The 113,007-nt window shown below is 37.4% G+C and carries 97 protein-coding genes, 4 tRNA genes, 2 pseudogenes and 1 riboswitch (1 of these 104 cut by a window edge); of the genes and pseudogenes, 48 read left to right on the top strand and 55 right to left on the bottom strand.

Annotated elements, in window-relative coordinates; genetic code table 11:
* The 4 genes in view from RDV78_04455 to RDV78_04470 are tightly spaced (at most 34 nt apart) and all read right to left on the bottom strand, a layout consistent with a single transcriptional unit that may run on beyond the window.
* Positions 1–746, bottom strand: partial view of a stage 0 sporulation family protein gene (locus tag RDV78_04455; GenBank protein ID MDS1029759.1) — the 5' portion only. 130 nt of this gene lie to the left of the window's left edge; the window shows 746 of its 876 coding nt (coding positions 1–746); its start codon is at positions 744–746; the stop codon falls past the left edge of the window.
* 22 nt (positions 747–768) lie between these two features.
* On the bottom strand, positions 769–1,770 hold the full coding sequence (holB, locus tag RDV78_04460; protein MDS1029760.1) for a DNA polymerase III subunit delta': 1,002 nt from the start codon (positions 1,768–1,770) through the stop codon (positions 769–771).
* A complete protein-coding gene (tmk, locus tag RDV78_04465) occupies positions 1,767–2,411 on the bottom strand; it encodes a dTMP kinase (protein MDS1029761.1) in 645 nt (214 codons plus the stop codon). The genes holB and tmk overlap by 4 nt, the downstream gene beginning before the upstream one ends.
* A 34-nt stretch (positions 2,412–2,445) precedes the next feature.
* Positions 2,446–3,888: an aminotransferase class I/II-fold pyridoxal phosphate-dependent enzyme gene (locus RDV78_04470; GenBank protein ID MDS1029762.1), complete on the bottom strand. Its 1,443-nt coding sequence runs from the start codon at positions 3,886–3,888 to the stop codon at positions 2,446–2,448.
* A 160-nt stretch (positions 3,889–4,048) separates the two neighbouring features.
* On the opposite strand from RDV78_04470, the gene RDV78_04475 reads away from it, so the two are divergent.
* Complete coding sequence (locus tag RDV78_04475) at positions 4,049–4,555, top strand: flavin reductase family protein (GenBank protein MDS1029763.1); 507 nt, start codon at positions 4,049–4,051, stop codon at positions 4,553–4,555.
* Between the two features lie 51 nt (positions 4,556–4,606).
* On the opposite strand, the gene RDV78_04480 is transcribed toward RDV78_04475, so the two are convergent.
* The 6 genes from RDV78_04480 to cphA all read right to left on the bottom strand — a co-directional run bounded on the left by RDV78_04480 (position 4,607) and on the right by cphA (position 12,518).
* Positions 4,607–4,798, bottom strand: coding sequence for a sigma factor G inhibitor Gin (locus tag RDV78_04480; protein MDS1029764.1), 192 nt, complete (start codon positions 4,796–4,798; stop codon positions 4,607–4,609).
* Positions 4,799–4,996: 198 nt separating this feature from the next.
* Positions 4,997–5,791, bottom strand: coding sequence for a polysaccharide deacetylase family protein (locus RDV78_04485; GenBank protein MDS1029765.1), 795 nt, complete (start codon positions 5,789–5,791; stop codon positions 4,997–4,999).
* A gap of 346 nt (positions 5,792–6,137) precedes the next feature.
* Positions 6,138–7,502, bottom strand: a complete 1,365-nt coding sequence (locus tag RDV78_04490; GenBank protein ID MDS1029766.1) for an amino acid permease — start codon at positions 7,500–7,502, stop codon at positions 6,138–6,140.
* A 144-nt stretch (positions 7,503–7,646) separates the two neighbouring features.
* The gene (locus RDV78_04495) at positions 7,647–9,023 is read right to left on the bottom strand and encodes an MATE family efflux transporter (protein MDS1029767.1); all 1,377 of its coding nucleotides are present in this window, start codon (positions 9,021–9,023) and stop codon (positions 7,647–7,649) included.
* A gap of 14 nt (positions 9,024–9,037) precedes the next feature.
* Positions 9,038–9,484, bottom strand: a complete 447-nt coding sequence (locus RDV78_04500) for a MarR family transcriptional regulator (GenBank protein ID MDS1029768.1) — start codon at positions 9,482–9,484, stop codon at positions 9,038–9,040.
* Between the two features lie 433 nt (positions 9,485–9,917).
* Positions 9,918–12,518, bottom strand: a complete 2,601-nt coding sequence (cphA, locus tag RDV78_04505) for a cyanophycin synthetase (GenBank protein MDS1029769.1) — start codon at positions 12,516–12,518, stop codon at positions 9,918–9,920.
* A 285-nt stretch (positions 12,519–12,803) separates the two neighbouring features.
* Here cphA and RDV78_04510 point away from each other — a divergent pair, with 285 nt between their 5' ends.
* The 5 genes from RDV78_04510 to phoU all read left to right on the top strand — a co-directional run bounded on the left by RDV78_04510 (position 12,804) and on the right by phoU (position 17,021).
* On the top strand, positions 12,804–13,661 hold the full coding sequence (locus RDV78_04510; GenBank protein MDS1029770.1) for a phosphate ABC transporter substrate-binding protein: 858 nt from the start codon (positions 12,804–12,806) through the stop codon (positions 13,659–13,661).
* A gap of 132 nt (positions 13,662–13,793) precedes the next feature.
* Complete coding sequence (gene pstC, locus RDV78_04515; protein ID MDS1029771.1) at positions 13,794–14,657, top strand: phosphate ABC transporter permease subunit PstC; 864 nt, start codon at positions 13,794–13,796, stop codon at positions 14,655–14,657.
* Complete coding sequence (gene pstA, locus RDV78_04520; protein MDS1029772.1) at positions 14,654–15,574, top strand: phosphate ABC transporter permease PstA; 921 nt, start codon at positions 14,654–14,656, stop codon at positions 15,572–15,574. The genes pstC and pstA overlap by 4 nt, the downstream gene beginning before the upstream one ends.
* Positions 15,575–15,584: 10 nt before the next feature.
* Entirely contained in the window at positions 15,585–16,340 is a 756-nt protein-coding gene (pstB, locus tag RDV78_04525; protein MDS1029773.1) for a phosphate ABC transporter ATP-binding protein PstB, read from the top strand.
* Between the two features lie 33 nt (positions 16,341–16,373).
* Complete coding sequence (gene phoU, locus RDV78_04530; GenBank protein MDS1029774.1) at positions 16,374–17,021, top strand: phosphate signaling complex protein PhoU; 648 nt, start codon at positions 16,374–16,376, stop codon at positions 17,019–17,021.
* Between the two features lie 1,173 nt (positions 17,022–18,194).
* On the opposite strand, the gene RDV78_04535 is transcribed toward phoU, so the two are convergent.
* The 5 genes from RDV78_04535 to RDV78_04555 form a co-directional block, all read right to left on the bottom strand.
* A complete protein-coding gene (locus RDV78_04535) occupies positions 18,195–18,437 on the bottom strand; it encodes a hypothetical protein (GenBank protein ID MDS1029775.1) in 243 nt (80 codons plus the stop codon).
* A 97-nt stretch (positions 18,438–18,534) separates the two neighbouring features.
* Positions 18,535–19,344, bottom strand: a complete 810-nt coding sequence (larE, locus tag RDV78_04540) for an ATP-dependent sacrificial sulfur transferase LarE (GenBank protein MDS1029776.1) — start codon at positions 19,342–19,344, stop codon at positions 18,535–18,537.
* A 290-nt stretch (positions 19,345–19,634) separates the two neighbouring features.
* Positions 19,635–21,440: a GGDEF domain-containing protein gene (locus RDV78_04545; protein MDS1029777.1), complete on the bottom strand. Its 1,806-nt coding sequence runs from the start codon at positions 21,438–21,440 to the stop codon at positions 19,635–19,637.
* Positions 21,441–21,518: 78 nt separating this feature from the next.
* Entirely contained in the window at positions 21,519–23,072 is a 1,554-nt protein-coding gene (locus RDV78_04550; protein ID MDS1029778.1) for a methyl-accepting chemotaxis protein, read from the bottom strand.
* A gap of 353 nt (positions 23,073–23,425) precedes the next feature.
* A complete protein-coding gene (locus RDV78_04555) occupies positions 23,426–23,620 on the bottom strand; it encodes a hypothetical protein (protein ID MDS1029779.1) in 195 nt (64 codons plus the stop codon).
* Between the two features lie 192 nt (positions 23,621–23,812).
* On the opposite strand from RDV78_04555, the gene RDV78_04560 reads away from it, so the two are divergent.
* From RDV78_04560 to RDV78_04600, 9 genes are all read left to right on the top strand, one after another.
* The gene (locus RDV78_04560; GenBank protein ID MDS1029780.1) at positions 23,813–25,843 is read left to right on the top strand and encodes a thioredoxin domain-containing protein; all 2,031 of its coding nucleotides are present in this window, start codon (positions 23,813–23,815) and stop codon (positions 25,841–25,843) included.
* Between the two features lie 86 nt (positions 25,844–25,929).
* Entirely contained in the window at positions 25,930–26,208 is a 279-nt protein-coding gene (locus RDV78_04565) for an ACT domain-containing protein (protein MDS1029781.1), read from the top strand.
* 17 nt (positions 26,209–26,225) lie between these two features.
* Entirely contained in the window at positions 26,226–27,593 is a 1,368-nt protein-coding gene (locus RDV78_04570; GenBank protein MDS1029782.1) for a PFL family protein, read from the top strand.
* Between the two features lie 185 nt (positions 27,594–27,778).
* On the top strand, positions 27,779–30,514 hold the full coding sequence (locus RDV78_04575) for a UPF0182 family protein (protein ID MDS1029783.1): 2,736 nt from the start codon (positions 27,779–27,781) through the stop codon (positions 30,512–30,514).
* A gap of 104 nt (positions 30,515–30,618) precedes the next feature.
* On the top strand, positions 30,619–31,782 hold the full coding sequence (locus RDV78_04580; GenBank protein MDS1029784.1) for an ABC transporter substrate-binding protein: 1,164 nt from the start codon (positions 30,619–30,621) through the stop codon (positions 31,780–31,782).
* Positions 31,783–31,911: 129 nt separating this feature from the next.
* Positions 31,912–32,805 carry a branched-chain amino acid ABC transporter permease gene (locus RDV78_04585; GenBank protein ID MDS1029785.1) on the top strand — a complete coding sequence of 298 codons (894 nt, stop codon included), beginning with the start codon at positions 31,912–31,914 and terminating at the stop codon, positions 32,803–32,805.
* Positions 32,806–32,808: 3 nt separating this feature from the next.
* Positions 32,809–33,867: a branched-chain amino acid ABC transporter permease gene (locus tag RDV78_04590; GenBank protein MDS1029786.1), complete on the top strand. Its 1,059-nt coding sequence runs from the start codon at positions 32,809–32,811 to the stop codon at positions 33,865–33,867.
* A gap of 3 nt (positions 33,868–33,870) precedes the next feature.
* A complete protein-coding gene (locus tag RDV78_04595) occupies positions 33,871–34,650 on the top strand; it encodes an ABC transporter ATP-binding protein (GenBank protein MDS1029787.1) in 780 nt (259 codons plus the stop codon).
* Positions 34,643–35,350: an ABC transporter ATP-binding protein gene (locus RDV78_04600; protein MDS1029788.1), complete on the top strand. Its 708-nt coding sequence runs from the start codon at positions 34,643–34,645 to the stop codon at positions 35,348–35,350. The genes RDV78_04595 and RDV78_04600 overlap by 8 nt, the downstream gene beginning before the upstream one ends.
* A gap of 57 nt (positions 35,351–35,407) precedes the next feature.
* Here RDV78_04600 and RDV78_04605 read toward each other — a convergent pair whose 3' ends face one another.
* Positions 35,408–36,325, bottom strand: coding sequence for a patatin-like phospholipase family protein (locus tag RDV78_04605; protein MDS1029789.1), 918 nt, complete (start codon positions 36,323–36,325; stop codon positions 35,408–35,410).
* A gap of 215 nt (positions 36,326–36,540) precedes the next feature.
* On the opposite strand from RDV78_04605, the gene RDV78_04610 reads away from it, so the two are divergent.
* Positions 36,541–37,245: a heparan-alpha-glucosaminide N-acetyltransferase gene (locus tag RDV78_04610; protein MDS1029790.1), complete on the top strand. Its 705-nt coding sequence runs from the start codon at positions 36,541–36,543 to the stop codon at positions 37,243–37,245.
* A gap of 70 nt (positions 37,246–37,315) precedes the next feature.
* Here the strand turns inward: RDV78_04610 and RDV78_04615 are convergent, their stop codons facing one another.
* Positions 37,316–38,479, bottom strand: a complete 1,164-nt coding sequence (locus RDV78_04615; GenBank protein ID MDS1029791.1) for an iron-containing alcohol dehydrogenase — start codon at positions 38,477–38,479, stop codon at positions 37,316–37,318.
* 157 nt (positions 38,480–38,636) lie between these two features.
* Here RDV78_04615 and RDV78_04620 point away from each other — a divergent pair, with 157 nt between their 5' ends.
* Positions 38,637–39,026, top strand: coding sequence for a YaaR family protein (locus RDV78_04620; GenBank protein MDS1029792.1), 390 nt, complete (start codon positions 38,637–38,639; stop codon positions 39,024–39,026).
* Between the two features lie 33 nt (positions 39,027–39,059).
* Here RDV78_04620 and RDV78_04625 read toward each other — a convergent pair whose 3' ends face one another.
* The 10 genes from RDV78_04625 to RDV78_04670 form a co-directional block, all read right to left on the bottom strand.
* Positions 39,060–39,677 carry a ribonuclease H family protein gene (locus RDV78_04625; GenBank protein MDS1029793.1) on the bottom strand — a complete coding sequence of 206 codons (618 nt, stop codon included), beginning with the start codon at positions 39,675–39,677 and terminating at the stop codon, positions 39,060–39,062.
* A 28-nt stretch (positions 39,678–39,705) separates the two neighbouring features.
* Positions 39,706–42,111 carry an ATP-binding protein gene (locus RDV78_04630; GenBank protein ID MDS1029794.1) on the bottom strand — a complete coding sequence of 802 codons (2,406 nt, stop codon included), beginning with the start codon at positions 42,109–42,111 and terminating at the stop codon, positions 39,706–39,708.
* Between the two features lie 472 nt (positions 42,112–42,583).
* Positions 42,584–43,114, bottom strand: coding sequence for an energy-coupled thiamine transporter ThiT (gene thiT, locus RDV78_04635; GenBank protein MDS1029795.1), 531 nt, complete (start codon positions 43,112–43,114; stop codon positions 42,584–42,586).
* A gap of 41 nt (positions 43,115–43,155) precedes the next feature.
* Positions 43,156–43,266: riboswitch (TPP riboswitch) on the bottom strand.
* Positions 43,267–43,322: 56 nt separating this feature from the next.
* Positions 43,323–44,096: a hypothetical protein gene (locus RDV78_04640; GenBank protein ID MDS1029796.1), complete on the bottom strand. Its 774-nt coding sequence runs from the start codon at positions 44,094–44,096 to the stop codon at positions 43,323–43,325.
* Complete coding sequence (locus tag RDV78_04645; protein MDS1029797.1) at positions 44,083–44,781, bottom strand: ABC transporter ATP-binding protein; 699 nt, start codon at positions 44,779–44,781, stop codon at positions 44,083–44,085. The genes RDV78_04640 and RDV78_04645 overlap by 14 nt, the downstream gene beginning before the upstream one ends.
* A complete protein-coding gene (locus tag RDV78_04650) occupies positions 44,759–45,154 on the bottom strand; it encodes a GntR family transcriptional regulator (protein ID MDS1029798.1) in 396 nt (131 codons plus the stop codon). The genes RDV78_04645 and RDV78_04650 overlap by 23 nt, the downstream gene beginning before the upstream one ends.
* 153 nt (positions 45,155–45,307) lie before the next feature.
* Positions 45,308–46,498, bottom strand: coding sequence for a methyl-accepting chemotaxis protein (locus RDV78_04655; protein MDS1029799.1), 1,191 nt, complete (start codon positions 46,496–46,498; stop codon positions 45,308–45,310).
* Positions 46,499–46,792: 294 nt separating this feature from the next.
* The gene (locus tag RDV78_04660) at positions 46,793–49,942 is read right to left on the bottom strand and encodes an efflux RND transporter permease subunit (GenBank protein MDS1029800.1); all 3,150 of its coding nucleotides are present in this window, start codon (positions 49,940–49,942) and stop codon (positions 46,793–46,795) included.
* Positions 49,943–51,070: an efflux RND transporter periplasmic adaptor subunit gene (locus tag RDV78_04665; protein MDS1029801.1), complete on the bottom strand. Its 1,128-nt coding sequence runs from the start codon at positions 51,068–51,070 to the stop codon at positions 49,943–49,945.
* Between the two features lie 20 nt (positions 51,071–51,090).
* Positions 51,091–51,672 (bottom strand): TetR/AcrR family transcriptional regulator, encoded by a 582-nt coding sequence (locus RDV78_04670; protein MDS1029802.1) that lies wholly within the window; start codon positions 51,670–51,672, stop codon positions 51,091–51,093.
* Between the two features lie 214 nt (positions 51,673–51,886).
* Here RDV78_04670 and RDV78_04675 point away from each other — a divergent pair, with 214 nt between their 5' ends.
* Together RDV78_04675 and RDV78_04680 are read left to right on the top strand one after the other, a co-directional pair.
* On the top strand, positions 51,887–53,269 hold the full coding sequence (locus RDV78_04675; GenBank protein MDS1029803.1) for an RsmB/NOP family class I SAM-dependent RNA methyltransferase: 1,383 nt from the start codon (positions 51,887–51,889) through the stop codon (positions 53,267–53,269).
* Between the two features lie 12 nt (positions 53,270–53,281).
* Positions 53,282–54,010, top strand: a complete 729-nt coding sequence (locus RDV78_04680; protein ID MDS1029804.1) for a pseudouridine synthase — start codon at positions 53,282–53,284, stop codon at positions 54,008–54,010.
* A gap of 115 nt (positions 54,011–54,125) precedes the next feature.
* Here the strand turns inward: RDV78_04680 and RDV78_04685 are convergent.
* Positions 54,126–54,236, bottom strand: a pseudogene (locus RDV78_04685) (carbonic anhydrase).
* The gene (ybaK, locus tag RDV78_04690) at positions 54,233–54,712 is read right to left on the bottom strand and encodes a Cys-tRNA(Pro) deacylase (protein ID MDS1029805.1); all 480 of its coding nucleotides are present in this window, start codon (positions 54,710–54,712) and stop codon (positions 54,233–54,235) included. The pseudogene RDV78_04685 and the gene ybaK overlap by 4 nt, the downstream one beginning before the upstream one ends.
* Before the next feature lie 378 nt (positions 54,713–55,090).
* On the opposite strand from ybaK, the gene RDV78_04695 reads away from it, so the two are divergent.
* On the top strand, positions 55,091–56,827 hold the full coding sequence (locus tag RDV78_04695) for a PAS domain S-box protein (GenBank protein ID MDS1029806.1): 1,737 nt from the start codon (positions 55,091–55,093) through the stop codon (positions 56,825–56,827).
* Positions 56,828–56,842: 15 nt separating this feature from the next.
* Here the strand turns inward: RDV78_04695 and RDV78_04700 are convergent, their stop codons facing one another.
* Positions 56,843–57,448, bottom strand: a complete 606-nt coding sequence (locus tag RDV78_04700) for a DedA family protein (GenBank protein ID MDS1029807.1) — start codon at positions 57,446–57,448, stop codon at positions 56,843–56,845.
* A 423-nt stretch (positions 57,449–57,871) separates the two neighbouring features.
* Here RDV78_04700 and cooS point away from each other — a divergent pair, with 423 nt between their 5' ends.
* On the top strand, positions 57,872–59,785 hold the full coding sequence (cooS, locus tag RDV78_04705) for an anaerobic carbon-monoxide dehydrogenase catalytic subunit (GenBank protein MDS1029808.1): 1,914 nt from the start codon (positions 57,872–57,874) through the stop codon (positions 59,783–59,785).
* 197 nt (positions 59,786–59,982) lie between these two features.
* On the opposite strand, the gene RDV78_04710 is transcribed toward cooS, so the two are convergent.
* Positions 59,983–60,567 (bottom strand): rubrerythrin family protein, encoded by a 585-nt coding sequence (locus tag RDV78_04710; GenBank protein ID MDS1029809.1) that lies wholly within the window; start codon positions 60,565–60,567, stop codon positions 59,983–59,985.
* Positions 60,568–60,908: 341 nt separating this feature from the next.
* Positions 60,909–61,640, bottom strand: a complete 732-nt coding sequence (locus RDV78_04715) for a glutamine amidotransferase (GenBank protein MDS1029810.1) — start codon at positions 61,638–61,640, stop codon at positions 60,909–60,911.
* 259 nt (positions 61,641–61,899) lie between these two features.
* Between RDV78_04715 and RDV78_04720 the strand changes: the two genes are divergently transcribed.
* Genes RDV78_04720 through RDV78_04730 form a run of 3 tightly spaced genes read left to right on the top strand, consistent with a single transcriptional unit; the run spans position 61,900 to position 65,859 of the window.
* Positions 61,900–63,501 carry a spore germination protein gene (locus tag RDV78_04720; protein MDS1029811.1) on the top strand — a complete coding sequence of 534 codons (1,602 nt, stop codon included), beginning with the start codon at positions 61,900–61,902 and terminating at the stop codon, positions 63,499–63,501.
* A gap of 43 nt (positions 63,502–63,544) precedes the next feature.
* The gene (locus RDV78_04725; GenBank protein ID MDS1029812.1) at positions 63,545–64,726 is read left to right on the top strand and encodes a Ger(x)C family spore germination protein; all 1,182 of its coding nucleotides are present in this window, start codon (positions 63,545–63,547) and stop codon (positions 64,724–64,726) included.
* Positions 64,727–64,743: 17 nt separating this feature from the next.
* The gene (locus RDV78_04730; GenBank protein ID MDS1029813.1) at positions 64,744–65,859 is read left to right on the top strand and encodes an endospore germination permease; all 1,116 of its coding nucleotides are present in this window, start codon (positions 64,744–64,746) and stop codon (positions 65,857–65,859) included.
* Positions 65,860–66,005: 146 nt separating this feature from the next.
* Here RDV78_04730 and RDV78_04735 read toward each other — a convergent pair whose 3' ends face one another.
* The 4 genes from RDV78_04735 to RDV78_04750 form a co-directional block, all read right to left on the bottom strand.
* Positions 66,006–67,112, bottom strand: a complete 1,107-nt coding sequence (locus RDV78_04735; protein MDS1029814.1) for a DUF362 domain-containing protein — start codon at positions 67,110–67,112, stop codon at positions 66,006–66,008.
* Positions 67,113–67,390: 278 nt separating this feature from the next.
* On the bottom strand, positions 67,391–68,395 hold the full coding sequence (locus tag RDV78_04740) for a methyl-accepting chemotaxis protein (protein ID MDS1029815.1): 1,005 nt from the start codon (positions 68,393–68,395) through the stop codon (positions 67,391–67,393).
* A 311-nt stretch (positions 68,396–68,706) separates the two neighbouring features.
* Positions 68,707–69,006 carry a hypothetical protein gene (locus RDV78_04745; GenBank protein ID MDS1029816.1) on the bottom strand — a complete coding sequence of 100 codons (300 nt, stop codon included), beginning with the start codon at positions 69,004–69,006 and terminating at the stop codon, positions 68,707–68,709.
* A 60-nt stretch (positions 69,007–69,066) separates the two neighbouring features.
* On the bottom strand, positions 69,067–69,288 hold the full coding sequence (locus tag RDV78_04750; GenBank protein ID MDS1029817.1) for a hypothetical protein: 222 nt from the start codon (positions 69,286–69,288) through the stop codon (positions 69,067–69,069).
* Positions 69,289–69,614: 326 nt separating this feature from the next.
* On the opposite strand from RDV78_04750, the gene RDV78_04755 reads away from it, so the two are divergent.
* Positions 69,615–73,409: a multicopper oxidase domain-containing protein gene (locus RDV78_04755; protein ID MDS1029818.1), complete on the top strand. Its 3,795-nt coding sequence runs from the start codon at positions 69,615–69,617 to the stop codon at positions 73,407–73,409.
* Positions 73,410–73,577: 168 nt separating this feature from the next.
* On the opposite strand, the gene RDV78_04760 is transcribed toward RDV78_04755, so the two are convergent.
* Positions 73,578–74,105 (bottom strand): hypothetical protein, encoded by a 528-nt coding sequence (locus RDV78_04760; protein ID MDS1029819.1) that lies wholly within the window; start codon positions 74,103–74,105, stop codon positions 73,578–73,580.
* Between the two features lie 526 nt (positions 74,106–74,631).
* On the opposite strand from RDV78_04760, the gene RDV78_04765 reads away from it, so the two are divergent.
* Positions 74,632–75,438, top strand: coding sequence for an HD domain-containing phosphohydrolase (locus RDV78_04765; GenBank protein ID MDS1029820.1), 807 nt, complete (start codon positions 74,632–74,634; stop codon positions 75,436–75,438).
* A gap of 98 nt (positions 75,439–75,536) precedes the next feature.
* On the opposite strand, the gene RDV78_04770 is transcribed toward RDV78_04765, so the two are convergent.
* The 14 genes from RDV78_04770 to dnaA form a co-directional block, all read right to left on the bottom strand.
* A tRNA-Arg gene (locus RDV78_04770) sits at positions 75,537–75,613 on the bottom strand.
* Positions 75,614–75,675: 62 nt separating this feature from the next.
* A tRNA-Arg gene (locus RDV78_04775) sits at positions 75,676–75,752 on the bottom strand.
* Positions 75,753–75,765: 13 nt separating this feature from the next.
* A tRNA-Ser gene (locus tag RDV78_04780) sits at positions 75,766–75,860 on the bottom strand.
* 89 nt (positions 75,861–75,949) lie between these two features.
* Positions 75,950–76,040 (bottom strand) — tRNA-Ser (locus tag RDV78_04785).
* Between the two features lie 101 nt (positions 76,041–76,141).
* Complete coding sequence (serS, locus tag RDV78_04790; protein MDS1029821.1) at positions 76,142–77,416, bottom strand: serine--tRNA ligase; 1,275 nt, start codon at positions 77,414–77,416, stop codon at positions 76,142–76,144.
* A gap of 33 nt (positions 77,417–77,449) precedes the next feature.
* A complete protein-coding gene (gyrA, locus tag RDV78_04795; protein MDS1029822.1) occupies positions 77,450–79,903 on the bottom strand; it encodes a DNA gyrase subunit A in 2,454 nt (817 codons plus the stop codon).
* Between the two features lie 137 nt (positions 79,904–80,040).
* A complete protein-coding gene (locus tag RDV78_04800; protein ID MDS1029823.1) occupies positions 80,041–81,039 on the bottom strand; it encodes an AIR synthase family protein in 999 nt (332 codons plus the stop codon).
* A complete protein-coding gene (locus RDV78_04805; GenBank protein MDS1029824.1) occupies positions 81,026–81,556 on the bottom strand; it encodes an ECF transporter S component in 531 nt (176 codons plus the stop codon). The genes RDV78_04800 and RDV78_04805 overlap by 14 nt, the downstream gene beginning before the upstream one ends.
* Positions 81,557–81,697: 141 nt before the next feature.
* Complete coding sequence (locus RDV78_04810) at positions 81,698–82,504, bottom strand: divergent polysaccharide deacetylase family protein (protein ID MDS1029825.1); 807 nt, start codon at positions 82,502–82,504, stop codon at positions 81,698–81,700.
* Between the two features lie 413 nt (positions 82,505–82,917).
* Positions 82,918–84,831, bottom strand: coding sequence for a DNA topoisomerase (ATP-hydrolyzing) subunit B (gene gyrB, locus RDV78_04815; GenBank protein ID MDS1029826.1), 1,914 nt, complete (start codon positions 84,829–84,831; stop codon positions 82,918–82,920).
* Positions 84,832–84,892: 61 nt separating this feature from the next.
* Complete coding sequence (gene recF, locus RDV78_04820; protein ID MDS1029827.1) at positions 84,893–86,023, bottom strand: DNA replication/repair protein RecF; 1,131 nt, start codon at positions 86,021–86,023, stop codon at positions 84,893–84,895.
* 14 nt (positions 86,024–86,037) lie between these two features.
* Positions 86,038–86,262, bottom strand: coding sequence for an RNA-binding S4 domain-containing protein (locus RDV78_04825; protein MDS1029828.1), 225 nt, complete (start codon positions 86,260–86,262; stop codon positions 86,038–86,040).
* A gap of 84 nt (positions 86,263–86,346) precedes the next feature.
* Positions 86,347–87,474, bottom strand: a complete 1,128-nt coding sequence (dnaN, locus tag RDV78_04830; protein MDS1029829.1) for a DNA polymerase III subunit beta — start codon at positions 87,472–87,474, stop codon at positions 86,347–86,349.
* Positions 87,475–87,634: 160 nt separating this feature from the next.
* Complete coding sequence (gene dnaA / locus RDV78_04835; protein MDS1029830.1) at positions 87,635–88,993, bottom strand: chromosomal replication initiator protein DnaA; 1,359 nt, start codon at positions 88,991–88,993, stop codon at positions 87,635–87,637.
* A 511-nt stretch (positions 88,994–89,504) separates the two neighbouring features.
* On the opposite strand from dnaA, the gene rpmH reads away from it, so the two are divergent.
* The 14 genes and pseudogenes from rpmH to RDV78_04905 all read left to right on the top strand — a co-directional run bounded on the left by rpmH (position 89,505) and on the right by RDV78_04905 (position 100,261).
* The gene (gene rpmH / locus RDV78_04840) at positions 89,505–89,639 is read left to right on the top strand and encodes a 50S ribosomal protein L34 (protein MDS1029831.1); all 135 of its coding nucleotides are present in this window, start codon (positions 89,505–89,507) and stop codon (positions 89,637–89,639) included.
* A gap of 129 nt (positions 89,640–89,768) precedes the next feature.
* Positions 89,769–90,116, top strand: coding sequence for a ribonuclease P protein component (gene rnpA, locus RDV78_04845; GenBank protein ID MDS1029832.1), 348 nt, complete (start codon positions 89,769–89,771; stop codon positions 90,114–90,116).
* A gap of 25 nt (positions 90,117–90,141) precedes the next feature.
* On the top strand, positions 90,142–90,348 hold the full coding sequence (gene yidD / locus RDV78_04850; GenBank protein ID MDS1029833.1) for a membrane protein insertion efficiency factor YidD: 207 nt from the start codon (positions 90,142–90,144) through the stop codon (positions 90,346–90,348).
* Positions 90,349–90,426: 78 nt separating this feature from the next.
* Entirely contained in the window at positions 90,427–91,107 is a 681-nt protein-coding gene (locus RDV78_04855) for a YidC/Oxa1 family membrane protein insertase (protein ID MDS1029834.1), read from the top strand.
* Positions 91,104–91,745 carry an RNA-binding cell elongation regulator Jag/EloR gene (jag, locus tag RDV78_04860; protein MDS1029835.1) on the top strand — a complete coding sequence of 214 codons (642 nt, stop codon included), beginning with the start codon at positions 91,104–91,106 and terminating at the stop codon, positions 91,743–91,745. The genes RDV78_04855 and jag overlap by 4 nt, the downstream gene beginning before the upstream one ends.
* A gap of 103 nt (positions 91,746–91,848) precedes the next feature.
* A complete protein-coding gene (gene mnmE, locus RDV78_04865) occupies positions 91,849–93,219 on the top strand; it encodes a tRNA uridine-5-carboxymethylaminomethyl(34) synthesis GTPase MnmE (GenBank protein MDS1029836.1) in 1,371 nt (456 codons plus the stop codon).
* A 13-nt stretch (positions 93,220–93,232) separates the two neighbouring features.
* Positions 93,233–95,131, top strand: a complete 1,899-nt coding sequence (mnmG, locus tag RDV78_04870; protein ID MDS1029837.1) for a tRNA uridine-5-carboxymethylaminomethyl(34) synthesis enzyme MnmG — start codon at positions 93,233–93,235, stop codon at positions 95,129–95,131.
* On the top strand, positions 95,124–95,843 hold the full coding sequence (gene rsmG, locus RDV78_04875; protein MDS1029838.1) for a 16S rRNA (guanine(527)-N(7))-methyltransferase RsmG: 720 nt from the start codon (positions 95,124–95,126) through the stop codon (positions 95,841–95,843). The genes mnmG and rsmG overlap by 8 nt, the downstream gene beginning before the upstream one ends.
* A gap of 261 nt (positions 95,844–96,104) precedes the next feature.
* Positions 96,105–96,416, top strand: a pseudogene (locus RDV78_04880) (PadR family transcriptional regulator).
* Positions 96,417–96,843: 427 nt separating this feature from the next.
* Positions 96,844–97,605, top strand: a complete 762-nt coding sequence (locus RDV78_04885; GenBank protein MDS1029839.1) for an AAA family ATPase — start codon at positions 96,844–96,846, stop codon at positions 97,603–97,605.
* The gene (locus tag RDV78_04890) at positions 97,598–98,482 is read left to right on the top strand and encodes a ParB/RepB/Spo0J family partition protein (GenBank protein ID MDS1029840.1); all 885 of its coding nucleotides are present in this window, start codon (positions 97,598–97,600) and stop codon (positions 98,480–98,482) included. The genes RDV78_04885 and RDV78_04890 overlap by 8 nt, the downstream gene beginning before the upstream one ends.
* A 188-nt stretch (positions 98,483–98,670) precedes the next feature.
* Positions 98,671–98,880: a hypothetical protein gene (locus RDV78_04895; GenBank protein MDS1029841.1), complete on the top strand. Its 210-nt coding sequence runs from the start codon at positions 98,671–98,673 to the stop codon at positions 98,878–98,880.
* Positions 98,881–99,016: 136 nt separating this feature from the next.
* Entirely contained in the window at positions 99,017–99,697 is a 681-nt protein-coding gene (locus RDV78_04900; GenBank protein MDS1029842.1) for a DUF554 domain-containing protein, read from the top strand.
* Positions 99,698–99,745: 48 nt separating this feature from the next.
* A complete protein-coding gene (locus RDV78_04905; protein ID MDS1029843.1) occupies positions 99,746–100,261 on the top strand; it encodes a DUF4446 family protein in 516 nt (171 codons plus the stop codon).
* A gap of 19 nt (positions 100,262–100,280) precedes the next feature.
* Here RDV78_04905 and yyaC read toward each other — a convergent pair whose 3' ends face one another.
* Entirely contained in the window at positions 100,281–100,931 is a 651-nt protein-coding gene (gene yyaC, locus RDV78_04910) for a spore protease YyaC (GenBank protein ID MDS1029844.1), read from the bottom strand.
* A gap of 173 nt (positions 100,932–101,104) precedes the next feature.
* Here yyaC and RDV78_04915 point away from each other — a divergent pair, with 173 nt between their 5' ends.
* The 7 genes from RDV78_04915 (at position 101,105) to RDV78_04945 (ending at position 108,102) form a co-directional block, all read left to right on the top strand.
* The gene (locus tag RDV78_04915) at positions 101,105–102,148 is read left to right on the top strand and encodes a hypothetical protein (protein MDS1029845.1); all 1,044 of its coding nucleotides are present in this window, start codon (positions 101,105–101,107) and stop codon (positions 102,146–102,148) included.
* A gap of 207 nt (positions 102,149–102,355) precedes the next feature.
* The gene (locus tag RDV78_04920; protein ID MDS1029846.1) at positions 102,356–103,552 is read left to right on the top strand and encodes an ABC transporter substrate-binding protein; all 1,197 of its coding nucleotides are present in this window, start codon (positions 102,356–102,358) and stop codon (positions 103,550–103,552) included.
* A 565-nt stretch (positions 103,553–104,117) separates the two neighbouring features.
* Positions 104,118–105,002 (top strand): branched-chain amino acid ABC transporter permease, encoded by an 885-nt coding sequence (locus RDV78_04925; GenBank protein MDS1029847.1) that lies wholly within the window; start codon positions 104,118–104,120, stop codon positions 105,000–105,002.
* A gap of 9 nt (positions 105,003–105,011) precedes the next feature.
* Entirely contained in the window at positions 105,012–105,965 is a 954-nt protein-coding gene (locus RDV78_04930; protein MDS1029848.1) for a branched-chain amino acid ABC transporter permease, read from the top strand.
* Positions 105,952–106,719 (top strand): ABC transporter ATP-binding protein, encoded by a 768-nt coding sequence (locus RDV78_04935; protein MDS1029849.1) that lies wholly within the window; start codon positions 105,952–105,954, stop codon positions 106,717–106,719. Before RDV78_04930 ends, RDV78_04935 begins: the two co-directional genes overlap by 14 nt.
* On the top strand, positions 106,712–107,416 hold the full coding sequence (locus RDV78_04940) for an ABC transporter ATP-binding protein (protein MDS1029850.1): 705 nt from the start codon (positions 106,712–106,714) through the stop codon (positions 107,414–107,416). Before RDV78_04935 ends, RDV78_04940 begins: the two co-directional genes overlap by 8 nt.
* A 23-nt stretch (positions 107,417–107,439) precedes the next feature.
* Entirely contained in the window at positions 107,440–108,102 is a 663-nt protein-coding gene (locus tag RDV78_04945; GenBank protein MDS1029851.1) for a CBS and ACT domain-containing protein, read from the top strand.
* A gap of 55 nt (positions 108,103–108,157) precedes the next feature.
* Here the strand turns inward: RDV78_04945 and RDV78_04950 are convergent, their stop codons facing one another.
* From RDV78_04950 to iorA, 3 genes are read right to left on the bottom strand one after another with little or no spacing between them, the layout of a single operon-like run.
* On the bottom strand, positions 108,158–109,453 hold the full coding sequence (locus RDV78_04950; GenBank protein ID MDS1029852.1) for a phenylacetate--CoA ligase: 1,296 nt from the start codon (positions 109,451–109,453) through the stop codon (positions 108,158–108,160).
* Positions 109,453–110,052, bottom strand: coding sequence for an indolepyruvate oxidoreductase subunit beta (locus tag RDV78_04955; protein ID MDS1029853.1), 600 nt, complete (start codon positions 110,050–110,052; stop codon positions 109,453–109,455). Before RDV78_04955 ends, RDV78_04950 begins: the two co-directional genes overlap by 1 nt.
* Entirely contained in the window at positions 110,052–111,854 is a 1,803-nt protein-coding gene (gene iorA / locus RDV78_04960) for an indolepyruvate ferredoxin oxidoreductase subunit alpha (GenBank protein ID MDS1029854.1), read from the bottom strand. Before iorA ends, RDV78_04955 begins: the two co-directional genes overlap by 1 nt.
* 439 nt (positions 111,855–112,293) lie before the next feature.
* Between iorA and RDV78_04965 the strand changes: the two genes are divergently transcribed.
* Positions 112,294–112,872, top strand: coding sequence for a hypothetical protein (locus RDV78_04965; GenBank protein ID MDS1029855.1), 579 nt, complete (start codon positions 112,294–112,296; stop codon positions 112,870–112,872).
* Positions 112,873–113,007: the final 135 nt, after the last annotated feature.

Genomic DNA, 113,007 nt, shown 5'->3' on the forward strand with positions numbered 1-113,007 from the left:
ACCTTTTCTTTGAGCAAGTTAGCCTCTATGACTTTGCCGCTGCCAATTGGGGTAGCTACCATGGTCCCAATCTCAGGTACTCTTTCCCTAGCTTTTTCATAGCAGTCATTCTCATATTTTAAACAACACATTAATCGGCCGCAGATACCTGATATTTTCGTAGGGTTTAGGGATAAACTTTGTTCTTTAGCCATTCTTATGGAAACGGGTTCAAAGTCCCCTAAGAAGGCGGAGCAACATAAAACCCGGCCACAGCAGCCAAGTCCACCAAGCATTTTAGCTTCATCTCTTACTCCAATTTGCCGCAACTCAATCCTCGTTTTAAAAATAGCAGCTAAATCTTTTACTAACTCCCGAAAATCCACTCTACCTTCAGCTGTAAAATAAAAAATTATTTTACTTACATCAAAGGTATATTCTACATCGATTAGTTTCATGGGGAGATGATGTTCAGTTATTTTTTTAGCACAGATTTGAAACGCTTCTTTTTCCTTTGCTTGATTTATTTTGGCCTGTTCTTTATCTTCCTCTGTAGCTACCCGGACAACTTCTTTTAATGGAGTTACGATTTCGTCCCCGTCTACTAGCTTTGGGGCAACTACAACTTCACCAAATTCAATACCTCTAGCAGTTTCCACAACAACTTTGCTATTTAAAGTTATATCAAATTCTCCGGGGTTAAAATAATAGATTTTCCCAGCTTTTTTAAACCTCACTCCTACAACATTCACTTTATTATCTCCCATACATCCTGCCCCTTTGATCTGATCAATTTTTACTTATTGTACATAGTTTTAAAAATAAAACATCTAAAGTTAGTCTTGAATTAGCATTCTGCTTTAATCTTTTTAAAGCTTGAGCAACAAGCATTATTGCCTTTTGAGCTATTAAACTGCAGCTCTCTCTATCTTCATAATTGTGTTGTTCTTCTAATAATAATTGTTGATTCTGGACTAATTTCAATTCCTTTGTTTTAGCCCAAATGAGCAGATCTCGATACCAGTAAAGCAAAAAGCCTAAAAAAACTTGTAGTTCATCGCTTTTTCCTAGTTGGGCACTTAAGTTTAATAATTCCAAGTAATTTTCTTGTCGGATCAGTTCCAGTACTTTTTTTAGCAAATCCACTTGATCTCCTTCAGCATTTTGCTGCCGGATTTTTAAAGCTTGGCTAACGCTGCCTCCCGCCAGCTGGCTTAAAAAATAGACTTCTTTTTCAGGAACAGCAAACTCATCCCGCAAAATTTCCTGAATTACTCCAGAAGCTAATAAGTTAAAGCGGACAATTTGGCATCTGGAAATTATAGTTGTCAGCAAACCATAGGTGCTGTCTGCAGTTAAGATAAATATAGTTTGGCTTGGAGGTTCTTCTAATATTTTTAACAAACTGTTTGCTGCTTCTTCCGTCATTTTATGTGCATCATTTATAATTATAACCTTATATTTACTTTCTAGTTGCTTAAAAGCACTTAATGCTTTAATTTCCCTAATTTGGTCTATTTTAATCGATGTTCCTTGAGGTTCAGTGAAATACAAGTCAGGATGATTGCCATGTTCGTTTTTCAGGCAAGATAAACAATGTCCACAATGGGCAGCGTCATCTCCACGATCTAAGCAGTGTAAGGAAGCTGCGAAAGCATAAGCAGTTGTCTTTTTTCCTGTACCTTTGGGCCCTAAAAATAGATAAGCATGGCTAATATTAGTGCTTTTTAAAACTGCTTCCAATTGTTCTATGGCCTGCTGCTGACCCTTTATCTGCCTTAAGTTTTTCATACTTCCTCCAAATGCAGAAAATCTTGCACCAAACTTCTAACTAGCCGGTGAATTTCTTCGATGGTACCTTCAGCCCCAATAATTTTAATTCTTTTCGGTTCTTCTTCAGCTAAAGCTAAATACCCTGCCCGCAGGCGGCGGTGAAAATCTAAGGATTCTTGTTCCAGCCGGTCTAAACATTGCCGGCCCTTATATCTGCATTTTAAACGTTCTAATCCCTTTGCAGGGTCTAAATCTAATAAAATAGTTAGATCAGGCTGGAGCCCAAGGGCCGCATAACTGTTAATCTGTTGAATTTGCTTTTTGTTTAAGCCTCGGCCAACACCTTGATAAACAACGCTAGAGTCGCTAAAGCGGTCGGAAATTACTATTTTACCAGCTTCTAAAGCTGGATAAATTAATTCCCCTACATGTTGGGCACGGCTGGCTGCATATAATAAAACTTCTGTCAGTGGCTTCATTTTAATGTTCTCCGGGTCCAGGAGCAAATCCCTTATTTTTTCAGCTAGTGGCGTTCCGCCAGGCTCTCTAGTTAATACTACCTGAAAGCCTAAACTCTGAAAATATTTAGACAAAAGATTTGCTTGGGTTGATTTCCCAGCCCCATCGGGACCTTCAATTGTGATAAATTTCCCCTGCAAAATAAGTTCTCTCCTTTAGTAGGATAGCATAAAATTAGTTATCTATGATTCTAACAGTTTTCAGTTCCGGGTCGCTTAACCCTTGCCACTGTATTTTAAATGCTTTTAGTTTGGCAATTGCTTCCATTAAATTAGCATCAATTAGCTCTCCCGGGCAGATTAAAGGGATGCCGGGAGGGTAGGGAATAATTGTTTCCCCGCAGACTTGTCCCTGTGCCTGGAACCAAGGAACCTTCTTTGATGAGCTAAAAAAAGCCTCTCTAGGGGGCACTATCACCTTAGGCAAAGGATATCCTTCGGTTAAAGATAGATAATCCAAACCGCTAAGCCTACTATCATTTGTTCTGTATATTTGACTAATTTCCTTTAAAGCTGTAATTAATTGCCCAATTGACTGTTCCTGATCGTTAATGGTAACCATGGCAAGAACATAAAACTCCTTTGCCATTTCCAAATCTATTTGATACTTCAACCGTAAAATTTGTTCTAATTTGTAGCCGCTCATTTGGCGGCAGCCAATTACCAGCTTAGTGGGATCATAATTTAAACCTAATTGCTGTACTTCTGCTCCAAGGCACCAAAAACCTTTTAGTTTATTGATTTCATCCCTTGCATACTGAGCTAGTTCCACAGTTTTACCGTAATTAATGTTTCCGGCCTCTAGCCGGTGCCGACAAGCATCTAGTGAAGCTAATAATATATAGGACGGACTGGTACTTTGTACCAGACCTAATGCTTCCCTTATTTTAATTTTATCTTCAGCTTTACTAAGGTGCAGCATTGCTGTCTGAGTTAAAGAACCTAAAGTCTTATGAGTTCCATGGACTACAGCATCTGCCTTTAATTCTAGAGCAGATGGAGGAAAAGCAGTATGGAAATAAAAATGGGCTCCATGGGCCTCATCTACAATTAAACGCTGTTTACTCCGGCAGGCAATTTCCCTTATTTCTCCTAATTTGCCAGCTAAACCTAAGTAAGTTGGATTAGTTAGGCATAGTGCAGTAATATCCTTGTTCTCCCTTAGTGCGGAGATAATATCTTCTTCCCTAGGAGGTAAGAAAATTCCAGCTGCTGTTATTTTAGACTCCAGGTAAACAGGAACAGCGCCACTTAAAATCAGCCCATTTAAAACTGATTTGTGGGCTATTCGAGGTACTAGTACTTTGGACCTAGGCGGGCAAAAGGCCAGCATAGCTGCTTCAATGCCTGCAGTTGCTCCATTAACTAGAAAGAAGGTAGCTTCAGCCTTAAATAGTTGAGCAGCCAGTGTTTCTGCTTCTCCAATTACACCTTGAGGCTGATGTAAGTCATCTAATCCGGGTATTTCTGTTAAATCTGCCTGAAAAACTTTTGCACCCAGGAGCTGCTCCAGCCTTGAATTATTAAGAAAACCTTTATGTCCTGGCATATGGAACCTAACCCGGTCTTGTCCAAGATGCTCCATAATTTTTTCCACCAAAGGCATTTTTATTTCCATTCCTGAAACACCTCTTTAATTTAATAATTGTACCATATTGGTCAGGAACATGCCACGCTTTGCAAAAGTAACAAAATTTTTTGCAAAGTATGTGAAAAAGGAGGGATACTATATTCTTAGGAGAATAATTTTTATAAATTAGATGGAAAGGAGCTAAAAAATGATAACTGACTTAAAGTATAATGAACTTGCAGCGGAGCTGCTTGAACAGCTGCCTAAAGGAGCCTTTTTAACTGTAAAAAATCAGGATAAAACAAACACAATGATTATTGGCTGGGGTAATATCGGTTATATATGGAAAAAGCCCATTTTTACGGTTCTCGTTAGATATTCAAGATATACATATCCTTTGTTAGAAAAAGCCCAGGAATTTACTGTTAGTGTCCCTCTTAAAAAAGATCTAAAGAAAGCCATCGCCTTCTGTGGATCCAAATCAGGCAGGGATTTTGATAAATTTAAGGAATGCAATCTGACTCTAGAGCCGGGGAAGGTTCTGGAAACACCCATTATTGGAGAATGTGAATTGCATTATGAATGCAAGGTCATTTATCAGCAAGCTATGGAACCTGCTTTACTGGATAAGGATTGCAAAACCAGTATGTACCCTGAAGGAGACTATCACGTTATGTACTTTGGAGAGATAGTAGCCTGCTACAAAAAAGAATAGACTCATAAAAAACTCCTTGCCCTCAAGCAAGGAGTTTTTTATGGGCAAACTTTACTGCCATAATTTTTTTAGTTTGCCCATATACAAGGCATATTTATCATCAGTAGTTTCTAAATTTGTTAATTCCAAGGAGCATTGGTGGCAAATAAAAATTCCCTTTATTACCACACCGCCTATTATCCCATCGTTAGGAACTGAATCACAAATAATACAGCGCGGCAGCAAATTACTAGCTTCAGTCATTTTATTCACCTGCTTTTCTGACATTAATTGCTTAGATAGATAAAGCAGGTTCGCACAAAACCTGCTTTATCCAGTGTAGCCTGCTAGGAATCCTGTTAAAACTAGAGCTGCAACTAATGCAATAATTGAAGCAATTGTCGGGGAATAATTAATAACCCCCTGTTAATATATTGCCCTTTTTGAGAAGTGTTCATACTTCTAATTTTTTGGGGCTTGGCTGCTGTGTTGTATTCCATTTACATCTACATAATAATCGTTTTGATAAATTAATTCTGAAACAGGTACAATTTTAAAGCCTTTCTTTTGTAATTCTGCTATGATAGGGCCCAATGCTTCCGGAGTGTACTTACCGTCATTATGAAATAGTACAATACTTCCATTTTTCACTTTTTTTAGGACTCTATTTTGAATTTCATTAGCTGATAGGTTTTTCCAGTCCAGGGAATCAACATCCCATTGAATAACATGGTAGCCCAGACGTTGAGCAACAGTTATGACTGTGTTATTATAGCTGCCAAAGGGTGGCCGGAAAAGAATAGGTTTAAATTTAGTCAGTTTGTAAATCATTTCACTGTTCGCAGTTAATTCCTTTTCCATTTGCTGCTCTGACAGTTTCTTGAAATCAGGATGAGTGGTAGAATGTAACCCTATTTCATGTCCTCTCTTAACAATTTCCTGGGCTTTGTCTGGGTATTCTTTTAGCCAGATATTAACTAAAAAGAAAGTTGTTTTTACTTTATATTTGTCTAATATGTCCAATATTTTGGGAGTTCTTTCAGCTCCCCAGGATGCATCGAAGGAAATGGCAACTTTCGGCTCTTTCGTATCCACGCTATAGATAGGATGAAGTTTTTTTATTCCTGTTACAAAACCAGCTAAAGTTTCTGTAGACCCAGCAAAAGGACCGCCAGTCAAAAACCCGCCAAAAACAAGTAAACTAATGCCGATCACAAGAAGTCTCAAGGATTTGCGGCGTAATGCAAAAACTCTCATGCTTAATACCCCCTAGAAATTAAACCCTAGTGCATTCTATTGGATTTAACCTTTTGCTATGCCTGTTGGGAAATTTTACTCAGGTTTTGTCATTACAATTTTAACTATAAGCTAGAATATTCTAGTTTGTGGTTGTCGCGTCTGTGCTTGTCCTATCTGTGCCGCTATTTTCAGTTTGACTTGATGAATCATACAATATATATATATTATATCAAAAGTTCGTCCTAAAATATAATAGGAAAACATGCTTATTTAAATAGACAGATTAGTATTTATTTTTCTAATCGAACTTCCTCTGACGCTTCCTGAGCATTGGGAAAACCTTTGTCAGCAATGTCGCTAATGATCATGTCTTTACTTTAAGTCTTTTATGTAACTCCAGCCCAAAATAGATTAAAATTATAACTCCGATAATGCCTATTCCCCCAATGAGGCTGGGAACTTGTCCGGCATACAAGGGAGAAGTTGCTAAAACAGCGGCGATTAGAACAATAGCTAAAAATGTTCCATAAGGATATCCAGGTACTTTATATTTTAACTTTTCCGGGCATTCTCTAAGTACTTTTTGCCGGTAAAAATAATGAGTAACAGAAATAGTCAGCCAGTTAAACATGGCTAAAAAACCGCTGGCACCTAGTAAAATAATAAATGCTTGACGAGGCAATACATAGGATAAAACAGCAGTTAAAGATAAGACTAAGCTGCTCACTCCCACTGCATAGATAGGTACGCCCTGCTCATTAGTTTTCATAAATAAGGCAGGAGCCTGTTTTCCCTTCCCTAAAGAATACAACATCCGAGATGCGCTATACATTGAGGAATTTAAGCCCGATAGAGATGCCGAAAGTACAATAAAATTTAAAATCATTCCAGCGTAAGGTATTCCATAGCTTTGCAACACTGTGACAAAAGGGCTCTGGGCTGTGGAAATCTGTTGCCAAGGAACAAGGAGCATTAAGAATAATATGGCCAGTACATAAAGGGCAGTCACAGTGCCGGTTATAATATAGATAGCCGGAGGTAAATCTCTTTCCGGCCGATTAGTATCAGCCACAGCCAGCCCAATGATGCCTGTTCCGGTAAAAGAAAATAACACAATGAGCATGGCTGCAAATAAACCATTGAACCCATGAGGTAAAAAATCATTTAGGGAGGTAAAGCCGTGGCTGGAAACGTTTATTTCAAAAGGAAGCAGCCTCAATACGGCTAAAATACCAAAGAGTATAAAAAGCACTAAACTAATTACTTTCACAGAAGCAAGCCAAGTTTCAATTCTACTTAAGCCTCGCACATCGGTAAAATTAAAAATAGTCATGATCAAAGCAAAAATTAGACAAAAGATCCACAGGGGAACTGTCGGAAACCAAAAAGAAGTATAAATGGCTGCAGCAGTAACTTCGCTAGCCATACCTAAAAGACCGCTGCACCAAAACATCCAACCGTTGACAAAGCCTACGCCTGGGCCAAAGACTTCCGCAGCATGAACTCGAAAAGAACCTGGCGCTGGATTAACAATAGACATTTCGGCAATAAACATTACCTCCAGCAACATAATAAACCCTCCCAGCAAATAGGCCAAAAGGGCTCCTGGCCCTGCTAAAGAGATAACGGTACCGCTGGCTAGAAAAATGCCTGAACCAATAATATTTCCCAGGGCCATAACCACAAGATGCTTTAAGTCAAAACCTTGCAAAGACTGCTGCTTTTCCAAATATTTTTCACTCCTACAAATTTGCCTTTCACCATAAAAGTGTCCAATTACAGCTAGAAATATAATGTAAAAAAATAGCAACAATAGAGTCGCGGGAGCTGAGGGCCTGCAGAGAGCAGCACTGCAGATAGAGCAGTGCTAGAGCTACTCAGACAAAATAGGATCTGATTTCGGCGCTTGAACATCTTTTCCAAGTTTTTTTAGCTCAAAATAAACAAAGGATGCAGTTAGCATAACCGACAGTAAATCAGCAAGAGGTGCTGTCATCCAAACCCCCTCTGCACCCCAAAAACGAGGTAGAATAAGTAACAGGGGTATAAATAATAATAACTGCCTGGAGAGGCTTAAGATAGCAGATTGGACTGCTTTCCCAACTGCTTGGAAATAATGGGAGCCAATTATTTGAAAACCAACTACAGGAAAAAGTGCTAAATATACATGCATAGCGTGGATAGTCAGAGTTGTCAGTTCAGTATCCCCTTTACTAAAGAGGCCAACAATTTGGCTAGGCCAAATACTAATCATCAAATAACCGATTAAAGCTATACAGGTACCGGCTATAGCTGCTTTTTTAAAAGTTTCTTTAACCCTGTCAAACTGCTGTGCCCCATAATTATAACCAATAATAGGCTGTGCCCCTTGGCTTAATCCTAAAATGGGCATGAACAAGAGAGTGGAAATACTCAGCATAATTCCCACCGCCGAAAGGGCCAAATCACCACTATAAAACATTAATGTTTTATTTAAAATCAACTGCTGAATACTATTGGCAACCTGCATAGCGAAGGGCGCGAAACCAATGGTCATAATGCTTACTAAAACAGGTCCTTGCAGTTTTAAGTTTTTTAGCCTTATTTTCACCAAGCTTCTGCCGATAAAGAAATAACTTAAGACCCATGCTGCTGAAATAAACTGGGCAATTACAGTTGACAAGGCAGAACCTTTAATCCCCATTCCTAATTTAAAAATAAAAATATAATTGAGAATACCATTAATAACTGCTCCAATGATCTGGGTGCTCATAGCCATTTTAGGGTTACCTTCAGCCCGAATAAAATTATTCATGCCCATACTAATTGAGCCAAAAACAGAACCCAACATAATAATGTGTACAAAATCTTTGGCATAGGGAAAGACAGCCGGACTAGCCCCAAAAACACTTAAAATAGGTTCTGTAAACAGCAGAACAAAAACTGTCAGTATAGCCGGCAATAGAATTAACATGGCCATAGCATTACCTGCTACTTTTTCAGCTTCTTCCTTTTTTTGTTCCCCCAAACGAATGGAAATAAGGGCAGTGGCACCAATCCCAATTAAAACGGAAACTGCCATCAATATAATCATAATTGGGAAGGCAACTGTAGTAGCGGCAATAGCCATAGCTCCAACTCCACGTCCTACAAAAATTCTATCTACAATATTATATAGGGAATTAACTAACATCCCGATAATAGCAGGTAGTGAAAAACTAAACAACAAACTGCCTATCTTTTGGTCTTGCATTGCTTCTGAACGATCCATAGTAAAACCCCTTTTTATAGTTTTTGCAAAAAATTAACTACGCTTTTTAAATTAAGCATAAAGTCTTCTATTTCTTCCGGACTAACCCCGTGAAAAATATTCGAAAAGCCGCTGGTGAGCTCTTCAATAGCTTGGTCCATTTGCTCTCTTCCAGCCCTAGTTAGAAATAACAAGGTTTTTCTCCGATCATCAAAGTCTACCACACGTTTGACGAGACCCATTTCCTCCAACTGATCAATAATTGTAGTCAGCCCTCCCTTTTCTAGGTCCAGCATTTTACCTAATTCTGTAGCAGTTAAGCCATCATGCTGGTATAAAATGTGAATTGTTTTGCCATGATTTTTCTTTAGTTTAGGTTCAAATTGAAAATGTCGCCGAAAATGTGCAATAAATTTTTCATGAAAAATACCCATAAACTTAAACATAAGTGAATGCAATTCCTTAGCTTGTTCCAGTTCCATTACAGCACCTCTTAAGTAGTCATATTCCCAACGGTCATAATTATGACTGTTAGAATTATTACTATATTTTAGCTAAGAACTAGAGCACTGTCAATGTGGCTGTAGATAATAGTATAGACTCCTGCCCCGGCATTCAGCGATCGTAGGTATTTACTAGGCGCTGAAGCATCATATTTACTGCTTTTTGACTTTTAGGCAGCCAAAAACCAGCTGCCATTATTGGAAGCCGGGATTAATTATTCTCAGGATAAAGCTAATTAAATCTAAAAAAGGCAGCAATTAAGCCGCCTTTATTTCATTTCCATCCTTCCCAATCTGCTTTCTTATCAATATACAATTGGCCTGTAGTGTCCAGCTGAGCTACAAATACTCTTTCGGGGCTAGTAGAAGGCAATTTTTTAAAAGCAGGGATTTTATTTAAACACCTTCAATCTTAAACTTGCAAATTCTTTATTTTGCTATTAAGAATTTTAGCTAAGCTCTCAAATTCCTCAAAAAATACAGCTATAATATCTCCTTTTTGAGCATATTCCAGAGCTTTAATTAAAGCTATCTCTTCCTCTAAAATAATTTCTAAAAAGGGATTTTTTTGAGCTGCTGCTTCGTATAATAAATTAGCTACCTCTGTCCTTTTCCTTCCACGAAGATTTTTATCTTCTTTAATAATTAAATAGTCAAAAGATTCCCCGCACAGTTCACCTACTTGCCTAATATCCTCATCTCTGCGGTCACCAGGTACTCCAATTACTCCGATCATTCTATTTGGTTGAAGATTTTTGATTCCTTCAATAGTAAATTTATAACCATCAAAGTTATGTCCATAATCTAAAATTACTTTAAAATCTTTAATTTCATAGATATTAAATCTTCCAGGGTTTGTCCGCTCATCAGAGTAAAAACTCTGCATACTTGTCTCAATTTGTTCCAATGGCAGTCCAAAAGCTTTTAATGCTCCAATAGCTGCTAAGCTGTTATAAATGTTATGTTTTAAACTGCCGTTGAGAGTTGCTGGAATATGTTGTACTTTAATAATTTTCTGAGCAACATGCCCGTTGGAGTAATAGATGTACTCCCCACTTTGGTAGATAACTTCTCCTCCATTTTGGACATGTTGTAATAAATAAGGATTTTGAGGCCGGGTTGAGTATAAAATAATGTTGCTTTGGGCTTTTTCTTTCACCTTCATAACCCATTCATCATCCGCATTTAAGACACATGTCCCATTTTTATGCACTGCTTCAATCACTAAGGATTTAACATTTAACAAATCTTCCAAGGAGTTAATATTATCTATTCCTAAATGGTCATTAGTTAAATTTGTAAATACTGCAATATCCGCTTTTTCATAAGCTAAGCCATCCCTCAAAATTCCTCCGCGAGCAGTTTCCAAAACGGCTATATCCACCAGCCGATTATTTAAAACCTTCTTAGCACTTCTGGGTCCAGTAGTATCTCCGTATTCTAAACAATTATCATTAAAATATATACCGTGGGTTGTTGTCATCCCAACATTATATTTAGCCTTTTTTAAAACATGCCCGATCATTCTAGTAGTTGTAGTTTTGCCATTAGTTCCGGTAATGGTAATTAAGGGAATGGAAGCTGGCTTCCCTGGCGGATAAATCATGTCCAAAATAGGAGCAACAATATTTCTGCTTTTCCCTTTAAATGGTTTTAAATGCATTCTAATTCCAGGTGCGGCATTAACTTCAATAATTGCTCCCTGATTGGTTACTAAAGGAATTGCTAAATCGGGGCTAATAATATCTATTCCGGCAATATCCAATCCGATAGCCTTGGCCGCTCTTTCTGCCAGCTCTTTATTTTGGGGGTGAATTAAATCTGTACAATCAATAGCCATACCTCCTGTGCTCAAATTAGCATTAGCCCTTAAATAAACTAATTTGTTCTTGGCAGGAATTGAAGTAATAGTATACCCTTGCTTTGATATAAAATCTTTCAGCAAATCATCTACTTCTATTTTAGTAAGGGCTTTTTCGTGTCCGAAACCCCTTAGTTCATCTTGGTTTAATTGGTCAATTAGTTCTTTAATTGTGCTCTTTCCATCTCCCTTGATAAATGGTGGAACACGTAAAGCTGCTGCTTCTGCCTTCCCATTGATTACTAAAACACGATAATCCTTACCTTGGATTTGTTTTTCAATTATAATATCATCTACATCGTTGCTTAACATCAGCTTAAAAGCATTGCTGAGCTCAGCTGGGGAACTTAGATTTGTACATACGGAATGTCCTTGATGTCCGCTATTGGGCTTTAAAACTAGTGGATATCCATATTCTTGAGCAAAATTTAAAGCATCGTCGACTGTTGCACATCTGCAGCTTGGGGGAGTTGGAATAGAAACTTCATTTAAAAGATACTTAGTCAAAGTTTTATCACAAGCTATATCTACAGCCACGCTGCTAGTATTTTCATAGAGAGTGGCAGCTATAATTTTTTGATATTTGCCGTAGCCTAAACGCAAAATCCCACTATTATCTATATCAGAAACGGGAATTCCTCTTTTTCTAGCTTCTTCAGCAATTGCTCTGGTACTAAATCCCATTTCATAATTTAGGCATGTTGTCTTTAATCTGTTTAGTTCGTTTTCCCACTGAATTTCACAATCCATAATTAATTGATTAATTATATTAATGACTGTTTTGGCACATTCCTCCCCAACTTTTGGATGTTTACAGCCATAAATAATTTGATATACATCATCATTGAGCTGTCTTGTTCTGCCAAATTTACAATCATAACCCAGCAAATACTGCATTTCCAGACAAAGGTGTTCTGTAACATGGGCTAAGTAAGTTCCCTCTTGCAGCCGTCGAATAAATCCTCCCCGGCAGCCCAAGGAACATTTATGTTCCACAAGCCCGGGGAACATTTTAATAATCCTTTCGTTAAAATTCTTTAGTTCCTTAGTTGGTGTATCTACTAAATCTCCTAACTTAACAATCATTTGAACAGTTGGTTTATAGCTAAAAATATTGGGTCCGTCAAAAGATGTTAAATGTTGTATTTCCAAAGGAATTCACTCCTATTGTTTTCTGTAACTATTTTGCTAGAATTTCTAAAGAAATATTTTTGAAATTATAAGGAATGTACCCAACAATAGGAAGTGTAATTAATATCATGATAATGTTGAAAAATCCTAATTTAACAGCTGTTTTTGTAAGCGCCATCTACAGGCGCGTTTTTTATGCAACACAATCTTAACAATACTTCTTTATTTATTAACATGTCCTTAATATTCTCTTAACAGTAGGACTGCATAATTATACTCAAGAAAAATTTAAAGGGGTGTAATAATTTGTTAAAAAAAGCAAGTAAAATCATGACAGTAATGATGCTTCTAGGTATTCTAACAGCAGGTTTAGTTGGCTGCGGCGGCAGCAAAACTGAAGGCGGCGATAATGGAGCCTCTGAGGAAAAGACCACAATTACTGTAGCAGGTTCTACTTCAGTCCAACCTGTAGCACAGGAATTAGCAGATGCTTTTATGGAAACACATCAAAATATCACAATTAATGTTCAAGGCGGCGGTTCCGGCGTAGGTATTGAATCTGCTAGTAACGGTGCTGCTGACATTGGTACCTCTTCTCGAGAATTAAAACCCGAAGAAAAACCTTTAAAAGAATTTGCCATTGCTAAAGATGGTATTGCCATCGTTGTTAATCCGCAAAACAGTCTAACTGATATTAGCAAGGATCAATTACAAAAAATTTACGCTGGTGAAATTACTAATTGGAAAGATATTAACGGTAAAGATGCTCCCATCGCCGTTATCACCCGTGAAGAATCTTCAGGAACCAGAGGAGCTTTTCAGGAATTAGTAATGGGTAAAGATGCTCAGGGCAATGAAATTCCCATTGTCAACAGTGCTATTGTACAAAATGGCACAGGTGCAGTTAAACAAGGAGTTGCCACAAATGCAAATGCTATTGGCTTTATCTCCCTAGGTGCCATTGACGATACCGTAAAAGCCGTCTCCATTGATCAAGTAAAACCCTCTAAAGAAACAGTACTCGCTGGAACTTATAAGTTGCAAAGACCCTTCTTATTTTTAACAAAAGAGGAACCTACAGGTGCTGTGAAAGAATTTATTGATTTCGTCTTAAGCCCAGAGGGTCAAAATATCGTAGGCAAGGAATTCATTGCGGTAAAATAAAAAAGCTTAGACTATCTTGCTCTTCCTATAATAACTAACTACTTTATTCAAAACAATTAGCAACAAAAGCAATAGGTTCTTAACGAGCCTATTTGCTTTTGTATATTTAGCAGAACTCTAAAGAGGTGGAGAATTTTGCAAAAAAATTTTTCCGAAAAAATAATTGAAAAGGTTATTTTTACTAGTGCTCTAACTGCTATCCTGGCAGTATTCTTAATTATTCTTTTCGTATTCCAAAAAGGGTTGCCAGCAATACAAGAAGTTGGTTTAACAAATTTCTTACTAGGCAAAGATTGGCTTCCTTCATCCAATGTTTTTGGTATTTTCCCTATGATTATTGGTTCTATTTATGTGACATTAGGTGCACTTATTTTTAGTATTCCTTTGGCAGTACTCTGCGCTCTCTTTTTAGCTGAATTTGCACCTACTAAAATTGGTAGAATTGTACGCAGCGGCATAGAGTTACTGGCAGGAATTCCTTCAGTTGTTTACGGTTTTTTTGGCATGATTGTAATCGTGCCCCTAATTAGCCGTGTCTTTGGAGGTTTTGGCTATAGCTCTTTAGCCGGTTCGGTGATTCTAGCCATTATGATTTTACCGACAATTATTAGCGTTGCTGAAGATGCTATTAACGCTGTTCCTCCAGCATATAAGGAAGGATCTTTGGCTTTAGGGGCAACCCATTGGCAAACAATAACTAAAGTTATCCTTCCAGCTGCCAGCTCAGGTATTTTAGCCGGAGTAGTCTTAGGTATGGGGCGAGCTTTAGGGGAAACCATGGCAGTGATTATGGTTATCGGTAATGCTGCCAAACTACCCGGCTCATTTTTAGAGCCAGTTAGAACATTAACTGCCAACATCGCCATGGAAATGGCTTACTCATCAGGCCTCCATCGGGAAGCACTTTTCGCTACAGGTGTAGTGCTGCTCCTAATGGTTATGTCCCTGAACATTACACTTACCCTGATTATGAAAAGGAGGGTCCTGGCCAGATGAGTACTATGGACGCTAAAGAAATAAATTATCAATCTAACCTTACTGAGCCAAAAGGAGGATCAGTTGGGTTAAGCATTTCTCGCTTTGAGCTGCGTTACCTAACTGAGAAGTTAGCAAAATTCTTGGTTTGGTCTGCTGGTCTTGCCACGATAGGAATTCTTTTGATCATTATTGGCTATATCATTAAAAATGGCTTTCACGTTGTCAACTACCAGTTTCTTTTTGACAACCCCAAGAATATGGGACGCAGCGGAGGTATTTTCTCCACCATCGTCTCTACAGTTTATTTGACCGGATTTGCCATCTTAGTTGCGGCACCTGTAGGCATTGCCGCCAGTATCTATCTGACTGAATATGCTAAAGAAAACTTCTTCTTAAAAGTTATCCGCTTTGGCACAGAAACATTAGCTGGAGTCCCCTCCATCGTTTTTGGTTTGTTCGGTTTTGCTTTTTTTGTTGTTTACCTGGAACTTGGCTGGAGCTTGCTGTCCGGTGGATTAACCTTGGCTCTGATGATTTTGCCAATTATTATTCGGACTACGGAAGAGGCCATAAAAAACGTGCCTAATGCTTATCGGGAAGGAAGCTTGGCCTTAGGTGCTACGAAATGGCACACCATTAAAAATGTTGTACTGCCTGTGGCTCTACCGGCAATTATGACCGGGATTATTTTAGGTATCGGCCGGGCTATTGGGGAAACAGCAGCAGTTGTTTTAACTGCCGGCAGTTCCTTAGGTATTCCCAGCTCTTTGTTAGACCCAGGGCGCACTATGCCTGTCCATTTATATATTGTTTCCTATGAGGGTATTTCCATGGACAATGCTTACGGAACAGCATTTGTGCTAATTGTCGCTTTATTCTTAATGAATCTTTTAACTAATAAGCTTATTAAACGTTTTACCAACCCAGCAGCATAGGAGGATAAAAATGAACACTGCATTTGATATTCAAAACCTCAACTTGTACTATGGTTCGAAACAAGCCTTAAAAAATATTAATCTACCTCTCTTGCGCAACAAAGTTACTGCCCTCATTGGGCCTTCCGGCTGTGGGAAATCAACTTTTCTACGCACTTTAAATAGAATGAATGATTTAATTGTAAATACTAAAATCCAGGGCAAAGTCCTTTTTCATGGGGAGGATGTATACGATTCCAAGGTAAATGTAGTTGAACTGCGCAAACGGGTAGGCATGGTTTTTCAAAAGCCCAATCCTTTTCCTAAGTCTATTTACGATAATGTGGCCTATGGCCCTCGGGCCCACGGCTTAAAGAAGAAAAACTGTTTAGATGAAATCGTGGAAAAAAGTTTACAGGCAGCGGCTATTTGGGATGAAGTTAAAGACAGGTTACAGGATTCAGCTCATGCCCTATCTGGAGGGCAGCAGCAAAGGCTCTGCATAGCTCGGGTTTTAGCTGTGGAGCCAGAAGTGATTTTAATGGATGAACCCTGCTCTGCTCTTGACCCTATTTCTACTTTAAAAATAGAAGAACTGATTCAAGATTTAAAGGAGAATTACACCATTGTTATGGTTACTCATAATATGCAGCAGGCAGCACGGGTTTCGGACTACACCTCTTTCTTCTTGAACGGGGAAATGATTGAGTATGATGAAACTGAAAAGATTTTCACTACACCAAGGGACCAAAGAACTGAGGACTACATTACCGGCAGATTTGGTTGATACTTTGGGTTAAATTTTAGGAGGAGGATTAAATTGACTGTACGACATGTTTTCGAACATGACTTAGATGAGTTAGGTTTGTTAATTAGTAAAATTGGAGCAGCCGTTGAAAAAGCAGTAAGCCGATCTTTAGAGTCCTTAAATAACCTGGATGTAGAATTAGCGGAAAAAGTGCTCGTCGATGACGATATTGTAGATAATCTTGAACTGGAAATTGTAGAAAAGGGCATGCGCTTACTAGCCTTGCAGCAGCCAATTGCCAAGGATCTGCGAACAGTAAGCACTTGTTTAAAAATCGCCACTGATTTTGAAAGAATAGGGGACCATGCCGGGGATATTGCTAAAGTAACTAAACACATTACAGGCACACCTATCTTAAAAATGGAGGAAATAGATCTTATTGCTAACTCATCCCAAGTCATGCTTAGAATGAGCCTGGATGCCTACACTTATCAAGATGCTGAATTAGCAGAAAAAGTAATTGCCAAAGACGATGAAGTAGATGATTTATTTACCTTAATCCACCAAAAAACGTTGCAAGTAATGAAAAAAGAACCTGACATAATTGATTTTGCCGTTGGGCTCCTGTCTGTAGCAACTAATTTAGAAAGAATTGCCGACCATGCTACAAACATTGCCGAGGGTGTCATTTATTTAAAAACCGGGAAAAGGGTTCCCTAGCAGTCAAAAATCCTAAGCCGAAATAAAGGCTTAGGATTTTTAACTATGTAATAATAATACTATGCAAATAACACGGATATACTCAAAATGTTATTTAAAAATTAACTTTCCGCCGTGCAAGGAGTAACTAAATGGTATTGTACAAATGGAAACTACGCCGTTTGACTGATCGCAGTAATAACCATTTGCGTTGGGGCCATTTAAGTAATAAGTATTAATATTAGCTATTATATAATCAATAAACACGTATTTTTTATGATATCTGGTTTTACAAATAGAATAATTTTTAAAATACGTATTCATTTGCAGTAGCTTAAATAGCATTTAAATAAATTGCTAATCCTAATAATATAGGAAATGCAATTAATCCACCATCGTATTTTTTAAGTATGATTACCCTGATTTTTTATCACCCTTAGAAATAAAACAATATAATAATTCGAAGAATATAATGGCAAATATTATACAAACTGCTGTGTCACAATAAGTAAGATATTTGCTATATAAACTACCTTTTTCTCCAAAGAACCTAGAAAATGCTGCAAAAAATGTCTCAAGTGCTGATGTTAAATATATTATAATCAAACATTTTCTATCTGTATTACGACGTATAACAGCAGTATATATTAAAAACAAACTTAAACAGAAAATAATATATATTGGTGTTGGCCAATATCTAAAACCCATTTTGTCTAAAGTCAGCATAACTTCCCGTACTTTTTGTAGATTTAACATTAGAATGGCTTGATTTCGAACTTACTTTTGACATAGTGTTAATCCTCTCATAATTAAAAATTTTTATCTTTATCTTAAGTAAGTAAATAGAAATTGCTTACTTTTTTTACATTTTATCTAACAAATTAAATTAAGAACAGTAAAAAATGTCGAATATTGAATAATTATACATATTTTCACTGTGTTAGATTGAGCTTGTTTAAATATACTTAATAAAGCACCACCTACTAAAAGCTTCCATAAAAAATAATCTTAGGCTCAATTAACCAGGACCTAAAGTACGGGATGGAAAGAATTTGAAACATATTGAAATAAGCCAATCAGCATAAGTAAAACTGCCAGAATCAAAAGTGATCTGTATAAAAGTAAATTTTACAAAATAAAAAGACTTACCACGTAAGCCTCAAAAAAATGTTGTTGTTCTGTTTTTAAAATGCATTAACAGCCAGTATTTGTTCTAGATCCATTGGAATTTTTTAGTATTAATGTGGATGTATCAGCTTTTTTTATTTCATCATATGTTACCTTATAAACACTGGCAATTTGCACATTGCTATCCAGATGCCGCAAAAACGTATCCAATTTTGACTCTTCAACCTCAATCTTATGCAATTTATTTTCTTTGCCACCATGAATGTTGCTCTTTTTGTAATAGTATATTTTCACTCGACTAGTCATCATTTTCACCTCCCTTTTTTATAACGATAAAACATTTAAGTTAAAATTATACTTATATTACTGTTAAGATAGTGTGAATATTTAAAAACAAGCATTTTTATCATAACCCCCGGGTGAGTACTTCATTAAAACTGCCTACCCGATAGCCTTCTAAATCCATAGTTACATACTGGAAGCCTTGTTCTTTCAACTTAGCGGCAACTTGATCAAGAAGATCTTCATCAAACAATTTTTTTCTATCCTTTTTGGCTACTTCGATTCTGGCTAGATTTCGATGACATCTTATTCGAACTGCTCTAAAGCCTAGACTCATCATGAACTTTTCAGCCTGTTCAATCTTTATTAAATCATCTGCTTTTACTTCATCTCCATAGGGCAGCCTTGTTAAAAGGCAGGCATAAGGTGGTTTATCCCAGGTGCTTAATCCCAACTCTTTGGATAAACTTCTTATTTCTTCTTTCGTTAATTTACACTCAAAAAGAGGGTTTTTGATATTTAGCTCCTGCAATGCTTTTAACCCGGGCCGATAATCACCCAGATCATCAAAATTTGTCCCGTCAATAACGTAACTATAACCTTCATCCTGGGCTAACTCCTTAATCATTTGAAAAACTGCTTTTTTGCAAAGGTAGCATCTATTTTGAGGATTATACCTGATCTCAGCAATAATTGGCACTTCAATAATTGTATGAGCTACACCTATTTTTTGAGCAAAATCTTTGGCCTCAGCTACCTCCCATTGGGGAATATAGGGTGAAAGAATTGTTACTGCTTTAACCTTATCTCCTAGGGCTTCCTGAGCCGCTTTCAGTAAAAAGGTACTGTCTACTCCTCCGGAGAAAGCTATTACCACTTTTTTCATTCTTTTAAGATCTGCAATTAAGTTTGTATATTTATCTTTAATGGTCATAAATATCCTCTCTATTATTCACATGTTTTTTTCCAATAATGACATACTGTCTATTCTACTTTAAGTCTGACTAGTAAATGCATAATTGCTTGTTGCTAAAATTAAAGTTCCCAATAAAGATAGACAAGTAAAATTTAAAGATTTCTTTTTAATCATTAAATCAACTCCATTTATTTTTATGTAAATAGACGTAAATTTTATATTTTTGTTTCACTACTAACTGACCATTTTTAACCTTTGCAATACTTCCTAAATATATTTATTTAGTTAATAGTTAGAAATTTATTAGTTTAATAACAATAGCAGCTGCCTAGCCGAGCCTTGCATTCTTTTTTCAACCGACTTGCAGCTTCACCTATTTCAATTATGCTTTTAAAATTATTACCCTGATAATTTAAAACACCAATTGAAATAGTAGTTATGGGATACTTCTCTTCTTTTCCCTTTCTATTCTTGGCTAAAATATAGCCTCTCTTTTGATCTTCATCTTTATAATAATGTCTAACCTTTAGATCGAAAGAATCGATTATTGCTTGGCACAGTGTATTTATGGACACATTAAGCCCATAAATAATCGCAATAAAATCATCACCCCCGATGTGTCCTAAAAAAGACTGCTTAAAAGAAAACCTTTTCATGTTCTCTAAAATTGTCCTGGAAGTTAACTGAATTATTTTATCTCCATTTTCAAAGCCATAGACATCGTTATATGCCTTAAAATTATCTAAATCAAAATATAAGATATAACATTGGTCTTGTTGGTTTAAAACTTGTTCCAGTTCTTTTTCGATGCACAAATTACCGGGCAGTCCTGTTAAAGGGTTGGCATTGCGAGCAATATTTAATTCGATTTCAGTTATTTTTTCCAGCAAACGATTGATTGTAACTATACCCGCATAGTTATCATTTTTGGTCACAATTACGTAATCGTATAAATTATCTTCACGGCGTGTTAGGGCTAATCTGGATACAGAGTTAATTGAAGCATTGCAATCAACAATTAACGGGTGCCTGTCCATAACCAAGGAAACAGGACGTTTCATATAGATAGCTGCGCCATACTGGCTGGCAAACCGTTGATAAAATTTATTCCGCATAATCAAACCTACAGGTACTGCTCCATCTACAACAGTTATCCCTTGCAAGTTTGCATTGTTTTGAAAAACTTCATTGACCTTATAATTAGGCATACTTTCCGTAATACAAATGTCAAAACGCATTATTTCCCAAACCGGTATGTTCAAAGACGACATCATGGCGTGCTTGCCTTTAATAGCTTGTTGCCGACAAATTAAATTTTTCATATCAGCTGTGAGTTTAGCCGGCACTTGAGATGGTTTATGCAAGTAGAATCCTTGACCCAAAGTAATTCCAATATCCATTAATGTGTTTAATTCGTCAACGGTTTCAATGCCCTCGGCAATAAGTTTGATGGACGTATCCATAGAAAAATCGCTAATACATTTAAGCAGTGATTTGCGCAAAGGATCTTTATCGATATTGCGGACTAATTCCAGATCAATTTTAATAAAATGGGGATGAGTTTCGGCAATCATACGTAAATTAGAATAGCCGGACCCCATATCATCAATAGCAATTTTATAGCCCTGTCTGGCATAATTGTCTAAAGTGTTTGTAAAAGTAACAAAATCTTCCACAATTGTTTTTTCTGTAATCTCAAAAATTAATTGACTGGGTTTAAGGTTATTTATTTCCAGCATTTCTTTCGTAAAACCACTTTTGAAGCGGGGATCTTTGACCACATTAGGATCTACATTGAGAAATAAAAGTTCTTTAATGCCAAATTGACAGGCTTTTTCCAGAGCCTTCCTCCGACACAAAAATTCGATTTCAAATAATAAATTATACTTTCTAGCTGTGGCAAAAAGCATCTCCGGTTTTTCCAAGTCTGTCCCCTTAGGGCCGCGGCTTAAAGCTTCATAACCAGTAACTTCTCCATTCAGCAAATTAATAATTGGTTGGAATACAATCTCTATCGACTCGTCCTGAATAATTTTTATTAAATCAGAATGCAACTGTTCTTCACGCGTAATTCTGGAGTTTTGCAGGGGGTTACTGCCAAAAAAATTTAGCATGGGACTTACACTCCTTGAATATAAAATTTAATATTTTTTAGCAGATTTCAAATCAAACCTAGAGCTATAAATGCCAAGCTACACCAAGTCAGTCAAGTTAAATTTCAATGTGTCTTTATTCATAGTTTGGGACAACAGTTGTAACTCCCGGGAAAAACCTGATACTTTTCCCGCCAGCCGGACATGTTCATTGGTTATTCCGGCTACTTCCTGAGCAATAGTTTTAATCTGCCTAGAAACTTTATTAATAGCTGTAAACATTTCTAATATCTCGGAGCTATAAGCAGCACTTTTATTAGTAAACTTAGTCACGGACTCTGCCTGCTGTTTCACCTTGCAAATAGAATCGGAAATTTGCTTCATCAAGCCGCTGACATTAGTAATCGTATTTACACCATCTTGAACGTCCCCTCCTGTTTTCTTAACAATTACTGTTAACTCTTTAATCTTAATTTGAACATTTTTAATATGCTCATTGATTTGTTGGGCCGCCCCTGATGATTGTTCCGCTAAACTTCTTATTTCCTCGGCAATAACGCCGAATGCAGCTCCCGAAACCCCCGTTCGTGCTGCCTCAATGGATGCATTTAACGATATGATACTCGTTTGAGTTGAGATTTCATTAATAAAGGCCGTGATTTCTTCTATGTATTTAGAGCTTTCCAAAAGATCATCAACAAAAAGAGTTAAATGATCTAGTCCGTCTGCAATTCTTTGCATTTTTCTCACTGCTGTATGGGCACTTTTATTGCTTTCTAGGGTATTAGCCTCTGTTTCAGCAATTAAATCATTTACGCTAGAGATTTTTTGATTTATTTCGTTTAAATTGTGATCAATCTGTCCTAAATCCCGATTGGCTGTTTCAATACTATCTGCTTGATCCACAATACCATCTGTAAGGATCTGTACTTTATTGGAAATACTAGTAATATCATCTACAATGGAGCTAGAGGTAACAGACATTTCCTCACTTGTCGCAGCTACACTTGTCGAAGCTTGCGTAATTTTTTCAATCATTTGTCGCCAACTAGTCACCATAGAATTAAAGTGCTGTACCAGAAGGTTTATCTCGTCAACGGAATTTTTCTGATCTATCGGCGTTAAATTACCTTCTGCTAATTTTTTCGTAGCCTTAATTAAATCTGCAATGGAAGCTGCCAGGTTTTTGGTAATTTTAAAACTGCTGCCATAGCTTAGCACAAGGGACGTAACCGTAATTAAAATAATGAGCAGCAAAGAATTATTGCTGATAACTGCTACTTGGCGGCTATTTTTATTCATTTGCGTTTCCTGAAGTGCAACAAAATTTTGACATGCTGTTACTATTTTATTGCTCAAAGGAATAACATCATGGATAAAAGTAGTAATGGCCACTTCATCTTGTCCTGCTTTCTTAATAGTAATAACAGTTCTCTCAATAGCAGAAAATTGAATTTCTGCAGTTAAAACTTCTGCGCTAAATTTCTGTTCCTGACTAGTTTTTAAAAATTTTTTGGCCTTACCTTCCCAAATCTGTTGTTCTTTGACAGCTGAATAATATTTCTCTAAATATACTTGGTCATTAGTGTGTAAATAATATTGGAAGTAATTTATTCTTTCTAACATTTTGCTTTGAATCATTTTAGCTGCCATGACACCTTGGTAAGTATGATTAATAAAGGTATTGTTCAGAGCTTTTATTTGGGAGATGGAAAGAATAGAGCTTGCTGTTATACACAGAGTTAGGGAAAAAATGATGATGTAACTTAAAGCAATTCTTGTCTTGATACTTTTGAAACTTATTTTCTTAAATTTTGCCCGAAGTTTTTTGAGCAAAGAAATTAGATATTTTGTAAGCGGTATTTGAGAAACTGAAATTGCTATCTTCAGTTGAATTCTCCTCCTTGAATAAATGTTTAATTCAGCATAATTTAAAATGTTTGTAGTCACCTTAAGTTTTTGTTAAGATTATATTAAATAAGGTAAATTTTACAAAATAAAAAGACTTACCAAACGTAAGCAGCTTTTTTTATTTCATCATATGTTACCTTAAACACTGGCAATTTGCACATTGCTATCCGGATGCCGCAAAAACGTATCCAATTTTGACTCTTCAACCTCAATCTTATCAATTTATTTTCTTTGCCACCATGAATGTTGCTCTTTTCGTAATAGTATATTTTCGCTCGACTAGTCATCATTTTCACCTCCCCTTTTTACATTGTAGATAAAAGCAATCTATCAAACTGTTCTTTGTTGATTATCATATTTCCAGATAATTCTCGCATTCGGTCAACTCCTGCTATTAAATCCTTCAACTACCTATGTATTACAATTTAATTTCCGGGGTTCGGGTAATAATAAAATGAATAACTTTTTGAGGAGTTGAAAAAATGACTGATCATAAATACACAAATAAGCTGATAAATGAGAAATCGCCATATCTGCTCCAACACGCCCACAATCCCGTAGATTGGTATTCATGGGGTGAGGAAGCCTTTGAAAAAGCAAAAAGAGAAGACAAACCGGTATTTCTCTCCATTGGTTACAGCACTTGTCATTGGTGCCATGTCATGGAAAGAGAATCCTTCGAAGATGAGGAAGTTGCCAAAGTTTTAAATGAGAATTTTATTTCCATTAAAGTAGACCGAGAAGAGCGTCCCGATATTGATACTATTTATATGACTGTTTGCCAAGCTTTAACCGGGCAGGGGGGCTGGCCCCTTACTATTATTATGACCCCAGACAAAAAGCCATTTTTTGCGGGAACTTATTTTCCGAAAAATAGTCGTTACCGGATGCCTGGTTTAATGGAAATTTTACAAAATATCAGCTCAGCTTGGGACAGTAAACGGGAACAGTTGGTGGAATCTAGTGAAAAAATCACTACAGCCGTCAATACTCAAATGTTTACCCATCGGACAGGAGAATTAGACGAAAAAGTTTTGGATAGAGCCTATAACTACTTTGTAGATGCTTTTGACCCGGAATATGGGGGTTTTAGCAGTTCACCTAAATTTCCTATACCCCATAATTTATTTTTCTTACTACGCTATTGGAAGCTGACAGGGGAAAAAAATGCCCTAGCAATGGTTGAAAAAACTTTGGAAAGTATGTATCGAGGAGGTATCTATGACCATATAGGATTTGGTTTTGCCCGCTACTCTACGGATAACAAATGGCTTGTACCTCACTTTGAAAAGATGCTTTATGACAACGCTCTCTTAGCTATTGCCTTTGGTGAAACTTATCTAGCTACTAAGAAACCTTTTTATGCCAGGGTAGTGAAAGAAATATTTACTTATGTGCTGAGAGACATGACTTCTCCTGAGGGAGCTTTTTATTCTGCAGAAGATGCAGATTCCGAGGGAGTAGAAGGCAAATTTTACGTTTGGGACCCCAGAGAAATAGAAACAGTTTTAGGACCTGCATTGGGCAGTGACTTTTGTGCCCTTTATGATATTACTTCAGAAGGTAATTTTGAAGGAAAAAGCATTCCAAATTTAATTAACGCAGGAATTACAGATAAATTTCAAACTGAGCGGGAAAAACTTTTTGCCTATCGAGAAAAAAGAATCCACCCCCATAAGGATGATAAAATTTTAACTGCTTGGAATGGACTGATGATAGCTGCTTTAGCTTTTAACTCTCGAGTCCTGGAGGACCCCGGCTATGCTAGAGCGGCGGAAAAAGCATCGGCCTTCTTGACCAAAAATCTAATTAGAAAAGATGGCAGGCTCTTAGCAAGGTACCGAGATGGGGAAGCTGCTTATGCAGCTTATGTAGACGACTATGCCTTTTTTATTTGGGGGTTAATTGAACTTTATCAAGCTACATTTAAAACCGACTATTTGGAGCTAGCCCTAAAATTAACTGCAGATTTACTAAAGCTTTTTTGGGATGAAAAAGAAGGAGGCTTTTATCAGTACGGCAGTGATAGCGAGGAACTAATTGGTAGACCAAAAGAACTATATGATGGTGCTTTGCCTTCCGGCAATTCCGTAGCAGCTTTAAATCTGTTGCGCTTGTCCCACCTTACGGGAAATGGAGATTTGGAAGCTAAGGCTCATAATATGTTCAAAGTATTTGGTGGGAATGTTGCTAGTTCCCCATATATCTATACCCAGTTTTTAACTGCTGTCTTTTTTGCTGATAAAGCTGCAGAAGTTGTAATTATAGGTGATCCTCAGAGCAAAGATGTCCAAAGCATGTTAAGCATAATTAATTCTAACTTTACTCCAGAAATAGTTTTAATGAATAGTCCGGAAAATGCTGATCCTGAATTGCCTAAATTGTTGCCCGCTTTAGCCGAAAGAAAAGCCATCCAGGGAAAAGCTACTGCATACTTCTGCCAAAACTATACTTGTCAGCAACCAACAACAGAGCCCGGCAAATTGGCAGAATTGCTGCAGCTTCAAATATAGGGATTAAATATTCTAGTATTTGAGCCTAAAGTATAGTACAATGGTTGTTAAAATATGTCTTATCTTGGAATAAGGAGTTTAAGAAAATGGCGAAAGACAAAGTTATTGTTACCGTTGTAGGTAAAGATAGAGTAGGTATTATTGCCGGAGTTGCTAACATTTTAGCTAAGCAAAATGTCAATGTATTAGATATTAGCCAAACTACAATGCAGGACTTTTTTACAATGATTTTAATTGGCGACATGTCTAAGGCATCCTCAGGTTTAAATGAAATTAAAAAACAACTGGATAAATATGGTGAGGAAATTGGGGTCAAGATTACGATCCAGCATGAAGACGTTTTTAGTTTTATGCATCGGATCTAAGGAAAGGAAGTTTGTACATGCCGTTAACAATTCATCCTAGCGAGATCATGGAAACTATTCGTATGATTGAAACGGAAAATTTAGATATTCGTACTATTACTATGGGAATAAATTTAAAAGATTGTATCCACCCAGATGTGAAAATATCTTGCCAGAAAATTTATGACAAGATTTATAGGTATACTGAAAAGCTGGTGCAAACGGGAGAAGATATAGCTGCTGCTTATGGTATTCCAATTATCAATAAAAGGATCTCCGTTACTCCTATTGCTTTAATTGCTGAAGCTGCAGAAACGGAAGATTGCCTGCCTTACGCCGAAGTTATGGATAAGGTGGCTAAAGATGTTGGAGTCAATTTTATTGGTGGATTTTCTGCTCTAGTACATAAAGGCACAACTCCCGGGGATTTAAAATTAATTAAATCTATTCCTCAGGCTTTGGCCACCACTGAGAGAGTCTGTTCTTCAGTTAATGTCGGTACTACTAAAGCAGGTATTAATATGAATGCTGTTTTAGAAATGGGCAGGATTGTGAAAAAAACTGCTGAACTAACAGCTGACCGTGATGGTTTAGGCTGCGCTAAGTTGGTAGTTTTCTGCAATGCTCCTGAAGACAATCCTTTTATGGCCGGCGCTTTTCATGGAGTAGGGGAACCAGATGCTGTAATCAACGTAGGTGTTAGCGGGCCTGGCGTTGTTTTAAATGCGGTCCGTAAATACCCAGACGCGGATTTAGGAACAATTTCAGATGTAATTAAAAAGACTGCTTTTAAAATTACTCGCATGGGTGAATTAGTTGGCAGAGCTGCTTCTAAGAAACTAAATGTTCCTTTTGGTATTGTAGATTTATCCCTGGCTCCTACTCCTGCTATTGGGGATAGTGTAGCTAATATTTTAGAAGCCATGGGTTTAGAAAAATGCGGCACCCATGGGACAACAGCGGCACTAGCTCTGTTAAACGATGCTGTAAAAAAAGGAGGCTCTATGGCTTCCTCCTATGTAGGGGGCTTAAGTGGAGCTTTTATCCCTGTCAGTGAAGATGCAGGCATGATTGAGGCGGTAAAAGCTGAAGCATTGAGCATTGAGAAGCTAGAAGCCATGACCTGCGTTTGTTCAGTAGGTCTGGATATGATTACAGTTCCAGGAGATACGACAGCGGAAACAATTGCTGCCATTATTGCCGATGAAGCTGCCATTGGCATGATTAACAATAAAACTACAGCCGTACGGGTTATTCCAGCTCCTGGCAAAAAGGCAGGAGACGAAGTACCTTTTGGAGGTTTATTAGGCAATGGCCCTGTTATGTCTGTTAATCAATACAACTCAAATGTATTTGTGAAACGAGGAGGCAGGATACCTGCCCCCATTAATGCTTTAACAAACTAAATTAATTTAAGCCTGGCATTAGCCAGGCTTCTTATTTTGTTGAGTTGTTCACCAACTTCGATATATTTATTGACAATTATATCAAAAAATATCATCTTACCTTAATTTTAGCTTAAAGGATTAAAAGATTTTATATGGAATTTATTATTATTATATTAAGTTAAGTATAGAAAGGAGATGTAGCAGTGAGGAAAAATTTTGTAGGCAGACTATTTCTGTTCTTAATAGTGCTTTTTTTATTTATCAAAGTAACTTCCGGATTATATGTACATTACCAATGGTTTAAAGATCTTGGCTATACACAACTTTTCTTGATTCCAATTGCCGCCAAATTCCAAATTGGGCTTCTTGCTTTCTTGATTTATTTTCTGATTCTGTCCAGCATGGGGATTATTGCTGTCGGAGTTTTTAAAAAAGCCGAAAAGGAAAATCGACCTATCAGCGGTAAATTTCATTGGAGAGTAATCAATTCTAATGCTGATGAGGCGGAAAACAATATTACTCCTATTAACTATCAAAGAATTTATCCTTTCCTAATTCTCGTTAGTTTTGTTCTAAGCACGATCCTAGCTTTTAGTGCAACTAAAAGTGGTTGGATGAAACTGCTCCAGTTTAAAAATGCTACCTCTTTTGGTTTAAAGGAGTTTGTTTTTAATCGGGATGTAGGATTCTATATTTTTCAAATGCCCTTTTTCAATTTTGTTCTAAACTCCCTTAACTCTTCTTTGTTTGTTATCTTTGCAATCAGTATCATCTTTTTTACAGTAGCAGGCTTAATTCATGTTTGGGGCAATATTTTCCGCAAAGGGTCCCTAGGAATACCAAGGAGCATTCGGCGTTTTTGGAGTATTTTACTAGCAGTCTTATTTGCTTTAATTGGGCTGAAAAAATTCTTTTCTATTTATGAATTTCTTAATTCCCAAGCTGGCTATGTTTATGGTGCAGGCTATACGGATATTCATGTAGCTATCCCTTTAGCAAAAATACTTGCCTTAGTAGCGCTGCTAGCCAGTATTGCTAGTATTATTTACTTTTTTCGCAACGATCACCGTTTAATTCTTTGGCCTATAGCCCTATATCTAATAATTAGTGGTGTCGGCGCAGGGCTCCAAAGTTTTATCCAATACAATGTAAGCAACAACGAATTCTTTAAGGAACAACCTTATATTCAACAGGAAATTAAATTTACACGTTTGGCATATAACTTAAACAATATTCAAATTAAAGATTATCCAGGCAATGCAGCACTTACCTATAAAAATGTGCAAAACAACCAATCTACCATGGAAAATATCCGTTTAAATGATCCTGAGCCATTAAAAACAGTGCTTTCCCAAATTCAAGGGCTACGCTACTATTACCGTTTTCACGATATTGATATAGACCGCTACACTCTAGATGGCAAGTACCGACAAGTTTTGCTTAGCCCTCGGGAAATATCTGATGAGGCTTTAACGGAAAAGGCTAATACTTTTATTAATTTGACTATGCGGTATACCCATGGCTATGGTTTAGCTGCAACTTTGGCTAATGAAATCGATGAGTCCGGTTATGCCAAGTTAATTGTTAAAGATGTTCCCCCCCAATCTAGCATAAAGGGCTTTGAGATAAAAGAGCCTCGCATTTACTTTGGCGAACTGACCAATGATAGAAAATACGGGTATGTAATTGGCAATACAACTGCTAAAGAGTTTGATTACCCTCTAGGAGAAAACAATGCGGAAAACATTTACCGAGGAAAAACCGGCTTAGCATTTACTCCTTTAAACAAGCTTTTTTTAAGTGCTTACTTTAATACTTTTCGGTTTTATTTAGCAGGAGAAATTACTCCTGAAAGCAAGCTGTTAATGAAAAGGAATATTACAGAAAGAGTCTCCACTTTAATGCCCTATTTGCTTTATGATCAAGACCCTTATTTGGTTGCCGCAGCTGATGGAAAAATGTACTGGATAATTGATGCTTATACTCATACTAATAAATTTCCCTATTCTTCCCCAGTTGGGAACTTAAATTATATTCGCAACTCCGTCAAAGTTGTAGTTGACGCCTATAATGGCACCGTAAATTTTTATGTTTTTGATGAAAAGGATCCTTTGATTAAAACTATTAGCAAAATTTTTCCCGGAGTCTTTAAAAATCGCACAGAGCTGCCTAGCAATTTAGCTGAACACTTGCGCTATCCGGAAGATATATTCAATATTCAAAGCAATGTTCTGCTTAATTTTCACGTTACCAACCCTTCTGTTTTTTATAACAGAGAAGATACCTGGGATATAGCTAAAAAAGTAGTTGACGGAAACACAGAAAATATTAAACCTTATTATTCAATTATGCGACTACCAGGAGAAAAAAATAGCGAATTTGTTTTAATGCTGCCCTTCACCCCAGCCAGCAGACAAGAACAGCATCGGAACAATCTCATTGCCTGGCTGGCCGCCAGAAACGATGGAGAGCATTATGGGGAATTAATACTATATAAACTACCTAAAAATGTGGAGATACAGGGACCTTTAATGATTGAAAGTTTAATCGATCAGGATACAACCATCTCCAGCAAAATAACTCTCTGGGGTCAGGGAGGATCGGAAATCATCCGGGGTAATTTAATAGCTGTACCTATTGACGGCGGTTTTGTCTATGTGGAACCTATTTATATCAAAGCAGCAAGACAAGGTACATCGATACCTCAGATGCAGGCCATTGTCTTTGCCATCGATAAAAAGGTAGTTTTACTGGAAACTAAATCTTTAGATAAGGCTGTGGCTCAGTTCTTTAGCCAAGCAGGGCTGCCAGAGCAGTCTACCCAACCAGGGGAAACAACTAAACCTCAAGTAGTTAATCCCAAAGAGGCTATTTTAAAACAAATTCAAGATTTAAAGAACAAACTCCAGGAGTTAGAAAATCAGGTAAAAGACCTTTAAGGCTTTTTTTCATTGCCTTAATTGGTAAATAGGTATAAAATAAAGACAAGTATGCATCACTGGTGGACATTGTTTTAAATTAAAAGAGGAGAAGGAGTGTTGGTATGCTTAAGAAAAAAATTGCGGCTTTAACTGCAGTAGCTATGTTAGCAACAGGTTTGCTGGCAGGCTGTGGCGGAAGCCAGGAAACTGCTACCAAAGCAGAATCCGATGTAATCAAAATCGGAGTTTACGAACCCTTAACCGGGATGAATGCTGCTGGTGGGGAAATGACTGTTGACGGAATCAAGTTAGCTAACAAATTATTTCCAACAGTTTTAGGTAAAAAAGTTGAACTAGACATTGTGGACAACAAAAGTGAAAAGCAAGAAGCAGCAAATGCTGTAGAAAGACTCGTCAATGATAATGTAAATGTTATTATTGGTAGTTACGGCAGTTCTTTAGCCATGGCTGGGGGACCAGTAGCTAAAGATGCTGGAATACCTGTAATCGGTTGCTCCCCTACTAACCCAGCAGTTACTTTAGGAAATGATTACTATTTCAGGGTTTGCTTCATCGATCCATTCCAAGGAACTGTAATGGCTAAGTATGCTGTGGAAACTTTACATGCTAAAACAGCTGCTATTATTCAAGACGTACAGCAAGATTACTCCGTAGGCTTAAACAACTACTTTGAAAAGTCCTTTAAACAATTAACCAAAAATGAAAATGCAATTGTAGCTAAAGTTAACTACAACACCGGTGATAAGGATTTCTCAGCTCAATTAACAGAAGTTAAAAGTAAAAACCCAGATGTAATTTTTGCTCCTGGTAACTTTACAGAATGCGGTATCTTAGTTGAAAAGGCACGTGAAATGGGCATCACCGCTCCAATACTAGGTGGGGATACCTGGGAATCTGATGTTTTCTTAAATCGTGTCGGCAACTTAAAAGATATTTATTTCAGCACCCACTTTACTGCTGAAGAACCTGTAACAGATGTATCTAAAACATTTATTGATGAATATGCGAAAGCATATCCCGATAAAATGGTTAATGCTTTTGCTGCTTTAGGCTTTGACGCTTACAAACTTGCCATCGATGCTATTGAAAGAGCTAACTCTACAGATCCGGAAGCTATTAAAGAAGCTTTAGCTCAAACATCAGGCTTTAAAGGCGCAACTGGTATCATTACCCTCGACGCTAATAGAGATGCAGTTAAAACAGCTATTGTTAAAAGCGTAGAAAACGGTAAATTTGTTTATAAGACTAAAGTAGATCCTCAATAAATTGACAAATATCAATTCTCATACTTATTATTTACCTGCTTTAAAAAGTTTCTTCCCCTCCTGTTTTTTCAGGGGGGGATTATTCTGTTCTTTAGCTTCTTGCAAATTTTACTAGAAAGAGGTGGTTAGATGTCACCGGAAATGTTTATGCAGAATGTAGCCAACGGCATTTCGTTAGGAAGTCTTTATGCACTTATTGCCATCGGCTACACCATGGTGTATGGAATTATCCGGCTTATTAACTTTGCTCATGCCGACTTGTTAATGATTGCCAGCTATATAGCATTTTATGGTATTTTTATGTTTTCCTTGCCTTGGTGGCTTTCCTTTTTAATTGCTGTGGTCTTAACAACACTTTTAGGCGTAAGTATTGAAAAAGTAGCTTACCGTCCTTTACGGAACGCACCGAGGATTTCAGTTTTAATTTCTGCTATTGGTGTTTCTTTCTTACTTGAAAACTTGGGAATTGTTGTTTTAGGTGCTACTCCTAAGCCTTTCCCCAGACCAAAGGATTTAGTTTGGAATATACATATAGGCGGTATTTCTTTCTTGTCCTTAGCCTTTATTATTCCTATTATCACTGTTATTCTTTTAGTTGCTGTAACTTTAATCGTTAATAAAACAAAAGTGGGTATTGCTATGAGAGCCGTTTCGAGAGACTATGAAACAGCCAGCCTCATGGCTGTAGACGTAAATAAAGTTATTGGAACCACTTTTGCTGTTGGATCGGGCTTAGCAGCTATCGGAGGTATTATGTGGAGTCTGCAATATCCCCAAATTGATCCTCTCATGGGCGTTTTCCCTGGCTTAAAATGTTTTATTGCCGCTGTAATGGGTGGAATCGGCAGCATCCCGGGAGCTATGCTAGGTGGATTTATTCTAGGTATGGGCGAAGTAATGCTAGTGGGCTTCCTTCCTGGACTATCAGGTTATCGTGATGCATTTGCTTTTGTGGTTTTAATTTTAATTTTATTATTTAAGCCTGGTGGAATTTTTGGCGAAAACGTAGTAGAGAAGGTGTAACCGATGGATAAATATAAAAGCTCAAAACTCATCATCAATATTGCCATTTTAGGGGTTATTGCCGCATTGCTGTTTTGGGGCCAGGATAATTTAACTAGATTTCAGATTAGGCTTTTGAATTTATCTGCTATTTATGTGATTTTAAGTCTGAGTATGAATTTAGTCATTGGTTTTACAGGAATGTTTTCCTTGGGACATGCTGGTTTTATGTGTATTGGTTCTTACACTGCAGCTATACTTACTATGACTCCTGAAAGTAAACAACTGGTTTACTATATGGAACCAATTGTCCCTTGGCTGGCAAATATCCATTGGCCAATTGTCCCTGCTATTATCATGGCAGGAATCGTAGCTGCTATCTTTGGTTTTTTAGTAGGATTTCCAGCCTTACGCCTTAAAGATGATTATTTAGCTATTGCAACTTTAGGCTTTGCCGAAATCTTAAGGATTATTATTACTAATACTATTACCATCACCAACGGATCTCTTGGTTTAAAAAATATTCCCAGTGTCAAAAGTTTGTGGGTCTACTGGGGCTGTGCACTTCTAACTATTTACATTTTAAAAGCACTTATAAACAGCAGTTGGGGTCAGGCTTTTAAGGCAATTCGAGATAATGAAATTGCTGCTGAAGCTATGGGAATCAGCCTTTTTAAACATAAAATAATGTCCTTTACTATTGGTGCTTTTTTCGCTGGCATAGCCGGAGCTTTGATGGCCTTTCTAATTACCTCTATTGACCCTACTATGTACCGCTTTTTATTTACTTATCAAATTCTGTTAATAGTGGTCTTAGGCGGCATGGGCAGCTTAACAGGTTCTGTTATTGCAGGTATTTTCATTACTATTGCTACAGAATGGCTAAGAATTGTAGAACGTGACATGTTTATATTTGGGCTGCATATAGCTGGTATTCCAGGAATGAGAATGGTTATTTTTGCACTGTTACTCTTAGGGGTTATCCTTTTCTATCGCCAAGGTTTAATGGGCACTAAAGAATTTAGCATCGATTGGATTTTGCACAAACTAAGAATTAAAAAAAGTACTGCAGGGGGTGCCTAAAAAATGGCTGAGCAATTACTTTCAACCAAGGCTATTACCATGAGCTTTGGAGGTATTACAGCGGTTTCCAAGCTCTCCCTGGAAATTGGCCAAAAGGAAATTGTTGGATTAATTGGTCCTAACGGAGCAGGTAAAACAACTTGTTTCAACATGATAACAGGGGTATATAAGCCTACAGATGGACAGATCATTTTTAAGGGACAAGACATTACGGGCAAACGCCCTGACCAGATTACTCAATTAGGTATTGCCCGGACCTTCCAAAACATTCGCTTGTTTAGTTCCATGTCAGTGCTGGAAAATGTACTGCTCTCTAAACATTTTAGATTAAAGTCTACTCCTTGGGAGGCTGTCTTTAGTTTACCGCGCTATACTAGAGAACATAAAAAACATTTAACAGAATGCCTAGAACTTTTAGCAAGTGTTCAGTTAGCTGACGTGGCCAATGAACCTGCTACATCATTGCCTTACGGTAAACAAAGGAGATTGGAAATTGCCCGGGCCCTAGCTACGGAGCCAAGCCTATTGCTTCTGGATGAGCCTGCTGCCGGCATGAATCCCCAGGAATCCCTTGAGCTCATGGACTTCATTGGACAAGTTCGCGATCAATTTAAAATAAGTATTCTTATGATCGAACACCATATGGAAGTTGTTATGGGTATTTGCGAAAAAATTACTGTGCTAGACTATGGAGTGCCAATTGCCCAGGGAACACCGGAAGAGATCCAAAATAACCAAAAAGTTATTGAAGCTTATCTTGGGGCGGTGGATGAAAATGCTTAAAATCGAAAATTTACAAGTTTATTATGGTGGTATTCATGCTTTAAAAGGTATTAACATAGAAGTCCCGGAAAATAAAATTATTACCCTTGTTGGGGCCAACGGAGCAGGTAAAAGCACTACTTTACGTACTATCTGTAATTTAGTTCCTAGTACAGAAGGCAGAATTCTTTATAACGATCAAGATATTACCAAAATGAAAACAATTGATATTGTTAAAAAAGGGATTACTCTTGTTCCTGAGGGGCGGAGAATTTTTGCTAATCTAACAGTCTACGAAAATCTGCTCATGGGTGCTTATGCTAGGAAAGATAAAGAAAGTATCAAACAAGAAATTGAAAAAGTATATGAAATTTTTCCTCGCTTAAAAGAAAGAACCTGGCAAGCTGCCGGTACTCTCTCTGGGGGGGAACAGCAAATGCTAGCTATTGGCCGTGCTCTAATGTCCCGTCCAAAGCTCATTATGATGGACGAGCCATCCCTAGGTTTAGCTCCTCTCTTAGTTAAAGAAGTGTTTAATGTTATTAGGAACATTTATAACCAAGGGATGACTATCCTCCTCATTGAGCAAAACGCTACTGCTGCTTTGAAAATTGCTGACTATGGCTATGTTCTAGAGAGCGGTAAAATTGTTCTAGAAGGGCCAGGTCCGGAATTAGCAGAAAATGACGATGTTAAAAAAGCTTATCTTGGCAAGGCTTAAAAGATTCCAAAAGCTGAAAAGTGTTTAAAGGTAGCTGGGTGCTAACCCAACTGCCTTTTATAGTCGATAAGCCTGGACATAGTCCTCGAAGTCCCACTGCAAGAAAAATTTTTGAGCTGCAGCATAGCCGCTCTTAAAAAGTAAATTGCACTTATCTTTTGAGATGTCAAATTCAGTTGTTTTAACGCCAACAGAAGGAACCTGAATTGTTCTGACTTTATCTTTGCTTTTTATGTAACGAGTTTCATTTTTGTCTAATAAAGTTTCCATTAAATCCATGGTATAAGCAATAATATTTGTTTTGCCGCTGCCTGTTTTTGATTCATACTCATCCATAAATCGGAACCCAAAAGTAGGCCATCTAGGGGCTCCTTCTACATCGAAAATCCAAACCGGAAAATTACTTAGAACTCCTCCATCAACAATATAGCTAGTTTGGTTTTTATATTTTAATTTATATGGAATAAAGAAAAAAGGTATGCCAATACTCATCCGCACTGCTTTAGCAATTTCAAATTCCATTGGGTCTAGCCCATATTTTTTTAAGTCATCGGGAAATATAATCATATCACCTTTGGTTATATCTGTAGCAATAATTTTAAGGCGGCATTGACCATCTTTGCTAACATCTTTAAATTTAATTTTCCCTTTGGCCTGCAAAATTTCCGTAATCCACTTTTCAAATTCCTTTCCCCTGTATAAACCTTTTTCAATTAAAAAATCTAAACCTTTACCCAAGACAGGAATATAATGTTTCCAATTTTTATCAAGTAAGTTTTCATAATTAAGATTATAAATTATCTTTTTCATTTCCTGGCCCGTATAACCAACAGCCAGCATTGCTGCAATAATTGCTCCAGCCGATGTGCCGGCAATATTTTGCCATTGGTAGCCATTATCCTCAAAACAACATAAAGCCCCTACTAAGCCAATCCCTTTTACCCCGCCACCTTCGAAAACCGCATCAGCTTTAATCAACAAACATCCCCCCTGTTTATAGAATATGGGGAGCACAAACTATTCCTGTCAGGTAGTTTGTGGAAGATTGCAATTAACTACATATCTATTTATAATTGCTTTATGAAAGTGCTTAAATGGCAGTGCCTCCAACCGAATAATATTATAATCCGGATAGTTGGGTTTCAAAGGTTAGGTGCAAATAATCATTATTTCAATGAAAGGTAAGTACTATGTCCACACCAGTTAAAAAGCAGAGAATTTGGGAAATAGATTTTTTCCGAGGGGTAGCTATAGTTTTAATGGTTATCTTTCATCTGATTTATGATTTAAAAGAATTTTATCACTACCCTCTTAATTATGAGGAAGGTTTCTTTTACTATATAGGTAAAGCGGCAGCTTCCTTATTTATTTTCCTCTGCGGAGTCAGCTCTTCCTTAAGCCATAACAATTTCCACCGAGGACTTAAACTGTTGCTCTTAGGTTTTTTAATTACCATTGTCACAGCTATCTTTGTGCCTGGCTCCAATATAATTTTTGGTATCTTGCACTTTTTAGGGCTCTCTGTACTTCTTTATCCTTTTTTCTACCCATTGCCTCCTGCTGTTATTGTGCTTATTGGTTTTTTTTGCATAGGAATCGGTACTTATTTGCCCAAAGTTGTAACTACTCATAATTTTTTTGCTCCCTTAGGACTAACTAGTGCCCGCTTTTATTCTGCCGACTATTATCCCCTTTTCCCTTGGCTAGGTTTATTTTTATTTGGTGCCGCCTGGGGAAAAATGAAATACTCTCAGGGCAAATCTTTATTTCGATTTCAGTTAAAATCTGACTTCTTTCAAATATTGGGCAGACACTCTTTGCTAATCTATGTACTGCATCAACCACTCCTTCTAGCGGTTTTATATCTACTTAATAAAATGAAAATAAGCTTATAACAAAAGATTTACTCTTTTCATCATAAGCTTCCTGTTATTTTGGTTTATATATATTTTAGCCGAGAGCTAATCACATAGCCGATTTATAAATTTCAATAATCTCCTCTAAAGTTGCTTTACGAGGATTTGTTAACCTGGTGGCATCCTTCATGGCATTTTCAGCCATAGTCTGTAAATCTTCTTCTTTTACACCTAATTGGCTCAAACCTGCCGGAATGCCAATATCATCGGCCAGCTGGCTAATGGATTCTAGAGCAAGTTCTGCTCCATCCCGTTCGGAATAGCCTGCAACTTGTTCTCCTAATGCTTCTGCAATTTCCACAAACTTTTTCGGGTTGGCGATTAAGTTAAACCTTTCGACATGGGGAAGTAAAATAGCATTACAAACTCCATGGGGCAAATTATAGAAACCACCTAGCTGGTGAGCCATGGCATGGACATAGCCTAAACTTGCATTGTTAAAGGCCATCCCTGCCAGATACTGAGCGTAAGCCATTGCTTCTCTAGCATCATAGTCATCACCATTAGCCACTGCCGTTCTAAGATTTTTAGAGATTAATTTAATAGCCATAATAGCTGCTGAATCAGTTAAAGGATTAGCCGCTGTAGAAACGTAAGCTTCCACAGCATGGGTTAAAGCATCCATCCCTGTGGCCGCCGTTAATTCGGGAGGCTTTTTCATCATTAATAGAGGATCATTAATTGCTACTATTGGGGTACACCGCCAATCAATAATTGCCATTTTAACTTTCCTTGCTGTATCTGTAATAATGGCAAACCTAGTCATTTCAGCAGCTGTTCCAGCTGTAGTATTAACAGCAATCATAGGAGCCATAGGCTTAGTTAACTGATCAAGGCCTTCGTAGTCATGGATTTTTCCGCCGTTTGAAGCAACTATGCCTATCCCTTTGGCGCAGTCATGACTGCTGCCTCCACCAACGGAAACAATACAGTCGCATTCATTTTTCTTAAATAATTCCAAGCCTTGTTCTACATTATGGTCAGTTGGATTAGGCTCAACACCATCGAAGAACACTGCTTTCCTGCCAGATTCTTCTATGTTTTTTAGCACATCATCCGCCATCCCAATTCTATGAATAAATTCATCTGTGACAATTAGGGCCTTTTGCACTCCTAAAGTTTGCATTTGGGCACCAACTTGTTTAGCACTACCTGGCCCTGTCAAACTAATGGGAGGCATAAAAAAGCTTATAACTTGTTCAGCTAATGGCATTTCTATCTCTCCTTTTTTCTAGATTTCCATGGTTATTGTTTATCAATAGCGCCTTATTATGTATTGGATTTTATGATATATTTAATATAAAAATAGCTTAAGAAAGGCGATAGAAATGCGTATACCTGTTTTTTCTGCAAATAAAAGTATGCTAACTATGAGAAAAGAAACAAGTACTGCTATTAAAAGCGGTGAGTTTTCCCAGCAGTTTCAGTTTAGCCAGCAGCAAGAAAGACAAAAATATTTGCAGCAACTATTTAATAAAATTAAACAAAAAGGTAAGCAAATTGTTAATTCTAACAACATTCACGATATTAACCAATATAAAAAGCTGATTAAAGAATATTTAAGCTTTATTCTTAGATCAGCTTACTCTGTGGATCCCGGAATTATGAGCAGCCAGGGCAGGTATTTATCTGTAGTTAAAGTAGTTGACGAAGAACTAGCTGAGCTAGGAAAACTAATGTTGGAAAAAGAAAAGGATACTTTAGCACTTGTGCAGAAAATTAGTAAAATCGAAGGATTATTATTAGATATTTACCAATAACTTTCCTGCCTGCTTGCAAATAAAGCAGGCCGCTTATTTTTCAATGCCCAAGGCTCCTTTAGCCAAAGAATCAGCCTCTTCGTTATATACATTTCCCGTGTGGGCCTTGACCTTTCGAAATTCAATTTTAATTTGGGCTGCCGCTTGGTCATAATAAGTCCTATACTCTTGGGTACCAACTTTTTTAGTTTGCCACTCCCTGGTACACCATTTTTCGATGCCTGCGTAATCGTGATAAATCACTAGCTTCTTGGCATTACTGCTCAAAGCGTACTTCATTGCTAACTTGGCACCTAAAATTTCCCCGGCAACATTCCTCATTACGGCAGCTTTTGGGTCTGACCCCTTATCCTTGATTGTTTCCTTTTGCCCTTGATAGAGAATTACCACACCTGCTCCATACTCTTTGCTTTCTGCCTTATAGCTTCCGTCTACATAGGCAATCATTGTATCCGGTTCTTGTTCCTCAAGATTACTACTATTGTCATTATGTCCATTTAAATAGTTAAGAGCTGCTTCCTGGGTAGGAAAACTTTTAAATTCTGCTCCCGGGAATCCTTTAACTTGTTGCTCACATTGAGTCCAGGTGGAAAATAAACCTGTTTTCCGACCTTTGCGCACAGCATAAAATTTTTTACCTTGTCCAGCCATGAGCTAATCCTGCCTTATCTATTTTTTATCATTTATTTAGTAAATTCGCTAGAATCTTGCCTAATTCCTCTAGCTGATATGGCTTCGCTACAAAATTAACCCCTTCATGGTCTTTAAACTGTTCTTTCGTATCACCAAAGGAATACCCGCTGGCCAAAATTACCCTGGCAGCAGGATCTATGGCTAAGATTTTTTCCAGTGCTTTTTTACCTCCCATTTTGCCTGGAACAGTCAAGTCTATAATCGCTGCCCGAAAAGGCTTCCCTTCCTCCTTAGCTTTTTCATAAAGCTCAACTGCTTCTCCTCCGTCACTAGCTAAGGCCACTTGATAGCCTAGGCGAGTAAGCATCTTTTCACCTATTTCTCTAATTCTCGCATCGTCGTCCATTAGAAGAATTTTACCCCGGCCCATAATGAGCTTACTTTGCTCCCGTTGTTCTACGTGTTTTTTATTCGTAGCAGGCAGGTAAATTAAGAATTTTGTTCCTTTACCTACCTGGGATTCAGCCGTTATATACCCGCCATGTTTTTTAATAATGGAATAAGTTGTCGCTAAACCTATGCCATTACCCGACTGCTTAGTTGTAAAAAATGGGTCAAAAATCTTGGTTAAATTTTCCTCCGGGATGCCGCAGCCTTCATCTTCAACTGTTACATAAATATACTTGCCAGGCTCTATAGGTAAGATACTCTTTTCTTCCGTAGTCCTATTTTCGGCTTTTACCCTAATGGTTCCCCCTTCTGGCATAGCTTGAATGGCATTAATAATTAAGTTATTAAAGACTTGATTAATTTGCCCTTCGTCAGCTTCCGTAAGCCATAAATCGGGTGCAATACTGTATTGACACTTAATGTTAGAACCGCTGAGGGAAAATTTGGTTGTTTCTTTTAATAATTTATCAAGGCACAATACCTTTTTATTAGGAGAAACTCCTTTAGTAATAGTCAACAAATGCTGAACTAAATCTTTCGCTTGTAATGCTGCTTTTTCAATTTCTTTCAGCTTTTTGCCCATTTTCTCTAGATTATTTCCGTACATTTTAGCTAAGGATATATTTCCCAAAATAATCATTAAAATATTATTAAAGTCGTGGGCTACTCCTCTAGCCATTAATTCTAAAGATTCCAGTTTATTAATCTTAAACAGTTCTGCGTCCATCTTTTCCCGTTCTGCCATCATAGTCTGCATGCTGTCCAACATCTTATTTAAAGCAGTACCCATAGCACCAATTTCATCTGTAGATTTAAATGTTACTCTCCTGCTTAGGTTTCCTTTGCCCACATCTAAAAGTACATCTACAGTCTCATCTACAGGCTGCATCACAATATTCACAAAAAAGTGTACCAATATAAGCACATTAAACAGAGCAAAAATAATGATTAAAATAATTTTGCTAATCAAATTGTACAGTGGAGCTAGTGCTTCATCTATAGGTACATTAACTAAAAGACTCCAAGGAGTACTAGCCCCTTCCACAACAACAGGGTTGTAAAAAGTCCAGATAGTCTTGTTGGAATAGGATTCAAAAAATTTAAGCAAACCTGCTTTTCCTGATTTAACCTCCTTGGTCAATTTATGGTAAGCCTCATTGGTTTCAGAAGTTGTCTCCTTTTTGACTATTTCAAGTTTCTCAATGTCAGCTGCTGTCACAGGTTTGACAAAAGTTTTTTTGCCGGCAAAAACATCTTTAATCTTTCCAACATCAAGGTTTTCTAAACCGGCATATCCTAACAATGCTTTGTTGGGATGAGATACGTATATTCCTTTATTGCTAACTAAATAAGCGTTTCCAGATTGGTTTATTTTGATTTTGGAAACTAAAGTATCTAAACTATCCAAGCTCATATCGCAACCGGCAATGCCCAGAAAATTGCCCTGAGCATCCTTAATTGGAACTACAAAAGAAGCCCTTAAAATACCTTGGTAAAAATATGGTTCTATAATTTGCATCTGTCCTGTTTTCTTCGGCAGATTATAGTAATCTCCTGAGCCTGGCTTTAAGTAACCTACCAAAGGTTCTAACCCCATTTTTTTATTAATTCTATTTATGTAGGGAACAAATCTGCCGGATGCATCATGGCCAGGCTTATTTCTATATTGAGCATCTAACCCATCAAAAGCATTTGATTCAAAACCAACATAAACAGCTACAATATTAGGGTTAGCAGCTAAATACTTTTGTAAAATGTGGATAACATCACTTCTATTTAAGCTGTGAGAGCCCTGAAGGTCGCTTTCTATTAATTTTGCTAGATTATTGCTTATAGACATGGACTTATTTAAAGATGCTTTGACTTCTGTAGCAAAGTTCCGGGATAAATTTGCTGCCTCCTTCTGGGTGGAAAGGATTAATTCTTTCTTTACTTCCTGATAAATAAAATAAGCGGTAATTAAAAAAGCCAAAGCAATAATGGGAATAGTTATAGCTAGCACCTTTACTGCTGAGTTATATTGGATTTTTTGCTGAGAGCTTCGTAGCATCATATTTTATGAGGGCATAAACTGCCCTCCCCCTCCTTTAAATAAGCAAACTAATGTCTTTAAATTCGCTCGAAAGGTGTTAATACCCCAGTTTGAATTAATTATACCACGATTCGACAAATTGTTATATTTTTTAAACCGAGTAGGAGCTGAATAATTATTTTTATTCAGCGTCTCTCACACACCGTACGTATTGTTCGGTATACGGCGGTTCAATAGAATTAATGCACTAATGAATATCTTTCACTTATTGGCTGTAAACCTATTTTTCTCAGGTATTCATTAGTGAGTGTTCTTGCAAGGATTGGGCTATTGGCTATTCGCCGGCAGCTTTTTTTTATGGTGCGCCCAGCATGGGCGCACCATAAAAAAAGGCAAGGTTTCAAGGCCTTGCCAATGCTCTACATTTTATAGATGATTTTTATTAAACCCCTAATTTATACTTTTCAATTAAGGGCTTTGCCACTAAGCCTAAGAGGAACAAAGAAATAATTAGTTCCGGAACTAAGTAAGAAGCATTATAGACGATGGAATAAACCCATGGATTCATGCCTTTAGGCGCATAAGATGCCCAAATAACTACTCCGGAAATAAGATGGGCTATAAATCTGCCTGCTACACCTATAACTGTGCCTACTAAGATGCCAGGCCGCGTAGCTTTCATAACACCAGCTAAGCCAAGGGCTCCAAAGGCAGCTATGTAATCTAAAAAAATAGATAATGGACTGAAAGAATATTTAGCACCTAAAATAAATTGCAGTGCCCCATAAACGGCACCTACTACTATGCCTCTTTGCCAACCCCAGCGTACAGCAAAGAAAAGAATTGGGATCATACTTCCTGCTGTTACGGAACCACCGTAAGCAGATTCGTAAATTTTGACGTAACTCAGAATTTGCGCCAGAGCAATCAATACACCTGCCTCTACTATCATTTTAGTCGAAAAATTCCTCATTGCCAATCCCTCCCAAAAAATAAACTGCACCGAAGGTACAGTTATGATAAATTTAATCCCTCCGCTAGCATTACCTAGATCAGGTTCCTGGGTCGGGAAATTAGGCGCTTTCCCCTCTCAGCCGAAACTATTCAGCTCCCCAAACTATTTAATTGTAACGGAATGATTAGTATAGATAATACCACTTTAATCTTGTTTTGACAATCTTTTATAGCTCAGTTTTGCGCTGATAAACTTGAGTTGCTGCAATAAAAAATACTAGTGCTGTAAGAAAATATACCAGAGCAATCTCTCCCAGCGGCAGAAGGAGATTATTTTGTACAGGCAAATTGGCAAGATCTAGGTGCATATTAGGTGAATTACCCATGAAACTAAAAATATAATTAATTACTTTGCCAGCTAGATTCCAAAAGATAATAAAAGAAGCAAAAGTAACCACTCCAGAATACTTTTTAATTACTTTACCCAGGATACTGCTAAAAAAGCTAAGGCAAATTAAAAATGTTAAAACAGCAACGGTTAGTAAAAAGAGCAGTAGTGAAAGTTTAAGATATACATTGAAATCCGTTCCAAAAATGCCCCATATTTGAGCCCATGATGTATCAGTTTCGGCCATGCCAAAAAGGAGTGTAATAAAACATGTTACCCCAGTAATAAGAATCCCAATTATAAATTGAGTCAACAAGGCTAAAAGTTTTACACCAAACACCATATTTCCTGATACGGGCAGGGATAGGACCAAATAAATTGCATTAGTGGACCATTCCTTAAATAGCATTTTAAAGGAATCTAGTACCGGTAAAAAATAAGCCAAACCACATAAGATTACCAGGGGCAAGATCACTACAGGGCCAATACCCCAAATAGTTAGTCCTAGCATAATCATTATGGCTAAAACTGCTACCAAAATTATTTCTGGCAACAACTCATGAAGGTCTTTTTTATACAGGGCAAAAGCCATTTTAAATTTATTGTTCCGCATGTTTAAAGGCCTCCTTCATAATTTCCACTAAAGACATTTGTTTCGATTGCCTTAATTCTTCCGCTTCTCCCCATAACTTAATTTCTCCGCCCTCAATAAAAAGTACATTATCAACTAAATTTTCGATTTCATCTATTTCATGAGTTGAAATAATAATAGTATGTTCCCCTTGTTGGTAATCCCGAATTAAAGCATTAATAATATCTTCACGGGTCATTAAATCGATACCGGAAAAAGGCTCATCCATAAGCAAATAGTCAGCTTTCCTAGAGAGGGTTAACAGCAACTTGCACTTGGCCAGCTGCCCTTTGGAAATTTTACTTAGCTTCATATTTTCATCTAAGTTTAGAAACTGCAACTGGTCTTGATAACACTTTTCATCCCAATCAAGGTAAAAAGCTTGCATGAATTCCACAGCTTGTTTAAGAGTCCACCAGGAATACAAATGATTAATTTCCGGCAAAAAAGCAATTTTCTCTTTGCACCGGTTTGGTTTCTGTCCTGCCACCAACACTTCCCCCTGACTAGGACTGCTTAAACCAGCAATTAATTTCAGCATTGTGGATTTTCCCGCTCCGTTGGGCCCAAACAATCCAATAATTTTACCTTCCGGAAAATCCAAAGTTATGTTCTTTAAAGCATGTATTTTCCCAAAGCTTTTACTAACATTTTTGAATTGAATCATCTTCAGGATCCTCCCCCTGTGCTTCTAATTTCCTTTGCACTATCCCTAATATTTCATCTTGCTCATACCCAAGGGATTTCATTTCTTTGACAAAATATGCTAACAAGCTCTCCTCCATTTCCCTCTTTAACCTTTTTTGAGTCTCCTCAGATACTCTAATAAAAGTTCCTTGGCCCCGTACAGTTTCAACCATTTGCAGCGCTTCCATTTCCCGATAAGCTCTTTGCACCGTATTAGGGTTGACCCGGGCTTGTTCCGCATATTCTCTTTGAGATAAGATCTTATCTCCCGGGCCCAGCTCCCCCCGTACAATCTGCTTCTTATAATAGTCAATTATTTGCTTATATATAGGTTGAGAACTGTCAAAATCCATCAATATCACCTCTTCCTTGGTACACTGTAGCACTAGTGCACTAAGAATATACTTCATTCCAAGTTATTTGTCAACTACATTAATCTTTTCTTTTGCATATAAAAACACCTGCAAAACTTATTCATTCCCACAGGTGTTTAGCCTACTGTTTAATTACTTTAAGTGGGTTATTTTAGCAATAACATCAACTTCTTCACGGATATCTTGGGCTACTTGAGCCAGCTCTTGGCTGATAGTGGAAATTTCCTCCATAGCATTAGTTTGGTTTACGCTGATATTAGCCGTATTCTGGGCCTCTGCTACATTTTCTTCCAGGAGCTGTGATAAATGATCAACACTGACACTGATGTTATCAATCCATTCAATAACTCTATTGATTGCTTTTTCACTGTCCCTTAACTTTGCATTTGTTTCGTTAGCCTGAGAGGCCACATTATTTACTAATTTAACAATATCGCCTAGACTAGAATTTATTTCTTTCGAGAAAGCCGCACTGCTTTCTGCCAGCTTACGTACTTCCTCGGCAACAACGGCAAAACCTCTACCATGTTCTCCAGCCCTAGCAGCTTCAATGGCAGCATTTAGAGCCAACAGATTAGTTTGATCGGCGATTCCTGTAATTGAATTTACAATATTGCCAATTTCTCCAGCCTTTTTAGATAGCTCACTCATTCCATCTACTGTAGATTTGACAGCATCATTTAGTGTAGTAACGGATTCTTTAATTTTATCTGAATCCTGGGCTACAGCGCTTGATTCTTGATTTAATTTAACAATTTCTTCTTGGCAAATATTCAAATTGCTAACTTGTCTTTCTGCTGTATTACTTAAATTACTGCTCATAGCCAATGTTTCCTGACTAGACGCAGCAAATTCCTGGCTTGCAGAGCTGATATGATCTGATTGAGCACTAAGTCGGTTCATCATGGCTTTTTCTTCGGAAATATCGCGAACTGTTTCAATTGCGCCAAGGACTTTTCCATCCTCACTGAAATAGGGTGTATAGGATGTCAAAGTCTCAAATTTTTTGCCGGCCCTGTTTTTTCTTTCTAAGTATATATCCCAAACAGGTTCTTTACTTTCTTGCAGATGCTTTTGGACAATACAGTTTTTACCGCATTTTGTTGAACTAAAAATTCCATAGCATTTCTTTTTTAAAGCCTCTTCTTTAGGACAGCCTGTCAATTTTTCCATAGCAGGAGAGATTTCAATAATGTTAAAATCCATATCCCGGATAAAATAGGGGTAAGGCATGGCTAATCTTAAACCTTCAGCCCGTAATTGGTCGTCTGTTTTTTTTATTTTCTCAATATTGCAAACAGTCTGCTTCTTTTTAAACCACACGTAGGAAGACCCCCGTTCCTCTATAAGAATACTATTAATTTAATCTTAAGATAAAAAAACTAAAGTTACAAGGAAAATATCTACAGTTCTTAGCGTTATTAACATTGTTTTGGCACTGCTTTATAAGTTACCTAAATTTTGAAACTTTATAAAAAAACAGATAAAAATATGTACAAAGAAAAACTAGTTCATCGTCAAAGCACCCGCAATTTGCCTTACGGGAGTTTAAACTAACCTGGCGTTTAACTCTCCTTAAAGGGGAGAGGAACTGCGCCAAGTTAGTCAGTTAAATAGCTATAAATCTGTAGTTACATTTTGGGGTTGAGACTTGAAAAACCTCTTTTTTAAGTTAATAAATTTCTTTTTCAGCTTAATCCCTATATCATCAAACAATGTATAAACTACAGGAATTAAAACTAAGGTAATTAAGGTAGAAAGAGTCAAACCGAAGGCAATGACCACAGCCATAGGAGCCTGGGCTTCGGCACCTTCACCGGTTCCAAAAGCCATAGGGAGAATTGCTAGTACTGTAGTCAAAGCCGTCATTAGAATTGGTCTCAGCCGCACAGGACCAGCTTGCAGTACTGCTTGGTCTCTCTCTGTACCTTGTTTACGCAGAGTGTTGATATAATCTACTAAAACAATTCCGTTATTCATCACAATACCTACCAGCATAATAGCTCCGATAAAGGCCGGAACACTTAAGGGGTGCCCTGTCAGACCTAGTCCGAAAATTACCCCAATAAATGTTGGCGGCAGGGAAAACATAATTACAAAGGGCTGGAACAGAGACTCGAATTGAGCCGCCATAACCATAAAGATTAACACTACTGATAAAAGCAAGGCAGACGCTAGGCTGGCAAAGGATTCAGCCATATCTTTTGCCTCCCCGCCAAATTCAATGGAATACCCTTCGGGCAAAGGAAATTTATTTAACTTAGCTTGGATCTCTTTATTAATACTGCCTAAATCTCTCCCGGAGATATCCGCTGTAATATTTACTTCCCTATTTTGATTGGCCCTATTAATTTCCACCGGCGCTTCTCCAGTTTGAATCTCAGCAACAACTGAGAGAGGTACTCTAGCGCCAGTTGCTGAGACTATGGTTAAATCTTTAATGGTATCTTCAGTATTATTGGTGTTACCTAAAGTTTGCAAACGGATATCTACCTCATCATCTCCCGTCCGCATGCGGCTAACAATTTGACCATCATAAGCAATACGCACTGCGGAAAGGACCTGGGAAGCCGATAAGCCGTAACGAGCTGCTTCTTCTCGATTGACGACAATTTGTACTTCTGAACTAGATTCTTTTAAGGAGTTCTCTACATTCCTGGTTCCGGGAACTTTTTTGACGTTCTCTACCATTATGTCTCCTAATTCCTTAAGTACATCTAGATCATCGCCCCGAATGGAAATATCAATGGGGCTGCCGCCGCCCATAGATGTCTCAGCAGCTGAAATAGTAATATTTCCCCCAGGAATATTAGCTACAACTTTATGCATCATTTCCACTGCTTCATCTGTAGTGATGGTGCGTTGATCTTGGGGAACCAGCTTGATTTGCAAATCAGCCTTATTTCCAGAGGTACTGCCTAAAAAGGACAACTGCCCTGAACCTACAGTGGAAGAAATTAAATCAATATTGTCTTTCAATTTTTCTTGGGCAACTGCTTCTAAATCAGCTGCCACTTTTCCTGTTTCCTCCAGCTTAGTACCTGCAGGCATTTCTACACTAATATTCATTTGCCCCTGGTCCATAGAAGGAATAAATTCTGTCCCAATTAAAGGAGTAGCCGCAATGCTTAGGACTAAGAGTACTACGGTCAAGCCAATAACTGTCACCCGATGTTTTAAAGCCCACCCTAAAATATGTCCATAAATTATAGTTAGTTTGTGAATGGCTTTGCCAAACAGAGTTAAAGGATTCAAAGTTCTACCTTGAGGCAAATCCTCCCCTATCAGGCGAACATTTTTCAATAATCGGGATGACAGCATAGGTACTAAAGTTAAGGAAGCAAATAAAGCTGCTAGATGGGAAAAACTTACTGTTAATGCCATAGGCTTAAACAGAATACCCGCTAAACCCTCAACGAAAACGATTGGTAAAAAGACCACCACCTGAGCTCCCGCTGAAGCTACTACAGCATTTCCTACTTCAGCTGTTCCCAGCTTGGTTGCTTCAATTAAACCATAGCCGTTTTGCCTATACCGGTAGATACTTTCCAGAACAACAACAGAAAAGTCAATTAAAGAACCTAACCCTAGTGCTAAACCTCCCAGGGACAGTAGGTTAATAGTTTGATTGCCGAAATACATTAGAGTAAAGGTAGCAATAATTGAGACAGGAATAACTAAGCCAACAATAATGGTGCTGCGCATATTCCGCAAAAAGAGGAATAAAACAATTACACCAATTAAACCGCCTAGGACACCGTGTTCAACTACAGTATTAACTGAATCCTGAATGTATTTAGACGTATCTACAATAGTTTCAATTTTTGTTCCCGACGGCAACGTTTTATTCAGCTGCTCTACTTCTTTTTTCAAGCCATGGGCTACTTCAATGGTATTGGAGCCGGTAGCTTTCATTACACTTAAGCCTATAGTTCTTTTGCCATTGACATAGCTATAACTTGTGTCTTCTTTATAATCATCTTTAATTTGAGCAATATCTCGTAAGGCAACTACTTCCCGACTGCCTGGCAGGCTAATTTGAATATTTTCCAACTGAGCTACAGTAGCGTATTCCCCATTTACCCGGATAGTTGTTTCCTGGGATCCTTTATTCACACTACCTGCCGTACCTGTAACATTGTCACTGGAAATTGCCTGCATAATTTGGACGGTGCTTAAGCCATAGGCTTCTAATTTCGCTTTATCAAGCTCTATTTTAATTTCCCTTTCCTTTCCGCCGGTGACGGAAACCGAGGCAACTCCATCAATTCTTTCAAGGGCTGGCTTAATTGTATCTTCAGCAATCTTTTTCAGCTTGACAACATTGTCAGTTCCAGTAATAGAATAAGTTAAAATGGGTGTTTGGTTAATATCGATCTTAATAACCTGAGGTGAATCTGCATCATCGGGCAGATAATTTCTGATCATTTCAAGTTTTTCTCTGAGGCCTACATTAGCATTGTCTATATCCGTACCCCAGTTAAATTGCACAATGACTAAGGAATTTCCTGTGCTTGAAATAGATTGAATCTCTTTAACATTGCCTGCTGTAGCTACAATTGCTTCTAAAGGCTTAGTAATCATTTTTTCCACTTCCGCCGGAGAAGCCCCTGAATAAGAAGTAGAGATTACGGAAACAGGTATTTCCATATCAGGGTACAAATCAATAGGTAAGCGGGGAAGTGAAAATAAGCCTATGATTAGCACAGCAATAATTAACATGGAAATAGCTACAGGGCGGTCAACAGAAAAATCTGCAATTTTCACTTAGCTATTCCCTCCATTTTGTTTTACAACTTTAACCTTTTGTCCGTCTGCCACTAATCGATTTCCTTTGACAATGACAGTTTGTCCTTTTTTAAGCCCCTGTTTAATTTCTGTTAGCTTCCCTGAAGACATGCCAACTTTAACGGAAATTTCTTTGGCTTTTCCCTTTTCCAGCAGAAAGACATAATTCATTCCATCACGTTCTAAAAGTGCATCAGTTGGTAAAACTAAAGCACCTTTAATAACTCCCGTCTGTAATGTTAAACGTGCTATCATCCCCGGCTTAAGCTTTCCATCTTGATTAGGAAGTTTTATTTCTACAGCAAAAGCGTGAGTAGATTCATCCGCCTGGGGTGCAACGGAAATAATAGTGCCTGTAATTTTTTTGTTTAGAGACTCAACTGTTACAGGTACTTTCGTTCCTACTTTCATGGCGCTAATTACATTTTCCGAAACATTTACTTGAACTTTTGTTTCAGCAATTTGCACAATTTTAATAGGCGCAGCCTGAGAACTAGTAATTTCTCCGACTTCCGCATCAACAGCTGCCACTACCCCACTGCCAGGAGCAGTAACGATGGCATTTTGATAACTATCTTGGGCAGAATTAACTGCGGCCTGGGACTGGGCAACTTGGGCCTCTGCCATTTTTAAACTAGCCTGAGCATTCAACAGTTGGCTTTCTGCCTGATCGTATTCAGCTTTAGATAAAGCCTGATTTTCATATAATTCCTTGGAACGACTGTAGTTCAGCTTAGCATCTATCACGCCCCTTTGGGCTTTGAGTAAATTGGCTTGGTTTACAGCCACAGCTGCCTCTGCTTGCTTAACAGCATTTTGGGCATCAGTAGCTTCTAGTTCAAATAAAACTTGTCCTGCATGAACCTTGTCCCCAACTTTTACGTACAGTGCCTTTATTTTTCCCCCTACTTTAGGCGCAACGGAAACTTCAGTTAGTGCCTTAATTTCTCCTGAAGTTTCTAAAGTTTGGACCAAATCCTTATTTGCAGCTGAAACTGTTTCCACAGGCAGCAAACTTTCCTCAATTGTTTCCTGTTTCTTGCCACAGCCTGTTAAAGTGCCCATGATTAATAAAAAGACACATATTAAGGTAGTAACCTTTTTCAAAAAAGCTCCCCTCCAACAAGTTATTTTTGTTTATTAAGTACACCATGCAAAAAAATATCCAGTGCTGTTTGACAAGTTTTTGCTAACACCTCTTTATCCTTAAATATTAGCCAGTGTCTGCCAATACCATCTAAGATACTGCTTAAAACATAAGCAGTCAATTTAGGATCTAGGGCTCTTAATTCTCCCCGGGCAAAGGCAGCTTCAAATTCAGCTGCCTGCATTGCTAAGGCTTGAGAATAATACTTGGTCATTTTGTCTATGGCTTCCTGGCTATTAGCCTGCAAAAGGAATTCCACAAACAACATAAAAATGGAAGCGTCTATTCGCTTCATAAAGTGTTCACAGTACTGCGTAACCTTTTGAACAGTGGAGACATTCTCCTCTGTAATCTTTTTAAATTCTGCCATCCAATCAGCAAACCACCGCTCTACTAAATACCAGAAAATATCTTCTTTGCTGGCGAAGTACCAGTAAATTCCTCCTTTACTTACTCCCGAAACTCTAACTATCTCATCAACAGTTGTTTTACTATATCCAGATGCTAAAAAACAGGATAAAGCTACATCTGCAATTAAATCCTTTTTCGTTCCTTTAGACATTTAACCCTCCCTTTACAGACCAATCGGTCTGTGTTCATTATATTTTTTGCCTAGAATAATGTCAATATTTTCTTAGGACACTAGCAGGGCCAAATCCTGTCTAAAATTAGTTTACGCTCTAAGTTAAGTAAGGTATAATTTTTACCAACTATTTTATTAATTGTTTAATAATATGCAGAATGGGTAAGCTTACAATCAGAAAGGGAGTGAAAAAATGCAGCTGCCACCTTTATACTTAGAGCGGATGGCCAGGGAACTGGGCAATGCTTTTCCACAATTTTTGCACAGCTATGCTGAACCTCATACTGCAGGACTATGTGCTAACAGTTTAAAAATTTCCCCGTCCCTTTTGCCAGAACTTCTCCCTTTTATCAATGAAGTAATACCCTGGTGCAAAGCTGGATTTTATTATAACAACCACATAAATAGACCTGCCAAATCACCTTATTATTATGCAGGCCTTTATTATATTCAAGAGCCTAGCGCTATGCTTCCTGCTGAACTATTGGGACCTAGCCCTGGAGAGCGGGTACTTGATTTATGTGCAGCCCCAGGGGGTAAAACACTGCAGCTAGCGGCCCAGCTAAAAAGAGAAGGTCTTTTAGTAGCTAATGATATCCACCCTCAAAGGGCTAAAGTTTTGCTTAAAAATTTAGAGCGTTATGGCGTAGTTAACTCCATAGTCTGCAACGAAACTCCTAGCCGCTTGGCCCAATTTTTCCCCCGGTTTTTTAATAAAGTTTTAGTTGATGCTCCTTGCTCTGGAGAAGGAATGTTTCGCAAAGAGCCGGATATGGCGAAGCACTGGAACCGGCAGGAGGTGGCAAAGTATGTGTCCTGGCAGAGGGAAATTTTAGAGGTAGTTCCCCAATTGCTTAGTCCTGGGGGTGAGATAGTCTATTCAACTTGTACTTTTAATCGAGAAGAAAATGAGGAACAGATAGCCCGTTTTTTAGCCGCCCATCCGGAGTTTAAGCTTTTAGAACTTAAAAGGCTTTGGCCCCATGAAGTCAAAGGCGAAGGACATTTTGCTGCCAAAATTAAGCATACTTCGCCTTCTGAAGCAGTGCCTCAGCAAAAGCGATATCAGAAACAAGAAACCATATCCAATCTCTCAGCAACTGCTGAAGCAGCTGTGGAGGAATTTTCCCAGCAAGTCTGGTCCAATCCTTTGGATTGGCAGAACTGGCTGCCGGATAATGGAGTACTTATAGAAAGAGCCGGGCACATACTGTGGGAAAGCTCTCTCCTGCCTTTTTGGAAAGGCTTAAAAGTACTTCGTTCCGGCTGGCTCTTAGGTACAGTAGAAAAAGGACGCTTTCGGCCATCTCCTGCTTTTGCTTTAGGGCTGCCTAAAGAAGCAGTCACTTTAGCTAAACAAAAGCTGGATTTAAACGCCCAAGATGAGGCACAAAATGCCTTAGCAATCCGCTACTTGCGAGGGGAGACCATTCAAATCGAAGGCCAAGAATGGCCCAAAGGCTGGCATCTAGTAGCTGTAAATAGTTATCCTCTGGGCTGGGCTAAAGGACCTGGGGACTGGTTGAAAAATGGCTTCCCCCCTGGCTGGCGCTGGCTAGATGGTGAAGCAGAATAGAGGTGAAAACTAATGGGGAAAGAAAAGCAGCGCTTAGATAAAATATTAGCCCACATGGGTCTAGGCACTCGTAAAGAAATTAAGCAACTGGTAAGAAGAAAACAAGTGCAAGTTAACGGTGAATTAGTTAAAGATCCAGGGCATTATGTCTATCCAGAACAAGATTTAATTGAAGTAAATGGAGAACAAATCCACTACCGGGAATACATTTATATAATGCTCAATAAACCCCAAGGTTTTTTATCTGCTACAGAAGATAGCAAAGATAAAACAGTCGTGGAACTTCTTGCTCCCAGTTACCAAGTATTTCAACCCTTTCCCGTAGGGCGTTTAGATAAAGATACGGAAGGTTTACTGATCCTAACTAATGATGGGCAGCTAGCCCACCGGCTTTTAGCTCCCAAAAGACATGTGCCCAAAACTTATTTGGCTAGGGTGGATGGGGTAGTAACTGCCTCTGACCAAGAACAGTTTCGCCAGGGGGTAGTGTTAGATGATGGCTGCCAGACCCTCCCTGCCCAATTAAAAATAAAGAGTTCTTCTGCAGAATCGGAAATTGAACTAATTATTTATGAAGGAAAATACCATCAAGTTAAGCGCATGTTTGCAGCTGTAGGCAAAAAAGTTACTTATCTAAAAAGAATTGCCATGGGTCCCTTATCCTTAGACCCCACCCTAAAATTAGGAGCATACCGGGAGTTAACTGAGGAAGAAGTAAAGTTGTTGCAAGGCCCTAGTTAAAAAAGTGCTTAATCAATTGGTTACCAAACACTAACAGGCAATAAGCTATTTATTCCTAAATAACTAATTGCCTGTTAATTTCCAGTATATTTAGCAGTTAAATACTAACTTAGTGCTAGCAATTATATCCATTCACAAGGACATCTACTTTTCCTGTATGGGGATCAAAGATTAAGCCATGGACAGGTACATCCTTTGGAATTAGTGGATTGCTCAACAGCTTTATTTTGTAATTAGATTCGCAAACTTAGCACCAGTAATTTCCCCTAATTTAGTTGTTTCCAGTTTAATCTGCACGCCGATTTTACCGCCGCTGACGATAATTTTTTCATTTTCTAAAGCGCTGTTATCTATAAAAGTTTGGTATTTTTTTTTCATTCCTATAGGAGAACAGCCGCCCCGAACATAACCTGTCCACTTGAGAATATCCTTCACATGGATCATTTCCACCTTTTTTTCCCCAGCCGCCTTGGCAGCCTTTTTTAAATCCAAATTTTCCTGAACAGGAATGACAAATACATAAATATTTTTGCTATTGCCCTGAGTTACTAGAGTCTTAAAAACAGTTTTAGGATCTTGCCCTATTTTTTCAGCAACGGAAATACCGTCGATTTGGCCGTCCTTAGCATCATAAGTAAAAAATTCGTAAGTAATTTTCTTTTGCTCTAAAATCCGCATAGCATTAGTTTTTGGATTAGACATTTTTGCAAGCTCCTTTCCCCTTAGGTTCTCTCATGACTTTAAAATAAAAGATTCCCGCCCCTAGGATAAATAGGGCCAAAGTAAAGATGCCGAATAAAAAAACCTTACGATAGCTATACTTTTCAGCTAGAATGCCTAAAGGAATACTGAACAGCAACAATCCAACAGCATAAGCTGCCAAGACAAAACCCATAGAGGCAATGGTGAAATTAAACAGCTTATACTTTTTCCCTAGTTCAACATCCTAATTATATTATCCTGCAATTCTTTATTTGCTAGTCTTAAGATAAAGAGCAACAGCAATTTATAAAAGGAAGATCTTCCCTTAATGTAGAATTAGTTATGTATATGTCTTAATTACCAAGTAGGGGGAATAAAATGTCAACTATTGGCAGTTCTAAAAGTACGCAAAATCTATGCTCCTGCGTCAATGCCAAAAGCAGTTGTATTGTTGATAATTTGAAATTGCTGGGCCAAATGCCCATCTTTATTAAAGATGTTATTTTCAGATATGGGTTGGGAGATGCCCCCGGAATTGAATATATCAGTCCTTCCATTACGTCTATTACGGGCTATGAGCCAGAGGATTTTTATGCCGATTCTAAGCTATGTTCTAACATAATTCACCCGGAGGATCGACAACTACTCAAAGAAAGCATAAACCTTCCCGAGCTATGTTCTTGCTCTTTGACTATACGTTTAATCAAAAAAGATAATACTCTTGTCTATCTTGAATTATGCAATTCCATTTTATACGACGAACAAGGCAAAATGGTGGCGTTAATAGGAACTGGGCGGGATATTACAGAACGAGTCCTAATGGAAAGCAAATTAATAGAAAGTGAAAAAAGATTTAGAAATGCTTTTGAATATGCCAATATTGGCATGTCCATTACGGATTTAGACGGGCGCTTTCTGAAAGTCAACCAGGCCTTTTGTACCTTTTTAGGTTATAAAGAACAAGAACTCCTTAATTTAACCTTAAAAGATGTGACTTACCAGGAAGACTTAGACTCCCAAATGGATTATATTAAAAAACTGGCTGAAGGGGGAATGCCCTCCTTTTGCATGGAAAAAAGATATCTTCATAAAAACGGACAAGTAATTTGGGGACTTGTAGGCAGCTCTGTAGTACAGGACAACGAAGGAGCTCCATTGTATTTTATTAGCCAAGTGCAAAATATCGATGACCGTAAAAAAATAGAAATTGCCTTAGAAGAAAGTGAAGCCAGGTTTCGCAGTATTGTCGAAAATGTTCGTGAAGTATTATGGCTAGGAGATTTGGCTAGTGAACAAATCATTTATGTCAATCCTTCTTATGAAGAAATCTGGGGTCTTAGCTGCCAGTCTTTATATGACAACCCTTTTTCCTTTCTTAATTCTATTGTTGCGGAAGATAAAGAAAAATTACTTGCAGCGTTTAAAAAAATACGCACTGAAGGAAAAGGATTTAACGAGGAATTTAGAATTATTCGTCCCGATGGCACAATACGCTGGATTTGGTCTCAGGCTATACTTGTTGAAGGTAAAGAGCACGGTACACACCGGCTAGTGGGAGTTGCCGAAGACATCACGAAAAGAAAAGTTTTAGAACAGGAATTAAAATTATTGGCTACAACAGATGCCCTAACAGGAGCAGATAATAGGTATAGCTTTCTTAGCAAAGCTGAACAGGAATTTACCAAATCAAAACTTCATAATTTAAAAATGTCCGTCCTAATGCTGGATTTGGACTATTTTAAAAAAATAAATGATACTTATGGGCATAACTTTGGAGACAAGGTTTTAAAGGCAGCCTCCCAGGTATGTAAAAAAACACTGCGTATTACTGATTTTTTTGGACGCATTGGCGGCGAAGAATTTGTTGCTCTTTTGGTTAATACTGACACTGGTGCGGCCATAGATATGGCTGAACGGTTAAGAAGCAATTTAGCAAATCTAGGTGTTGAATTTAACAACACCCCAGTATATTTCACAGTGAGCATTGGGGTGGCTACTCTAAATCAAGAAGACACCTCCTTCGAAAACATTCTCAAAAGAGCCGATGAAGCACTTTACTCTGCTAAAAAAGCAGGTAGAAATAGGGTTACGCTATACACCTGTAATTCAGAGTAACCTAACAATCTTACCCTACTCTTTCCTTGCTTTGTCCGATGGCAAAAAAATTATTTTTTTTAGTTTATAGTAAATAGGAACCACTAAAGGGATAATTAATAAAGCATACCAACTATATTTTTTTAAAATAAACCAACTGGCCTGACCAAAAAAGTAACCCAGAATGCCCAAGGCAACACACCAAGGTATAACTCCCAGTATGGTATATAGCAAAAAAGAGCCTAAGGGCATTTTCACTAGGCCTGCAAAATATGAAGAATAATTGCCAAAAAAAAACGGACGGCTTAAACAAACAACCCAAATCCCATACTTTTGAAACCAAAATTCAGCAATATTCAGGGTTTTGGGGGTTAACGCGAAATACTTGCCGTAGTTATAAAGAACTTTCCTACCGCCCCACATAGCCAAATAATAAGGAAAGAGTGCCCCTAGCATATATCCTAAAATAGCGGAGCAGATGATTATCCAAATATTTAATTTTAACTGTACAGCGATAGCTCCAGCTATAACCACAAATAGTGCACCAGGAAATGGTATTGTTAATCCTTCTAAGAGCATACCTAGAAAAATGCATTCATATCCCCAATTTCCTATTAGGCCCGCAATATTATTCACATGCATAAAATAAATCTCCTTATCAGAGTTAAAGCAGGATTGTACATTTATATTTTTACGAACACTGCCTCAAAAATACTGCAAAAACGTTCTTTTAAAGATCATGAGATTGACCCGGTTGCTTTTAGCTCTCTTTTTCTTTTTGTAGCAGGTATGGCTAAGTATTCTTATCAAGTATATTTTACTCCCTCTGTATGTCCTTGTATTACTATGCTCTGCAAAAATTTGGAGTCAGCCAAGTGGAAAATCATTCCCTGGCCGCCTAGTTTATATCTTGAGTTTCAGCTGGATTTACCTTTATGCTCAAATTATTCAGAAATATTTTCAATAGCATGATTTATCACAACAGGCAATTGCCTCCTTTTATTCTACATAATTGCAACTGAAAACGGAAATACTTTTAAAATAAACTAGTTCAGGAGGTAAATCATGAGCGAAACAGTCTTGGAAAAGTCAGAAGGACGTGTAAGTTATCACGATTCTGTTGAAGAAATGGTCAAAAGAATTAGGGAAGATGGCATGTCTAATGCCTTTGATCGTTGGGCTTTGCAAGAAAAAATCAGATGCAAATTTTGCTTACAAGGTTTAAGTTGTCAACTCTGCTCCAATGGTCCTTGCCGCATTAGCGAAAAAGGTGGTCAAGATAAAGGTGTATGTGGTATTGGCGGCGATGCCATGGCCATGCGAACATTTCTCTTACATAATATTATGGGAGCTGGCACTTATAGCCACCATGCCTATGAAGCTTTTAGAACTCTGCGGGCTACTGCCGAAGGGAAAACACCTTTTCAGATTAAAGATGTAGAAAAATTAAAATGGATGTGTGGACAAGTAGGCATTAATACAAACCAAGATATTAACCAAATGGCCATTGAACTAGCCGACTTTTTAGAAAAAGAAATGAGTAAAGATGTTGACGATCCCAGTGTAATGGTTGATGTCTTTGCACCTAAAAAGAGAAAAAAAGTATGGCAGGATTTAAATATCTACCCTACAGGAGTTGTCCACGAAGAGCAAAATTGTGTGGCCAGCTGTTTAACAAATGTTGATGGTGATTATGCTTCTTTAGCTAAAAAAGCACTGCGCTTAGGCTTATCCACCATTTACACCGCCCAAATCGGCCTGGAAATGGTCCAGGATATTCTCTTTGGAACTCCTACGCCTCATGAAGTAACTGTGGATTTAGGCATTATGGATCCAGACTATGTCAATATTGTTTTTAATGGGCACCAACCTTGGGCCGGAGTAGCCACTTTGCAAAAGGCACAAACGAAAGAAGTCCAGGATAGAGCCAAAGCAGCAGGAGCCAAAGGGCTTAGAATAGTAGGGTCCATTGAAACGGGCCAAGAACTTTTGCAAAGATTTAATGTAGATGACGTTTTTGTAGGACTTATGGGCAACTGGTTGGCAATTGAACCTCTTCTAGCTACAGGCACTGTAGATGTCATGGCCATGGAGGAAAACTGTTCACCTCCAGCCATTGATCATTACGCTGAAAAATACCAAGCAACATTGGTAAGTGTTAGCACTATTATTGGCATACCCGGGTTGCAACACCAACTGCCTTACCATCCGGCTAAAGTAGATTCTATGGCAGATACCTTAATTGATTTAGCCATTGAAAATTTCCAAAAACGTCATGGCAAAGTAACTCCCATGGTTCCTAAAATAACCCAAAAAGCTATTGCTGGTTTTTCCACAGAAGCAATTTTACAAGCCCTTGGCAACAAATTAGACCCATTAGTTGATGTCATTGCTGCAGGAAAAATTAAAGGTGTAGTAGCTTTAGCTAACTGTTCTACCTTACGCAATGGCCCTCAAGATTGGGTTACAGTCAACTTAGTTAAGGAATTAATCAAAAAAGATATCCTAGTAGTGAGCGCTGGCTGCGGCAACCATGCTTTGGAAGTTGCTGGGCTTTGTAATCTTGATGCTATCTCTATGGCTGGTTCAGGGCTGCAAGAAGTATGTAATATGTTAAAAATTCCCCCAGTTTTAAGTTTTGGAACTTGTACCGATACGGGCAGAATCTCTATGCTGGTTACAGCCTTAGCTAATCACTTGGATGTTGATGTTCCAGATCTCCCTATCGCCGTAACTGCACCGGAGTGGATGGAGCAAAAAGCAACTATTGATGGAGTATTTGCTGTAGCCTATGGTGCTTATACCCATTTATCCCCTACTCCCTTTGTAACTGGAGCACCTCAGCTGGTTAAACTGCTGACAGAAGATGTGGAAGGTCTAACCGGAGGTAAAGTTGCCTTAGGCGACGATCCAAAAGAAATAGCAAACAATATCGAAGCTCACATTCTGAAGAAAAGAAAAGGTATAGGCTTAAAATAATTGCTAGTGCCAGAACAGCCCCCTTGGGTCTTTTCCCAAGAGGGCTGCTGTATTTTAAGGATACTATATTATACTCTCCTATTTTCCTTTTGTTCCAGCACACTCCATTTTCTAGACAGCAGAAAAGCTGTCGACTTTTTCCATCGACAGCCCTGACTAAATGTTTTTAATTGCCTGCAACTTATAGGAATTGCACCTTAGTAGTTTTCAACTAAAACTTCGAAAAAACCTTGGGGATGGGCACAAGCGGGACATACATCTGGTGCTGATTCACCCTCATGAATATACCCGCAGTTATTGCACTTCCACCGAACAACCTTATCTTTCTTAAATGTTGTATCGTTTTCCAAGTTTGCTAACAGGCTTCTAAACCTTTCATCGTGATGCTTTTCTACTTCTGCTATTCTACTAAAGACTGCTGCTACTTCCGGAAATCCTTCTTGCTCAGCAACTTTAGCGAATTCAGGATATACATCTACCCATTCTTCGTTTTCCCCTTTGGCTGCCGCCAGGAGATTAGCCTTAGTATCCCCAAAGGCAACAGGATAAGCAGCAGTTATTTCGACATTTTCGTTATTAAAATCTTCTTTTAAAAATTTAAAAAATACTTTGCCATGCTCTTTTTCATTTTCAGCAGTTTCCAAAAATATATTGGCGATTTGAACGTAGCCCTCTTTTTTAGCTATAGATGAATAATAGGTGTACCGATTTCTAGCCTGAGATTCCCCTGCAAAAGCCCGCATTAAATTGACAGCGGTTTGTGTACCTTTTAATGATTTCATTATGTACCTCCATTCTTAAGTAATTAATACCTTGTTTCTACATTTACTAAAAAACCCCCGCATAAAGGCTTATCCAAATTTTTGCCTAAATCCTCCTAAACTATGCCTTTAAAATCTTCCTGCTTATTTTCCCAATCTAAAGGAGACAATTAACTGCACCATTAGGCACTAAGTGCTGAAAATTTGCGAAAATTTACATTGTATTTTGAAAAGTAAGTAGCTATAATTCAATCAGTTGAATAACTTGAAATTAATATAACTGGATGATGTTTACACAAAAACGGCTTTTGCCAATGAAAAAGAGAGTCAATGCCAATATAATTACACACCTCTCTCCTAATTTACTTGAGATTTTCTTCCTTAAGCATAACTATTTCTAGAAAGCGCCTTAAGAGCATCTTGCCATAAATTTGCTCTTGCACAGTTTGCCGCAATTGTTCAATATTACGACCGGCCTCAATTAATTCTTGTTTTTGTTCATCAATATAGGCACTAGTTATTCCAGCATTAAATTCGGGATGAAATTGCACTCCCCATATATTCCCCCTTACCACGAAGGAATGATGGGATTCAAATTCATTTTGGGCCAACAGCTTTGCTCCAGCCGGAAGTTTTAGAACTGTTTGGGTATGGGCTACATGACCTAGAAAATTATTTGGCAAAAAACCAAGGAGTTGATCCTTTTGGCCTTCCTCCGTTAGTTGAATATCTACTGTGCCAAATTCCATTCCTCCAGGGTGATATCCTACCTGACCCCCAAAGGCGTGAGCCAATAGTTGATGCCCATAACAAATACCCAATACTGGCAAACTCCCACTAGGGATATTTGGCAGCCATTCTGCTACATACTCACTCCATTCTTCCTCTTCTGTCACCATGGCATGGGACCCTGTAATAATAGCTCCGGAAATTGTATCATATTCAGGCAGCCACAGTTTTTCGTAAATAGGAGCAATAATAACATCACAATTACTAACCTTTATCTGATTTAAGATAAAATCATCGAAATCTCCGTACTCTTGGCGTACTGACGGAAAAGTAGTTCCTGTCTTGATAATTAATAGCGGTTTCAAGCTAATCCCTCTTCCCACAACAATAATAGCAATTACCTGAAAATAGAAAAAAGCCCAAAGACATTATAGTCTTTAAGCCCCTTTGCCCATTACAATATAATTATCATATCATATTTTAATGCATTTTAAAAAGAATTCTTTTCGAAAATAATATTAAATATGATTAAACCCACTTCAATTATTATGTATAAGCTTAAAAAGACTTAGCATACTATTGTCATTAGTACAAAATGTCTTTTAGTAAAAATGAGGTTTATTCATGGGAGTTTTTAAAAGTTTTTGGGGCAGCAAGAAAAAACCAAATGCAAAGGAAAGTAGTTCCAATTCAGATAATTCATGGCTGCCGCAAAACCTGTCTAACGATTTGAGTCGTAATATTGAAATGATTAAAAAAGCAATGGGATATGCCAGCGACATCCTTGTCAGAGAGTTTACCATTGCTTCCAACATTGAAACTAAAGCTGCAGTTATTGCTATAAAGGGTTTGACAAAAAATGATTTGATTAATGAACAGGTCCTTGGAAGCTTAATGCTGGATGCAAAGTTTAAAAATACTAAAAAAGCCAAGGATTTGTTTGAACAAATTAAGCAGTACAGCATGCCAAACCTCTATGTCAAGGAAGAAGTAAATGTTGGAAACACTGTCAGTGAATTAATTTCCGGCAATTCCATTCTTTTTTTGGACGGCATAAACAAGGCTCTTATCGCAGGCAGCCAGGGTTGGAAAGAGCGGCAGGTTTCGCAACCAATTACAGAAAACGTCGTCAGAGGACCACGAGACGGTTTTACCGAAAACATTGAAAGCAATGTTGCTTTAATCAGACGCCGCATCAAGAGCCCGGATTTACGGGTAGAATCTTTTAAAACAGGTACGCGGACAAAAACGGATTTATACATTGTTTACCTTAACGGAGTAGTTAAAAATGAAGTAGTAGATGAAGTGAAAAACCGCCTAAAACGCATCGAAATTGACGGGGTACTGGAAAGCGGTTATATTGAAGAACTAATTGAAGACAATCCTTTTTCCCCATTCCCTCAAATGGAGCATAGTGAACGCCCGGATAAGGTATCGGCAGCTATTCTGGAGGGTCGAGTAGCAATTTTAGTGGATACTACTCCTTTTGTGCTGATGGTCCCTACGGTTTTTTTCCAGTTCCTCCAGTCCGCCGATGACTATTATGAACGTTATTTGATCGGTTCTCTGACCAGAGTTGTCAGAATTGTTGCTTACTTTATTTCTGTTGTTCTTCCTGCACTGTACATTGCACTAACCAGTTTTCACCAGGAAATGATTCCCACCCCACTGGCCTTGTCACTTGCGGCTTCCCGTGAAGGCGTTCCCTTCCCCAGCATAGGAGAGGCACTAATTATGGAGGCCATATTTGAAATTCTGCGAGAAGCCAGCCTCCGTCTGCCGCAGCAGACAGGCCAGGCCGTCAGTATCGTGGGAGGCCTAGTTATTGGTCAAGCTGCCGTTCAAGCCGGAATCGTTTCTCAGGTAATGGTTATTATTGTCGCATTAACAGGGATTAGTTCCTTTGCTATTCCTGCCTTTAATGCGGCCGCTTCAGGACGTCTGCTCCGTTTCCCGTTAATGTTGCTCGCTTCAATTCTCGGACTGGCAGGAATTTTATTAGGGCTTAGCATCATTTTGATTCATTTAAGCAGCCTACGTTCTTTTGGCGTAAGCTATCTAGACCCCTTCGTATCATCAAATAGCAATACATTAAACGATACTGTCGTCAGAAACCCATGGTGGTTAATGCATCATCTTCCCGGAATAATTAGCCGTAAAAGAATGCTGCGCATGCGTCCGGGAATGAAACCGGGACCCAGGGCTAGTTCACGAAAAAAACAATAATCATGAATAGCCCGCTTAATCGCAGTTGGAAGGAGGCATTTGAATGCGGATTATCTCCCTGATACTGCTGGTTCTATTCCTTCTTTTTTCACTGACTGGCTGCTGGAACGCCAGGGAAATTAACGAACTAGCCTTTGTGCTGAGCATTGCTTTGGATAAAACCAACAACGGATTCAAAGTAACCGCACAAGTAGCACAACCGGAAACATATAGTAAAACCCCATCGGGGGGCACCACCAGTTCTGGAAAAGAAAAGCCTTTTTGGATAATTTCCAGCACCGGTAAAACAATTTTTGAAGCAGTCCGTAATATGGCTGCTACAGCTCCCCGGCGTATTCTTTGGTCACATATTAAAGTTATCATCATTGGCGAAAAATTAGCCAGGAGCAATATACTTGAGATATTTGACTTTTTCAGCCGCAATCCGGAACTGCGTTTGCGGACCTGGATTGCAGTTACCCCCGGCGAGGCCGGAAAAATTCTGGCGGTTGTACCAATAATGGAAAAAGACCCTTCCCAGAATATAGAAAAAATAATTGATAAAACAAATTTAACAGGCAAAGCCTACGGCATCATGCTGAAAAATTTCCTGGAAGACTATCTCGACCCCTACGTAAACCCGGCAGCCTCAAGGATTGTTCTTACTACGGAAGAATCCAAGCCTGTTGTAAAACTTGAAGGGGCTTCTATTTTTGGCGAAAATAAACTAGTGGGATGGCTTGATGGAAATAAAACCAGGGGCCTTTTATGGATAAAAAATAAAATAAGTGGATCGGTAAGGGTTGTAAATTGTCCGTACGACGGTTTGCCTGTTACCTTGGAGATTAAAAAAGGAAAAACAAACATTCAAAGTTATATTGATAACGGACAACCTTACTTCATAATTAAGGTAAGCGCTAGTGCCGACCTCACTGAAAAATCATGCCTTACTGAATTCACCAACCCTAAGGCATTGCAAAGTCTTGAGAAAGCATTGGCATTGGCTATCCATAATGATATACAGTCTACGGTAACAGCAGCCCAGGACTTTAATGTCGACTTTCTTGACTTTAGCAGTACACTGCACCGGCAGCATAAGAATGAATGGCCGCAGCTATCTGCAAACTGGCCCCAACTTTTTAAAAATGCAGAAGTTGCTATAGAAGTAAAAGCAGAAATTCCACGGGTATCACTATTGGCAAAGTCAGTATCTCCCATTAAATATCCGGCCGAAAACCCACGTTGAAGGAGGAAGTATCCCAAATGAGCCACAACAAGGTAACCATAAACAATAACCAGTTTAAAGCCTTGCTGGTTTGCACTACCTGGCCTACCGTAATCAACTATGGCAGTGGCATTTTAGCCAGGGAAATCGGCAGGGATATGTGGATAAGCGGAGCAATCAGCGTATTATCCACACTACTTTTTATCTATATAATTGTATATATCGGTCAAAATTTCCCCGGTAAAACAATAGTTGAATACTGCCAAGACCTTTTGTGGACCATTCCAGGAAAGCTATTGGGGTTTGTGCTGGCAATCTATTTTTTGGTCAGTGCTGCTAGCAATGTATCCATGTACATCCACCACCTAACAGACTTTTTATTACCTGAAACACCTTTTCTAGTGGTAACAGTTCTGCACGTTGCCGTAATATGCTATCTTGTATCAAAAGGTCCTGAAGTTATTGCCAGAATGGGTGTTATTGGTTTTGCATTAGCTAGCGTTTTTCTCTTTATGGTTTTTTTAGCTTCGGTGTCGGAAACAGATTTTAAAAGGCTTATGCCCTTTTTTGATTCAGGCATTTTAAAAGTAAGCATAGCCAGTCTTAAAGTTGATTCATTTATTGGAATCGATCAAATAATTATTGCAATGATTCTGCCACTGGTGAGCAACCAAAAGAAAGCTTTCCGTTCAGCTGCAGCCGGTTTGTCCATCGGTGGTTTTTTCTTTGTCTTTTACTTTATTGTCGAGTTGATGGTTATGGGTCCCCAAGTAGTTGCCTTAATGCGTATTGCAAGCATGGATTTTGTGAGATCAATCCAGATTACGCAATATCTCCACCGGTTTGAATCCTTTATGGTCGCCCTCTGGTATTGGAGTATGCTGGTTCAAGGTGGTATTTTAACTTACTGTTCTCAAAAAGCCTTTGTACAAACCACAGGTATTAAAAAGGAAAAGACAAAAACAATACTTATTTTTATCTTTGGAATTTTTTTGGCTACTCTGACCTATTTCATAGCCTCGAATAGAGTATTCTTTTTAAACTTTAGAGAAGACACGTGGCATTATTTTGGTTTGCCTATCCAGTATGGACTGCCTGTAATACTTCTCCTCATATTAGCTATAAGAAAAGTATTTCATGCTGTTAAGAATTAGTACCTACTTGTTAAAAAATTTTTCCACAACAAAAGTATCCGGTACTTATCTCAAACATTTATAGCATTGACTTAGTCTCTCTTTGGGATAATTATCAATTTTTTTGGTGCTTTTAGTTTACCAACTGACACCATAAATAGAACTGTTTACAGCACTATTAATTCATAATCACGACTGCCCATTCCAATTTCCTCCCCGTAGCGCATCTGGATAGTAGCATCTATGTATGGTCGCAGTCCATGAAATTTATCGGCCCCCTCTTCGTAATTACAGGAAAGCAAAGAAGCAGATAAGCCGATTTGTTTATTAACGAGGTCGTAGCTGGCCTGATCAATGGCAACAGGATCAGTTGATGCTAAGAAACCGATATCGGGAACAATTGGTGCATCGCTCCAAGGCGTACAATCACAGTCAGGGGTAATATTAAGCAGGAAATTAATATAGCCAATCCGCCCTGGATGGGCTTTTACTACTCCGTATCCGTATTCCGTCAATCTTTCAGCGAAGGCGGTAAATTCCTTTCCCCAATCCATGCCAACGGCTTTTTTAGGACACACAGTCATACATTCACCGCAGCCTACACATTTTTCCAAAACAATTTCAGCTTTTTGAGCAGCCATAGTGATAGCTTCTTCTGGACAAACTGAGGTACACTTTCCACAGCCAGCACACTTTTCATGATCAACATATATTTTTACAGCATGCTGTTCCTTTTTACCTACTGCCGGTGCCCCGCCCATAGCTAGATTTTTTATTGCTCCTCCGAAGCCGGCCATTTCATGTCCTTTAAAATGAGATAACACAATCATGCTATCAGCTCTAACAATATCTTTAGCCAGCTTCACTTTACTAAAATGTTTTTTGCTAATTTCTACTTCTATAATATTTTCACTACGCAATCCATCGGCAATAATTAGTGGGGCTCCTGTAACAGTATAATCAAACCCATGTTCCAATGCTGTGATAAGATGGTCAACCGCATTATGCCGACTCCCAGAATAGAGGGTATTGGTATCCGTCAGAAAGGGCTTGGCACCCTTCTCTTTTACTTTATCCACCACTTGCCTAACAAAAACGGGGTTAATAAAACCATCATTTCCTCGTTCACCGAAATGCAATTTTATAGCCGTTAAGTCATCTTTTTGAATAAACTCACTAAATCCAGCATGCGCAAATAGATTTCTGATTTTACTAACCTTATTACTCTTATCTGATTTAGCTCTCAAATTTACATAGTAAACTTTGCTTGACATAGTATTCATCCTTTCTTTAACGCAAAGGTAGCTCCCCCCTCTAAATTCCCTTCCGTCAGGCTAGACTGGACATCCCACCCAATGTGCTTAAAAAACTTAACCATTCGATCTGTTGAGGTACCGTATTCCCCTTGCTCGTTAGCAACACCTGGCTATAAGCAGAAGCTCCTGAGCTTGTTGTATCATAGCCGGAAAACACCCTTAAATTAAAAATAATTAGCTGACAAATTATTATTATACCATAATTATACAAATTTGGAGACTTGAAAATATATAATTTACAAAGTTTCATAGATAATAGCTGACCAGTCTTTTCCCTTATAAGCGTTATATCCGCGTGTATGCGCATAGCCATAGATTACAACGTTGCCCATACGATCCTTTTCAAAGAGGTAACCGTAAGTTTCTCCTTTCATAGCACGTTGTGCTGCATGGAGATGGCCTAGACTATCACTTAAAATACCCTTGCGGCTGCGGGATGCTATAAGATACCCTTGTTTATTGATAATAAATATGTTCCCATTTTTACCGATCCGAGCTGAATCTATAATGTCATAGATATAATCCCAGTTAAACCGGGTAGAAAAATATCCTAAAACTTTACCATGCTCTCCCCGTATTGGACATGTATAAGCTATGGTATGACGATTCTCAACAGTTGAATAGTAAAGATCACTTACGGAAATAGAATTAGCTGCCTTAGCTTCCTTAAACCAATTTTCATCAGACATGTCTTTTCCGATAAGTTCGCGCCTAGTACCTGCTGCAACTATTTTGCCTTCATTATCTAGTACATATAGATCAAGGTAAACTTCATATATTTCTATAAGGTGTTGCAAAAGTTCATTAGCTGCTGAAAAACGTTCTGTTGCTGTAGAGCAAAAGCAATTCTTAACTTTATCAAAAGTTGCCCAAGCTTGAGCATCACAGTTACGTTCAAAAAGATTCCTGTCAATTTTATCAATAGTATCATAGGCCACATCGGCTGTTCGAACAGCCATTACTTCATTTGCTTTGTTTTGAATGTTTTCAATAATTTTAGTACTTTCTTTAGTAAAACTTAAACTACTATTAGCCAGCTTTTTAATTTCAGAGGCCACTACACTAAACCCCCTGCCGGCATCTCCTGCTCTTGCGGCTTCAATTGCTGAGTTTAAGGACAATAGATTTGTACGTTCAGCAAGATCCCTAATGGATTCTATGACTTCACTCATTTCATTATTAGCATTTTTAAGTTCACTAATTATAATGGATGCATCAATAACTAAATTATCGTCAGACACAATTATACCCCCTAAAAATAAAAAATAACCTGCCTTAAAATTAGGCAGGCTCCATTGCCAATAGTGTATTTTTTTGTATTACCATTATACAAGATAATTAGAAACCTTTTCAAGTTTTTCCTAATTTCTTAAACAAGAGGAGTCAGAATTAGAGTATTAAAACAAATGTCACTTTCTTTGGCTAGTTTAGTCTGACTATAGATTCATAGATAGAATTATTAATATTATCTAAACTAGAGGCAGTAGCCCGTACCCAAATTTAATTCCTAGTACGATTGCTCGGTAGATAACAATAGAAAGTAAATATTATATTATTCTTTGGTGTAAGTAGTACAATACGGTATAATTTTTTCAATCAGTACGTTTTTATCTCCAAGTGGTATAGTTTCTTTTTTTCTAATAAAATTTGTTTTTACTGTAATAACATTATCATCAAAATTAATATTTTGGATATCTGTTACTGAATCTGCTGTATCCAGTTCAGTTAAATTAAACATTTCTATTTGTTCACGTAATTTGAGCAGCTCTTTTTCATAATTACTAATTTTTTTTTCCAAATTAGTAATTATATTTTCTAGTCTTGTAATTTCATTATATATTGATGAACTCATTATTAATATCACGTCCTTTTTAATAAAAAGAGCAGGAATACCTGCTCTTTTTATATTTTATTATTCATCAGCACATGGCCTACATGGCGTTTTAATAATTACAACTTGGAAAGGAAGCTTTTTCTCAAGAAAGAATTTTTCCCGACCTAAACGAAAAATTTTTTCTACATCAATAAATCCAGTTAATACAGCAACGCAAGCATCTTCTATTACTAGTTGATCAACTTTACTAACTATTTCAATTTCATTACCCTCAAAACCATTTTCTTTTAAATCTAACAATTAGGTCTCCTCCTCTAGTTTATTGTATTAAAGGAATTTCTTTGTTATAAAATATGCCATTAGTTTCCCTTTTGTTACAAATTTCGGTAAATAATATAACAATTTACAAATTTATTTGTGTAATACCTGAATACCAAATATACCCTCCCATACGGAATGTGTACTCTTTTTCATTGTAGTTGGTTTAATAAATCTAAAGGAACATAATGAGTAATCAAAAATAAGCAACTTATAGAATGATGCAACAATAACAGGCAGTAAATGTGTACACATAAAACTCTTAATAATATTATGTAATATAATTACTTTGAAAGAAGGTGCTATTAATGTGTGCAACTATTATACCTCAAACACGTGAATGCATTTGCTGGAACGGCAAAAAGGTTTCAGTAAGACATTTTAATATTGTCGCAATCTCTATACCCATTGTCTATAACGAAGCTGGAGATCATGACCCAAATGGCCTTATGTACGTACTTAACGAAAATGAGGATGACATAAAAAAGGCCGTTGCCGAAAATCCTTTTACACCTGTAGATCTTGTACAACCTTTAGTAATTAGAGCCAATCTGGGTGACTTTATTATTGTAGACTTTGAAAATAGACTTGATAGGCGTGCTTCTATTCACATTCAGGACGTTGAATACGACGTGCTAGATTCTGATGGTGCAGCAGTTGGGTTTAATCCTGACACAACAACAGAAAATAAGAAAAGATACTACTGGTTCGCAGACAAAGAAGGAATATTTATGTTCCATGATATGGCAGACCAAAGAAGCGGTGAAAACGCAACAAACGTACACGGGCTCTTTGGTGCTTTAATCGTTGAGCCTGTTGGGGCTACCTGGACAGACCCAATTAATGGTAATGAGCTTAAAAGTGGGTGCTATGCAGATATTCACCACCCGGCTATGCCTGATTTCAGAGAGTATGTTACAATTTTCCATGATGAGCCTGAAATAAAGGATAGGAACGGGAACACACCAATTAACCCGGAAACAGGTCAGCCCGCATCAACGATGCCCATAAACTACAGGGCAGAACCGATGCGAAACCGTCACCCTCATTGTCCGGGGTGTGTAGGTGAGGAAGTCTCGTTAAGTTCATGGACGTTTGGTGATCCTGCAACTCCTATTCTACGTGCCTATGTGGGCGACCCTGCAAAAATAAGGCTAATTCATGGAGGTATCAAGGAGACACACGTTTTCCATCTTCATAATCATCAATGGCTGTTAGAGCCCAATGACCCAAAATCGACTATAATTGACTCTATATCATTTAGCCCTCAACAGTGTATGACTATAGAACCGTTATTCGGTGCTGGAAGTTTAAATGGCTGTATAGGTGATGTTATATGGCACTGCCATCTGTATCCTCATTTTGCTGAAGGAATGTGGGGATTGTGGAGGATATTGGATAGGCTTGAGGATGGCACTAGAGAATACCCTGACGGCACAAAACCTTCCAGACTGATGCCGCTTCCCGATAGGACACCACCTCCTCCTCCTGACGATTTACACCCTGGTTTTCCAAGGTTTGTTGCAGGAACACCGGGTGAAAAGGCATTTAAACCTCCCCTTGGTATAATAGGACAGGAAGCAAGACAACCAACTCCGCTCGAGGAAGCAAATTTTGTCGATAATGCAGTTCCAGGAGCATTATACTCTAACCCATGTCCACCCGATGCATCTGTAAAAATCTTTGAAGTTGTAGCGATTCAAGTTCCAATCGTCTATAATAACCAGGGGTGGCACGACCCGGAAGGCAGGATATTTGTACTAAAAGATGATAAAGAAGCGATCATGAAGGGTGAAAAAGAACCTGAACCTTTTGTTATAAGAGCAAACGCAGGGGATTGCATTGAAATCAGGTTAACTAATGAGCTTCCACTGGAAATCGGTGGTAACGCATTCCAGTTAAAGACAAAGACCACCGAAGCTGGCTGGCATATTCACCTTGTTAAATTCGATACGATTGTTGCTGATGGAAGTGCAAATGGTTGGTGCAATGATGCGTCTGCAATACCCGGGGATACATTGATTGAGCGTTTTTATGCAGATACTGAATTAAGGACTATATTCTTCCACGACCATCTATTTCCTAATACTAGCCAGCAGCATGGATTATTTGGCGTATTAATTATCGAACCACCAAACTCAACATATCATGACCCCAAAACAGGTGAAGAAATACGAAGTGGGACGAAAGCGGTAATACGAGTACCAGGCCAACCCGATTTTAGAGAATTCATTCTGGCAGTTCACGACTTTGCACTGCTTTTTGACAAAGACGGAAAGCCTTTGAATCCTCCGCCATTTCCAAGCTCACCTGATGACCCCGGAGTTATGGGCATTAATTATAAATGCGAACCGCTGCAGTTTAGGAAAGGCGATCCTGCATATGTATTCAGTTCCTATGTACACGGTGACCCCGTTACACCCCTGCTTGAAACGTATGAAGGCGACCCGATAAGGATACGGTTGTTTGATGGAGCACAGGAGGAACAACATTCCTTTAACCTGCACGGATTAAGATGGAGGAAAGAGCCTACTGATCCAGTGTCACCTCTTGTACAATCACAAACCTTGGGTATTTCGGAAGCGTTTAACTTCGAGATAAATTATGACTATAAAAAAGGAGACTATTTGTACTATTTCGGCGGTGTCGATGACCTATGGCTCGGTTTATGGGGAATATTAAGAGTGCATCGTGAAAAAGTTCCCCACCTTCTGCCGTTGGTTGACAGACCTGTTCCTCCAGAAAGGACAGAGCCCCTTCCTCACAAGACAGGTAATCCGCCGCCCAAAGCACCAAGTCCCGGGAATCCGTGTCCTGCAGGTGCAAAGGTCAGAAAATATGAAGTTGTGGCTATCCAAAAGGATATTGTCTATAATAAGTTTGGCGACCATGACCCAAATGGTTTGATGTTTGTGCTAAAAGAGCATGAGAAAAAAGTCCTGAAAGGTGAAATCAAACCTAAACCATTGATTTTAAGAGCAAACGCAGGAGATTGCATTGAGGTTACACTCACCAACCATCTTTTTAAGCCTATAGTTCAAGATTCACACCCCGGAGTACCTGTAGATGCCCCGTTCCTGCCATCAAATCGGGCTTCAATACACGCTCAATTGCTTAAATATGACGTATTGGGTTCGGATGGGGCAACAGTCGGATTTAACTACGACCAAACAGTAGCACCTGGTGAAAGTATAACTTACAGGTGGTTTGCCGATTCGGAATTAGGTGCATGTACGTTGACTGGCTTTGCAGATATCCGCAATCATAGGCATCACGGACTATTCGGTGCAATTATTATCGAACCTACAGGGTCAAAGTATTTGAATGAACAAACAGGTCAAGAATTAAAATATGGCGAACTGGAACAAGTAGTAATATCAAATCCCGGTATGCCCGATTTCAGAGAATTTGTATTATTTATGCAGGACGGTATTAGTCTTTTTGATAAGGAAGGTAAACTTATTTCTGACCCTCATGACCATGGACATGGTGACGAGCGTTTGGATTTTGAAGACCAGGGGCAAAAGGGGTTTAATTACAGGGCTGAAAGGTTTGAAAACCGACTAGAAAATGACCCTAGAGTACACCTTGTAATGAGTTCTAATATTCACGGAGACCCTGCAACACCTGTTTATAAGGCTTATCCAGGCGACCCAGTGAGGATAAGGTTGATTATGCCAGCAGATAAACCAAGAAACCACAGCTTTGTACTGCATGGACATTCATGGAGGCAGCAATTTTCCGACCCATTCTCGGATACTATTTCTTGTCAGGGAGCAATAAGCGTTGGAAACGTGTTTAACCTTATAATTGAGAATGGTGCAAGCCAATTCCCAGGAGATTACGCCTACAGGTCGGGCATATTCCGTTGGGATGTCGAACAAGGGATGTGGGGCATATTCAGGATTTTCGATGAATTACAATGCGGACTTATGCCGATTAACGGAAATGACAGTTTCTGTGGATGTTTGGATTGGAAGCGTAAAATTTTTATGAAAATGATTCAGTTGTTTAAGTGTAAGCACAAAACACATTCCGAATGTGACAGTGGCATTCACAACAAATTTGACAACTGGTTTAAAAATGGGCTGTGGTTAAAGTAATCTTAAAGCAAGAAGGAGCCTGACGATTCAATACGTTGGGCTTTTCATTTTATACAGAAGCATCTATAGGGATATTAGGATATTATTTTTGAGGGTTGATAAAAAAATGATGGCTAAACAGCCACCATTAAGTTTTGTTTCATGTTTTTAGTATCATATTTCATTCTTTCAACAACCACATGGCGTATCCTTACTTGGTAAAGTACTTAAGGGGTTTGTATAGATGTAGTTTGCGACCAGCTTGATATCTATAGGACACGGGTCTTCACATAGATTGCCAGGTAGAGTAAAACAGAATTCTTTTGATATTGCTTTACAAGGGGTCATAGAGGTTCCTGTAAATACAATTTTTCCTTTCTGGCTGATTATCATGTTGTTTTTAGACTTGACCAAAACAACGCTGATTGCTAGAAATCGATTTTCACACACATTGTGGATGTCTACAAAAACTCTTAACAATCGTGTTTGGCAGTCCAACATATCAACAGACAGGCAAACCTCTTTATAGTCTTCACACTTATCGAAATCAATTCTTTTACTTGCTTCGTAGCAGCAGTCATTAGTTGATTCGATTTTTATGTTCTCCAATTCATTTAGTTTTTCGAGCATGTCTATCTCAACTTTGTTCTCAACGATATTACTTTCGTTATCATCATCAGTTACATGTGGTGTTCCATTTGTGGTTTTTTCATCCATATTCATGCCTCCTGACTTTAAATCCTAATATAGTATATTCAGGATTATGTAAAATGTGAATACTAAGACGGCTGTATATATATATATAGAAAAGCATTTGAACTAAAATTAAATAAGGAAAAAAACTGACAATAAAAATACTGAAAAGAGCCGCAAAGTACAAATCAAGTACTCTGCGACTCTTTTTATATGGTTACTATTTTAAATTTGTGAAAATAAAGGTAACTTTTTTGGTAAACTAAACCATTAAATGCAACATTATTACAATAATGTTGCATTGCAATAGTTGAATAGTTCTAAATTAATGTTGATAAAGGCAAGCCTCCGAAAGTTAGGGACGTAAAGCCACGAGTTTAATGCTTTACGATGGCAGCCGGTTTGCGATGACTTAAAAAAACCGTGGATAAACAGATTTACGGTTTTTCGTTTATTATAGGTTCTCATATAAGCTTTCAGGTAAGCTTGGACTGTAATATAACTTTAACCTGCGGCTGATAGAGCAAGTCAAGAGAAAGGAGTTAGAAAAATGCCTGAAACTTTCGCTAAGAAAGACATCTATGACAAAAATGGGGTTCTGCTGCTGGCCAAAGGCAAAAAAACGACGGATGCTGTTATAGCAAAGCTGAAAAAACGTGGATGCTATGAGCAGGAAGCGCCGATCAATTCTGATGTCAAACAGAGCATGGCAACTTTGCCGATTGCCTTGGCACTCGGAGAAAGAATGAATATTCGTAACGATCGTGTTCTAGAGTATCCGAACAAAGTATTAAGCACTGTCATATTTGAGTCTAAAACAAAGCCCTGGTGGATATTCGTCAACGCGTTGAGCAACTACGTGGACTGGCTATATACACATTCGATCGATGTTGCCATTATTTCGTTGATGATAGCTGTGGAACTGAGATACAACGATAAAGAACTGTGGAATATAGGATTGGGCGCTTTTCTGCATGACGTAGGCAAGTTGTTGATTCCTAAAACCATCATACAAAAACCTGGGCCTCTGAACGACATGGAAATGGTTTATAACCGGCAACATTGCGAATTGGGCATGAGTTCTCTTGAACCATTTTGTCTTCCAAAGGAATGCACGGATATCGTTTTGCAACATCATGAGCGACTCGACGGGAGCGGATATCCAAAAGGGCTAAAGGGAGATGAAATATGCCGCAACGCCAGAATTGTAATGATTGCCGATTTTGTTGATGCGATCACCTCCGGCCGACCTTATAAGCCGATTCAGGAAATGGATACAGCGATGAAGATACTAAGAAGTGATGAAGGAAAATATTCTAAAGAATTTGTTTCTGTGTTGGAAAAAATACTGGAATAATGCTGATGGCATTATTCGCTCGCTTTCACCGACAAGCAAACGCCCATGCCGGGCGTACCGCAAAAAAGTCCTGTAACCATTACGATTACAGGATTTTTTGGTGCGCCCGAGAGGATTCGAACCTCCGACACACGGTTTAGGAAACCGTTGCTCTATCCTACTGAGCTACGGACGCTAGAATAGTAAAAATGGAGGTAGACGCCGGAACATTTTCCGTTCTCTAACCTCCAATTTATGTGGCGCACCCGACAGGATTCGAACCTGTGACCTCTTGATTCGTAGTCAAGCACTCTATCCAACTGAGCTACGGGCGCAAGGTTTTATATATGGCGGAGAGAGAGGGATTCGAACCCTCGATACAGGTTTATGCCCGTATACTCGCTTAGCAGGCGAGCGCCTTCGACCTACTCGGCCATCTCTCCAAACATATTTCTTTAACTGTGAGGCACAAATAATATAATACTATATTTTAATCAAAAAAGCAAATGGTAAATAAATGCTTTACTAAAAGTGGCGGAGAGGGTGGGATTCGAACCCACGGTACCCGTCAAGGTATCACTGGTTTTCAAGACCAGCTCCTTAAACCGCTCGGACACCTCTCCAAGCTACCGGAGATCATATCTCCAGAATAATCTCTGTACAACACATATCAGAGTATAGCATAAAAGCTGTAGTTTTGTCAATAAAAAGTACTGCACATTATTTATGATTTTATAACCTCTAGACCCCCCATATAAGGTCTTAATTTTTCCGGAATAACTACAGATCCATCTTGTTGTTGGTAATTTTCTAAAATAGCTGCTACTGTTCGTCCTATAGCCACACCAGAACCATTTAAAGTATGGACAAAAGTAGGTTTAGCTTTTTTATCTTTTCTATACTTAATATTTGCTCTTCTAGCCTGGAAATCTTCAAAATTGCTGCAGGATGAAATCTCTCGATAAATATTGAAGCTAGGCATCCACACTTCTAGGTCATAAGTTTTAGCGGAAGAAAAACCTAAATCACCAGTACTTAAACTAACAACCCTATAGGGCAAACCTAATAGCTGTAAAACTTCTTCTGCATCATTAACTAATTTTTCTAATTCCTGATAAGAAGTTTCCGGTTCAACAAATTTAACTAATTCAACCTTGTTAAATTGGTGCTGTCGAATTAAGCCTCTAGTATCTCTTCCGTGGGCACCAGCCTCCGCCCGAAAACAAGCACTGTAGGCAGCGTGATAAATAGGTAGTTTAGCACCATCGATAGTTTCATCTCTATATAGATTCGTTACAGGGACTTCAGCAGTAGGAATTAAGTAATAATCTATTCCCTCAATTTTAAACATATCCTCGGCAAATTTAGGCAGCTGCCCTGTTCCCGTCATACTTGCTGAATTAACCATAAAGGGAGGAAAGACTTCTTCGTAACCATGCTTAGTAGTATGTAAATCCAGCATAAAACTTACTAAAGCCCTTTCTAACCTGGCTCCTAAACCTTTTAAAAAGGTAAACCTGGCCCCTGTTACTTTGGCAGCTCTTTCAAAATCTAAAATATTTAAACCTTCCCCAATATCCCAGTGCGGTTTTGGCTCAAAATCAAATTTGGGCACTTCCCCCCATTTACGAACTTCTACATTGTCTGCATCAGAAGTACCGACAGGCACTGTTTCATGGGGAATATTAGGCACCGAAAGCAAAGCTTGCTTTAACTGTTCTTCAATACTTTTCAAAGCATCATCTAGTTCTTTAATTTTTTGTCCAACTTCCCTCATTTGTGCAGTCATTTCCGTTACATCTTCACCAGCTATTTTCTTTTGCCCAATTTCCTCAGAAACTTTATTTTTTTGATTTTTAAGAGTTTCTACTTGGACTAATTTTTCTCTTCTTTCCTTGTCTAGTTCTAAAAATTTATTTAAGGTTACACTTGCACCTCTTTTTTTCAGACCTTCCATAACTAGGTCAGAATTAGCCCTAACAAATTTTAGATCTAACACCCTAAGTGCCCCCATTTCTGAAATACAAAAATTCTATTCTTCTTCATCGCTTTCATCTTCATCTTGAGCTGCTACTTTAGCCGCAGCCACCACACCATCGTTTTCACTTAAACGCATAATAGTAACTCCTTGGGTTACCCTGCTTAAAGTAGATATTTCATCTACTTTAATGCGGATTATATTCCCCTCGTAGGTAATAACCATAATATCTTCATCAGGTTCAACTACCATCATCGCAACTAAATTACCATTGCGTTCAGTAGTTTTAATGGTGTAGACTCCTTTTCCTCCCCTAGATTGAGCTCTATATTCCTGAAGAGGAGTCCTTTTGCCAAAGCCATGTTCAGTAATCACCAGTAAATCAGCTCCATTTTTGGCACAGACCAAGCCTACAACCTCATCATTTCTTTGCAAACTTATACCTTTAACCCCTCTAGCAACTCTGCCCATACTTCGTACCTCTGCTTCGGAAAAGCGGATGGCCATACCTTTTTTAGTGCCTAAAATAATTTCTTGTTTTCCATCAGTTAGTCTAACGCCAATTAATTCATCATCGTCATCTAAATTTATAGCGATAATTCCATCTCGACGCGAAGTATCATAATCCTGCAAAACTGTCTTTTTAACAACACCATACTTTGTACCCATAATTAAATAGCCTTCGTCTGTAAAGCTTTTAACCGGAATAACTGCTGTAATTTTTTCACCCTTATTTAGATATAGTAAGTTGACTATAGCTATACCTTTGGCTTGACGGCCAGATTCAGGAATTTCATAAACCTTCAAACGATAGACCCTGCCCATGTTAGTAAAGAACAACAAATAGTGGTGAGTTGTAGTAATAAATAAATGTTCTACAAAATCCTCTTCTCTTGTGGTCATGGCAGTTACACCTTTGCCGCCCCGTTTTTGACTACGATATGTAGTAGCTGGCAGCCTCTTAATATAACCCCGATGGGTAATAGTAATAACTGCATTTTCTTCCGGAATTAAATCCTCTACGTCTAAAGATTGTTCCTCTGCTGTTATCTTTGTCTTGCGTTCGTCAGCAAATTTATTTTTAATTGCCAAAAGTTCATCTTTAATTATACCCATTAGTTTAGCTTCGCTAGCTAAAATTTCACTTAAGTAAGCAATAGTTTTTAATATTTCAGCGTATTCTTCTTCGATTTTTTCTCTTTCTAAGCCTGTCAAACGGTGTAAGCGCATATCTAAAATAGCATCTGCTTGTTTATCGCTTAGGCTAAAGTTTTTCATTAATGCTTCCTTAGCTGTTTCTCGATTGGCAGATTGCCGGATTGTTCTAATTACAGCATCCAAATTATTTAAAGCAATGCGCAAACCTTCTAAAATATGAGCTCTTGCTTGAGCCTTTCCTAAATCAAACTTTGTACGCTTAGTTACAACTTCTTTTTGGTGGTCTATATAATAAACTAAAACTTGTTTTAAATTTAAAATCTGAGGCCGCCCATCTACTAAAGCTAGCATAATTACCCCAAAGGTTTCCTGTAGTTGGGTATGTTTATATAACTGATTTAAAACAATTTTAGGCTGAACATCTCGACGAAGTTCAATAACAACCCGCAAACCATTACGATCCGATTCATCACGTAAATCCGTTATACCATCGATTTTTTTATCTCTTACTAATTCGGCTATTTTCTCAACTAATCTAGCTTTATTTACTTGGTAAGGTAATTCTGTAACAACAATTCTTTCCTTACCGTTATTCATTTCCTCAATTTGGGTTTTGCTTCTCATTTTAATAGTACCTTTGCCTGTACTATAGGCAGATTTAATGCCTGATTTTCCAATAATCAAACCTGCTGTTGGAAAATCAGGTCCTTTTATGTACTGCATTAATTCAGGGATAGTAATTTCTGGATTATCAATTAGTTTTATAATTCCTTCAATTACTTCACCCAAGTTGTGAGGTGGTATATTGGTAGCCATTCCCACAGCAATTCCAGATGATCCGTTAACCAAAAGATTAGGAAAGCGTGATGGTAAAACTTCTGGCTCTTCTAAAGAACCATCGTAATTCGGAGTAAAATTCACTGTATCTTTTTGAATATCACTTAATAATTCTAAAGCAATTCTAGACATTCTTGCTTCGGTATAACGCATAGCTGCTGCAGAGTCACCATCTACAGAGCCAAAATTTCCATGTCCATCAATTAATGGATATCTAGTAGAAAAATCTTGTACCATGCGCACCATGGTTTCATAAACAGCTGTATCACCATGAGGATGGTATTTTGCTAATACATCCCCTACAACCCAAGCTGATTTTTTGTGGGGCTTATCAGGGGTCATACCCCTTTCATACATTGAATATAAAATCCTGCGGTGCACAGGTTTTAAACCATCCCGAACATCAGGTAAAGCTCGTCCTACTATTACACTCATGGCGTAATCCATATATGATTTTTTCATTTCTTCTTCTATGTCTACAGGAAGTATTTTGCCATGAATATATTCTGCCATTATATCACCTCTCAAATAGAAACCCTTTTCACGCTGTATAATTATGTCTAATAATTCATTATAACCTATTTTAAGACTTTTTACCTAATAAAGAATATTTTTTGTAAAATAATCACAAAAAAAGGGCTATTTAGCCCTTAATTTCTTAGCATTCTTTGTTTAGCTGTCCAAAGTTCGTCACTTTCAGGCTTAGTAATAGTTACTCTTCTATTTTCCTGAATTAAGGTTTTACTTTTTTCCTCTATTGTTTTTCCGATGATGGAAGCATTTATTCCTTGCTTTTTTAATTCATGTAGAAGTTTTGGCCCATTTTGAGCAGCTATAAGCATTGAACCACTAGAGATTAATTTTAAGGGGTCAATTTGTAATTGAGCACAAATGGCTTTAGTTGCTGGTAGAATTGAAATTTCCTCAGCTTTAATTTCTACACCAACTTGTGATGCCTCAGCCAGCTCATAAACAGCTCCTAAAACACCACCTTCAGTCACATCATGCATGGCATGAACTTTTAAGGCTGCTGCAATTCTGCCCTCCGGTACAACGCTGATGCAGTTTATTAAATTTTCAGCTTCTTCAAGTATTGCTTCAGAAATCTTTTGGCTTAAAAACTCCCTATAATCTGCAGCCAATATACTTGTGCCTTCAATTCCTGCCCCTTTAGTTAAAATTAAATCATCCCCAGGCTTAGCTCCAGAAGTTGTAATTAAAGCTCCTTTTTTCACTTTGCCAATTGCTGTAGCACAGATAATATTTTGCTTTAAACCTAAAGTAAACTCTGTATGGCCACCTATTATTTCTATCTTAAGTTCCTTGGCAGCCTTGTGCGCTGATTCCATAATCATACTAACGTCTTGTTCAGTTGAATTCTCCGACATCAGTAGTGTTAACAAAACACCAATTGGCTCAGCACCATTAGAAACAATATCGTTACAGGAAACATGGACAGCCAGCCACCCATTGTTAGCTATAGCTCCAGTTATAGGATCTGAGGAAAAAACACAATTCCACTCTCCTAATTCAACTGCTGCTGAATCTTCACCAATTTTGGATCTTAAAACTACTTCAGGTCTTTCTATACCAGTATAAGGAAAAACTTGATGGATTAAAGCAGACGCATCTAATTTACCTGTCTTCATTATTTGATCCCCTAATTTCATCTCTAAGTGTAGCTATACTAGGTACAGATTTACGCAGCAGAGTCGTTAAAAGAAATGCCGTTACCACACCAATTCCACCCTGGATTAGATCACCAAATAATTCAATAGGTATAGCTGCTTTGCCATATAGAAAACCTGCAGTTACGGCATAACCAAAAACCATAAAAGAAACTCCAAATATAAGAGCAAATATATCTTTGACTTTATTATTCTCAGAAGCTTTGCCTACTAAATATCCTTCCATGCCATGAATGACAAAACTGGCCGGTGCCCACACAGAGTAACCTAATAATAAATCTGCAATGGAAGAACCTAAAGCACCAACCCAAAAACCACCTCGGGAGCCAAGAAGTAAGGCACTGGTTAAAATAACAGTTTCACCAAAATGAAAAACTAATTTTCCCCCAAATGCAGGCATACGGGCAAAATAAATTGCCATGACAGTTAAAGCTGATAAAATGGCAATATAAGTCATTTCTTTAATGCTAAATTTCAAATTAAACCCACCTTACTTTTAAATTGCCTTTATTGTATCGATACAATAGTTAAATATGTAATTAATTTAAAACATTATATATTATGAACTATGAAATGTCATCAAAAAAATGTTCTTTAATAACAGTTGGCAGACTGTTTTTCAATGTACTAGTTCTGATAAGTAAACAAATTTTATTCCTTCCTTCTCAAAAGTGGGAACCATTTGTTTAATTATTTCAGATGTAATTTTAGAACCAATCCCTACGTGACAAATCCCAATGGCACTGCCTTTTAATTGAGCAATTTCAGCCAAAAGCTCCAGCTGTTTTTTAATTTCAATTTTATTTTTAACATCATCTAAAAACACGTCTCGTTGAGCATAAGCTAGATTTAATTTTTGGGCTAAGGGAACAACTTTTGAATTTGGTGTTGTTAAGCTGTCTAAAACAAAATAACCTTTGGCTTTTGCCACTTCTAAGATAGGTTTAAGCATTTTTTCTTTGGAAGTAATTAATGAGCCCATATGGTTGTTAAAACCAACAGCATAGGGTATTTGAGCGAAATTTTTTGCAACTTGCTTTGCGATTTCACCTTTAGTCATCTTGGCTGTAATTCCTCCCGGTCCAAGCCAGCTTGGCTTGCCATTTACCGGTTCCATAGGTAAATGAACAATTACTTCATGACCACTATGGGCAGCAGCAATAGCATCCTGGCGGGAATAACTTAAATTAGGCATTACAGCACAAGTTAATGGTATATCTAAAGCTAAAAATTCTTTAATACCTTCCCGATTATATTGGCCAAAATCATCTACAACTAAAGCCACCTGAGCTTTTTTTTCGTTCAAGACATCTACATTTTTTACTTGTTTTTTAGAGTGATCTAAATTAAAAAGCAAACAACTAAGAACTGCTATACTAAATGAAACAAAGAGCACAGCTAATAACTTTTGATAAAATTTGGACATTGTGAAACTCCTTAGCATTTTTTCCTATACTTATTTTGTCCAAATTAAGGTATTAATTTTCTAATTTTTGAAAGTTCTTTCTTTTGCCAGCTAAAAAAAATCGAGTAAAGTAAAGCCGAAGTAATTTGCTTCGGCTTTATCCTTCTCACAGAACCGTACGTACGGGCCTCGTATCCGGCTCCTGATAAACTTCAGTCACTTCTCGCAGCAGGGAGACAAAACGCCGACATTGTATGTTTCCAAATCAATTAACCCTATTTCTTAAACCAACTGTTTGGTAAGGCCATACTTTTCAATGGGCTTGTGGAGTTACGCCGGGCGGTAGGGCTTCTTTCAGCCCATCGGCTCGGCAAACATGCCGGGCAAACTAAAAAGCAACTGGTTTTTTGACCAATTGCTTTTTTATTAATAAATTAAATATCAAGAACCCGGACTTCTTTCGCATGTTGGGTAATAAATTCTTTACGAGGCTCTACTTTATCACCCATGAGAATCGTAAATATCTCATTGGCCTTAATGGCATCTTCTAAAGAAACTTTTAGTAAGGTTCTAGTTTCTGGATTCATAGTAGTATCCCAAAGTTGATCAGCATTCATTTCTCCTAAGCCTTTATATCTTTGGATATTGTAGTTTTCTTTATCTATCTTTTCCAAGTATTTATTTAAATCTTCCTCGCTGTAGAAATAGTGTTGTTCTTTCCCTTTTTTACTCTTTAGCTGGAATAAAGGGGGCTGTGCTATAAAAACATACCCATTTTCAATTAAAGGTTTCATGTAGCGGTAAAAGAAAGTTAAGAGCAAAGTGCGAATATGGGAACCATCAACATCAGCATCTGTCATGATAACTGTTTTATGATATCTTAATTTCTCAATTGCGAAATCTTCCCCTACACCTGTTCCCAAAGCAGTAATCATTGCCCTGATTTCTTCGTTATTTAAAATTTTGTCTAGCCTAGCTTTTTCTACATTGAGGATTTTACCTCTTAAAGGCAATATAGCCTGATAACGCCGGTCTCGACCTGATTTGGCCGACCCTCCAGCTGAATCACCCTCCACCAAATAAAGCTCACTTTGCCCAGGATCTTTCACAGAGCAATCAGCTAATTTTCCAGGGAGGCCTGATATTTCTAAAGCATTTTTGCGGCGGGTCAATTCTCTTGCTTTTCTTGCTGCTTCCCTAGCTCGAGAGGCAGAAATTGATTTTTCAATAATTTTCTTAGCAATAGAGGGATTTTCCTCTAAATACTGACTTATTCCTTCACCTAATACCGAATCCACTATTCCCCTAACTTCACTATTGCCTAATTTAGTTTTTGTTTGACCTTCAAACTGAGGATCTATGATTTTGACACTAATTACGGCCGTTAATCCTTCTCTAATATCTTCACCTGATAAATTGCTTTCGTTACCTTTCAACAAATTATACTTTCGTGCATAATCATTGATTGCTCTAGTCAAGGCTGTTTTAAATCCTGATTCATGAGTACCACCTTCCGTGGTATGAATGTTATTAGCATAGGAAAAAATATTTTCTACATATCCATCAAAATACTGTAAAGCAATTTCTACTTCAATATTTTCTTTTTTGTCTTTTAAGTAAATTGGACGGTTATGGATTACATCCTTGTTTTTATTTAAACTTTTCACAAAATCGATAATGCCACCATCATGGAGATATTCTTCTTGTTTGCCATCGCGTTCATCTTTCAAAATAATTTTGACACCTTTATTTAAAAAAGAAAGTTCCTTCAGCCGATAAGCTAAGGTGTCGAAATCATAAACTAAATCCTCAAATATTTCCTTATCTGGCTTGAAAGAAATTTGGGTTCCAGTCCCTTTGGATTTACCGATTACTTTTAATTGGGAAACAGGATTTCCCCGTTCATAACGTTGAAAATAAATTTCGTTATTTCTTTTTACCTTTACTTCTAACCATTCGCTGAGTGCATTGACAACGGACATTCCAACCCCATGTAAACCGCCGGATACTTTATAGCCATTTCCCCCAAATTTACCGCCAGCATGAAGTACTGTTAAGGCTACTTCAACAGCCGGTTTACCCATCTTAGGATGAATATCCACAGGTATGCCTCGTCCGTTATCACTTGCGGTAATGCTGTTGTCTGGATTAATTACAACTTCGATTCTATTGCAAAAACCGGCTAGTGCCTCATCAATACTATTGTCAACTATTTCGTAAACTAAATGGTGCAAACCTCGGGAACTGGTGCTGCCAATATACATACCTGGCCTTTTACGAACTGCCTCCAAGCCTTCAAGGACTTGAATTTGACTAGCATCATAATTTGTTTCCATGGGCTCTGTCATTTTCATTACTCCTAACTATTGCATTCTATTTTTTTCCTTTGCCATAAGGTATGGGCATTTCCTAACTTTCTAAAGCAGGCAATTTTTGCAGTTTTCCACCGCTGATTTCAGCTATTGCTGCTTTAGCTAAAGTTTCCTGATTTAAAAATTCTAGGTCAGTACAAGTAATAAAAGTTTGAATTTTTTTACTTACCATGGATAATAGTTGTTCTCTCCGATTTTTATCCAACTCAGATAATACATCATCTAAAAGAAGTACAGGATATTCGCCACTTTCTGCAAACATAAACTCTAACTCGGCTATTTTTAAACTCAAGGCAACTGTCCTTTGTTGACCTTGAGAACCAAATACATTGGCATTTAAGCCATTGATTTTAAGTTCAAAATCATCCCTTTGGGGGCCAATAGTAGTATAGCCTTTAATTGTATCTTCTTTTTGGAACTTTTGTAAGTTCTCTAAAAAAATTTTTTCAAGGTTGTGGCTGCCTATTTGCTCAATATTTTGGCAAATAGTAGATTTATAAATAATTTCTAATTCCTCTTGGCCACTAGTTAAACGGCGATGGGCAAGCCTTGCTAAAGGTTTAATTTTCTGCAGCATTTCTAATCTTTTAGAAATCAACCAAGCACCACTTTTAGCAAGTTGACTTTCCCAAACATCTAAACTCCCAGTGTCTGATTTTCCTAATTTTATATTTTTTAATAAATTATTACGCTGCAGGAGAATTTTACGATATTGTAAAAGATAATGGTAGTAAGATGGGCTTACTTGTATTATTTCATTGTCTAAATACCTTCTGCGTAAAGCTGGAGTACCTTTAACAATAAATAAATCATCTGGTGAAAATAAAACAACATTAAACAGTCCAATAATATCTGTAACTTTATTACTTTTTGTCCCGTTAACTTCCAGCTCTTTCTTTTTATTTTTCAGACTGTAGCGAAGCTGAAAAACAGAATTTTTGGTTCCTACTTCCGCTTTAATTTGAAAAAAGTCACTTCCCCATTTAATCAGTTCCAAATCATTTGGATAACGTCCGGAATGGGCAGAGCTTAAGTAATAAATGGCTTCTAAAAGGTTACTTTTTCCTTGAGCATTTTTCCCTACTAGAATATTTAATTTATGAGTAACATAATATTTAAGATTAGTATAATTTGTGAAATTTTGCAAATCTAGAGATTGAAGATACATTTAATTCACTACCTCTATGATTTAAAAACAACTTGATATTTTTCTTTTTTTACCTCAACTATATCTCCATTCAGGAGTTTTTTTCCTTTTTGCATTTCAATTTTATTGTTAACTTTGATTTGACCGGAACTAATTAAAATTTTAGCTTCTCCGCCTGTTGCAGCTATGGCAGCCCATTTTAAAAACTGATCAAGTTTAATGCTTGGAGTATTGATTGCAATTTCCTGATATTTTTCCACTTTAAAAACCTCCCACTACTTAAAAAGGGACTATACTCCAATATTTTAGTGAGCTTTGTCCCTTAGTTCTGATTGCTTTTAACCTTATGCTAAGCGAACAGGAAGAACTAAAAATAAATAATTATTATTGTCTGTAGGTTTTATTACACCTGCACTTAAGGCTCCTTTAAGGTTTAAGTATATTTCTTCCTGATCCATAACGCGCAGTACATCAATTAAATATTTGGCATTAAAAGCAATTTCAATTTCCTCTCCGTTTAGATAAATAGGTATTTCTTCGTGAATTTTACCAATTTCTGCAGATTGAGAGGATATAGTCAGAGTATTCCCTTGAGCATTTAATTTAATAACATTTGATCTAGTTTTTAAGTCATCTTTAGAAAGTAGTGCAGCCCTTTCTAAAGAATCTCGGAATCCCTTGGTTAAAACCCGGATTTGAGAGGTAAATTCCTTAGGAATAACTTCTTGGTACTCTGGGAATTGTCCTTCAATAAGCCTAGAAATTAACATTACATTTTGCGTTTTAAAGAGAGTCAGTTTTTCTGCAATTTGTATTTCTAAAATCTCTTCCTCTGGCCGGATAATTCTACTTAATTCATTTAAAGCACGGCTAGGAATAATTAAAGATAAATTAAGGTTCTCAGCTGACTCATTATTAAAATTAACTTGTCTATAAGCTAAGCGGTGGGTATCTGTGGCTACAAGATTAATAAATCCCCGTTCCGTAATTTCCAATAAAATTCCGGTAAAAATGGGACGTGATGCATCGCTGGAAGCAGCAATAGAAACAAACTTAATAGCATTTACTAATAGTTCAGGATTAACTTGTAAATTATATAAACCTTCAATTTTAGGAAGTACAGGATATTCTTTATGATCATAAGTATTAAGCTCTACTTCAGAAGTGCCGTAAGTTATCTTAAAAAGATTTGAATCTTCCTTATTTTCTAAAGTTATTTCCATATTAGGAAGTTTCCTAACTATTTCTGCAAAATATTTAGCTGGTAATACTGTAGTTCCTTCTTCAATCACCTCTACAGCTACTGAATATTCAATTCCTATTTCTAAATCTGTTGCTCTTAAGTACAGTAAACCATTTTGAGCTGACAGATATATACCGTTAAGTATAGGTAAAGTACTTTTACTGGAAATAGCTCTTTGTACAACTTGTACACCGGCTAGGAGTTCGTCTTGCCTAATGTTTATTTTCATTTTTATCCTCCCAAATCCGTATTATTTTTTATATTAAAATTTAGTAGTATTAGTAATAGAGGTTGTGAATATGTGTATAGTTTAAATTATTGAAGATAAACACGAGCCTATAGAATGTGCATAAGCCTGTGGATTAATAACTAGAATAATACACAACTTGTTAATTAGATTTTATTTGAGTTACTAGTAAATTGATAGTTTCTTCTAAGGAACGACTATTTTTTAACTCTTTGGAAATTTTATCGTAGGCGTGCATTACCGTAGTATGGTCTCTTCCGCCAAATTCTTGTCCAATTTGAGGCAGTGAATTATCTGTCATCTCTCTAATTAAATACATAGCTATTTGCCTTGGAAAAGCTACGTTTTTTGTTCTCTTTTTAGCCTTTAAATCTTCAACCTTTAAATTAAAATGACTTGCTACTTTTTCTTGAATTCTTTCAATGGTTATCTCTGGAGGCTTATTTGGTGAAATAAGGTCTCTTAATGCTTCATCTACAATATCCTCATTGTAAGTTTTTTTAGTAATATTAGCGTAAGCAGCAACTCGGATTAAGGCCCCTTCTAATTCTCTAATATTTGATTGAATTTTTTCGGCAATAGAAGCCATAACGTTATTAGGAACTTGCAAATTCTCCGATAAGGCTTTTTTTCTTAAAATAGCAATTCTTGTCTCAAAATCAGGTGGTTGAATATCAGTAATTAAACCCCATTCAAAGCGTGAGCGTAAACGATCTTCTAAAGTAGGAATTTCTTTAGGTGGGCGATCACTAGATATTACAATTTGTTTATTAGCATCATGTAAAGCGTTGAAGGTGTGGAAAAATTCTTCTTGAGTTCTTTCTTTTTTGGCTAGAAATTGTATATCATCAATTAAAAGTACATCAATATTTCTGTATTTATTTCTAAATTCCACTGTTTGCCCATCTTGAATAGAGTTAATTAACTCATTTGTAAATTTTTCCGAAGAAACATAAAGCACTTTAGTGTTATTTGAGTTTTCTATAACATAATGACCAATGGCATGCATTAAGTGAGTTTTGCCTAAACCTACCCCACCATAAATAAATAGAGGATTATAAGTTTTTGCAGGTGTCTCAGCTACTGCTAAAGAAGCAGCATGGGCAAATCTATTACTATTTCCTATAACAAAAGATTCAAAAGTATATTTTGAATTTAGATGAGGGGATTCTAAAGAAAAATTAATATTTTCTATTGTGGACTGGGAATTTTTATTTTTATATTGACCTTTTTCGCTATGTTGTAGATATTCCTTAGCTGAAGGTAATACAAAATTCAATTCTATGTCCTGATCAACAATTAATTGAATAGTATTTTTAATTAAGTTGTAATATCTGTCTTTGAGCCAGTCTTTAGCAAATTCGTTCGGCACTCCAATGGTGGCTTTATGTTCATCAAGATCTAATAATTGAGTTGATTTAAGCCATGTTTCAAAGCTAGGTTTGCTTAGTTCATTTTCTAAAATATCAAGTGTTTTGCCCCATATTTCATCTAAATCCATTCAAAATACCCTCCATGTTCTAAAGACTAGTTATCCACAAGTTTTAAGGTCCAAACTTGTGGATAGAAAAAACTAAGTCTTTAATATATTTAGTTATCTACAGCTGTTTAGTAAATTTTAAAAGAAAAATATGAATTATTTCTTGCAGTAAATAAAAATTAAAAACTACCAAAGTATTGCTAAATCAATGTTTTTCAGAGTTTATTATTCTAAGAAAAGCTAATAGAAACAAAAAAAAATGCCCCACATCAATTAAATTATGTAAAGAAAAATTGCAATCTTATCATAACAAAAACTATCCACAACTTCAATAATCTTTTCCACAAGAAATATATCCACAATGCAAAATTATACACAATGTGGATAAGTTGATTTAATATAATTACTAATTATAAATAATTAGTGAACTTGACAAAGAAAATAAATATGCTTATAATTCTGTTAATATGTCTATGAAGTATACTAAATGAAAATCTAAAATAGATTAGGAATTTGGATTGGAGGGTAGAAGATGAAAAGAACATATCAACCTAAAAATAGAAAACATAAAAGAGTTCACGGTTTTTTAAGCAGGATGAGTACTCCTGGTGGAAAAAATGTAATTAGAAGAAGACGCTTAAAAGGGAGAAAGAAATTATCAGCATAAGGCCGCCGTCGTGGCCTTTTATATTTTTTAAGACTATTTTTTGCTGAAGCTGTTTATAATAGGAAATACAAAGTTAATAGGATAAATTTTACATAAATATGTTCTATGGCTTGATTGCGAGGTATTTTCTTGTTAAAAAGGGATTTCCGGTTAAAAAAAAATAAGGATTATAAAATTACATACAATAAGGGGAAGTATCTGACTGGCCAATACGTAATTATGTATTATTTAAAAAATGGTTTAAGTGTTAATAAATTTGGTTTTTCTATTTCGAAAAAAGTTGGTAAGGCAGTTGTAAGAAATAAAATTAAGCGCAGGTTAAGAGAATGCTGTAGGCTAAACAATTCTAGGCTTGCCCAAGGGTATAACATTATTTTTGTTGCCCGGTCTAAAATTAAAGGAATTAAATACGTTTTAGTCGAAGAAGAAATTATTAATTTGCTTTCTAAAGCTAATTTATTAAAGCAAAATTCTTAATTTTTGTGCTATTTTAGGAGGCAGTATGAGCAAAATATTTGTTAAATTGATTAGAATATATCAAAAATTTTTCTCTCCACTGTTTCCTAGAAGGTGTAGATTTTATCCTACATGTTCTCAATATGCAATTGAAGTTTTCGAAAAGTACGGTTTTTTTAGGGGTTTTTTTAAAACCTTTTGGAGAATAATACGCTGCAATCCTTTTTTTCCAGGAGGTTATGACCCTTCATAAAGTAGAAAAAGTTAAATAAGGGGTTTATAATAAAATAAGGAGGTGAAACCTGTCTTTTATTTATAAGGCAGGGGCTATTTGTCGATTTTGGTCAATTTTATTTCCGATAGTATTCAGTTTTTTTATAATATTACCGCTATATCTGGTATACCTAACTATGGATTTGCTATTATTTTGTTTACAGTTTTTATTAAACTGCTTTTGTTTCCTTTAACATCTATTCAAGTCAAATCCATGAGGGCAATGCAAGAGTTACAGCCAAAGCTTAAGGAAATACAAACTAAGTATAAAAATGATCAACAAAAAGCACAGCAAGCTATGATGGAATTGTACCAGAAAAACAAAGTAAATCCTTTTTCTGGCTGCTTACCTTTATTAGTACAAATGCCGATATTATTTGCTTTATTTACTGCTTTACGTACTTTTTTTGATCCAAAATTACACCCAGCTTATGTAAACTTAGAACATGCTACTTTTTTCTGGATACCTAACTTAGGAGTTCCGGACCCATTATATATATTACCAATTTTGGCGGCTGTTTTTACATTTGTCCAACAAAAGGCTAGTACTCCTAATAATACAGATCCGACACAAAAGACTATGTTGTACATAATGCCACTATTTATGGGTTGGATTGCAAAAAGTTTTGCATCTGGTTTGGCTCTATACTGGGTAGTTTATAGTATTGTTAGTGCTTTAGAGCAATTTTTGCTTAAAAAACAGCGAATTGTTGCCAAGGAGGAAGTTGCTGAAAGATGAGGAGTGTTGAGATTACTGCTAAGACAGTCGAAGAAGCAGTGGAAACAGCCTTAAAAGAGCTTAAAGTTAAGCAAGAAGATGTCAAGGTAGAAGTTTTAGAGGAGCCTAGCAAAGGTTTGTTTGGAATTATAGGCTGTAGAATGGCTAAGGTCAGAATAACTATGGAAGATAAGCCGAGCCAGGTAGCTTTAGATTTTTTAAACAAAGTCTTTGCAGAAATGGACTTAGAAGTTAATGTGGAAATAAAAGAAACTAATGATACACTAGCAATTACTTTTAGCGGACCCCAACTTGGTATTTTAATTGGGCGACGTGGAGAAACCCTTGATGCATTACAATATTTAACTAATTTAGCAGTCAATCATAAATTTGAGCGTAGGATCCATGTGCTGCTGGATGTGGAGGGATACCGTAAACGCCGGGAACAAACTTTAATAAATTTAGCACAGCGTCTTTCTGAAAAAGTTAAACGTACGGGTAAAAATGTTGTTTTAGAACCTATGAATTCCCATGAAAGACGTATTATCCATACCACATTACAAAATGACAATTATGTACAGACTTATAGTGAAGGGCAAGAACCTTATCGAAAGGTAGTTATCTCTTTAAAAAATAAGGTAAGCCAAGAAAGTATATAATACCGAATTTTTGTTTAACCTGGTAATATTTAATTACTAGGTTTTTTTATATTAGCGAATTTAGGTTATACTTTATGATAGATGAATTTTTGAGGTGAATTTTATGGACGAGACCATTGCTGCCATCGCAACCCCTCCAGGTGAGGGAGGTATAGGTATTGTCAGAATAAGCGGTGCCGACGCGATTGCACTGATAGATAAAATTTTTGTTCCAAAATACCAAAATGATTGGCAAAAAAAATTGTCACACCATCTTTATTTGGGATATATTCAGGATGGCGAAAAAATAATCGATGAAGTTCTAGTAGCTGTAATGAAAGGCCCTAAAAGCTTTACCAAAGAAGATGTAGTTGAAATAAATTGCCATGGCGGCTACCTTCCTCTTAGGCTGACTTTAGAGTTGGTTCTACAATCAGGGGCTCGTTTGGCTGAACCGGGGGAATTTAGCAAAAGAGCTTTTTTAAATGGTAGGCTGGATTTGGCACAAGCAGAAGCAATTATAGATGTTATTCATGCCAACAGCCGTAAAGGTTTAGAAACTGCTATTAATCAACTTGAAGGAAAATTATCACAAAAAATAACTGCTTTACGTCAGGAAATACTAGGGATTTTAGCGTTCCTTGAAGCAGCTATTGATTTTCCGGAAGATGAAATTGAGGCTTTAAGCCATAAGCAAATAGAAGCAAAACTAAGCAGTATTAAAAGCACTATCCGTACTTTAATTAAAAGTTATAATACAGGTAAAGTATATAGAGACGGAATTAGGACAGTAATTGTAGGCAGGCCTAATGTGGGCAAATCAAGTTTATTAAATGCTTTATTAAAAGAAAATAGGGCAATTGTGACTGATATTCCCGGAACAACTAGGGATATTATTGAGGAATTTATTAACTTAGGCGGTGTGTCCTTAAAAATTGTGGATACGGCAGGAATAAGGTCCACAGAAGACATTGTGGAAAAAATCGGGGTGGAAAAAAGCTTAGCTGCTATGGAAGAAGCTGATTTAGTACTTGTTATGGCAGATGCGGTTCAAGGACTTACTAAAGAAGATCAGGAAATTTTAGAGCTAGTGCAAAGGGCGGAGAAAAAGTATTTATTATTAATTAATAAAATAGATTTAGTTGAAGAAGCAGTATTGGAGTTAGAAAAATACAAAGATAATGTGCTGTTTATTTCGGCAAAAGAAGAATTAGGTTTAGAAGAATTAGGTCAGGCTGTCCAAGCTTTGTTTCAAGAAGGGCAAATTGCCATTAGTAATGATTTGCTTGTTACTAAATTAAGACATTATGAAGCTTTAGTGCGGACAGAAAAGCATATAGCAGAAACAGAGCAAGCTTTAAAAAAAAATTTACCAGAGGAATTTTTAGCAATCGATTTACGTGCTGCTTGGGAAATTTTAGGTGAAATTACTGGTGGAACAGTAACAGAGGATTTAGTAGAACGTATTTTTGCAGATTTTTGCATTGGGAAATAGGAGCTGATTGGAATTGGAGACTTATTTGGCAGGTAGTTATGAAGTTATTGTTATTGGAGGTGGACATGCTGGCTGTGAAGCTGCCCTGGCAGCAGCTAGAATGGGTTGCAAAACGCTACTTTTAACCTTAAATATCGATAACATAGCTTTAATGCCCTGTAATCCTGCAGTAGGGGGGCCTGGAAAAGGGCATCTAGTGCGAGAAATTGATGCTTTAGGCGGGCAAATGGGGATTAATACTGACTTAACATATATCCAAGTTAGAAAATTAAACACTGCGAAAGGTCCTGCAGTTCATGCTTTAAGGGCTCAGTCCGATAAAAAGCTTTATCAGATGGAAATGATTAGAACTTTAGAAAGACAGGAAAATTTAACAGTTAAACAAGCTATGGCTGAAAAGATTTTAATTTCCGATCAGGGACAAGTAGAAGGGGTAGTAACTCAAACAGGTGCTAGTTTTGCCGCCCAAGCAGTTATCTTAACATCGGGAACATATTTAGTCAGCAGAATTATCATTGGCGACGTGAATTACAGCGGCGGCCCCAATGGGCAGCAGTCTGTTCCTAATTTATCAAGAAGTTTAAAGGAAATAGGATTAGAGCTAGGCAGATTTAAAACAGGGACGCCTCCTCGGGTAGATAGGAAAAGTGTTGATTTTAGCAAATTAATTGAACAGCCAGGTGATGACAATCCTCTTTACTTTTCTTTTACTAGCCGGGATTTAAAACGACCCAGCATTTCATGCTGGTTAACCTATACTAATGAGAAAACTCATCAGATAATCAAAGATAATTTGCATAGAGCCCCTTTATACAGCGGTGTCATTGAAAGCGTAGGACCAAGGTATTGTCCTTCTATTGAAAGTAAAATTGTTAATTTTGCTGATAAACCTAGCCACCAAATTTTCTTAGAACCAGAAGGACAATTTACAACAGAAATGTATGTACAAGGTTTATCAACTAGTTTGCCAGAAGATGTGCAGGTGGCAATGCTTCATAGCATTCCAGGTTTGGAAAATGTGGAAATGCTTAGACCAGGTTACGCTATTGAATATGATTACGTTGTGCCGACACAATTAAAGTTGTCTTTAGAGTGTAAAAAAGTATCGGGTCTTTTTACTGCCGGTCAAATTAATGGGACCTCTGGTTATGAAGAAGCGGCAGCTCAAGGAATAATTGCTGGCATCAATGCAGTATTAAAAATTAGAGGGGAAGAACCTTTTATTCTTAAACGCTCCGAAAGTTATATTGGAGTCTTAATCGATGATTTAGTAACAAAAGGCACCAACGAGCCCTACCGGATTATGACTTCCCGTGCCGAATATAGATTAATTTTAAGAGAAGATAATGCTGATTTACGTTTAACACCTTATGGGTATAAATTAGGATTAATTAGTGCAGAGCGCTATGCTCAATTTACTGCTAAAAGAGAGCAAATTGACAAAGAAATTCAACGTCTGGCTAGGACTACAGTAGCTCCAAGTGATGAGATATTGAAAAAATATTTAGTGCAGGCCAATAGCACCCCTTTAAAAACTGGTGCCACTCTTCTTGATTTATTGCGCAGACCAGAAGTTAAATATGAAGAATTAGCTGCTTTATATAGTCCGGAAGTACCTTTAACGGAAGCAGCTGCTGAACAGGTAGATATTCAAATTAAATATGAAGGTTACATTAAAAAACAAATGTCCCAAGTGGAAAGGTTTAATAAATTAGAAAATAAAAAACTTCCTGAAGGAATAGATTATGCCAAAATTTTAGGTCTATCTAGGGAAGCACAGGAAAAGTTAAATGCAATCAAACCTGAATCCCTGGGGCAAGCATCAAGAATTTCCGGAGTATCACCAGCTGATATTAATGTACTTCTCATTTATCTTGAACAGCAACGGAGACAAGGAGCAAAAAATGAATAGTTGGGATTTGCTTCAGTCTAAACTGAAGAAAGAGGAAATTTTATTAAAGGAAGATCAACTAGAAAAATTACAGCAATTTATGACTTTGCTGCAAGAGTGGAATAAAGTGATGAATTTAACTGCTATTAAAGATGAAGCAGGAATTATCAGCAAACATTTTATAGATTCTTTGCTTTATGCTAAAAATGCTGGTGTACTTAATGTAAATAAGGTACTTGATTTAGGGACAGGAGCAGGTTTTCCAGGTATTCCATTGAAAATTTGGCAGCCTGATTTACCTATTACTTTAGTAGACTCTTTGCGTAAGAGAATTAATTTTTTAGCTGAGGTTATTAAAATTTTGGATTTAAAGAACATAGAGCTGGTTCATGGAAGAGCGGAAGACATAGGCAAAAATGATGATTATCGAGAAAAGTATGACTTAGTTTTATCTAGGGCAGTTGCTTCACTACCTGTTTTAGTTGAATATTGTTTACCCTTAGTTAAAGTTGGTGGGAAATTTGCGGCGGCTAAAGGACCAGATTATGATCATGAATTGGCTGAGGGAAAAAATGCTGTAAAAATTTTAGGTGGAGAATTAAAGAAAGTATTCTTTTACACTTTGCCTCCAACTGAAGATCAAAGGAGTGTACTATTGTTTAAAAAAGTTGCCCTTACCCCTGCCAAATACCCAAGGAAAGCCGGGCAGCCTGAAAAAAGTCCTTTAAAATAATAAATAAAATTGTTTCACGTGAAACATTTAGTTACCCTCCACAGGGTGATAACCTCCTTTTTGGAGGTTTCAGACTGAAGACAAATTCTTATTAGCTTCCATGTATTATGGAGCTGGACTTGTTTTGCTCCATAATACATGGGAGCTTTGTCTACAAACTGTAAACTCCTTTGAGTTTTTTTATTTAAACGCTACTAGACAATACATAGTAGCTGAAGATATATTATATATACTATTATGTAATACAAAGTAGGTAATTATTTGGCTAATGTCACGCAAATACTAAAGGGATTACTTGAAGGTTGCATATTAAAAATTGTTAGTAGAAATGAGACTTATAGTTATGAGATATGTGAAAGATGAATAGAATATGGATTTCAAGAGGTTTCCGAAGGTAGTGTATATCCTATACTTATATGACTGGAGAAGAAAAAGTTACTATACTCTGTTATGAAAGAGTCTCCTTTAGGGCCTAGGAGAAAATACTACTATCTCACGGAAGAGGGGAAAAATGAATTAGAAGATTTTATGTCATCCTGGAATAAGATTAAAAAAAATATTGATAGAGTAATGGGGGATAAGTATAAAAGCATAACTTCATACATCCAAAATAGTAACTTACGGAGGATAGAAAAGGAAGAAATACTCCAGCAAGTTATTGATATAATGTTACAAGCACAATTTGAAGGCAAAGTATTCATTTCCACTACTTAAGGAAATTGGCTATAGAGTTTATATTAGAAAGAAGTGCTTAATTAAAGATTATAAGGTAGTAGGTATTTCAATAAAATATGTTTACTATAAGATGCAGAGGACACTTAAATCGTCAGCGGGACCTCTGCTATTTTATTGCCATTTCTCAGTCAAGTGTCGTGCACCCTATTTTTAAATTGTTTCACGTGAAACATTTATATTTTTGCAGGAACTGCTTATGAGTTGTTGAATATGTTAAATGATACCCATTAAATTAGATGTAAAAAGTATGATGGTGGTGTAAATAATGGGAAAAATTATTGCAATTGCTAATCAAAAAGGTGGGGTTGCAAAAACAACAACTGCTGTGAACCTAGGAGCATGTTTAGCCTATCAAGGGAAAAAAGTTTTAGTTGTAGATATAGACCCTCAAGGTAATGCTAGCAGCGGATTAGGTGTTAATAGGGATGAACTTCAACACTGCATTTATGATGTCCTAATTAATGGTGCATCTGTGAGAAGTGTAAAGCATGCAACTGCCATTGAAGGTTTAGATGTTGTTCCTGCAACTATTCAACTAGCCGGGGCGGAGATTGAACTTGTGTCTGCAATTTCCAGGGAATCAAAATTAAAAAAATCGTTAGAACCCCAAAGGGAAAATTACGAATATATACTGATTGATTGCCCTCCATCTCTGGGGCTTTTAACTCTAAATGCCTTAACGGCTGCCGATAGTGTTTTAATACCTATTCAATGTGAATATTATGCTCTGGAAGGTTTAGGACAATTGATGAATACAATTCAATTAGTTCAAAAACATCTTAATCCGGATTTAGACCTTGAAGGCGTAGTTTTAACTATGTTTGATGCTCGGACAAATCTTTCTATTCAAGTTGTTGACGAGGTCAAAACACATTTTCAAGGAAAAGTTTTTAGCAGCATTGTTCCAAGAAATGTACGCTTAAGTGAAGCACCTAGTCATGGTAAGCCAATTATTTTATATGATCCTCGCTCAAGGGGCGCTGAAGTATATCAAGAACTGGCCAAGGAAGTGATGGAAGTTGGCTAAAAAGGGGTTAGGTAGAGGATTAGGTGCTTTAATACCTACCTCAGTAGATAACGATGAAGAATTAGACGAAAAAAACAGTTCTCAAATTTTGGAATTAGATATTAAGGAAATTATGCCAAACAAGTTTCAACCACGCAGAGACTTTAATCAATCTGCTTTGGAAGAATTAGCCTTATCTATTAAAGAGCATGGAGTGGTACAGCCCATAGTTGTGCGCAAAAAAAATAATAAGTACGAATTAGTAGCTGGCGAAAGAAGATGGAGAGCTAGTCAAATTGCTGGCTTAAAAACAATACCAGCTGTCATAAAAGATTATTCTGAGCAAGAAATTACGGAAATAGCTTTAATTGAAAATATTCAAAGGGAAGATTTAAACCCTATTGAGGAAGCATGGGCTTATAAAGTATTATTGGAAGAATTTAATTTAACCCAAGAAGAATTAGCTCAAAAGGTTGCTAAAAGTAGGTCTTACTTGGCAAATTCTCTGCGGTTACTAAATTTACCGGAAAAAATTAAAGAGTTTGTCATTGATGGTAAAATATCTACAGGTCATGCCAGAGCCCTTTTAATATTGCCTGAAGCAGGACAAATCAAATTGGCAGAAAAAATAGTGTCGGAAGGTTTAACTGTCCGAGATACGGAAAAATTAGTTAAAAGTGTTCAGTTATTAAATGCAGAGCAGCATGAAGAAAAACCTAAAAAAAATAACAACAGGCAAAATTATGATCCGGAAATAGCTGCTTTAGAAGAAAAATTGAAACAGTTTTTTAGCACTAAAGTCAATTTAATCCATAAACATAAAAAAGGCAAAATAGAAATAGAGTATTATAATAAAGAAGATCTTAATCGAATTCTAGAACTTTTACAGATTCTTTAATGTTTCACGTGAAACAACCAAAAATAGGTAAAAGAAGTGGTTAGTGAAAACCTAGCCAATTTAAATTTAAGCAGCTTTCTTTTTGCCGGCCATAGCTAGATGGTCGGTTTTTTTAGTATAAGCAAAATAATATAAGGAAGAATAATAAATAGGAAATGTAGTTTTTCCTAAAGATAGGAGTGATTTTAATGGATGATAAATATTTAAAGTACGGTGGAATAAAGTTTAAAAACAATGTACCTCCCAAAGAAATAAATGAATTTGTGGCAAGGCTTCCTGAGGAAAAAAGAGGTTCTCTTTACCAAGTGGCTAAAGAACTTACTGATCATGGATTAATTACCTTAGAAGGGGAATTTTCCACAATTGATGATGATCTGCAGCCTTATTTGGAATCATAATTAACTAGATACTGCTTAAGCTGCCAGATAGCGAAGAAATAAAAGTAAGCACAGTACTGCTTGCTTTTTTTTATGCTTAGGACAATATTATGTGTTAAAATAATTGGTAACAATATATTGGATGAGGAGTCTAACTATGTTCGGAACAATAGTCAATGTTTTAGCTATTATAGCCGGTGGCCTGCTAGGAAAGTTTTTAGGAGCTAAGTTTTCTGAAAATATTAGTAGTACAGTGATGCAGGCAGTAGGTTTAGGCGTATTAGTTATTGGTACACAAATGTTTTTAGCAACTGATAATATCATAATTATTATTGCTAGTTTAGTTTTAGGAGGAATTGCGGGAGAATTATTGAGATTAGAGTATTGGTTAGAAAGATTGGGAGAATGGTTGCAGTCAATAGTGAATAAAGGAAATAAGGAAAGTGCTTTTGCTAAGGCCTTTGTTACGGCCAGTCTTGTTTATTGTGTTGGAGCCATGGCCATTATGGGTTCATTAGAAAGCGGTTTAACCGGATCTCATCAAACATTATTTGCCAAATCAATCTTAGACGGCATAAGTGCGATTATTTTTTCATCTACTTTAGGTATCGGTGTTGCATTTTCGGCTATACCGGTTTTCATCTATCAGGGTTCAATTACCCTTTTAGCTTCTTGGATTCAACCTTTTCTAACTGCTGCTGTAATTGCTGCTATGAAAGCTACGGGAGGAGTTTTAATTTTTGCTATTGGTTTAAATATCTTGAAAATTAAATCAGTTCCAGTAGGCAATTTATTACCATCGATTATTTTTGCTTGTTTATTTGCTTATTTTGCTTAATATTTTCTTTTTTTCTCTTGATTTAATTTGAGGATCGGGGTGCCAGTAATGCTAGAAGTATGGAACAATATTAGTTACTTTATCACTAATAACTTAACTAATATTATTGTAGGATTAATGCTTTTAAATCTACTAATCTTAATCTGGTTAATAAAATTAGTACGCAGTAAAGGAAAACTGGAGGAAAAATATCTTGGCATGATGTCCGGCTACGAAGGACAAAATATAGAACAGCTAATTATGGATTATCGTCAAAAAGTAGACAGTTGTTCCGAAAACTTAAATCTTTTAGAACAAATAGTTAAAAAGATAGAGCATGATTTAAGTTACACTGTCCAAAATGTAGGTCTTGTACGGTATAACGCTTTTCAGGAAATGGGCAGTGACTTAAGTTTTTCTGTTGCTATGTTGGACGGTAAATGTAATGGAGTAGTTATTAGCAGCCTTTACGGACGGGATCAATCTTGGTGCTATGCTAAACCTGTAGAAGGGGGCACTTCTACATATAAATTGACTGCCGAAGAAGAAAGCGCAATCAATAAAGCATTATTGCAAAAAATATAATGGCTCTCGAGCCATTTTTTTATTGGGTAGATTGCACTAAATGATTTACAAAATAAGAGTGTGCCAACTGATACCCTCTGAAAATACTTTGGGCAATAGATTCAGCCATTTTCCAAACAATTCCTAAGCGAGTGTTTTGTAAAACAAGATACTCCATATACCCCCCCACATTGACAATTCCAGTAAAATTCATATCCCCTACTTCTTGTAGATTTTTATTTACACCAGTACCTGGTTTTAAGGCTCCTTGAGATAAGGTAATTAAACCAACACTTTCAGAACCTCCTAGAGAAGCGTCTACTGCTACAATTAAGGGTTTGAAATATTTTTCATTAATTAGATCAAGTTTAGCAGAAAGGTTAGTTGCATGAACAGGATCGTCTAAGGTACCAAAAATGTGCATTTCATGTTCCATTGCTGCTAATTTTGTTCCTACTAAAGGACCTAAACTATCACCTGTGGAACGATCGGTGCCAATAGAAACAATTACAATAGGCCTAGAAAAGTCTTGGTTTAGCTGTTGAATATATTGAAAAAATGTGTATCCTAACCTTTCAGTTATGTATGGTTCTTGAAAATGATGTTTAATTTTTTTAGGCAGTTGTATTTCCATTGGATTAGTTTTTGGATCTTGAGCGTTTAAACGAGATAGAAAAGGAAAGGTCGACATTGCTATCCTCCTGACAAAGTCAAATGTGTACCTACATTATATGTAAAAAATAAAATTTTTATGCAATAAATTAAACTTTGGGTATTTAAAAAAGTATAACTTCATACTTGGGAAAGATTTTACTTTTCATGCATATCATTAGATAGAGCATTAGATTTTGAGGAGGTGTCTTCTTGAATAAAGGATGGCAACGCTCTTTTGGTATTGCCAGTTGTTATATTGGTGCTGTTATTGGTGCCGGGTTTGCATCAGGACAGGAGATACTCCAGTTTTTTATCCAATTTGGCAGACCGGGTTTGTGGGGAATTATCTTTGCAGCAATTTTATTCTCTATCCTAGGAAGTTTTATTTTAGCCTATAATTTCAAATGCAAAATTAACTCTTATGATCAGTTTCTCAACCATTCCTTAGGATTGTTTTGGGGAAAATTTGCTGATGTTTTACTTTCTTTTGTTCTTTTTGCTGGTTTAGTAGTAATGCTTGCCTGCAGTACGGCTGCTTTAAAGCAACAATTCGCCATGCCCTTACTGCCAAGCTTGCTGATTACATATATGGTGATTCTAGTTACTGTAGCAGCAGGGGAAAAAGGGGTCATTGTATTTAATAGTATAGTGATTCCTGTTTTAATTTTAATTACTGTTTTAGTTTCTTTAGGTTCGATCCAAAGCTCCAATTCTGCCCAACAATTTATAGCCCATAAACTAACCTTAGCAGGTGGTAATTGGTTGTTGGCTAGTATTTTATATGTATCCTATAATATTATTCTTGGGGCTGTAATGTTAACATCTTTAAGTATTTCTTCACAAAAAGATATTTGGGGAGGGTTTTTGGGGGGAATTGGCTTAGGTATAATTGCATTTTTAATTGGCTTAGCGTTATTTCACAACTTTAATGAGGTTGAAAACATAGAAATTCCCATGCTTTACTTGGCTCAGAAAACTAGCCCTATCCTAAATTATTTTTATGCTGCGGTGCTGTGGCTAGAGATAATTACTACAGCCGTTGCCAATATTTTTGCCTTAGTGCAAAGAATGATTCAAAAATTCAGGGGTTCAACACTAGGTTGGACATTATTTTTCCTTTTGGCAGCAAGTATTTTAACACCCTACGGTTTTGTTCACTTAATTACGGCTATTTACCCTGTCTTAGGTTATTTAGGTTTATTTATCTCTAGTGCAGTAGTATTTGCTTTGCTGAAAAAGAAAGTCCGAATTTAAAAATCTAAAAAGTTTAAGATGATGAGATTTTCCTAAAATTCTTATAATTGACGTTCTTTTCGGCCTGCTATATAATTTATTGTATAGACTAAAAGGATTAACGTTTAAATTGATATTCGGACAAGCAATTGTCTTTTTTAGGGAGGGGAGAGAGTACCAATTTTTAGCAGAATGTTTTATTTGAATTGAATTTAGGGAGGTTTAAAAATGAAAATGCGTAAGTGGATGGGGTTGTTAGTAGTAGCAATACTAGGTGCTACATTACTAGTAACCGGCTGCAGCAAGCAAGAAGCAAAAGAAGGCGGAGATGCAGCTAAAGGTGATACGATTAAAGTTGGTATTAACTATGAATTATCAGGTGCAGTTGCTACATATGGTACCAATACTAAAAATGCAATTTTATTAGCTTTTGACGAAATCAATGCTGCTGGCGGGGTCAACGGCAAAAAAATTGAGGCAGTGGTCCTTGATAACAAATCTGATTCTGCGGAAGCTTTAAGTGTTTCCACCAAATTAGTATCCCAAGAAAAAGTTATTGCACAAATGGGTCCGGCAACTAGTGGTGCTTGTTTAAGTGTAATTCCTGTTATTACTCAAGGTAAAATTCCTTTGATTGCAACAGCAGCTACAAATCTTGATGTAACTGTAGATCCACAAACAAAGCAAACAAGAGACTTTGTATTCCGTACCTGCTTTACAGACCCACCCCAGGCAATTGCAGGTGCTAATTTTGCCGCTAATGATTTAAAAGTTAAGAAAGTAGCTATTTACTACGATAATACAAATGATTATAGTAAAGGTTTATATAAAGTATTTAAAGAAGAAATTGCTAAACTTGGTGGTACAGTAGTTGCTGAAGAAGGTTTTACTGCTGATGACCAAGAATTTAGGCCTACATTAACTAAATTTAAAAATGCTGGTGCTGAATTAATTTATATACCTGCTTATTATGAAAAAGTAGCTAAAATTATTAGTCAAGCACGTGAAATCGGTATTACAGCTCCTTTCTTAGGTGCAGATGGTTGGGATTCTCCTGATTTAGTTAAAATTGCCGGTAAAGATGCTTTAAATGGTACTTACTTTACAAATCATTACTCCTCAAATGACCCAAGTGAAAAGGTACAAAAATTTGTAAAGGCATATGAAGCAAAATATAATAAAGTTCCCGATTCTTTTGCTGCTTTAGGTTATGACGCTGCTTATTTGCTAGCTGATGCGATTAAAAGAGCAAATTCAACAGACCCCATAGCAATTAAAGATGCTTTAGCTCAAACTAAAGATTTTGATGCAGTAACAGGTAAACTTTCATTTGATGAAAAACATAATCCAATTAAAGAAATTACTATTATTGAATTAAAGAACGGAGAACAAACCTTAAAGACAAAAATTGCTCCACAGCAATAATTTAAGTAAAAAAAGGGGGTTCTCCCCCTTTTTTTGTGGTGCGCCCGGCATGGGCGCTTGCTTGTCGGTGAAAGTCCCATACGGGGGTTGATAATGCCAACCGTTAGCCTAAGACAAGGGTGTCCATTGTGAGGTGGAATCTGAAGGAAGCCGGCGGTAAAGCTCTGGTCTGAGGAACACGAACTACATATAAGGCATATGCCTGCCGGATGAGTTTGCCACACAAACGAAGCCCAAAACTATCCGAAATGAGCGGTGTAAATGTAGCAGATAGATGGAGGGAAAGTAAGCATTCTTACCTGAGGAGGTCTGACAGATAAGCTGTGATGTATACTCAGAAGCAGCAACCCATGCAGTGAAGTATGGCTGAACTGTCAGAAGTCAGCAGAGGTTATAGTACCGTGGTGGATATCTACGCCGTGGGAAGACTGAACAATAGGTTTACAGTCAATAAGTGAAAGATATTCATTCATGCATTAATTCCATTGAACCGCCGTATATTATAAAAAATTGAAGATTATCTATTGCACAAATATTATTAAACCTAAGTATAGGGGGTGTTATAGTGGAAATGTTTATTGCTCAACTTTTAAATGGTCTTTCCCTGGGAAGTATCTATGCCTTAATAGCTTTGGGCTATACAATGGTTTACGGAATTATTCAATTAATCAATTTTGCCCATGGGGATGTTTTAATGGTTGGAGCTTATATTGCTTTTTTGGCAATTACTGTTTTTAACCTTAATTTTTTTGTAGCAATGATAATTGCCATGGTACTTTCTGCTGTCCTTGGAATCCTGATTGAGAGAATTGCTTACAAACCGTTGCGTAATTCTACTAGGTTAGCTGCTTTAATTACAGCTATTGGAGTTTCTTTGCTGCTAGAAAACGGAGGCCTTTATGTTTTAGGAACAGATTATAAGCCTTTCCCTATGGCTGTGCCGAAAATTGCTTATCATTTTTTTAATGACAAAGTGACTATCACTAGTCACCAAATTATTATCTTAGTAGTAACTGTACTAATGATGGTGATGCTGCAATTTATAGTTAGGCGTACAAAAATTGGTAAAGCTATGCGGGCAGTTTCTTACGACAAAGATGCAGCCTTACTGATGGGAATTAACACGGATTCAGTTATTTCATTTACCTTTGCTATCGGATCAGCTTTGGCCGCTGTAGCTGGTGTGCTTTTAGGTTTGTATTACCAGACTATTCAGCCTTTAATGGGTTTAATGCCCGGCCTTAAAGCCTTCGTGGCAGCAGTACTAGGTGGGATTGGATTAATTCCAGGTGCAATGACAGGGGGCTTTATTTTAGGAATTACAGAAACCTTTGTTAGCGGTTACTGGAGCACAAATTTCCGCGACGTAGTAGTTTTTGGTATTTTAATTTTAATTTTAATTGTGAAACCTACGGGCCTTTTAGGTAAAGATACCCGCGAGAAAGTGTAGGTGAAGGAAATGAAGTTAAAAAATATCCTCATTGCCGTCATTCTTTTAGCTATATATGGGGCAATTTATTTTGCTATAAATGTGGCTCAAATTATCGATCCATATCAGCAAGTAAGTTTATTTTTAATGGGTATCAATATTATTGCAGCTGTTAGTCTAAATTTAATTGTTGGTTTTACAGGACAATTGGCTTTGGGGCATGCTGGTTTTATGGCAATCGGTGCCTACGTTTCAGCTGTAATGACCTTAAAACTTGGCCAGCCTTTCATTGTGGCAGTTTTAGCAGGTGCCTTAGTTTCTGGTATTATTGGTATAATTATTGGTTTACCAACATTGCGTCTTAAAGGTGACTATTTAGCCATTGCAACTTTAGGCTTTGGCGAAATAATTAGGGGTTTATTAGTAAATATTGAGTATGTTGGGGGAGCTGCTGGTCTAAATGGCATTCCTCAGTTAACAACTTTTTCCTGGTTATATTTATTTACTGTATTTACAGTTTTAATTATTAGTAACTTTATTAATTCAACCCACGGCAGAGCATGTATAGCCATCCGTGACAATGAGATAGCTGCCGAAACTATGGGTATTAATACAACATATTATAAAACATTTGCTTTTAGTATGGGTGCTTTTTTCGCGGGCATTGCCGGTGCCCTATATGCACATTATTATTTCCTAATTCAGCCCACTACATTTACCTTTATGCGTTCTTTTGATGCTTTAGTTATGGTTGTCTTTGGAGGTTTAGGAAGTATTACAGGCTCAATTATTGCTGCCATTGCTGTAACGGGCATAAATTCCTTATTAATTGATTTTGGTGCTTTACGGATGGTAATTTACTCAATCCTATTAATTATCATTATGGTTTTTCGGCCTCAAGGCCTAATGGGTGCCAAAGAGTTTACTTTGCAAACTTTATTTAAGAAATATGAAGGAGGGAAACGGGGACATGCTGAAAACTAATGACCTGACGAAAACCTTTGGCGGTTTGTCTGCTGTTTCCAACCTGGATATAGAATTGAACCAAGGTGAATTAGTCGGGCTAATAGGTCCCAATGGTGCTGGTAAGACTACTGTTTTTAATCTTTTAACGGGTGTCTACACACCTTCTAGCGGGGATATTCTAATGGAAGGCCAGAATATTAGCAATCTCAAGCCATACCAAGTTACTTACCGAGGCATAGCTAGAACCTTCCAAAATATTCGTTTGTTTGATTCCCTTTCTGTACTAGACAATGTTAAAGTAGCTAATCATTGGCATGGAAAGTACAATGTGCTAAATGCCTTATTGCGGTTGCCTCCTTATAATGCTAAGGAAAATGCTATGACTGAGGAAGCCCTGAAACTATTAGATATTTTCGGCTTGAAAGAAAAGGCCAATGAGTTAGCGAAAAACATGCCTTACGGAGAGCAGCGCAAATTGGAAATAGTTCGGGCTTTAGCTGCTAAACCGAAATTATTGCTTTTAGACGAGCCGGCAGCAGGAATGAATCCACAGGAAACTCATGAGCTAATGAATCTAATTAAGAAGATTAGAGATGAGTTTGGGTTGACGATTTTACTGATCGAACACGATATGTCTTTAGTTATGGGTATTTGCCAGCGCATTTACGTGCTAGATTATGGCAAAATTATTGCTCAAGGGACACCACAGGAGATTATGAATAATAAACGGGTTATCGAAGCCTACCTAGGAGAGGAGGCTAAAAATGCTTAAAGTAGAAAATATAGATGTCTTTTATGGAGCAATTCATGCTATTAAAGGAGTTTCATTAGAAGTTAATGAAGGAGAAATTGTAACCCTAATTGGTGCCAACGGTGCCGGCAAAACCACAACATTACAAACAATTTCAGGATTAATCCGCCCTAAAAAAGGGGAAATTACTTTTAAGGACTCTAAAATTACCGGTGTGCCTGCACAGCAAATTGTAAAAAAAGGCATTTCCCAAGTGCCTGAAGGACGGCGTGTTTTTGCCAATCTAACAGTTCTGGAAAATTTAGAAATGGGCGCTTATTTAAGGAAAGATAAGCAGGGAATTAATGAAACTTTGGAGAAAGTTTTTATTAAGTTCCCACGTTTGAAAGAACGTGCTGCCCAGCTAGCAGGAACTTTAAGCGGTGGCGAGCAACAAATGTTGGCCATGGGTAGGGCTTTAATGTCCCAGCCCAAACTAATGCTTTTAGATGAGCCTTCCATGGGACTGGCACCTATTTTAGTTAAAGAAATTTTTTCCATTATTAAAGAAATAAATGAGTCAGGAACTACTATACTACTAGTAGAGCAGAATGCAAATATGGCTTTATCTATTGCTAACCGTGCTTATGTGCTGGAAACAGGTCGGGTTGTCGCCTCAGGCTCAGCGGCAGAGCTAGCTGAAAGTGAACAAATTAAAAAAGCTTATCTTGGTGGGTAAGCTTTAGTTGGGAGGAGTTTAAGTTGTACGTAAGATCACGGATGACTGAAAATCCTATTACAATTAACCGGCAAACTACTATAGCAGAAGCACTGGACTTAATGAGAAAAAATAGTATACGCCGTTTACCGGTGATGGAGAAAGAAAAATTGGTAGGTATTGTTACAGATCGAGATTTAAGCGAAGTATCTCCTTCACCTGCCACCTCTTTAAGTGTCTTTGAAATTAACTATTTATTAGCTAAAATGAAAATTTCCGATGTATTACCTAAGGATCAAACAGTAGTAACAATATCCCCAGATGCTTATATCGAGGAAGCGGCACTGTTAATGCGTGAGCATAATGTAGGTGCCTTACCTGTTTTGGAAAATGGGAAGCTCGTAGGAATTGTTACGGAAACAAATATCTTTGATGCTTTTATTGATATACTAGGTGTCCGGGATGCTGGAACGAGAATTACATTAGAAGTAGCTGATAAGCCAGGTGTTTTAGCAGATGTTGCTGAGGTAATCCGAGATTATGGTGCTAATATTGCACGCATTGCTGCTTTTCGCGATAGGGGAGAGCAAACACTAATTGTTATTCGCCTAAATACTACGGATGTAGATCCCATTGTCGACGTTTTAAAACAGCATGGCTATAAAATTCAGTCAGTGAAGGATTATCAAGAATTTCAACCAAACTAATCACTAATTTAAAAAACAGCATGACTTTTCAGTAAGTCATGCTGTTTTTTTCAGCTTAAATATTTTCCCGTAAATCAAGAACACGTTTGCTTTTTTTCTCCGAGCGAGGCAGGCTGCCGTAGTCAACAACTTGCACGTCAGAATGAACACCAATTTTCGTTTTAATATGTTGCTGAATTTCCCTAGCTAACAATTCCCGATTTGCATTTTCATTGCCTTCGACTTTTAGTAAAATACTATCTTTCCCTTGTTTACGGGTTAAAATAACTTGGTATTCGCTGCTGGCCTGGGCAGATAATTTGATTACATGGTCAATTTGCCCTGGGTAAATATTGACACCTTTGATTTTAATCATTTCATCAGTTCTACCTAAAATACGGTCTAACATAGGATAAGGACTGCCGCAAGGGCAGGACTCTAATAAAAGCTTTGTCAAGTCATGGGTGCGATAACGTAGTAAGGGCATACCTTCTTTAGTTAAAGTAGTAATTACTAGCTCACCCTGCTGACCTGGAGGCAGCTGTTCTCCCGTTACAGGGTCGATAATTTCAAATAGTAAATGATCGCTCCAATAGTGCATGCCTTGATGATAGGGACAGTCGATGGCAATACCTGGACCATAAATTTCTGTAAGTCCATAAATATCAAAAGTATCAATTCCTAAAATTTCTTCAATGCGGCTGCGCATTTTATCTCCCCAGCGTTCGCTGCCAAAAACGCCTATGCGTAAATTAATACGGTCGCTTAAATTCCTGCTTTTAATTTCTTCTGCCAGCAGGAGACCATAGGAGGAGGTGCCAATTAAGACTGTAGTTTTAAGATCCTCCATTAGTTCCAATTGTTTTTCCGTGTTTCCGGGACCAGTTGGAACAGCCATGGCACCTACTTTTTCTACCCCAGTTTGAAAACCTATGCCTGCTGTCCAGAGTCCATAACCTGGTGTTATTTGTACACGATCCTTGTTAGAAACACCCACGAGGCTAAGACAGCGAGCCATCATTTCTGACCAAGTTGCAACGTCAGTTGCTGTATAAGGAATGATTACAGGCTTTCCAGTAGTTCCTGAGGAGGAATGAATCCGGACAACTAATTCATCGGGAACTGCCTGCAGACCAAGGGGGTAAGACTGACGTAATTCTGCCTTGGTGGTAAAAGGAACTTGGCTTAAATCCCTAATAGTACGAATATCAACAGGCTTAATCCCTGCTTGATCTAATTTCTGTTTATAAAAAGGAGAATTGCAATAGATTCTCTCCATTAGGACCCGAAGCTTTTCTCCTTGGACAGTAAAAAGATTTTCGTAATCAAAACTTTTATTTTCTTTAGGAACAGATTGAGCAGCAAGACCCATTATAATCTACCTCCCATAGCTTCTACACCTAAAGTAAAAGCTGTTCTATTAATGTCATGGAGCTTAGGGGGAATAGAATTGAAAATAACTTCTAGCAAATTGCTGCCGGAAAAAGGCAGCTTGTTTAGTGCTGCTAAAGCTCCAAGTAAAACTATATTAGCGGCTTTATAGGTTCCGGCCCGGTTAGCTAAGGCGGTAGCATTGAGTAAATAAATGTTTTGTACCTTTGCTTTTAAGAAATTTAATAATTCTTCAGTATTGTAAGTACTTTTGCCTAAAGCCACAGAAATAGGCAAAATAGTAGCTGTGTTGGAGATGACTAAACCATTAGTTTTAAGTTTAGGTAGGGCCCGAACTGTCTCTGCAAGTTCTAAGCCTAGAATCAGATCAGCTTTTTGATCAGGAACTAAAGGACCAACATCTTCCACACCTATACGAACTTGGCTTGATACAGAACCTTCTCTTTGTGCCATGCCGATAGCCTCAGAGGTGCGTACATGTAATCTCTGTTCCATAGCTGCTCTGGCCAAAATACGGGAAGCAAGTACATTTCCTTGTCCCCCGACTCCGGCAATAATAATGTTAAAAACTTCTTTCATTATGCTGCACCCCCTATTAAAATTGCATGAGCAGGACAAATCTGACTGCATAAGGTACAGCCATTGCATGAATCGCCAATGATGGGACCATGGTCGCTTTGAGCTAAAGCAGGGCAGCCTAGTTTTTCTATGCATACTCCACAGTTAATACATTTTTCTCTATCGACTACTAAAGGTAAGTTTTTTTGCTTAGTTACAGCAATGCATTCTCTTTGCATGACAACTACAGATACGCCCGGAAAATCCAGCGCTTCTTTGGCAGTGGCCAAGGAGGACTTATAATCATAGGGATCAACGGTTGCCACAAATTTTGCACCACAGGCTTTAGCAATTTGCGTTATGTCTAAAGCTTCAACTTCCTGCCCAGCAGCATTTTTACCTAACCCGGGATTGGTTTGATGTCCTGTCATTGCTGTGGTACGGTTATCTAAAACTACTAATGTTAACTGAGCCTGATTATGGACTGCATTAATTAGTCCAGGAATGCCTGTGTGAAAGAAGGTAGAATCTCCTAAGAAGGCCACAATTTTTCGTTCAGGTTCTGCCAAGTTAAGACCTGTTCCCATGGAAATGCTGGCTCCCATACATAAGCAAGTATCTACGGCATCTAAAGGAGCTCCAAAGCCTAAAGTATAACAGCCAATGTCGCCTGTAAAAATAGCATTTTTTCCTTGAGCAGCTTTTTTATATTCGTAAAAAGAAGCACGGTGAGGGCAGCCTGCACATAAAATAGGCGGCCTTTGGGGTAAAGCTGGAAGCTCAGCTTGAGGGATATCTTCTGGCAGTGCTATATCCAGACACTCAGCTATTACAGCTAAAACTTTATCTACATTAAATTCCCCTTCTCGAGGCACTAACCCATCATGTTTACCTCGCAGGGTGTGAGAATACTTATTTAAGGCAATGATTTTTAAAACTTGATCTTCTATAACAGGTTCTTGTTCTTCAATAACTAAAACTTTTTGGACTTGTTGTAAGAAATTTTGCACTAAAGCTGTAGGCAAGGGATAAGGGGTACCTACTTTGAGAACGGGTATATCCAACCCTAGAGCCTGCATAGCTTCTTGAACATAGCTATAGGAAACTCCACCAGTTATAATGCCCCAAGTGCCTTGACCTGGTTTAATACTATTGAAAGAACTTTGCGTAAAGATTTGGGCGGCTTTCTCTTGCTGAGCATTTAACCAAGCATGCTTTTTCAGAGCCAAACCGGGTAAAATAACCCACCCTGGGTCTTTGATAAAAGTTTTTTCTCTACTCTGTCTTGAAATTTCAGCTTCTATCTCAACGTCCTGACAGGAATGGCAGGTACGTGTAGTAGGCCGTAAAATAACGGGCAAACCTAATTCCTCTGAGAGGACAAAAGCTGCCTTGACCATATCTTTGGCTTCTTGAGGAGTGCTTGGGTCTAAAACAGGTAATTTGGCAAAAGCTGCAAATTTCCTAGTGTCTTGTTCGTTTTGGGAGCTATGGGGACCTGGATCATCGGCAACGGCAATAACTAAACCACCTTTAACCCCAATATAAGCTAAGGTCATTAATGGGTCCGCTGCTACATTTAAACCTACTTGTTTCATAGTAACTAAAGCCCTTGCCCCTGTATAAGCTGCACCAGCAGCTACCTCCAGTGCTACCTTTTCATTTACGGACCATTGGACTTTAATCTGATGCGCTGGTGCCAGTTCTGCCAAAGTTGTAAAAATTTCAGTTGATGGAGTACCGGGATACCCAGTAACTATATCTATACTTGCTTCTAGGGCTCCGTAAGCAATTGCTTCGTTACCCATTAATAATTTCTTCATAGAAAATCCCCCAATAAGTAGATAAAAATAAAAAAACCAGGCTGTCTCAACCTGGTTTAAAGCACGCATAAAAAAACCTTTGCTCAACTCAGCTCTCCTCAGCTCATTTAAACTCGGTTCAATTCATATTAAATTTAAAATTTACTAAACTCAGCTAATCTAATTTGTTATATATTTTACCACAAATTTTAAAAGATGTTACTGAAATATATGTGCCAATTATCTTTTTTTCTACTGGTTGTTCGGACCTTTGCATGTCAAGCAAGGAAACAACCTTTTCCTGGAAACTTTAGTAAAATTAATGTATGCAGATATTACATCGGTTGTTCCAAACTGTTTTATTTTCCAAATTGACATTTCTTTTACAGTTACCATAAATTTTATTTACATTTTAGTTTTAAAATAGTGATAAATTCAATAAAAGGAGAGGATGATGCACATGAAAAAAATATTGCCATGGGCAATGGCCAGTATAATGTTTTTAGGAGGCATTGGATACAATGCATTGCCCGTTAGTGCGGCCGACGGAAATGACGTTACGAAGGTAGTGGTAACTACTAATCAGGAAGAATATAAAGAACACAACTTTAGTAAAGCGGCCAAAGTTAAAGGAATTAAGGAAAAAGCAAATAAAGCTAAGGCCGCTAAAGTTAAAGTAAAAAAATTAGATGGCTATCAAAGGTTACTTGAGTTGAAAGCGGAAAGAAAAACCATAAAAGAGCAAATCAAAGCAGATCGAAAATTAGTGGCTGCAGAGATTAAAAAGGCTAGAAAAGAAAAAAAGAAAGAAATTGCCAAGGAATATTGCTCTTCTTTAAAGGATATTAAAACAATGCAGCAAGATTTAAAGGTACTTTGGGACAAACAAAAAACTAATTGGATAGAATTGAAAAATGCTCGAAATCAAAGAAACGAAACAGAAATGAAAAAGGCTATGGAAAAGATAGTGGCAACAGGTGAAGAAATAAATAAAAAATTACTGGATATAGATAATGAATTAAAGGAACTTCTTAAATAAAAACAGGGCTGCTGACAAATAAAAGTCAGCAGCCCTGTTTTTGTGCGCCTAGCATGGGCGCTTGCTCGTCGGTGAAAGTCCGATACGGGGGTTGATAGTGCCAACCGTTAGCCTAAGACAAGGGTGTCCATCGCG

Source organism: Bacillota bacterium LX-D, assembly GCA_031628995.1.
In the GTDB taxonomy this organism is placed as follows: Bacteria; Bacillota; DUOV01; order DUOV01; family Zhaonellaceae; genus JAVLUO01.

Coding starts and splice junctions, on each gene's coding strand:
- RDV78_04900 (MDS1029842.1), top strand. CDS start 99,017: ATGTTCGGAACAATAGTCAATGTTTTAGCTATTATAGCCGGTGGCCTG.
- RDV78_04720 (MDS1029811.1), top strand. CDS start 61,900: ATGGGAGTTTTTAAAAGTTTTTGGGGCAGCAAGAAAAAACCAAATGCA.
- RDV78_04475 (MDS1029763.1), top strand. CDS start 4,049: ATGATAACTGACTTAAAGTATAATGAACTTGCAGCGGAGCTGCTTGAA.
- RDV78_04560 (MDS1029780.1), top strand. CDS start 23,813: ATGACTGATCATAAATACACAAATAAGCTGATAAATGAGAAATCGCCA.
- RDV78_04895 (MDS1029841.1), top strand. CDS start 98,671: ATGGATGATAAATATTTAAAGTACGGTGGAATAAAGTTTAAAAACAAT.
- rsmG (MDS1029838.1), top strand. CDS start 95,124: ATGAATAGTTGGGATTTGCTTCAGTCTAAACTGAAGAAAGAGGAAATT.
- holB (MDS1029760.1), bottom strand. CDS start 1,770: ATGAAAAACTTAAGGCAGATAAAGGGTCAGCAGCAGGCCATAGAACAA.
- RDV78_04620 (MDS1029792.1), top strand. CDS start 38,637: ATGAGAAAAGAAACAAGTACTGCTATTAAAAGCGGTGAGTTTTCCCAG.
- gyrB (MDS1029826.1), bottom strand. CDS start 84,831: ATGACAGAGCCCATGGAAACAAATTATGATGCTAGTCAAATTCAAGTC.
- RDV78_04940 (MDS1029850.1), top strand. CDS start 106,712: ATGCTTAAAGTAGAAAATATAGATGTCTTTTATGGAGCAATTCATGCT.
- RDV78_04700 (MDS1029807.1), bottom strand. CDS start 57,448: ATGCATGTGAATAATATTGCGGGCCTAATAGGAAATTGGGGATATGAA.
- RDV78_04590 (MDS1029786.1), top strand. CDS start 32,809: ATGGATAAATATAAAAGCTCAAAACTCATCATCAATATTGCCATTTTA.
- RDV78_04885 (MDS1029839.1), top strand. CDS start 96,844: ATGGGAAAAATTATTGCAATTGCTAATCAAAAAGGTGGGGTTGCAAAA.
- mnmE (MDS1029836.1), top strand. CDS start 91,849: ATGGACGAGACCATTGCTGCCATCGCAACCCCTCCAGGTGAGGGAGGT.
- RDV78_04470 (MDS1029762.1), bottom strand. CDS start 3,888: ATGGAAATAAAAATGCCTTTGGTGGAAAAAATTATGGAGCATCTTGGA.
- pstB (MDS1029773.1), top strand. CDS start 15,585: ATGAACACTGCATTTGATATTCAAAACCTCAACTTGTACTATGGTTCG.
- pstA (MDS1029772.1), top strand. CDS start 14,654: ATGAGTACTATGGACGCTAAAGAAATAAATTATCAATCTAACCTTACT.
- RDV78_04550 (MDS1029778.1), bottom strand. CDS start 23,072: ATGGCAGCTAAAATGATTCAAAGCAAAATGTTAGAAAGAATAAATTAC.
- RDV78_04615 (MDS1029791.1), bottom strand. CDS start 38,479: ATGCCATTAGCTGAACAAGTTATAAGCTTTTTTATGCCTCCCATTAGT.
- RDV78_04675 (MDS1029803.1), top strand. CDS start 51,887: ATGCAGCTGCCACCTTTATACTTAGAGCGGATGGCCAGGGAACTGGGC.
- RDV78_04650 (MDS1029798.1), bottom strand. CDS start 45,154: ATGGATTTTGACAGTTCTCAACCTATATATAAGCAAATAATTGACTAT.
- RDV78_04920 (MDS1029846.1), top strand. CDS start 102,356: ATGAAAATGCGTAAGTGGATGGGGTTGTTAGTAGTAGCAATACTAGGT.
- RDV78_04695 (MDS1029806.1), top strand. CDS start 55,091: ATGTCAACTATTGGCAGTTCTAAAAGTACGCAAAATCTATGCTCCTGC.
- RDV78_04640 (MDS1029796.1), bottom strand. CDS start 44,096: ATGCGGAACAATAAATTTAAAATGGCTTTTGCCCTGTATAAAAAAGAC.
- RDV78_04735 (MDS1029814.1), bottom strand. CDS start 67,112: ATGTCAAGCAAAGTTTACTATGTAAATTTGAGAGCTAAATCAGATAAG.
- dnaA (MDS1029830.1), bottom strand. CDS start 88,993: ATGGATTTAGATGAAATATGGGGCAAAACACTTGATATTTTAGAAAAT.
- RDV78_04935 (MDS1029849.1), top strand. CDS start 105,952: ATGCTGAAAACTAATGACCTGACGAAAACCTTTGGCGGTTTGTCTGCT.
- RDV78_04500 (MDS1029768.1), bottom strand. CDS start 9,484: ATGGAACTGGAACAAGCTAAGGAATTGCATTCACTTATGTTTAAGTTT.
- thiT (MDS1029795.1), bottom strand. CDS start 43,114: ATGAGGAATTTTTCGACTAAAATGATAGTAGAGGCAGGTGTATTGATT.
- RDV78_04480 (MDS1029764.1), bottom strand. CDS start 4,798: ATGACTGAAGCTAGTAATTTGCTGCCGCGCTGTATTATTTGTGATTCA.
- RDV78_04725 (MDS1029812.1), top strand. CDS start 63,545: ATGCGGATTATCTCCCTGATACTGCTGGTTCTATTCCTTCTTTTTTCA.
- jag (MDS1029835.1), top strand. CDS start 91,104: ATGAGGAGTGTTGAGATTACTGCTAAGACAGTCGAAGAAGCAGTGGAA.
- RDV78_04730 (MDS1029813.1), top strand. CDS start 64,744: ATGAGCCACAACAAGGTAACCATAAACAATAACCAGTTTAAAGCCTTG.
- RDV78_04765 (MDS1029820.1), top strand. CDS start 74,632: ATGCCTGAAACTTTCGCTAAGAAAGACATCTATGACAAAAATGGGGTT.
- RDV78_04600 (MDS1029788.1), top strand. CDS start 34,643: ATGCTTAAAATCGAAAATTTACAAGTTTATTATGGTGGTATTCATGCT.
- dnaN (MDS1029829.1), bottom strand. CDS start 87,474: ATGAAAATAAACATTAGGCAAGACGAACTCCTAGCCGGTGTACAAGTT.
- ybaK (MDS1029805.1), bottom strand. CDS start 54,712: ATGTCTAATCCAAAAACTAATGCTATGCGGATTTTAGAGCAAAAGAAA.
- RDV78_04645 (MDS1029797.1), bottom strand. CDS start 44,781: ATGATTCAATTCAAAAATGTTAGTAAAAGCTTTGGGAAAATACATGCT.
- RDV78_04905 (MDS1029843.1), top strand. CDS start 99,746: ATGCTAGAAGTATGGAACAATATTAGTTACTTTATCACTAATAACTTA.
- RDV78_04810 (MDS1029825.1), bottom strand. CDS start 82,504: ATGTCCAAATTTTATCAAAAGTTATTAGCTGTGCTCTTTGTTTCATTT.
- RDV78_04800 (MDS1029823.1), bottom strand. CDS start 81,039: ATGAAGACAGGTAAATTAGATGCGTCTGCTTTAATCCATCAAGTTTTT.
- yidD (MDS1029833.1), top strand. CDS start 90,142: ATGAGCAAAATATTTGTTAAATTGATTAGAATATATCAAAAATTTTTC.
- gyrA (MDS1029822.1), bottom strand. CDS start 79,903: ATGGCAGAATATATTCATGGCAAAATACTTCCTGTAGACATAGAAGAA.
- RDV78_04485 (MDS1029765.1), bottom strand. CDS start 5,791: ATGAGAGTTTTTGCATTACGCCGCAAATCCTTGAGACTTCTTGTGATC.
- RDV78_04965 (MDS1029855.1), top strand. CDS start 112,294: ATGAAAAAAATATTGCCATGGGCAATGGCCAGTATAATGTTTTTAGGA.
- RDV78_04625 (MDS1029793.1), bottom strand. CDS start 39,677: ATGGCTGGACAAGGTAAAAAATTTTATGCTGTGCGCAAAGGTCGGAAA.
- larE (MDS1029776.1), bottom strand. CDS start 19,344: ATGACCATTAAAGATAAATATACAAACTTAATTGCAGATCTTAAAAGA.
- RDV78_04610 (MDS1029790.1), top strand. CDS start 36,541: ATGTCCACACCAGTTAAAAAGCAGAGAATTTGGGAAATAGATTTTTTC.
- RDV78_04570 (MDS1029782.1), top strand. CDS start 26,226: ATGCCGTTAACAATTCATCCTAGCGAGATCATGGAAACTATTCGTATG.
- RDV78_04585 (MDS1029785.1), top strand. CDS start 31,912: ATGTCACCGGAAATGTTTATGCAGAATGTAGCCAACGGCATTTCGTTA.
- iorA (MDS1029854.1), bottom strand. CDS start 111,854: ATGAAGAAATTATTAATGGGTAACGAAGCAATTGCTTACGGAGCCCTA.
- RDV78_04680 (MDS1029804.1), top strand. CDS start 53,282: ATGGGGAAAGAAAAGCAGCGCTTAGATAAAATATTAGCCCACATGGGT.
- RDV78_04545 (MDS1029777.1), bottom strand. CDS start 21,440: ATGCTAAATTTTTTTGGCAGTAACCCCCTGCAAAACTCCAGAATTACG.
- RDV78_04755 (MDS1029818.1), top strand. CDS start 69,615: ATGTGTGCAACTATTATACCTCAAACACGTGAATGCATTTGCTGGAAC.
- recF (MDS1029827.1), bottom strand. CDS start 86,023: ATGTATCTTCAATCTCTAGATTTGCAAAATTTCACAAATTATACTAAT.
- yyaC (MDS1029844.1), bottom strand. CDS start 100,931: ATGTCGACCTTTCCTTTTCTATCTCGTTTAAACGCTCAAGATCCAAAA.
- RDV78_04580 (MDS1029784.1), top strand. CDS start 30,619: ATGCTTAAGAAAAAAATTGCGGCTTTAACTGCAGTAGCTATGTTAGCA.
- RDV78_04950 (MDS1029852.1), bottom strand. CDS start 109,453: ATGGGTCTTGCTGCTCAATCTGTTCCTAAAGAAAATAAAAGTTTTGAT.
- RDV78_04745 (MDS1029816.1), bottom strand. CDS start 69,006: ATGAGTTCATCAATATATAATGAAATTACAAGACTAGAAAATATAATT.
- RDV78_04535 (MDS1029775.1), bottom strand. CDS start 18,437: ATGATGACTAGTCGAGTGAAAATATACTATTACAAAAAGAGCAACATT.
- RDV78_04565 (MDS1029781.1), top strand. CDS start 25,930: ATGGCGAAAGACAAAGTTATTGTTACCGTTGTAGGTAAAGATAGAGTA.
- RDV78_04710 (MDS1029809.1), bottom strand. CDS start 60,567: ATGAAATCATTAAAAGGTACACAAACCGCTGTCAATTTAATGCGGGCT.
- RDV78_04955 (MDS1029853.1), bottom strand. CDS start 110,052: ATGAAAGAAGTTTTTAACATTATTATTGCCGGAGTCGGGGGACAAGGA.
- RDV78_04595 (MDS1029787.1), top strand. CDS start 33,871: ATGGCTGAGCAATTACTTTCAACCAAGGCTATTACCATGAGCTTTGGA.
- RDV78_04670 (MDS1029802.1), bottom strand. CDS start 51,672: ATGTCTAAAGGAACGAAAAAGGATTTAATTGCAGATGTAGCTTTATCC.
- RDV78_04555 (MDS1029779.1), bottom strand. CDS start 23,620: ATGATGACTAGTCGAGCGAAAATATACTATTACGAAAAGAGCAACATT.
- RDV78_04760 (MDS1029819.1), bottom strand. CDS start 74,105: ATGGATGAAAAAACCACAAATGGAACACCACATGTAACTGATGATGAT.
- cooS (MDS1029808.1), top strand. CDS start 57,872: ATGAGCGAAACAGTCTTGGAAAAGTCAGAAGGACGTGTAAGTTATCAC.
- RDV78_04495 (MDS1029767.1), bottom strand. CDS start 9,023: ATGGATCGTTCAGAAGCAATGCAAGACCAAAAGATAGGCAGTTTGTTG.
- RDV78_04930 (MDS1029848.1), top strand. CDS start 105,012: ATGAAGTTAAAAAATATCCTCATTGCCGTCATTCTTTTAGCTATATAT.
- rpmH (MDS1029831.1), top strand. CDS start 89,505: ATGAAAAGAACATATCAACCTAAAAATAGAAAACATAAAAGAGTTCAC.